The sequence below is a fragment of the Streptomyces sp. NRRL WC-3626 genome (assembly GCF_000718785.1).
In the GTDB taxonomy this organism is placed as follows: domain Bacteria; phylum Actinomycetota; class Actinomycetes; order Streptomycetales; family Streptomycetaceae; genus Streptomyces; species Streptomyces edwardsiae.
In genome coordinates, this window is record NZ_JOCA01000016.1 from 1 (window position 1) to 115,005 (window position 115,005).

102 protein-coding genes, 1 tRNA gene and 2 pseudogenes (1 of these 105 only partly in view) are annotated in these 115,005 nt (G+C 69.7%); 61 read left to right on the plus strand and 44 right to left on the minus strand.

Going from position 1 to position 115,005, the window contains the following annotated elements; all coding sequences use genetic code 11:
• Positions 1-273 precede the first annotated feature (273 nt).
• From IF28_RS0123125 to IF28_RS0123145, 5 genes are all read right to left on the minus strand, one after another.
• Positions 274-453: a DUF6104 family protein gene (locus tag IF28_RS0123125; protein ID WP_030223668.1), complete on the minus strand. Its 180-nt coding sequence runs from the start codon at positions 451-453 to the stop codon at positions 274-276.
• A gap of 81 nt (positions 454-534) precedes the next feature.
• Positions 535-4,359 (minus strand): multifunctional oxoglutarate decarboxylase/oxoglutarate dehydrogenase thiamine pyrophosphate-binding subunit/dihydrolipoyllysine-residue succinyltransferase subunit, encoded by a 3,825-nt coding sequence (locus IF28_RS0123130; RefSeq protein WP_030223670.1) that lies wholly within the window; start codon positions 4,357-4,359, stop codon positions 535-537.
• A 291-nt stretch (positions 4,360-4,650) separates the two neighbouring features.
• A complete protein-coding gene (locus IF28_RS0123135; RefSeq protein WP_030223671.1) occupies positions 4,651-5,763 on the minus strand; it encodes a HAMP domain-containing sensor histidine kinase in 1,113 nt (370 codons plus the stop codon).
• Positions 5,760-6,500 carry a response regulator transcription factor gene (locus tag IF28_RS0123140; protein ID WP_030223674.1) on the minus strand — a complete coding sequence of 247 codons (741 nt, stop codon included), beginning with the start codon at positions 6,498-6,500 and terminating at the stop codon, positions 5,760-5,762. The genes IF28_RS0123135 and IF28_RS0123140 overlap by 4 nt, the downstream gene beginning before the upstream one ends.
• Before the next feature lie 125 nt (positions 6,501-6,625).
• Entirely contained in the window at positions 6,626-7,315 is a 690-nt protein-coding gene (locus IF28_RS0123145; RefSeq protein WP_030223677.1) for a spermidine synthase, read from the minus strand.
• Between the two features lie 152 nt (positions 7,316-7,467).
• Between IF28_RS0123145 and lon the strand changes: the two genes are divergently transcribed.
• The gene (gene lon, locus IF28_RS0123150; RefSeq protein WP_030223679.1) at positions 7,468-9,882 is read left to right on the plus strand and encodes an endopeptidase La; all 2,415 of its coding nucleotides are present in this window, start codon (positions 7,468-7,470) and stop codon (positions 9,880-9,882) included.
• Between the two features lie 67 nt (positions 9,883-9,949).
• Here the strand turns inward: lon and IF28_RS0123155 are convergent, their stop codons facing one another.
• Positions 9,950-10,765 (minus strand): lysozyme, encoded by an 816-nt coding sequence (locus tag IF28_RS0123155; RefSeq protein WP_030223680.1) that lies wholly within the window; start codon positions 10,763-10,765, stop codon positions 9,950-9,952.
• Positions 10,766-10,994: 229 nt separating this feature from the next.
• Between IF28_RS0123155 and IF28_RS0123160 the strand changes: the two genes are divergently transcribed.
• The gene (locus IF28_RS0123160) at positions 10,995-11,489 is read left to right on the plus strand and encodes a MarR family winged helix-turn-helix transcriptional regulator (RefSeq protein ID WP_030223681.1); all 495 of its coding nucleotides are present in this window, start codon (positions 10,995-10,997) and stop codon (positions 11,487-11,489) included.
• Positions 11,490-11,678: 189 nt separating this feature from the next.
• On the opposite strand, the gene IF28_RS0123165 is transcribed toward IF28_RS0123160, so the two are convergent.
• Positions 11,679-12,458 (minus strand): protein phosphatase 2C domain-containing protein, encoded by a 780-nt coding sequence (locus tag IF28_RS0123165; protein ID WP_030223683.1) that lies wholly within the window; start codon positions 12,456-12,458, stop codon positions 11,679-11,681.
• A 395-nt stretch (positions 12,459-12,853) separates the two neighbouring features.
• Here IF28_RS0123165 and IF28_RS0123170 point away from each other — a divergent pair, with 395 nt between their 5' ends.
• Genes IF28_RS0123170 through IF28_RS0123190 form a run of 5 tightly spaced genes read left to right on the plus strand, consistent with a single transcriptional unit; the run spans position 12,854 to position 18,858 of the window.
• Complete coding sequence (locus IF28_RS0123170; protein WP_078621365.1) at positions 12,854-16,048, plus strand: nitrate- and nitrite sensing domain-containing protein; 3,195 nt, start codon at positions 12,854-12,856, stop codon at positions 16,046-16,048.
• Entirely contained in the window at positions 16,045-16,548 is a 504-nt protein-coding gene (locus tag IF28_RS0123175) for a roadblock/LC7 domain-containing protein (protein ID WP_030223687.1), read from the plus strand. Before IF28_RS0123170 ends, IF28_RS0123175 begins: the two co-directional genes overlap by 4 nt.
• Entirely contained in the window at positions 16,545-16,964 is a 420-nt protein-coding gene (locus IF28_RS0123180; RefSeq protein ID WP_030223689.1) for a DUF742 domain-containing protein, read from the plus strand. The genes IF28_RS0123175 and IF28_RS0123180 overlap by 4 nt, the downstream gene beginning before the upstream one ends.
• Entirely contained in the window at positions 16,945-17,583 is a 639-nt protein-coding gene (locus IF28_RS0123185) for a GTP-binding protein (RefSeq protein ID WP_030223691.1), read from the plus strand. The genes IF28_RS0123180 and IF28_RS0123185 overlap by 20 nt, the downstream gene beginning before the upstream one ends.
• 21 nt (positions 17,584-17,604) lie before the next feature.
• The gene (locus IF28_RS0123190; RefSeq protein WP_030223692.1) at positions 17,605-18,858 is read left to right on the plus strand and encodes a styrene monooxygenase/indole monooxygenase family protein; all 1,254 of its coding nucleotides are present in this window, start codon (positions 17,605-17,607) and stop codon (positions 18,856-18,858) included.
• Here the strand turns inward: IF28_RS0123190 and IF28_RS0123195 are convergent.
• From IF28_RS0123195 to IF28_RS0123235, 9 genes are all read right to left on the minus strand, one after another.
• Positions 18,831-19,952, minus strand: a complete 1,122-nt coding sequence (locus IF28_RS0123195; RefSeq protein WP_030223694.1) for a C40 family peptidase — start codon at positions 19,950-19,952, stop codon at positions 18,831-18,833. The genes IF28_RS0123190 and IF28_RS0123195 overlap by 28 nt on opposite strands.
• A gap of 103 nt (positions 19,953-20,055) precedes the next feature.
• Positions 20,056-20,370 (minus strand): hypothetical protein, encoded by a 315-nt coding sequence (locus tag IF28_RS0123200; RefSeq protein ID WP_030223697.1) that lies wholly within the window; start codon positions 20,368-20,370, stop codon positions 20,056-20,058.
• A gap of 28 nt (positions 20,371-20,398) precedes the next feature.
• The gene (locus IF28_RS0123205; RefSeq protein WP_030223699.1) at positions 20,399-21,052 is read right to left on the minus strand and encodes a TetR/AcrR family transcriptional regulator; all 654 of its coding nucleotides are present in this window, start codon (positions 21,050-21,052) and stop codon (positions 20,399-20,401) included.
• 22 nt (positions 21,053-21,074) lie between these two features.
• Positions 21,075-22,013: an AurF N-oxygenase family protein gene (locus IF28_RS0123210; protein WP_030223702.1), complete on the minus strand. Its 939-nt coding sequence runs from the start codon at positions 22,011-22,013 to the stop codon at positions 21,075-21,077.
• Between the two features lie 75 nt (positions 22,014-22,088).
• A complete protein-coding gene (locus IF28_RS0123215) occupies positions 22,089-22,634 on the minus strand; it encodes a DUF3291 domain-containing protein (RefSeq protein WP_106982123.1) in 546 nt (181 codons plus the stop codon).
• 46 nt (positions 22,635-22,680) lie between these two features.
• Positions 22,681-24,159 carry a penicillin-binding transpeptidase domain-containing protein gene (locus tag IF28_RS0123220; RefSeq protein ID WP_030223704.1) on the minus strand — a complete coding sequence of 493 codons (1,479 nt, stop codon included), beginning with the start codon at positions 24,157-24,159 and terminating at the stop codon, positions 22,681-22,683.
• Entirely contained in the window at positions 24,156-25,517 is a 1,362-nt protein-coding gene (locus IF28_RS0123225; RefSeq protein WP_030223706.1) for an FtsW/RodA/SpoVE family cell cycle protein, read from the minus strand. The genes IF28_RS0123220 and IF28_RS0123225 overlap by 4 nt, the downstream gene beginning before the upstream one ends.
• Positions 25,518-25,560: 43 nt before the next feature.
• On the minus strand, positions 25,561-26,211 hold the full coding sequence (locus IF28_RS0123230) for an SH3 domain-containing protein (RefSeq protein WP_030223708.1): 651 nt from the start codon (positions 26,209-26,211) through the stop codon (positions 25,561-25,563).
• A gap of 116 nt (positions 26,212-26,327) precedes the next feature.
• Positions 26,328-26,834, minus strand: a complete 507-nt coding sequence (locus tag IF28_RS0123235; protein ID WP_030223711.1) for a protein-tyrosine phosphatase family protein — start codon at positions 26,832-26,834, stop codon at positions 26,328-26,330.
• A gap of 99 nt (positions 26,835-26,933) precedes the next feature.
• Between IF28_RS0123235 and IF28_RS0123240 the strand changes: the two genes are divergently transcribed.
• The gene (locus IF28_RS0123240) at positions 26,934-27,737 is read left to right on the plus strand and encodes a nuclease-related domain-containing protein (protein WP_030223712.1); all 804 of its coding nucleotides are present in this window, start codon (positions 26,934-26,936) and stop codon (positions 27,735-27,737) included.
• Between the two features lie 4 nt (positions 27,738-27,741).
• Here the strand turns inward: IF28_RS0123240 and ligD are convergent, their stop codons facing one another.
• Complete coding sequence (ligD, locus tag IF28_RS0123245) at positions 27,742-28,623, minus strand: non-homologous end-joining DNA ligase (RefSeq protein WP_030223713.1); 882 nt, start codon at positions 28,621-28,623, stop codon at positions 27,742-27,744.
• 65 nt (positions 28,624-28,688) lie between these two features.
• Here ligD and IF28_RS0123250 point away from each other — a divergent pair, with 65 nt between their 5' ends.
• Positions 28,689-29,699, plus strand: a complete 1,011-nt coding sequence (locus IF28_RS0123250) for a Ku protein (RefSeq protein WP_030223714.1) — start codon at positions 28,689-28,691, stop codon at positions 29,697-29,699.
• 40 nt (positions 29,700-29,739) lie between these two features.
• Here the strand turns inward: IF28_RS0123250 and IF28_RS0123255 are convergent, their stop codons facing one another.
• The gene (locus tag IF28_RS0123255) at positions 29,740-31,509 is read right to left on the minus strand and encodes a beta-ketoacyl-[acyl-carrier-protein] synthase family protein (protein ID WP_030223715.1); all 1,770 of its coding nucleotides are present in this window, start codon (positions 31,507-31,509) and stop codon (positions 29,740-29,742) included.
• Between the two features lie 361 nt (positions 31,510-31,870).
• On the opposite strand from IF28_RS0123255, the gene IF28_RS0123260 reads away from it, so the two are divergent.
• Together IF28_RS0123260 and IF28_RS0123265 are read left to right on the plus strand one after the other, a co-directional pair.
• Positions 31,871-32,386 (plus strand): SigE family RNA polymerase sigma factor, encoded by a 516-nt coding sequence (locus tag IF28_RS0123260; RefSeq protein WP_030223716.1) that lies wholly within the window; start codon positions 31,871-31,873, stop codon positions 32,384-32,386.
• Positions 32,376-33,080: a hypothetical protein gene (locus IF28_RS0123265; RefSeq protein ID WP_063829350.1), complete on the plus strand. Its 705-nt coding sequence runs from the start codon at positions 32,376-32,378 to the stop codon at positions 33,078-33,080. The genes IF28_RS0123260 and IF28_RS0123265 overlap by 11 nt, the downstream gene beginning before the upstream one ends.
• 15 nt (positions 33,081-33,095) lie before the next feature.
• On the opposite strand, the gene IF28_RS0123270 is transcribed toward IF28_RS0123265, so the two are convergent.
• The 5 genes from IF28_RS0123270 to IF28_RS0123290 form a co-directional block, all read right to left on the minus strand.
• A complete protein-coding gene (locus IF28_RS0123270; RefSeq protein WP_030223718.1) occupies positions 33,096-33,923 on the minus strand; it encodes a hypothetical protein in 828 nt (275 codons plus the stop codon).
• A gap of 75 nt (positions 33,924-33,998) precedes the next feature.
• Positions 33,999-34,859, minus strand: a complete 861-nt coding sequence (locus IF28_RS0123275; RefSeq protein ID WP_030223720.1) for a carbohydrate ABC transporter permease — start codon at positions 34,857-34,859, stop codon at positions 33,999-34,001.
• The gene (locus IF28_RS0123280) at positions 34,856-35,794 is read right to left on the minus strand and encodes a carbohydrate ABC transporter permease (protein ID WP_030223722.1); all 939 of its coding nucleotides are present in this window, start codon (positions 35,792-35,794) and stop codon (positions 34,856-34,858) included. The genes IF28_RS0123275 and IF28_RS0123280 overlap by 4 nt, the downstream gene beginning before the upstream one ends.
• Positions 35,794-37,146, minus strand: a complete 1,353-nt coding sequence (locus IF28_RS0123285; protein WP_234325329.1) for a sugar ABC transporter substrate-binding protein — start codon at positions 37,144-37,146, stop codon at positions 35,794-35,796. The genes IF28_RS0123280 and IF28_RS0123285 overlap by 1 nt, the downstream gene beginning before the upstream one ends.
• A gap of 214 nt (positions 37,147-37,360) precedes the next feature.
• A complete protein-coding gene (locus IF28_RS0123290; RefSeq protein WP_030223726.1) occupies positions 37,361-37,798 on the minus strand; it encodes a DUF5980 family protein in 438 nt (145 codons plus the stop codon).
• Positions 37,799-38,060: 262 nt separating this feature from the next.
• Between IF28_RS0123290 and IF28_RS0123295 the strand changes: the two genes are divergently transcribed.
• Both IF28_RS0123295 and IF28_RS0123300 read left to right on the plus strand, forming a co-directional pair.
• On the plus strand, positions 38,061-38,765 hold the full coding sequence (locus IF28_RS0123295) for a hypothetical protein (RefSeq protein WP_030223728.1): 705 nt from the start codon (positions 38,061-38,063) through the stop codon (positions 38,763-38,765).
• Positions 38,765-39,043: a hypothetical protein gene (locus IF28_RS0123300; protein WP_030223730.1), complete on the plus strand. Its 279-nt coding sequence runs from the start codon at positions 38,765-38,767 to the stop codon at positions 39,041-39,043. The genes IF28_RS0123295 and IF28_RS0123300 overlap by 1 nt, the downstream gene beginning before the upstream one ends.
• A 23-nt stretch (positions 39,044-39,066) precedes the next feature.
• Here the strand turns inward: IF28_RS0123300 and IF28_RS0123305 are convergent, their stop codons facing one another.
• The 3 genes from IF28_RS0123305 to IF28_RS0123315 all read right to left on the minus strand — a co-directional run bounded on the left by IF28_RS0123305 (position 39,067) and on the right by IF28_RS0123315 (position 41,098).
• Positions 39,067-39,288, minus strand: coding sequence for a hypothetical protein (locus IF28_RS0123305; RefSeq protein ID WP_030223733.1), 222 nt, complete (start codon positions 39,286-39,288; stop codon positions 39,067-39,069).
• Positions 39,289-40,043: 755 nt separating this feature from the next.
• Positions 40,044-40,235, minus strand: coding sequence for a hypothetical protein (locus IF28_RS0123310; RefSeq protein WP_030223736.1), 192 nt, complete (start codon positions 40,233-40,235; stop codon positions 40,044-40,046).
• A gap of 11 nt (positions 40,236-40,246) precedes the next feature.
• Positions 40,247-41,098 carry a helix-turn-helix domain-containing protein gene (locus IF28_RS0123315; RefSeq protein WP_030223738.1) on the minus strand — a complete coding sequence of 284 codons (852 nt, stop codon included), beginning with the start codon at positions 41,096-41,098 and terminating at the stop codon, positions 40,247-40,249.
• Between the two features lie 253 nt (positions 41,099-41,351).
• Here IF28_RS0123315 and IF28_RS0123320 point away from each other — a divergent pair, with 253 nt between their 5' ends.
• Entirely contained in the window at positions 41,352-41,765 is a 414-nt protein-coding gene (locus IF28_RS0123320) for an ATP-binding protein (protein ID WP_030223740.1), read from the plus strand.
• A 240-nt stretch (positions 41,766-42,005) separates the two neighbouring features.
• Positions 42,006-42,605 (plus strand): DUF6058 family natural product biosynthesis protein, encoded by a 600-nt coding sequence (locus IF28_RS0123325; RefSeq protein WP_030223742.1) that lies wholly within the window; start codon positions 42,006-42,008, stop codon positions 42,603-42,605.
• Positions 42,606-42,673: 68 nt separating this feature from the next.
• Here IF28_RS0123325 and IF28_RS38000 read toward each other — a convergent pair.
• From IF28_RS38000 to queC, 6 genes and pseudogenes are all read right to left on the minus strand, one after another.
• Positions 42,674-42,815 (minus strand): annotated as a pseudogene (locus IF28_RS38000) (IS256 family transposase); the annotation flags it as partial.
• A gap of 119 nt (positions 42,816-42,934) precedes the next feature.
• Positions 42,935-43,450: a VUT family protein gene (locus IF28_RS0123335; RefSeq protein WP_030223744.1), complete on the minus strand. Its 516-nt coding sequence runs from the start codon at positions 43,448-43,450 to the stop codon at positions 42,935-42,937.
• Between the two features lie 397 nt (positions 43,451-43,847).
• Positions 43,848-44,621: a GTP cyclohydrolase I FolE2 gene (locus IF28_RS0123340; RefSeq protein ID WP_030223746.1), complete on the minus strand. Its 774-nt coding sequence runs from the start codon at positions 44,619-44,621 to the stop codon at positions 43,848-43,850.
• A gap of 4 nt (positions 44,622-44,625) precedes the next feature.
• Complete coding sequence (gene queD / locus IF28_RS0123345) at positions 44,626-44,982, minus strand: 6-carboxytetrahydropterin synthase QueD (protein ID WP_030223748.1); 357 nt, start codon at positions 44,980-44,982, stop codon at positions 44,626-44,628.
• Positions 44,982-45,617, minus strand: coding sequence for a 7-carboxy-7-deazaguanine synthase (queE, locus tag IF28_RS0123350; RefSeq protein WP_030223750.1), 636 nt, complete (start codon positions 45,615-45,617; stop codon positions 44,982-44,984). Before queE ends, queD begins: the two co-directional genes overlap by 1 nt.
• A 2-nt stretch (positions 45,618-45,619) precedes the next feature.
• Positions 45,620-46,315 (minus strand): 7-cyano-7-deazaguanine synthase QueC, encoded by a 696-nt coding sequence (gene queC, locus IF28_RS0123355; RefSeq protein ID WP_030223753.1) that lies wholly within the window; start codon positions 46,313-46,315, stop codon positions 45,620-45,622.
• Between the two features lie 124 nt (positions 46,316-46,439).
• On the opposite strand from queC, the gene IF28_RS0123360 reads away from it, so the two are divergent.
• From IF28_RS0123360 to IF28_RS39495, 15 genes and pseudogenes are all read left to right on the plus strand, one after another.
• Complete coding sequence (locus IF28_RS0123360) at positions 46,440-47,333, plus strand: hypothetical protein (protein WP_030223755.1); 894 nt, start codon at positions 46,440-46,442, stop codon at positions 47,331-47,333.
• On the plus strand, positions 47,333-48,466 hold the full coding sequence (gene dbpB / locus IF28_RS0123365; RefSeq protein ID WP_030223757.1) for a DGQHR domain-containing protein DpdB: 1,134 nt from the start codon (positions 47,333-47,335) through the stop codon (positions 48,464-48,466). The genes IF28_RS0123360 and dbpB (IF28_RS0123365) overlap by 1 nt, the downstream gene beginning before the upstream one ends.
• Complete coding sequence (gene dpdA / locus IF28_RS0123370) at positions 48,463-49,683, plus strand: tRNA-guanine transglycosylase DpdA (RefSeq protein WP_030223759.1); 1,221 nt, start codon at positions 48,463-48,465, stop codon at positions 49,681-49,683. Before dbpB (IF28_RS0123365) ends, dpdA begins: the two co-directional genes overlap by 4 nt.
• A 38-nt stretch (positions 49,684-49,721) precedes the next feature.
• Positions 49,722-50,825 (plus strand): DGQHR domain-containing protein DpdB, encoded by a 1,104-nt coding sequence (gene dbpB / locus IF28_RS0123375; protein WP_030223761.1) that lies wholly within the window; start codon positions 49,722-49,724, stop codon positions 50,823-50,825.
• Positions 50,826-51,589: 764 nt separating this feature from the next.
• Entirely contained in the window at positions 51,590-54,901 is a 3,312-nt protein-coding gene (dpdE, locus tag IF28_RS0123385; RefSeq protein ID WP_030223765.1) for a protein DpdE, read from the plus strand.
• Positions 54,894-57,488, plus strand: a complete 2,595-nt coding sequence (dpdF, locus tag IF28_RS0123390) for a protein DpdF (RefSeq protein ID WP_030223767.1) — start codon at positions 54,894-54,896, stop codon at positions 57,486-57,488. Before dpdE ends, dpdF begins: the two co-directional genes overlap by 8 nt.
• Positions 57,488-58,378, plus strand: coding sequence for a protein DpdG (gene dpdG / locus IF28_RS0123395; protein ID WP_030223769.1), 891 nt, complete (start codon positions 57,488-57,490; stop codon positions 58,376-58,378). Before dpdF ends, dpdG begins: the two co-directional genes overlap by 1 nt.
• The gene (gene dpdH, locus IF28_RS0123400; protein WP_030223771.1) at positions 58,371-61,400 is read left to right on the plus strand and encodes a protein DpdH; all 3,030 of its coding nucleotides are present in this window, start codon (positions 58,371-58,373) and stop codon (positions 61,398-61,400) included. The genes dpdG and dpdH overlap by 8 nt, the downstream gene beginning before the upstream one ends.
• A complete protein-coding gene (locus IF28_RS0123405) occupies positions 61,397-62,083 on the plus strand; it encodes a hypothetical protein (RefSeq protein WP_030223773.1) in 687 nt (228 codons plus the stop codon). The genes dpdH and IF28_RS0123405 overlap by 4 nt, the downstream gene beginning before the upstream one ends.
• On the plus strand, positions 62,080-66,603 hold the full coding sequence (gene dpdJ, locus IF28_RS0123410) for a protein DpdJ (RefSeq protein ID WP_051713842.1): 4,524 nt from the start codon (positions 62,080-62,082) through the stop codon (positions 66,601-66,603). The genes IF28_RS0123405 and dpdJ overlap by 4 nt, the downstream gene beginning before the upstream one ends.
• The gene (dpdK, locus tag IF28_RS0123415; protein ID WP_030223776.1) at positions 66,600-67,121 is read left to right on the plus strand and encodes a phospholipase D-like domain-containing protein DpdK; all 522 of its coding nucleotides are present in this window, start codon (positions 66,600-66,602) and stop codon (positions 67,119-67,121) included. The genes dpdJ and dpdK overlap by 4 nt, the downstream gene beginning before the upstream one ends.
• A complete protein-coding gene (gene dpdD, locus IF28_RS0123420; protein WP_030223777.1) occupies positions 67,118-69,202 on the plus strand; it encodes a protein DpdD in 2,085 nt (694 codons plus the stop codon). The genes dpdK and dpdD overlap by 4 nt, the downstream gene beginning before the upstream one ends.
• 261 nt (positions 69,203-69,463) lie before the next feature.
• A protein-coding gene (locus IF28_RS38005; protein ID WP_234325331.1) for an IS5 family transposase occupies positions 69,464-70,262 on the plus strand; the annotation gives its coding sequence in 2 pieces (ribosomal slippage) (positions 69,464-69,807 and positions 69,806-70,262; 801 coding nt in all).
• 275 nt (positions 70,263-70,537) lie between these two features.
• On the plus strand, positions 70,538-70,843 hold the full coding sequence (locus IF28_RS0123430) for a hypothetical protein (protein ID WP_030223778.1): 306 nt from the start codon (positions 70,538-70,540) through the stop codon (positions 70,841-70,843).
• Positions 70,810-71,933, plus strand: a pseudogene (locus IF28_RS39495) (tyrosine-type recombinase/integrase); the annotation flags it as partial. The gene IF28_RS0123430 and the pseudogene IF28_RS39495, both read left to right, overlap by 34 nt.
• A gap of 601 nt (positions 71,934-72,534) precedes the next feature.
• Here IF28_RS39495 and IF28_RS0123440 read toward each other — a convergent pair.
• Positions 72,535-72,606, minus strand: a tRNA-Arg gene (locus IF28_RS0123440).
• A gap of 118 nt (positions 72,607-72,724) precedes the next feature.
• Between IF28_RS0123440 and IF28_RS0123445 the strand changes: the two genes are divergently transcribed.
• The 24 genes from IF28_RS0123445 (at position 72,725) to IF28_RS0123560 (ending at position 97,486) form a co-directional block, all read left to right on the plus strand.
• Positions 72,725-73,195: a response regulator gene (locus tag IF28_RS0123445; protein ID WP_078621367.1), complete on the plus strand. Its 471-nt coding sequence runs from the start codon at positions 72,725-72,727 to the stop codon at positions 73,193-73,195.
• 77 nt (positions 73,196-73,272) lie between these two features.
• Complete coding sequence (gene nrtL / locus IF28_RS0123450) at positions 73,273-74,247, plus strand: ArgS-related anticodon-binding protein NrtL (protein ID WP_030223782.1); 975 nt, start codon at positions 73,273-73,275, stop codon at positions 74,245-74,247.
• A gap of 22 nt (positions 74,248-74,269) precedes the next feature.
• Entirely contained in the window at positions 74,270-75,661 is a 1,392-nt protein-coding gene (gene lysA, locus IF28_RS0123455; protein WP_030223784.1) for a diaminopimelate decarboxylase, read from the plus strand.
• 241 nt (positions 75,662-75,902) lie between these two features.
• Positions 75,903-77,195 (plus strand): homoserine dehydrogenase, encoded by a 1,293-nt coding sequence (locus IF28_RS0123460; protein WP_030223791.1) that lies wholly within the window; start codon positions 75,903-75,905, stop codon positions 77,193-77,195.
• 6 nt (positions 77,196-77,201) lie between these two features.
• Complete coding sequence (gene thrC, locus IF28_RS0123465; protein ID WP_030223793.1) at positions 77,202-78,260, plus strand: threonine synthase; 1,059 nt, start codon at positions 77,202-77,204, stop codon at positions 78,258-78,260.
• A gap of 436 nt (positions 78,261-78,696) precedes the next feature.
• Positions 78,697-79,614: a homoserine kinase gene (thrB, locus tag IF28_RS0123470; protein ID WP_030223795.1), complete on the plus strand. Its 918-nt coding sequence runs from the start codon at positions 78,697-78,699 to the stop codon at positions 79,612-79,614.
• A 420-nt stretch (positions 79,615-80,034) separates the two neighbouring features.
• Positions 80,035-82,098: a transcription termination factor Rho gene (gene rho, locus IF28_RS0123475; RefSeq protein WP_030223797.1), complete on the plus strand. Its 2,064-nt coding sequence runs from the start codon at positions 80,035-80,037 to the stop codon at positions 82,096-82,098.
• Positions 82,099-82,259: 161 nt separating this feature from the next.
• Complete coding sequence (locus tag IF28_RS0123480; protein WP_030223799.1) at positions 82,260-83,339, plus strand: LCP family protein; 1,080 nt, start codon at positions 82,260-82,262, stop codon at positions 83,337-83,339.
• A gap of 193 nt (positions 83,340-83,532) precedes the next feature.
• Positions 83,533-83,754 carry a 50S ribosomal protein L31 gene (gene rpmE, locus IF28_RS0123485; protein ID WP_030223801.1) on the plus strand — a complete coding sequence of 74 codons (222 nt, stop codon included), beginning with the start codon at positions 83,533-83,535 and terminating at the stop codon, positions 83,752-83,754.
• Between the two features lie 106 nt (positions 83,755-83,860).
• Positions 83,861-84,937, plus strand: a complete 1,077-nt coding sequence (gene prfA / locus IF28_RS0123490) for a peptide chain release factor 1 (protein ID WP_030223803.1) — start codon at positions 83,861-83,863, stop codon at positions 84,935-84,937.
• Positions 84,938-84,967: 30 nt separating this feature from the next.
• On the plus strand, positions 84,968-85,813 hold the full coding sequence (gene prmC, locus IF28_RS0123495; protein WP_030223804.1) for a peptide chain release factor N(5)-glutamine methyltransferase: 846 nt from the start codon (positions 84,968-84,970) through the stop codon (positions 85,811-85,813).
• 53 nt (positions 85,814-85,866) lie between these two features.
• A complete protein-coding gene (locus IF28_RS0123500) occupies positions 85,867-86,514 on the plus strand; it encodes an L-threonylcarbamoyladenylate synthase (RefSeq protein ID WP_030223805.1) in 648 nt (215 codons plus the stop codon).
• On the plus strand, positions 86,511-87,188 hold the full coding sequence (locus IF28_RS0123505) for a low molecular weight phosphatase family protein (protein ID WP_030223807.1): 678 nt from the start codon (positions 86,511-86,513) through the stop codon (positions 87,186-87,188). The genes IF28_RS0123500 and IF28_RS0123505 overlap by 4 nt, the downstream gene beginning before the upstream one ends.
• A gap of 266 nt (positions 87,189-87,454) precedes the next feature.
• A complete protein-coding gene (locus IF28_RS0123510; RefSeq protein ID WP_030223809.1) occupies positions 87,455-88,798 on the plus strand; it encodes an MraY family glycosyltransferase in 1,344 nt (447 codons plus the stop codon).
• Between the two features lie 313 nt (positions 88,799-89,111).
• Positions 89,112-89,549: a hypothetical protein gene (locus tag IF28_RS0123515; protein ID WP_030223811.1), complete on the plus strand. Its 438-nt coding sequence runs from the start codon at positions 89,112-89,114 to the stop codon at positions 89,547-89,549.
• Positions 89,550-89,759: 210 nt separating this feature from the next.
• Entirely contained in the window at positions 89,760-90,599 is an 840-nt protein-coding gene (gene atpB / locus IF28_RS0123520; protein WP_037893858.1) for a F0F1 ATP synthase subunit A, read from the plus strand.
• 75 nt (positions 90,600-90,674) lie between these two features.
• The gene (atpE, locus tag IF28_RS0123525) at positions 90,675-90,896 is read left to right on the plus strand and encodes an ATP synthase F0 subunit C (protein WP_004925497.1); all 222 of its coding nucleotides are present in this window, start codon (positions 90,675-90,677) and stop codon (positions 90,894-90,896) included.
• A gap of 42 nt (positions 90,897-90,938) precedes the next feature.
• Entirely contained in the window at positions 90,939-91,490 is a 552-nt protein-coding gene (locus IF28_RS0123530; RefSeq protein WP_030223820.1) for a F0F1 ATP synthase subunit B, read from the plus strand.
• Positions 91,487-92,302, plus strand: a complete 816-nt coding sequence (locus tag IF28_RS0123535; protein WP_030223822.1) for a F0F1 ATP synthase subunit delta — start codon at positions 91,487-91,489, stop codon at positions 92,300-92,302. The genes IF28_RS0123530 and IF28_RS0123535 overlap by 4 nt, the downstream gene beginning before the upstream one ends.
• Before the next feature lie 135 nt (positions 92,303-92,437).
• Positions 92,438-94,027 carry a F0F1 ATP synthase subunit alpha gene (gene atpA / locus IF28_RS0123540; protein ID WP_030223824.1) on the plus strand — a complete coding sequence of 530 codons (1,590 nt, stop codon included), beginning with the start codon at positions 92,438-92,440 and terminating at the stop codon, positions 94,025-94,027.
• Between the two features lie 21 nt (positions 94,028-94,048).
• Positions 94,049-94,966: a F0F1 ATP synthase subunit gamma gene (locus IF28_RS0123545; protein ID WP_030223826.1), complete on the plus strand. Its 918-nt coding sequence runs from the start codon at positions 94,049-94,051 to the stop codon at positions 94,964-94,966.
• Positions 94,966-96,402, plus strand: coding sequence for a F0F1 ATP synthase subunit beta (gene atpD, locus IF28_RS0123550; RefSeq protein WP_030223827.1), 1,437 nt, complete (start codon positions 94,966-94,968; stop codon positions 96,400-96,402). Before IF28_RS0123545 ends, atpD begins: the two co-directional genes overlap by 1 nt.
• Before the next feature lie 131 nt (positions 96,403-96,533).
• Positions 96,534-96,911 carry a F0F1 ATP synthase subunit epsilon gene (locus IF28_RS0123555; protein ID WP_030223830.1) on the plus strand — a complete coding sequence of 126 codons (378 nt, stop codon included), beginning with the start codon at positions 96,534-96,536 and terminating at the stop codon, positions 96,909-96,911.
• 128 nt (positions 96,912-97,039) lie between these two features.
• A complete protein-coding gene (locus IF28_RS0123560) occupies positions 97,040-97,486 on the plus strand; it encodes a DUF2550 domain-containing protein (protein ID WP_030223832.1) in 447 nt (148 codons plus the stop codon).
• 62 nt (positions 97,487-97,548) lie between these two features.
• Here IF28_RS0123560 and IF28_RS0123565 read toward each other — a convergent pair whose 3' ends face one another.
• The 3 genes from IF28_RS0123565 to IF28_RS0123575 all read right to left on the minus strand — a co-directional run bounded on the left by IF28_RS0123565 (position 97,549) and on the right by IF28_RS0123575 (position 101,330).
• Positions 97,549-99,372, minus strand: a complete 1,824-nt coding sequence (locus tag IF28_RS0123565; RefSeq protein WP_030223833.1) for a glycoside hydrolase family 18 chitinase — start codon at positions 99,370-99,372, stop codon at positions 97,549-97,551.
• A gap of 126 nt (positions 99,373-99,498) precedes the next feature.
• Positions 99,499-100,140: a response regulator gene (locus tag IF28_RS0123570; protein ID WP_030223836.1), complete on the minus strand. Its 642-nt coding sequence runs from the start codon at positions 100,138-100,140 to the stop codon at positions 99,499-99,501.
• Positions 100,137-101,330, minus strand: a complete 1,194-nt coding sequence (locus IF28_RS0123575) for a sensor histidine kinase (RefSeq protein WP_030223837.1) — start codon at positions 101,328-101,330, stop codon at positions 100,137-100,139. The genes IF28_RS0123570 and IF28_RS0123575 overlap by 4 nt, the downstream gene beginning before the upstream one ends.
• Before the next feature lie 152 nt (positions 101,331-101,482).
• Between IF28_RS0123575 and IF28_RS0123580 the strand changes: the two genes are divergently transcribed.
• Positions 101,483-102,058, plus strand: coding sequence for a hypothetical protein (locus IF28_RS0123580; protein ID WP_030223839.1), 576 nt, complete (start codon positions 101,483-101,485; stop codon positions 102,056-102,058).
• Positions 102,059-102,114: 56 nt separating this feature from the next.
• On the opposite strand, the gene IF28_RS0123585 is transcribed toward IF28_RS0123580, so the two are convergent.
• From IF28_RS0123585 to IF28_RS0123595, 3 genes are read right to left on the minus strand one after another with little or no spacing between them, the layout of a single operon-like run.
• Positions 102,115-102,687, minus strand: coding sequence for a cob(I)yrinic acid a,c-diamide adenosyltransferase (locus IF28_RS0123585; protein WP_030223841.1), 573 nt, complete (start codon positions 102,685-102,687; stop codon positions 102,115-102,117).
• Between the two features lie 13 nt (positions 102,688-102,700).
• Positions 102,701-103,450, minus strand: coding sequence for an ABC transporter permease (locus IF28_RS0123590; protein ID WP_030223843.1), 750 nt, complete (start codon positions 103,448-103,450; stop codon positions 102,701-102,703).
• A gap of 10 nt (positions 103,451-103,460) precedes the next feature.
• Positions 103,461-104,243 (minus strand): ATP-binding cassette domain-containing protein, encoded by a 783-nt coding sequence (locus IF28_RS0123595; RefSeq protein ID WP_030223845.1) that lies wholly within the window; start codon positions 104,241-104,243, stop codon positions 103,461-103,463.
• 91 nt (positions 104,244-104,334) lie between these two features.
• Here IF28_RS0123595 and IF28_RS0123600 point away from each other — a divergent pair, with 91 nt between their 5' ends.
• Positions 104,335-104,970: a TetR/AcrR family transcriptional regulator gene (locus IF28_RS0123600; protein ID WP_030223847.1), complete on the plus strand. Its 636-nt coding sequence runs from the start codon at positions 104,335-104,337 to the stop codon at positions 104,968-104,970.
• 182 nt (positions 104,971-105,152) lie between these two features.
• Here IF28_RS0123600 and IF28_RS0123605 read toward each other — a convergent pair whose 3' ends face one another.
• Positions 105,153-105,812: a maltokinase N-terminal cap-like domain-containing protein gene (locus tag IF28_RS0123605; RefSeq protein WP_030223849.1), complete on the minus strand. Its 660-nt coding sequence runs from the start codon at positions 105,810-105,812 to the stop codon at positions 105,153-105,155.
• Positions 105,813-106,061: 249 nt separating this feature from the next.
• On the opposite strand from IF28_RS0123605, the gene IF28_RS0123610 reads away from it, so the two are divergent.
• The 3 genes from IF28_RS0123610 to IF28_RS0123620 all read left to right on the plus strand — a co-directional run bounded on the left by IF28_RS0123610 (position 106,062) and on the right by IF28_RS0123620 (position 110,226).
• Complete coding sequence (locus tag IF28_RS0123610; RefSeq protein WP_030223851.1) at positions 106,062-106,910, plus strand: 3-hydroxyacyl-CoA dehydrogenase family protein; 849 nt, start codon at positions 106,062-106,064, stop codon at positions 106,908-106,910.
• Between the two features lie 158 nt (positions 106,911-107,068).
• Positions 107,069-107,392: an STAS domain-containing protein gene (locus IF28_RS0123615; RefSeq protein WP_030223853.1), complete on the plus strand. Its 324-nt coding sequence runs from the start codon at positions 107,069-107,071 to the stop codon at positions 107,390-107,392.
• 263 nt (positions 107,393-107,655) lie between these two features.
• A complete protein-coding gene (locus tag IF28_RS0123620; protein ID WP_030223855.1) occupies positions 107,656-110,226 on the plus strand; it encodes an ATP-binding protein in 2,571 nt (856 codons plus the stop codon).
• Between the two features lie 66 nt (positions 110,227-110,292).
• Here IF28_RS0123620 and nucS read toward each other — a convergent pair whose 3' ends face one another.
• Positions 110,293-110,964: an endonuclease NucS gene (nucS, locus tag IF28_RS0123625; RefSeq protein ID WP_030223856.1), complete on the minus strand. Its 672-nt coding sequence runs from the start codon at positions 110,962-110,964 to the stop codon at positions 110,293-110,295.
• 300 nt (positions 110,965-111,264) lie between these two features.
• Here nucS and IF28_RS0123630 point away from each other — a divergent pair, with 300 nt between their 5' ends.
• Complete coding sequence (locus IF28_RS0123630) at positions 111,265-111,657, plus strand: SCO5389 family protein (RefSeq protein WP_030223857.1); 393 nt, start codon at positions 111,265-111,267, stop codon at positions 111,655-111,657.
• 88 nt (positions 111,658-111,745) lie between these two features.
• Here the strand turns inward: IF28_RS0123630 and IF28_RS0123635 are convergent, their stop codons facing one another.
• Positions 111,746-112,774, minus strand: coding sequence for an LLM class flavin-dependent oxidoreductase (locus tag IF28_RS0123635; RefSeq protein WP_030223859.1), 1,029 nt, complete (start codon positions 112,772-112,774; stop codon positions 111,746-111,748).
• Positions 112,775-113,019: 245 nt separating this feature from the next.
• Here IF28_RS0123635 and IF28_RS0123640 point away from each other — a divergent pair, with 245 nt between their 5' ends.
• Positions 113,020-113,352: a hypothetical protein gene (locus IF28_RS0123640; RefSeq protein ID WP_030223860.1), complete on the plus strand. Its 333-nt coding sequence runs from the start codon at positions 113,020-113,022 to the stop codon at positions 113,350-113,352.
• Positions 113,353-113,357: 5 nt separating this feature from the next.
• Here IF28_RS0123640 and IF28_RS0123645 read toward each other — a convergent pair whose 3' ends face one another.
• Together IF28_RS0123645 and IF28_RS0123650 are read right to left on the minus strand one after the other, a co-directional pair.
• Positions 113,358-114,230, minus strand: a complete 873-nt coding sequence (locus IF28_RS0123645; RefSeq protein WP_030223861.1) for an ABC transporter permease subunit — start codon at positions 114,228-114,230, stop codon at positions 113,358-113,360.
• Positions 114,227-115,005: the 3' portion of an ABC transporter ATP-binding protein gene (locus IF28_RS0123650; RefSeq protein ID WP_030223862.1), read on the minus strand. The gene runs 466 nt beyond the window's last position; 779 of the gene's 1,245 nt are visible here — the last part of the coding sequence; its start codon lies off the right edge, out of view — the gene reads right to left on this strand; the stop codon is at positions 114,227-114,229. Before IF28_RS0123650 ends, IF28_RS0123645 begins: the two co-directional genes overlap by 4 nt.

The following is a 115,005-nucleotide window of genomic DNA, read 5'->3' on the forward strand; positions in this document are numbered from 1 at the left end:
GGAGGGCGGAGGGCGGAGGGCGGAGGGCGGAGGGCGGAGGGCGGAGGGCGGAGGGGTGCGGTATGACTGCCCGCGGAGGGCAGCGGGAGCGTGCGGTGCTACTGCCCGTGGCGGGCGTCGGGGCGGGTGGTGGCCGCTGCCGCGCGGCGGGGTGTGGCTGTGGGCGGGCGTGTGGGTGCGGATGGCCGTCATTCGGCCGGCGCCGGTCTGCTCGTCCCGGCGAGGTGTGGGCGCGGGGGTGCAGGGTGGGGCCGTGGGTGTCCGGGGAGGGGGTTAGTCCTCGTCCTCGTCGTCCAGGCGGGCGAGCCAGGTGGCCAGGCGTTCCACCGGGACCTCGAAGTCGGGGTTGAGGTCGACGAAGGTGCGGAGCTGTTCGGCCAGCCACTCGAAGGAGACCTCCTCCTCCCCGCGCCGCTTCTCCAGTTCCTCGATGCCACGGTCCGTGAAGTACATGAGGACAAGGATAGGTGCGGGAAAACGGGCGGGCCGCACCCCCCGTGAGAGGGGTGCGGCCCGTACGGACGGCCGGAGAGGCTACGCCTCGAAGACCTCGCGCACCAGCTGCTCCTGCTCGGCCTGGTGGCGCTTCGCGGAGCCGACCGCCGGGGACGAGCCGTGCGGCCGCGAGATGCGGCGCAGACGCTCGTCGTGCGGCAGGTCGGCGCCGACCGACAGGTCGAGGTGGTCGATCAGGTTGAGCGCGATGAACGGCCAGGCACCCTGGTTCGCCGGCTCCTCCTGGGCCCACAGGTACTTCTCGGCGTTCGGGTACTTCTTGATCTCCGCCTGGAGCTCGGCACCCGGCAGCGGGTACAGGCGCTCGATGCGGATGATCGCCGTATCCGTCGTGCCGCGCTTCTTCCGCTCGGCGTCGAGGTCGTAGTAGACCTTGCCGGCCGTGAAGACGACCTTCTTCACCGCGGCCGGGTCGACCGTGTCGTCGCCGATGACCGGGCGGAACTGGCCCGAGGTGAACTCCTCCGCCTTCGCCGCCGCGGCCTTCAGGCGCAGCATCGACTTCGGGGTGAAGACGACCAGCGGCTTGTGGTGCGGGTTGTGCGCCTGCCACCGCAGGAGGTGGAAGTAGCTCGACGGCGAGGTCGGCATCGCGACCGTCATGTTGTTCTGGGCGCAGAGCTGCAGGAACCGCTCCGGACGAGCCGAGGAGTGGTCCGGGCCCTGGCCCTCGTAGCCGTGCGGGAGGAGCAGGACCACACCGGAGGTCTGGGCCCACTTCTGCTCCGCCGAGGAGATGAACTCGTCCACGACCGTCTGCGCGCCGTTGACGAAGTCACCGAACTGCGCCTCCCACAGCACGAGCGCGTCGGGGCGGGCCAGCGAGTAGCCGTACTCGAAGCCCATCGCCGCGTACTCGGACAGCAGGGAGTTGTAGACGTTCAGCCGCGACTGGTCCTCGGAGAGGTACTGCAGCGGCGTGTACTCCTCGCCCGTGCTGCGGTCGATGATGACCGCGTGGCGCTGGCCGAAGGTACCGCGCTGGGAGTCCTGGCCCGCGAGGCGCACCGGGACGCCCTCCAGGAGCAGCGAGCCGAGGGCGAGGGTCTCGCCCATGCCCCAGTCGATGGTGCCGTCCTCGACCATCGTCGCCCGGCGCTGCAGCTGCGGCAGCAGCCGCGGGTGGACGGTGATGTGGTCGGGGATGTTGACCTGGGACTCGGCGATCCGCTTGACGGTCTCCGTGGTCACCGCGGTGTTCACGGCGACCGGGAACTCGGCCTGCGGGTCCGAGGTCTCGACCGTGGCCGGCTGCGAGGTGGCCTCACGGACCTCCGTGAAGACCTTCTCCAGCTGGCCCTGGTAGTCCTGCAGCGCCTGCTCGGCCTCTTCCAGGGTGATGTCGCCGCGACCGATGAGGGACTCGGTGTACAGCTTGCGCACCGAGCGCTTCTTGTCGATGAGGTCGTACATCAGCGGCTGGGTGAAGGCGGGGTTGTCGGTCTCGTTGTGACCGCGGCGGCGGTAGCAGATGAGGTCGATCACCACGTCCTTGTTGAACGCCTGACGGAACTCGAAGGCGAGCCGCGCCACGCGGACGCAGGCCTCCGGGTCGTCGCCGTTCACATGGAAGATCGGGGCCTCGATCATCCGGGCCACGTCCGTCGCGTACATCGACGAGCGGGACGACTCCGGGGCGGCGGTGAAGCCGACCTGGTTGTTGATGACGACGTGGACCGTGCCGCCGGTGCGGTAGCCGCGCAGCTGCGACATGTTCAGGGTCTCGGCCACCACGCCCTGGCCCGCGAAGGCCGCGTCGCCGTGGATCGCCACCGGCAGGACGGTGAAGTCCGTGCCGCCCTTGCCGATGATGTCCTGCTTGGCGCGGGCGACGCCCTCCAGGACCGGGTCGACCGCCTCCAGGTGAGAGGGGTTGGCGACCAGGGAGACCTTGATCTGCTCGCCGTCCAGCCCGGTGAAGGTGCCCTCGGCGCCCAGGTGGTACTTCACGTCGCCGGAGCCGTGCATCGACTTCGGGTCGAGGTTGCCCTCGAACTCGCGGAAGATCTGCGCGTACGACTTGCCGACCACGTTCGCCAGCACGTTCAGCCGGCCGCGGTGGGCCATGCCGATGACGACCTCGTCGAGGCGGGACTCGGCGGCCGAGTCCAGCACCGCGTCGAGCAGCGGGATGACGGACTCGCCGCCCTCCAGGGAGAAGCGCTTCTGGCCGACGTACTTCGTCTGCAGGAAGGTCTCGAAGGCCTCCGCCGCGTTCAGCCGGCGCAGGATGCGCAGCTGCTCCTCGCGCTCGGGCTTGGTGTGCGAGCGCTCGATGCGGTCCTGGATCCACTTGCGCTGCTTCGGGTCCTGGATGTGCATGAACTCGACACCGGTGGTGCGGCAGTACGAGTCGCGCAGCACGCCGAGGATGTCGCGCAGCTTCATCAGGGTCTTGCCGGCGAAGCCGCCGACCGCGAACTCGCGCTCCAGGTCCCACAGGGTGAGCCCGTGCTCGGTGATGTCCAGGTCGGGGTGCTTGCGCTGCTGGTACTCCAGCGGGTCGGTGTCGGCCATGACGTGGCCGCGGACCCGGTAGGAGTGGATCAGCTCGAAGACACGGGCGGCCTTGGTGACGTCGTCGTCGTGGGACGCGTCGATGTCCTTGAGCCAGCGGACCGGCTCGTAGGGGATGCGCAGCGCCTCGAAGATCTCGTCGTAGAAGTTCTTCTCGCCGAGCAGCAGGTTGGCGACCGCGCGCAGGAACTCGCCGGAGGCGGCGCCCTGGATCACCCGGTGGTCGTAGGTCGACGTGAGCGTCATGACCTTGGAGATGCCGAGCTTGTTCAGGGTGTCCTGGGAGGTGCCCTGGAACTCCGCCGGGTAGTCCATGGCGCCGACGCCCATGATCACCGACTGGCCGGGCATCAGCCGCGGCACGGAGTGGACGGTGCCGAGTCCGCCGGGGTTGGTCAGGGAGACCGTGACACCGGTGAAGTCGTCCATCGTCAGCTTGTTGTCGCGGGCGCGGCGGACGATGTCCTCGTAGGCCTGCCAGAACTCGAAGAAGTTCAGCGTCTCGGCCTTCTTGATGGCCGCGACGACCAGCTGGCGGTCGCCGTTGGGCTTCACCAGGTCGATGGCCAGACCGAGGTTGACGTGCTCCGGCTTCACCAGGGTCGGCTTGCCGTCCACGCGCGCGAACGAGTGGTTCATCGTCGGCATGGCCTTGATGGCCTGCACCATCGCGTAGCCGATGAGGTGCGTGAAGGAGATCTTCCCGCCCCGGGCCCGCTTGAGGTGGTTGTTGATGACGATGCGGTTGTCGAACAGCAGCTTCACCGGGACCGCGCGCACGGACGTGGCCGTGGGCAGCTCCAGGGAGGCGTCCATGTTCTTCACCACGGCGGCGGACGGGCCGCGCAGGGTGACCTGCTCGGGGCCGGTCTTCGCCGCGCCGGCGGCCTCGGGCTTCGCGGCGGCCGGCTTGGCGGCGGGCGCGGCAGGCGCGGCCGTCTTCGCCGGGGCCGGAGCCGCGGCAGGTGCCGGGGCCGGTGCGGCGGGAGCCTTGGCGGCCGGCTGAGCGGCGGCAGCGGGCTGCGCGGCCGCCGGCTGCGCCGGGGTGGCCGGCCGGGCCGGGGTGACCGGCTGGGCCGTGGGGGTGGAGGTTCCCGCGGCCCCCGCGGCCGCGGTACCCGCCGGAGCCGACGCGGCAGGCGCGCCCGGCTTGTAGTCGGCGAAGAAGTCCCACCAGGCTCGGTCGACCGAGTTCGGGTCCTGGAGGTACTGCTGGTAGATCTCGTCGACGAGCCATTCGTTGGCACCGAAGGCCGCTGCGGGGTTCTTGCCCGCTTGGTCGGTGTCGGTCGAGATGCTCGAGTTACTGGGGGACTGTGGCGACACGGCGTCAACCGCCCTCTTCCGCTTCGCAAGATGATGGACAGCGGAAATAAAGGCTACGCCCCCGAGAGCGAGAAGGTCAGGCCGGGCCCGTTCATCGTCGCGTAAGTCACATTGCGGCAAGCGTTTCGGGGCATGAAATGGCGGGAAACAACCCTGGTTTCGATTCTTCCGGCCGCGTCAGGCATCACTGCGCCGGGCCTCGGCGCTCAGCTCGCGCGGGCCTCTGCCTGATCACACGTGTCCGTCAGCGTGGACACGCATGGATCGTGCGGCTCCGCTTCGAACTTTACGTCAACTTGGTACGGAAGAGGCTTCCGGAAGAGTGATGAGGATCCGGCAGCCCCGCTCGGATTCGGCCACGCCGATCCGGCCGCCGTGCAGATCGACGGCCCAGCGGGCGATCGCCAGGCCCAGTCCGGTGCCGCCGTCGCTGCCCGGCCCGTGCGGCCGGTTGACGTTGCCCCGGTTGAAGCGCTCGAAGACCCGGTGCCACTCGGTCCGCGGAATGCCGGGCCCCTCGTCCAGCACCTCCAGCTCCAGCGACCCCTGCTGCGCCCCGACCCGCGCCCTGACCGTCACCCGGCCGTGCGGCGGGCTGTGCTTGACCGCGTTGTCGATCAGGTTCGCGACGACCTGGTGGATGCGCTCGGGGTCGGCGTGCGCGACCAGCTCGGGCGGCGACACGTCGAGGTGCAGATGGACGTCCGTACGCGTGTGGCTGCCCGAGCCGGAGGCCATGCCCGCGCGGGCGGTGGAGACCATGTTGGCCTCCTTGAGCACCCCGGACAGATACGGCCACACCTCGAACCGCCGCTTCTTCAGCGGCACCACGCCGTTGTCCAGGCGGGACAGGTCCAGGAGGGTCTCCACGAGGCGGCCCAGCCGCTCGGTCTGCTTGAGGGCCGTACGCATGGTCTCGGGGTCGGCCTCGGTGACGCCGTCGACGATGTTCTCCAGCACCGCGCGCAGACCCGCGATGGGGGTGCGCAGCTCGTGCGAGACGTTGGCGACCAGCTCCTTGCGCTGGCGGTCCTGGGCCTCCAGCTCGTCCGCCATGACGTTGATCGTCTGGGCCAGGTCGCCGAGCTCGTCCCAGCGGTTCTCGCGGACCCGGCGGGTGTAGTCGCCGTGCGAGATGGAACGGGCCACGGCGTTCATGTCGTCCAGCGGCGCGGTGAGCGAGTGCGCCACGAACTGGGTGATCAGCAGTGTGGCGATCATCGAGAACACCGTGATGAAGCGCAGCTCCGTCTTGGTGTGCACGGCGATCACCGACAGGCCGGTGGTGATCAGGACCGACACGACGACGAGTGCGCCGAGCTTGGTCTTGATCGAGAACGGGCGTACACCGCCCCAGGGCGGCTGTGCCCCGGGGCCTCCGCGTCCGGCCGGCCCGTCGCTCATGGCGTCGGCGTCTCCAGGGCGTAGCCCACGCCGTGCACGGTGCGGATGCGCTCGGCGCCGATCTTCCGGCGCAGCGCCTTGATGTGGCTGTCGACCGTGCGGGTGCCGGAGGCGTCCGCCCAGTCCCAGACCTCGGCCAGCAGCTGCTCCCGGGAGAGCACCGCGCGCGGGGTGTTCGCCAGGCACACCAGGAGGTCGAACTCGGTGGGCGTCAGATGGACGTCCTCGCTGCGCACCCGCACCCTGCGCTGCGCGTGGTCGATCTCCAGTTCGCCCAGGCGCAGGATGCCGCTGCGCGGGGTCGTCGCCGCGAGGGCCGCCCGCTCCATGCGGCGCAGCAGTACGTGCACGCGTGCCGCCAGTTCCCGCATGGAGAAGGGCTTCGTCATGTAGTCGTCGGCGCCGACGCCCAGCCCGACCAGCATGTCGGTCTCGTCGTCGCGCGCGGTGAGCATCATCACCGGCACCGGCCGCTGGGCCTGCACGCGGCGGCAGACCTCCAGGCCGTCGAAGCCAGGCAGCATGATGTCGAGGATCAGCAGGTCGGGCTGCCAGGCCTCCGCCGTGTCCACCGCGGACGGGCCGTCGCCCGCCGTTTGCACCAGGAATCCCTCGGCGCGGAGGCGAGTCGCGATGGCGTCCACGATCGTCGCGTCGTCCTCGACCACCAGGACCCGGCGCTGAGCGCCGGGGGTGGTCGTGGCCGTGCCGTTGTGGGAGGTGTGTGTCTGCTCCATCGCCCGCCCCTGAGGTGTGCTTTTTCCGGAATCCGTGGGGTGATCCGTCGTCTGCGCATCACTGCTATTGACGCTTGAATGATCCGCGTCAGGGCAGCAGCGTACGGGGAGTCACCACGGCTTTGCTATCCAGGGCGGACGCCGATGTGCACGACGTCCGGAACGCCCCGGGCAACGGGGACCTCATCGGTACGCACCCCCTGGAACCCGGCATTCCGCAAGGTTTCTTCGAAATCCGGGGAGGGCTTGGCCGACCATACGGCGAGTACCCCGCCCGGTCTCAACACCCGCGCGCAGGCCGCGAGTCCGGACGGCTCGTACAGGCCCTCGTTGTCCTCGGTGACGGTCCAGTCGGGCCCGTTGTCGATGTCGAGGCAGAGCGCGTCGAACGTGTCCGACGTCTCATCGAGGTACCCGACCAGGTCCGCCTCGACGATCTCCGTACGCGGATCGGCCAGCGCCTTCGCCGAGACCGCGGCGAGCGGTCCCGCGCGGTGCCATCCGATGACGGCCGGTTCGCGTTCCACCACCGCGATCCGTCCCCAGCGGGACTGCCCGGCCGCGTGTGCGAGCGAGAAGCCCACCCCGAGGCCGCCGATCAGCACGTGCGGGGCGGCCGCGCGCGGGCCGAGGGCGGCCAGCGCGACATCGACGAGCCGGCGCTCCGAGCGGCCGTCGGAGGTGTCCATCAGGAAGCAGCCGTTGGCGATGATCTGCAGCAGACCGCCGTGCCTGCGCAGCACGACCTCGCCGTACGGACCCTCGCGACGGTCCAGGACTTCGGGGGGTTCGGGAATGCCGTACGGGGTGGACATGCGTTCATCCTGGCAGCTCCCCTTCCACGGCGGGCCGGGGCCTCATGTACCCCCCGGGGGTGATCGCTCAGAGCGAACGCGGCCTCGGGAACATTCGGCGCCTCCCCTGCATTGAGTCGGCATAGCTCAACTTGACTGCCGAAGGGGAGATCATGGCTGCTGAGTCCACACCGCTCGCCCTGCCCGTGCTGCCGCTCGACGACGAGGTCGTGCTGCCCGGGATGGTGGTTCCGCTGGACCTGAGCGATTCCGAGGTGCGCGCCGCGGTGGAGGCCGCTCAGGCCGCCGCACGCACCGCGCCCGGGAAGCCGAAGGTGCTGCTGGTGCCACGCGTCGACGGGACCTACGCCGCAACCGGCGTACTGGGCACGGTCGAGCAGGTCGGCAGACTGGCCGACGGCGACCCGGGCGCCCTGATCCGCGGCCGGGGCCGCGTCCGCATCGGCGCCGGGACCACCGGGCCGGGCGCCGCGCTGTGGGTGGAGGGCGTCCGGATCGACGAGACCGTGCCCGAGCCGCTGCCCGGACACGTGACCGAACTGATCAAGGAGTACAAGGCGCTCGCCACCGCGTGGCTGCGCAAGCGCGGTGCCTGGCAGGTCGTCGACCGGGTCCAGGCCATCGAGGACGTCTCCGCGCTCGCCGACAACTCCGGCTACTCGCCGTTCCTGACCACCGAGCAGAAGACCGCCCTGCTGGAGACCGCCGACCCGGTGGCCCGCCTCAAGCTCGCCACCCAGCAGCTGCGCGACCACCTCGCCGAGCAGGACGTCGCCGAGACCATCGCCAAGGACGTCCAGGAGGGCGTCGACAAGCAGCAGCGCGAGTTCCTGCTGCGCCGCCAGCTCGAAGCCGTGCGCAAGGAGCTGCGTGAGCTGGGCGGTGAGCAGGAGGGCGAGGAGTCCGACGACTACCGGGCCCGCGTGGAGGCGGCCGACCTGCCGGAGAAGGTCCGCGAGGCCGCGCTCAAGGAGGTCGACAAGCTGGAGCGCTCCTCCGACCAGTCGCCCGAGGGCTCCTGGATCCGCACCTGGCTCGACACGGTCCTGGAGCTGCCGTGGAACGAGCGCACCGAGGACGCCTACGACATCCAGGGCGCCCAGTCCGTCCTGGACGCCGAGCACGCGGGCCTGCAGGACGTGAAGGAGCGGATCACCGAGTACCTGGCGGTGCGCAAGCGGCGCGGTGACCGGGGGCTCGGCGTGGTCGGCGGCCGGCGCGGCGGTGCCGTACTGGCCCTGGTGGGCCCGCCCGGCGTGGGCAAGACCTCGCTCGGCGAGTCCGTCGCCCACGCGATGGGCCGCAAATTCGTGCGCGTCGCCCTCGGCGGCGTCCGCGACGAGGCCGAGATCCGCGGCCACCGCCGTACGTACGTCGGCGCCCTGCCCGGCCGGATCGTCCGGGCGATCAAGGAGGCCGGTTCGATGAACCCGGTCGTCCTGCTCGACGAGATCGACAAGGTGGGCTCCGACTTCCGTGGCGACCCGGCCGCCGCCCTGCTCGAAGTCCTCGACCCGGCGCAGAACCACACCTTCCGGGACCACTACCTGGAGGTCGAGCTCGACCTGTCCGACGTCGTCTTCCTCGCGACGGCCAACGTGCTGGAGGCCATCCCGGAGGCCCTGCTCGACCGCATGGAGCTGGTCCGCCTGGACGGCTACACCGAGGACGAGAAGGTCGTCATCGCCCGTGACCACCTGCTCCCGCGCCAGCTGGAGCGGGCCGGCCTGGACAAGGACGAGGTGACGATCGACGAGGGCGCGCTGCGCAAGCTGGCCGGCGAGTACACGCGCGAGGCGGGCGTGCGCACCCTGGAGCGGTCCATCGCGCGGCTGCTGCGCAAGGTCGCGGCCCAGCACGAACTGGGGGAGCGGAAGCTGCCCTTCACGGTGACGGACGGCGAGCTGCGGGGCCTGATCGGACGGCCGCACCATGTGCCCGAGTCCGCCCAGGACCCGGCCGAACGCCGTACCGCCGTCCCCGGTGTCGCCACCGGGCTCGCCGTGACCGGCGCCGGCGGTGACGTCCTCTATGTGGAGGCGTCGCTGGCCGACCCGGAGACGGGCGCGGCGGGGCTGACCCTGACCGGCCAGCTGGGTGACGTGATGAAGGAGTCGGCGCAGATCGCGCTGAGCTTCCTGCGCAGTCACGGCGCCGAGCTGGAGCTGCCGGTGGGCGACCTGAAGGACCGGGGAGCGCACATCCACTTCCCGGCGGGCGCGGTCCCCAAGGACGGCCCGAGCGCGGGCGTCACCATGACCACCGCCCTGGCCTCGCTGCTCTCCGGCCGGCTGGTCCGCACCGATGTGGCGATGACCGGCGAGGTCTCGCTCACCGGGCGGGTGCTGCCGATCGGCGGCGTGAAGCAGAAGCTGCTCGCCGCACACCGCGCGGGGATCACCACGGTGATCATCCCCAAGCGCAACGAGCCCGACCTGGACGACGTCCCGGCGGAGGTGCTGGACAAGCTCGACGTCCACGCCGTCACCGATGTCCGCCAGGTCCTGGAACTGGCGCTGTCGCCTGCCACCAACGGCGCGGCGCCGGAGGTTCCGGTCGCGGCGTGACGGACGCGATCGGACGGGTGAGGCCCGGGTCCCGTGAGGGAGGCCCGGGCCTTCACCCGTCTCCGGATCAGCCGGTCGCGAGGGCCCGTACGCGGTCCACGGTGCCGTTGAAGCGGTCGTGGTCGCCGACGGTCGGGCCGGTCGAGGTGTACTGCCACATCGTGTACGTGCTCCAGCCGGCCGGCAGTTCGCCCGCGGTGGAGGCGTACCGGGCGATCCACAGCGGGGTGGTGGAGGCGAAGCCGGCATAGTCACCGGTGCACTGCTTCCACCAGCTGGTCGCCGTGTAGATGACGGCGCTGCGGCCGGTGCGCTCGCGGTACCGGTCCAGGAAGTCGCGGATCCAGCTCACCATCGCGCTCTGCGACTTGCCGTAGCAGGCGTCGCCGTACGGGTTCCACTCGATGTCGAGCACGCCCGGCAGGGTGCGGCCGTCGGCGGACCAGGCGCCGCCGCGGGCGACGAAGTAGTCGGCCTGGGCGGAGCCGCTCGCGGTGTCGGGCGTGCCGAAGTGGTAGGCGCCGCGGATCATGCCGACGTCGTAGGAGCCGCCGTACTGCTGCGAGTGGTACGGGTTGGTGTAGTACGTGCCCTCCGTGGCCTTGGCGTAGGCCCAGCGGACGCCGCTGTTCCACAGGGTCGTCCAGGCGACGTTGCCCTGGTGGCTGGAGACGTCCACGCCCTCCGTCTGGGTGGAGCGGGCGGTGGGCAGGCCGTCCTGCCCGTCGTGGTCGAGCACGCCCATACCCATGTGGGCGGAGCCGCGCGGAGGGGCGGTGGGGGAGGTTCCGGCCGCGCCGGCCGGGTGGGGGAGGGAGAGCAGCGCGAGCAGGACCGCGCCGGCGGTCGCGAGCGCGCGTATGCGGGATCTGTGCACAGGCATGACGCATCTCCGAAAGGTCGGTGGGGCGAACCCGGAATGTGAGCCACATTGCTTGCGTGTTGTGGGCATGCCACTTAATCGCCTGGTGGGGAAAGTGCGTACGTGGACCACGACGGGACGGGGTGGCCGCTCCGCCGATGGTCTACGCCTGCGAAATACTGGTGGAGCTGGGGCGACGTCGCCACTTGGCGGGAAACTTTCAGAACCGGAAACCTGAGCAGGGGCGAACGTGCACGAAGACGGGAACGGCGGCGAGGAGCGGGGCGCGTCCGCGTCAGCCGCGCGGGGTGTGGATCAGCCCGGATTCCTCGCGCTGGAGCGTGAGTTGACGGTGCTGCTGCGGCGGGCGCGGGCCAGTCAGGGGGAGATGTCCCGGGCCGTGCATCCGGAGCTGGAGCCGTCCGCGTACGGGCTGCTGGTCCGTCTGGATGAGTGCGGGCGGCAGCGGGCGACCGAGCTGGCCGGCTACATCGGGGTCGGCAAGGCGACGATGTCGCGGCAGCTGCGGGCGCTGGAGGAGCTGGGGCTGGTGGTCCGGGAGCCGGATCCGGCGGACGGGCGGGCGTGGTTGATCGCGCTGACGGGGGAGGGGCAGGAGCGGGTGCGGCGGGTCCGGGAGGCCCGGCGGGCGCGGTATGCGGGGCGGTTGGCGGACTGGGACCCGGCGGAGGTCTCGGAGCTCGCCCGGTTGCTCGGGCAGTTGAACCGGGGGATGGAGCGGTAACGCGGGCGGTGGGCCGCTTCTGTGTTTGCGGGGGCCGCTGCTTGTAGGTGCGGGGTGCGGGGTGCGGGTGCTGGCGGGAGCGGGGTGTGCGCCGGCCCCGCTGGAGGGGGTGCCGCTGCGCCCACCCGTGCCGCCCCAGCGGCACGACTGCCCGCAGCTGGGGCGCTGGGGCGGCGCGGTTGCCCGTGGCTACGGCGTCAGCTCCGTGTAGATCACCGTCGCGTCGTCGTGGGTTTTGCCTCGGCGGGGTGGGCCCGTGCGTTCCAGGGTTCGTACGTGCTGGACCAGGGCGCGGGCGCCTTCCTTGCGGATCAGGGTGAGGCAGTCGGGCCAGGTGCCCTGGTGGAAGCGGTCGACCCAGCGGGTCGCGCCGTCCGTCAGGGCGGCCAGGGCACGTACCCCGGTGCGGGGCAGGGAGCCGGTGACCGCGCGGGACGCCACCGACGGGTCCGCCGCCGCGGTGAAGAAGCCGCCCTCCTTGTTGCGCAGCGTGCTGTCGACCAGGGCGTCGGTGGCCAGGGCCGAACGGGGGATGCGGTCCAGCCGGTCGTCCAGCAGCGCGGTGACCGTGCCGTCCGGGGACTCCACGAGCAGCGCCGAGTCGGACAGCACCAGGTACTCCACCGAGGCCGGTGACCAGCGGGCCAGCGCCACCGTTGCCTGAGGTGTACGGGGGTGAGAAAGGTCACAGGTTGACGCATGGCTCCCCGCGGTACGCGCGATGGCGAGGGAAAGCAGCTCGGCCAGTGGAACATCCGGGCGGGAAACGGTCAGTTCGGTCAGCGCCCCGCCCAGCCGGGCGGTGAACCAGGGCACGGAATGCAGACATCCGCCGCCGTCCCGGGGCGGCGTGACCCCGTCCAGCACCACGAGCGAACCGCCCTGCCCGGACGCCGGAAGCCCGACGCTCGCGAAGTCCTCGTTGGGGCGGCCGGGGTCACCGGGCTCCGAAACAAGCTCAGTACGCATCCAGCCAGTCTGCACGAGCCCTCCACACGGGCCGCGAAAACCCCTGGCTCGTCGCCCGTTCCGCCCGGCCGTGCAGGTCAGGCGCCTGTTTTGGGGGCAAATGCAGCGCTCCGGGAAGACGTGGCGGCGAATATTGCCACCGCCCGCCGCAGACGTCCAACCGGCGTACCGCGCACGGCCGCTGCGACGGGCAACGGAACTTGCCCCTCAACTCACCTCCGGGGTTCACTCCTTCGAGTGGCGGGTCCGGTGATGCGCATCCACTGCCCGCGGTCGCTGGGAGGGTCGGGGAGCGATGGGGGCGCCTCGCTGTCCGAGCACGGTCAGGAGCTCGGGGTGAACGCCCGCAGCCGTTGACGGAGCGTCACCCGGACCCACGGGTACACGAGTCAGGAATGCGAGCACCGGTGCAGAAGTCGCGGCCTCGTCGCACAGGCAAGCAGACGGCCCCCACGGGGGACGCGGAGCAGGCGCCCCGCGTAGGCAGGGGCAGGCCCACCCATGTACGCAACCGGCTCATCGTCGCCGTGGCCGTGGTGGCCGCCGCGATCGCCGCGGCCGGGGCACCCTCCGTACTCGCGTCCTCCGGGGAGCTCGCGGACTCGCAGGAGCTGGTGACGCTCGCCGAGCAGACCCAGGACTCCCTCGCGCTGGCCCACTCCCTCGCCGACGAGCGCGACGAGGCGGTCCCCTACATCGCGGCGGGGCGGCCCAAGGACAAGGCGCCCTCCGAGGAGCACAGCGCCCGCGTCGACCGGCAGGTCGAGGAGCTGCGCGCCGACACCGACATCCCGGGGGAGCTGCGCGAAGGGCTGGACGCCGTCGCGGCCGTACGCAGAGCGGCGCTCACGGGCAAGAGCAGTGCTCTCGAAGCGCATCAGGCGTACTCCACCGCCATCACCCAGCTGCACCGGCTCGCCGAACAGCTGGCGGAGCGGACCCCGCCGCGCGCCGGCTCCGGCGCCCACGCGCTCGCCGAGCTGGACTCCGCCGTCCAGCAGGCCGCCGCCACCCGCGGACTGCTGCTGGCCGCGCTGAACGTGCCGACCACCACCCAGACCGTGATCGACCCGATCACCGGCCTGCCCTCCACCGTCACCGGTTCCACGGACGCCGACACCAAGCGCCGCGACGCCCTGACCTCCGCCGCCCTCCAGGCCCGGCTGCGCTCCGACGCGGCCCTCGCCGACTTCCGCGAGACCGCGCCGGAGACCGCGCGCGGCTCCTACGACTCCACGGTCACCGGCCCCGAGGTCGAGACCGCCGAGAAGTACCTGGCGAGCCTCACCGACGAGCCGACACTCTCCGACGACGACCTCGGCACCAGCACCAAGAAGCTCACGGCGGCGCTGACCGCGCGGATCGAGACGATGCGCGGGGTGGAGTCCTCCCTCTTCGACCAGCGCACCAAGGACCTCGCCCAGCTCCGCGACGACGACGTCACCGCGCTGGAGATCAGGGTCGCCGTCCTCGGCGCCCTGATGCTGCTCACCATCGGCGTCGCCACCGCGATGGCCCGCACGCTCACGCGCCCGCTGTCGGTGCTGCGCCGGGGCTCCGCCCGCCTCGCCGAGGCGGAGGACCCCGCCGCTCAGGAACCGGTCGCCTTCACCGGTCGCAACGACGAGTTCGCGCAGGTCGTCCGCTCCGTCAACGCCCTCCGCGCGCACGCCGCCGCGCTCGCCGAGCGGATCGCCACCCTGGAGGCCGACCGCAAGCATCTCGTCGGCCAGCGGCAGAAGATGGCCGACGCCCGCGAGGAACTCCGTACCGAACTCGCCGAGTCCGCCGCCCATCTGGAGCGGATGCGGGCCGGGATCGGAGGCACGTTCGTCAACCTCGCCCTGCGCACCCTCGGACTGGTCGAGCGGCAACTCGGCGTCATCGAGGGGCTGGAGGAGCGTGAGGACGACCCGGACCGGCTGGCCACCCTCTTCAAGCTCGACCACTTCGCCACGGTGATGCGCCGGCACAGCGAGAACCTTCTCGTCCTCGCCGGCACCGAGCACATCCAGCACGCGGCGGGCCCGGTCCCGCTGGTGGACGTCGTACGGGCCGCGGTCAGCGAGATCGAGCGGTACGAGCGGGTGCGGATCGCGGCGCTGCCGCCGCACGCGCACATCGCCGGGTTCGCCGCGGACGACCTGTCGCATCTGCTCGCCGAACTCATGGAGAACGCCACCTCGTTCTCGCCGCCCGACCTGCCCGTGGAGATCTCCGGCTGGCTGCTGGAGAACGGCGAGGTGATGCTCTCCGTCCAGGACGAGGGCATCGGCATGACCGGGGAGCGGCTGGAGCGGCTCAACGCCCGGCTGGCCGACTTCGACCCGGAGGTCAGCTACGACGCGGAGGCCGAGGACGGTCTCGGCCTCGGGCTGTACGTCGTGGCCCGGCTCGCCCACCGGCACGGGGTGCGGGTCAAGCTGCGCGAGCAGAAGCAGGGCGGCATCGCCGCGGTCGTGGTCCTCCCCGACGCCCTGCTGGCGCCCGCCACCCCCGACGCGGTCCCCGCGTCCGTCGCCGCGACCGGGTACGCCCTGCCGGGCGCCGACGCCGAGGCCAACTCCAACGTCCTGCACGGCCGCACCGAGTCGGACGACCCGCTGGTCGCCCTCGCGGAGAAGACGCTGCGTCAGGACGCGGCCGGCGAGGAGACGCCCGGCGAGCCGACGGGGACGGACGCCGCGGAGAAGCCCTCGCGAACCCCCGCGGCGGCTGCCACAGGAGATGCCGGCGAGCCGGCGCCGAACGAGGCCGGTCGAGCGGACACTCCTGCCGAAGACGCGGATGAGGCCGCGCAGACCGGCGCGGGCGACACTGCACCGGCCCGTGCGGACGAGACCGCACCGGCCCGTGCGGACGAGACCCCGTCGGCCCGTGCGGGACATGAGGACGCGGAAGGCGCGGCCGACGCCGACGTACCGGCCGAGCGGCCCGCCGAAGTCACGATGGAACTGCTGATCCCGGCACAGCCGAAGGGCGAGAGCGTCCGCCCGGGGCCGGGTCACACCGGCGGCGGGGACGACGCCGCGGACGCGGCTCCGCCGCCGTTCGGCGCGGGCACCGACGACGCGGTCCGCCCGGGCGCCGGTCACGCGACCGCGGACGAGGAGCCCCCTTCCGCCGCCGCGGGCGAGCCCGCCGTCGAGGACACCGGGGGTGCCGCCGATCCGGCTCCGGCCGCCAAGGACGTACCCGCGGCGGAGGCGGCCCCCGAGGACGCGCCCGCCGCCCCGGCAGGCCTCCCGCGCCGACCGGCCGCCGCGGCCGCCCCCACGGCGGACGCGCACGCCGACGCCGAGCACACCCGCGCCCCCGACGGAGACGCCGAGGACGACGACCCCGTCACCGCCAAGGGCCTGCCCAAACGCACACCCAGAATCACCGCGCCCACCGCCGTCCCGCGCCCGCGTACCGGGGCCGTGGACGCCGAGGCGCTGCGCCGCCGGCTCGGCGGCTTCCGCCGGGGGGCGGACGCCGGGCGCCGGGACGTCGAGGCGGAACTCGCCGAGCCGACCGGTGACCACGAGGCGCCGGCCGCGGCATCCGAAGAGACCACGGGGGGAACCGTCGAGGAGGCAAGCAGTTGACCGCGCCCGGTACTGTCGGACTGAGCAGTGAGGCCCGTAACCTGCACTGGCTGCTGAGCAACCTCGTCGAGGAGGTGCCCGGCATCCTCTCCGTCGCGGTCGTCTCCTCCGACGGCCTGCTCCTGCTCTCCTCCGACGACAGCCGCAACGACCAGGCCCGCGAGGCGAGAACCGGCAGACGCGCCGGCCCCCGCGGCTCCGCCGCCGACCTCGCCACCGTCGTCTCCGGCATCGGCAGCCTCACCGTCGGCGCCTCGAAGCTGATGGACTACGGACCGGTCAAGCACACGATGGTGGCGATGGACGAGGGCAGCCTGTTCGTGATGTCCATCAGCGACGGCTCCCTGCTCGGTGTGCACGGCTCCGCGGACTGCGACATGAGCGTGGTGGCTTACCACATGGCCCTGTTCGTCGGCCGGGCCGGCCACGTCCTCACCCCGGAACTCCGCAGCGAGTTGCGCCAGTCCCTGGAGAACGAGTCCACCGGGAGCGCCCGTTGAGCACATCCAGGAAACACCTCCCCGTGCGCGGCGGTGACCGCAAACCCGCCCGGGTGCGCCCCTATTCGCTCACCGGCGGCCGCACCCGCTTCGGCCATGTCCTCCTCGTCGAGACGTTCGTCGGCGCCACGGCCGCGCTCGAGGCCGCCGACGAGCGCAAGGAGTTGACGAACGGTCCGCTGGGCGTCCGGGTGATGCCGGAGATGCGGGCCATCGTCGAACTGTGCCGCCGTATGCGTACGGTGGCCGAGATCGCCGCGTTGCTGAGGATGCCCCTCGGTGTGGTCCGGGTCCTGTTGAGCGACCTCGCGGACCAGGGAAAGATCCGTGTCTACGGAACGGGAACCGGCCACGGCACGGGCCGCCCGGACCGCGCGCTGCTGGAAAGGGTGCTGAGTGGACTCCGTCGTCTCTGACGCCGCTCGTGGTGTCTCCCCGCTCGTCGACGACGACGAGCCCCTGCGCCCCTGGCAGATGGACCGCACCCGTGCGCCCGTCGCCACGAAGATAGTCGTGGCGGGCGGCTTCGGCGTCGGCAAGACCACGCTCGTCACCACCGTCTCGGAGATCACGCCCCTGGAGACCGAGGCGCTGATGACCGAGGCGAGCGCCGGGCTCGACGACCTCACCGCCACGCCGGACAAGCTGACCACCACCGTGGCCATGGACTTCGGCCGCATCACGCTCGACGACGACCTGGTGCTCTACGTCTTCGGCACGCCCGGCCAGCAGCGCTTCTGGTTCATGTGGGACGACCTGGTGCGCGGCGCGATCGGCGCCGTCGTCCTCGCCGACACCCGCCGCCTCAAGGACTCCTGGCCCGCCCTGGACTACTTCGAGAGCTGCGGACTGCCGTACATCGTCGCGGTCAACCACTTCGACGGCAGTGAGCGGTTCGACGCCGACGACGTGCGGGAGGCGTTGACGATCCCCGCGCACATACCTGTCATGATCATGGATGCGCGCCAGCGGATCTCGGTCATCGAGACCCTCCTGTCCCTCGTGGGCCACGCGCTGGACGAAACCCCCGAGTAATCCCCTAGGAGCGTCCCCCGAATGCGGAAGATACTCGTCGTCGGAGCCGGCCAGTCCGGTCTCCAGCTCGCCCTCGGCCTCCAGTCGCACGGGTACGAGGTCACCCTCATGTCCAACCGGACCGCGGACGAGATCCGTACCGGACGGGTGATGTCGACGCAGTGCATGTTCCACACCGCTCTCCAGCACGAACGCGATCTCCAGCTGAACTTCTGGGAGTCCCAGGCCCCCAGGATCCAGGGGATCGGCGTCTCGGTCGCGGCCCCCGGCTCCTTCGACCCGGGGCCGTCGCAGCGCGCCATCGACTGGCTGGGCCGGCTCGACGGCTTCGCGCAGTCGGTGGACCAGCGGGTGAAGATGGCGGGCTGGATGGAGACCTTCGCCCAGCGCGGCGGCCAGCTCGTCATCCACGGCGCGGCGGTCGGCGACCTCGACTACTTCTCCCGCGCGTACGACCTGGTGCTCGTCGCCGCCGGCAAGGGCGAGCTCGTGCAGATGTTCGGCCGGGACGCCTCGCGCTCCCCGTACGGCGAGCCGCAGCGCGCCCTCGCCGTCGCCTACGTCCACGGCCTCGGCCCGCGTCCCGAACACCCGGACACGGAGGCGGTCCGCTGCAACCTGGTCCCCGGCGTCGGCGAGATGTTCATCATGCCGACGGTCACCATGTCGGGCCGCGCCGACATCCTGTTCTGGGAGGGCATACCCGGCGGCCCGCTCGACGCCTTCAAGGACGTCAAGGACCCGGCGGAGCACCTCTCCCTGACCCTGGAACTCATGGAGACGTTCCTCCCCTGGGAGTACGCGCGGGCCACCAAGGTCGAACTGACCGACGCCGGCGGCACCTTGGCCGGCCGCTACGCCCCCACGGTCCGCAACCCCGTCGGCCGGCTGCCCGGCGGCGGACTCGTCCTCGGCGTCGCCGACGTGGTCGTGGCCAACGACCCGATCACCGGACAGGGCTCCAACTCGGCCTCCAAGTGCGCCGCTTCCTATCTCGCCTCGATCGTCGAGCACGGCGAGAAGGAGTTCGACGAGACCTGGATGCGGGCCACGTTCGACCGCTACTGGGAGACGGCGCGGCACGTCACCAAGTGGACGAACACCATGCTCGCCCCGCCGCCGGAGCATGTCCTGAACCTCCTCGGCGCCGCCGGACAGCTCCAGCCGGTCGCCGACCGCTTCGCCAACGGCTTCAACGACCCGTCCGACTTCGAGAACTTCTTCTACGACCCTGAGAAGACGGGGAGTTACCTGGCGGAGGTCTCCGGCGCGTAACCGGTGCCGGAGGCCGCCCCGGCCGGGAGCTCCGGTGGTTCGTACCGCCGTACGGACTCCCCGGCCGGGTCGGGACGTACGGCGCCCAGCACCGGGGCGGCCGCGACCGGGGACACCTTGATCCGCGCTCCGGGGCGGGGTGCCTGCACCACCATGCCGTCGCCGAGGTAGAGGGCGACATGCGTGGCCTCCGGGAAGTACACGACGAGGTCGCCCGGCCGCAGCTCGTCCAGCGGAACCCGCTCCAGCCGGGCCCACTGCTCCTGGCTGGTCCGGGGGATCGGTGTCCCGGCGGCGCCCCACGCCTTCGAGGTCAGCCCCGAGCAGTCGAACGCGGCCGGTCCCTCCGCCCCCCACTCGTACGGCTTGCCGAGCTGCTCCACGGCGTACCGTACGGCCCGTTCACCGGCCGGGGTGGGGGCGTGGGTGCTGCTCAGCGCGCCGGAGGCGACGAGTTCCCGCTGGGCCTCGGCGGTGTTGGCCTGCTCCAGGTCGGCGAGCGCGGTGAGCTGCCCGGGGGTGAGCGAGGCGAGGAGCGCCTCGACCGCGTGGAGCCGGGTGCGGACGTGGTCCCGCTCCTTCTCCCGCCGCTCGGCGAGGGCGGTGCGGGCGTCGAGGGCCTTGCGGGCCCGGCGGGCCAGCTCGACGGCCTTCTTCGTGTCACCGGTCAGCCGGCCCACCGTCGCCGCCCGCTCCCGCGCCAGCTGCCCGATCACATGCCCCTGGTCGAGCGCCCGCTGCGGATCGTGCGCGAGCAGCAGCCGTACGTAGGGGGAGAGGCCGGTGACGCTCTGGTACTGCTGCCGGGCCAGCCGTCCGGCCGCACCCCTGCTGTCGTGCAGGGAGTCCCGGGTACGGGCGAGCGCGCGGTCCAGCCGCTCGGTCTCGGCGCGCTGCCTCTTCAGCCGCTCCTCGGTGGCGTTGTAGCTCTCGGTGGCCTTCTCCGCCTCCCGGTACAGGGTCTGAAGCTCCGTCAGCAGCCCGGCGACGGAACGCGCGCCGGGCTCCGGGACGGCCGCGGCGGAGCCGGGCACGAGCACCGCCCCGGCCGCCAGTGCCGCCGTACACACCAGACGCAGTAGCCTTCCTGACACCTCATCACCTCCGACCCGGGGCGGCAGGTCCGCTCCGCATCGCGAGCATCAGGCGGGTGCGCGCGGTCCGCGCGCCGAGTGTGCGCGGTTCGGCGCAACCCGGTCACCCGTTCGCGTCGTCCGGCTTGCCCTGCGGCGTGGCGTCTGGATCGGGCGCCGGCTTCGACCACGGCCATCTGCGGCCGTCGCCGGCCCGGCCCGTGGGGTCGTACAGATACTTCCACCCCCGCGTCAGCCCGGTTCGGCTGCCGCGACCCCGGGGCACCCGCCGGTAGACCAGCACGGTGGGCGCGCCGCCGTCCGGGGCGGGGACGGGGATGCGGTAGGTCTTCGGCGGGTGCCCGGTGATGCCCAGCAGCACGGGCAGGACGCGCCCGTCCATGGGCCCGCCCTCGAACGGGGTGTCTTCGCTCTTCACGCCACCAGTGTCGGTGATGCGCCGCCCGTCAGAGGTCCATGGCCAGCGCCTGGACCAGGGCGTCGGTCTGCGCGTCGCGCCGCGCGGTCACCGCGAGGACCGCCGCGAACTGCTCCACGAGCCAGTCCCGCAGCTCGTCCGGCGGGGGCTGCTTCTCCTCGTCGAGCCAGATCAGGGAGGCCGCCTCCACGGCGGTGATCCACATCCGGATGGTCATCCGCAGCCGGGGCCCGGGCTCGGCGACGCCGAGATGGCTGAGGATGTGCTCGGCGGCGGCCCGCCGTACCCCGTCGACGATCGCGGTCGTACGGGAGGTCTCCACCACGCTGCCGCCCTGGAGCAGCGCGCTGAACCCGGTGTCGTGCTCGTCGACGAAGCCGAGGTAGCGGTCGAGGGCGCGGGAGAGGCGGGGCAGCAGCGGGCCCTCGTGCGGCTCGTCGAAGCAGGTGCGCAGCTCGTCGGCGGCGGAGTGCAGGGCCGCCTCGTACAACTGCTGCTTGCCGCCCGGGAAGTACCGGTACACCAGGGGGCGGGACACGCCGGCCGCCTCCGCCACGTCGTCCAGGGAGACGTCCTCGGGGGCGCGGTGGGCGAAGAGGGACAGCGCGGCCTCCAGCAACTGGCTGCGACGCTCCTCGACGCTGAGCCGCCGGTAGGCGGGGGTGGAGGCCTGCGGGGTCATGCCCGCAGGGTATCCGCCCGGCCTAGGCGAGCAGCCCCGACGACCGCCACAGCTTCCGTCCGACCCCGCGCAGTACGCCGATGTCGTCCAGGAAGTCGGTCAGCTTGCGCGCACCCTGCTGCATCACGTCGCGCCGGTGTCCGCTCGCCCTGACCTGGGCGACGGCCGCGCGCCGGTCCAGGCCCACGTTCGTGTACACCTCGGGGTTGATGAAGGCCACGGAGAACACCCGGGCGAACTCCCCGGAGGTGACCCGGGTGAACTCCTGCGACCACTTCGGCGCGGTCACCATCTGGCGCCGCAGCTCCTCACGGGCGTACCGCACATGCCGCGCCTCCTCGATCACGTGGATGCGCGTGACGCCCCGGATCAGCGGCTGGACCCGCTCGTCCGGGAAGGTCAGCCGCTGCATCCAGTCCAGGACCTCCTCGCCGAGCAAGGTGGCGGTGAAGGAGCCGGGGGTGGTGGAGACCGTCTTGAAGAGCCGGCCGAGGTTCTGGTGCACCCGGCCCACCGGATACCAGGGCGTACCGCCGCGCGCGATCACCCGGGCGAACATCTTGGAGTGCCGGCACTCGTCCTCGATCTCGGTGAGGGCGTACCGCACATGCGCGCTGGTCGCGGACTTGTCGTAGATGTGCCGGACCAGCAGCTGCATCAGGATCAGCTCGAACCAGATACCGAGCGAGGCCAGCGCCGCCGCCTCGTGCCGCGACAGCAGGACGCGCTGCTCCTCGCTCATCCGCCGCCACATCGGGGTGTCGTACAGCGACACCAGCTCCGGCGGCCAGAACCACTTCCCCTCCTCGAAGGGCGCCTCCCAGTCCAGTTCCCTGTCCGGGTCGAAGGAGTGCTTGGCGGAGGACTCGAGCAGCCGCCGGGCCACCTGCTCCCGGTCCTTGAGCATCCCGAGCGCGTCCCGCAGCTCATCGAGCGCCTCGGCTTCGGACAGGGTCGTCATGACGGGTTCCACCTCGAAGACGTCTCGGGTCACCGACGGTTCACCCACTTATAAGACTGCCTGTCAGCAAGCCCGTCAATCCCTTGGGCGGGACTTGTCGACGACCGCCGTCCGCTGCGCCGGGCGGCCCGGCCTCTCCGGTACCTCGCCCGGTACCAGGGCCGGCGAGCCCGGCGGGAACGAGGTCCGCAGGGTGAAGGCGTGGGGGGTGGGGCCGTGGGTGCGCAGGTGGAGGAGGCGCGACTCCGCCTCCGCGACCGTGGGGCGGTGGCCCTTCGGGATCCACCACAGGGTGGTCATCGCCTCCTCGACCCGCTCGAACCACTCCCGGCGGCGTGCCAGCAACTCCCGGTGGCGGCCCTGGTACATGAACGCCGTCAGGGCATCGGTGTCCCGCCACACCGACATGTTGATGATCAGCCAGGAGTCGCCGAAGACGGCGATGTCCGTCGCGTCGCCCTCCTCGCCCTGCAGCCGCCAGACGAATCCGTCGGCGGTGTCGGCGTCCGCGTTCACCGGGTCGAGACCGTCGACGAAGTCCTTCAACGGCGGGGAGTCCAGCGGGGCCTTGAGGCGGGCGATGTTCACCTGGGCGAGTTCGTGCACGGTCGTCTCGGTCATGTACCGAACGTTAGGTCGGGGATACGGTGCCGCGGCAACCCCCGTCTCAGTAAGTGGGCGGCCTGGGCCCCGAGTTGAGCACCGCCTCCATCACCGCCCGCGCGATCGGCGCCGCCGTGCCGCCCCCGCTGATCTCCCGCCGGTTCGCCGCCGCGTCCTCGACCACCACCGCCACCGCCACCTTGGCCTCCAGATCCTCCCCGCCCTGCGCCCAGGAGATGAACCAGGCGTACGGCGTACCGGAGTTGCCGAGGCCGTGCTGGGCGGTGCCGGTCTTGCCGCCGACGATCGCGCCGGGGATCGCCGCCTTCTTGCCGGTGCCGTCCTCCACCACGCCCCGCATCAGCTCCCGCAGCCGCGACGCCGTCGCCGGATACATGGCCCGCCGTACCGAACGGGAGCCCGCCGTCGACACCGTGCCCCCGCCCGCCCGGGTGGTCCGCTCCACCAGGTACGGCGCCCGCACCTGACCGCCGCTCGCCACGGCCGCCGCCACCATCGCCATCTGCAGCGGGGTCGCCCGGGTGTTGTACTGCCCGATCGACGACAGCGCGAGCTGCGCCCGGTCCACCGAGGTGTCGAAGGTGCTGGGCGCCACCCGGAACGGAATCCGTACATCGGCGTCGTTGAAGCCGAAGCTCTCGGCCGTCGCCCGCATCCCCGCCACGCCCGTCGTCACGCCCAGCTTGGCGAACACCGTGTTGCAGGACCAGACGAACGCCTCCCGCACCGAGGCGTCCGCGCAGCCCTCGGAACCGTTGGTCAGCCGGGTCCTGGTCCCCGGCAGGGTGTAGGGGTCGGGGGAGTCGGTCGCCCTGTCCAGGTTCCGCACCACACCGGCGTCCAGCGCCGCCGCCGCCGTGACCACCTTGAACGTCGAACCCGGCGGATACGTCCGCTGCACCGCACGGTTCAGCATCGGCCGGTCCGGATCGGCGTTCAGCCGCGCCCAGGCGTCCCGCGCCGTCGCCCCGTTCCCCGACAGCAGCGCGGGATCGTACGACGGCACCGACACCAGCGCCAGGATCCGCCCGGTCGACGGCTCCACCGCCGCCACCGCCCCCTTCCGTGAGCGCAGTCCCTCGTACGCCGCCCGCTGCGCCGCCGGATCGATCGTCGTCACCACATGGCCGCCCGCGTTGTGGCCGCGCGTGAACTCGTTCCACAGCGGCAGCGGAGCGAGCCCCGGGGCGGCCCCGGACAGCAGCCCGTCCTCCGTGTGCTCCAGCAGCGTCGTGCCGTACTCCTGCGAGGCGAACCCGGTCACCGGCGCGTACAACGGTCCCTCCCGGTACGTCCGTTCGTAGCGCAGATGCTCCCCGGTGTCCCGCGACCCGGTGACCGGCCGGCCGTCCACCAGGATGTCCCCGCGCGGCTGCTGATAACGGGCGATGGCGTCCCGGCGGTTGGCCGGATTGCTGTCGTAGGCGTCGGCCCGCAGCACCTGCACCCGGGCGGCGTTCACCAGCAGCGCCACCAGCAGCAGCGCGCAGAACAGCGCCGCGTGCCGGATGTTGCGGCTCACCGGGCGGCACCCCCGCCGCCCTGCCGCCGGGCCGAGTCGCTCAGCCGGACCAGCAGTGCCACGATCGCCCAGTTGGTCACCACCGACGAGCCGCCCTGCGCCAGGAACGGCATCGCCATCCCGGTCAGCGGGATCAGCCCGGTCACCCCGCCCGCGATCACGAACACCTGGAGCGCCACGAGCGAGGCGAGCCCCACGGCGAGCAGCCGCCCGAACGGGTCCCGCAGGGCGAGCCCCGCCCGGTAGCCGCGCTCCACCAGCAGCCCGTACAGCAGGAAGATCGCGGACAGCCCGGCAAGACCCAGCTCCTCACCGGCCGTGGCCAGGATGAAGTCGGACTTGACCGCGAACCCGATCAGCACCGAATGCCCGAGCCCGAGCCCGGTGCCGAGCGTCCCGCCCTCCGCGAACGCGAACAGGGACTGGGCGATCTGGTTCGGGCCCTCGCCCGCCTCGATGGACGCGAACGGGTGCAGCCACGTCTCGATCCTGTGGTGCACATGCGGCTCCAGCCGGCCCACCGCCACCGCCCCCAGCGAGGCCAGCAGCACACCGATGGCGATCCACCCGGTGCGGCCGGTGGCGACGTACAGCAGCACCACGAACAGGCCGAAGAACAGCAGCGAGGTGCCGAGGTCCCGCTCCAGCACCAGCACACCCACACTGACCAGCCACACGGCGACGATCGGGCCGAGCACCCGCCCGGTGGGCAGTCGCAGCCGCCACACGCGACGGCTCGCGTAGGTGAGGGCGCCCCGGTTCGCGGCCAGGTACGCGGCGAAGAAGACCGCCAGCAGCACCTTCGCGAACTCCCCCGGCTGGATGGAGAACCCGGCGACCCGGATCCAGATCCGCGCGCCGTTCACCGCCGGGAAGAGGATCGGGACCGTCAGCAGCACCAGCGCGACGGTGACACAGACGTACGCGTAGTTCTGGAGCACCCGGTGGTCGCGCAGCACGAGCACGACGCCGATGAACAGCGCCACACCCAGCGTCGACCAGATCAGCTGCGCCGGGGCCGCCGGATCGCCCGGTGTCTCCAGGTCGAGCCGGTAGATCAGCACCAGACCGAGCCCGTTGAGCAGCACCCCGATGGGCAGCAGCACCGGATCGGCGGCCGGGGCACGCCAGCGCACCGCCAGATGGGCGACCAGCGCGAGCACGCCGAGCCCGGCGCCGTAACCGGCGGCGCCGGGCGGGACGGTGCCGTTCCTGGCGAGGCCGACGGCGCAGTAGCCGTACACCGACAGCAGAACGGCCAGGACGATCAGGGCGAGTTCGACGCCGCGGCGTCCGGTGAGACGGACCGCGGGCGCGGGCGGATCGGCCGTCGGCAGGGTGATACCGGCCTTGCTCATGTCCGGAACTTACCCACATGGGATGGCTTGCGTGCCGGACTCATCAGCACCAGCGTGGCGCGGGACCGATGTTGTCGATGTGGGCGGCGGGACCCCAGGCCCAGGTGCCGTCCGTGAGCAGGTACCAGAGGGGATTGCCGTTCACCTTGTCGCCCGGGACCTTGCAGAAGATCGAGACGACATCCCCCTTGTGGACGTACCGGATGACCTGCGAACCACGGTTCGGGGCAGTGCGCAGGGCGAGCGACTTCACGGTGACGCGGCCCTTGTACTGGCCCTGGTCGCCGTGGTGGCCGCCGGCCTGGCCGGTGCCGCTCTCGTGACTGCCGTTGCCGCCCTGGTTGGAGCCGGTGCCGCTCTCGTGGTTGCCGTTGCCGCCTTGGTTGGAGCCGGAGCCGGAGCCGGTGTCGTGACCGCTGTCGCCGTTGCCGCCGCCGCTCTGCTGGCCGGTGTCGCCCTGCTGGTGGCCGCTGCCGGACTGCTGGTCTCCGTTGCCGCTCTGCTGACCGGAGTCACCGTGGTCGCCGCCGCTCTGCTGGCTCCAGTCGCCCTGTCCGCTGCCCTGTCCGCCTCCCTGGGCGGGGTCGTCGGCGGCGACGGCGGGAGTGACGGCGGCCGTGACCGCGAGAGCCCCGGCGGCCAGCGCTATGGGCAGACGGCGGGTGAGCGGCGGGCGCGGGGGACGCAGGGACATGGCGGTACCTCCACATGCGGGAAAACGGGCTGAAGCTGACTTATCGCCACACTAGGAGCGGCCCTCCGCGCCCGCCCGCCCTGCTGCGCCATCGGGGACGGCACCACCCGCCCCGCCTATTCCGTCAGCTCCTCCAGCAGCCGCGCCGTCGGCAGCCCCGCCCGGAGGTAGTCCACGAACAGATCGTTGTGCAGCGCCCAGGGCGAGCGGCGGGAACGGATCAGCCGGATCGCGGCCTCGGCGGTCCTGCCCTGCCGGATCAGCGCGTGCGCGACCACCAGACCCGAACGGTTGTACCCGTGGTAACAGCGCACGAGGACCGTACGGCCGCCGTCCAGCGCCTCGCACGCCGCCTCCGCCAGCCGGATCACCCCCGCGAGCTGCGTCCCGTCCAGCGGCCCGTCCGGGACCGGCCACACATGGTGCTCGACCCCGGCGTCCGGCCCGTGCCCGGGCAGCCGCAGCAGCGTCTGTACGAGATCGAACTGCCGGTGCACCACGGCGAACTCCAGCTGCCCGGAACGGCCCCGGAACTCGTGCCCGCCCATCCACAGGCCCGGCACGATCTCGTTCCACGGAGTGTCCGGAGCCGGTACGTCGGGTTGCTTCCCGCGGGTACGCAACGGCGCCTCCCCACCATGACCGCCCAACTCCTCCCAAAGGTATCCGGCTTCTTGCCCCCGGAGCACCCGCCTGTTCCCATGGACATGGGGTGATGGTGCATGAACGGACTGCGCGTCATACCGACCTACCGCCACGGCCGCGAACGGCTGTACGTCTGCCTCCCGGACGGCAGGAACCTCGCCTGGTACGACCGTGAGAGCGCCAGGGTGAACCTGCTCGGGGACGACCACGAGGAGGACGTCCTCACCGCCCTGGGCCCCTTCCTCACCGGCCCGGTCCAGGTCGGCCCGCCCCCGGTCCCCACCCCCGCCGACCTGGCACGTCTCGCCCTGCACCCCGACGACGACCTCGCGCCGAACCGCCCCGGCGAGGCGCTCCTGGTCGCCCTCGACCGCGACCCCGCCCCGGCCCGCCGCCTGCGCCCCGACCCGCGCCGCCGGGCACTCACCGCGGAGCGGACGGTCGGCGCCGCCCTGGACCGCATGGACGGCGCCGGCTGGCACACCCTGCACTCGATCCCGCTGCCCGGCGGCGACCGCGTCCACCATCTGCTGATCGGCCCCGGCGGTCTGTACGCCGTACACGCCGTGTACGCCCACAAGCGGCGCGTCACGGTCACCGACCCCCGGGTCGCCCTGGGCCGCCACGCCCCTCGGCCGCTGCTGCGCCGCGTACGGTCCGACGCCGGCCGCGCCTCGTACGCCCTGACGGCCGAGGTCCGTCCCGTGCTCGTGCTGGTCGGCGCGGCCCGGGTGAGCTGCCCCGTCCCGCCGCGCGAGGTGCGCGTCCTCACCGACGCCGGCCTGGACGGCCTGACCGGCAGGGGCGGGGTCCTGAAACCCGCCGACGTGGAGGCCCTGCACGCCATGGCCCGGGACCGGAACACCTGGGCGCGGCTGTGAGGGCTCACGGCAGAGCGGCGGCGTGCCCGTGGTCCAGGAGCGGGGCCAGCAGATCGCCGTAGTCCCGCACCCGCGGCCCGATGTCCGGCGCCCCGAACGCCATCCGCTCCGGCACCCGGCACGCCTCGACCTCCTCCCAGGTCACCGGCGCCGACACCAGCGGCTCGGCCCGCGCCCGCAGCGTGTACGGGGTGGCCGTGGTCTTCCGGGCCGCGTTCTGGCTCCAGTCGACGAACACCTTCCCCGGCCGCAGGCTCCGGGTCATCCGGTGCAGCGCCAGTCCCGGCAGGGCCTTCTCCGCCTCCACGGCCAGCTCCTTGGCGTACTCCGACACCCGATCGGAGGAAGCGCCCCGCACCGCCGCCAGCAGATGCAGCCCCTTCGACCCGGACGTCTTCGCGTACGCCCCGATCCCGTCCGCCGCCAGCCGCTCCCGCAGCCACAGCGCGACCTCGCAGCACTGCACGACCGTCGCGGGCGCGCCCGGGTCGAGGTCGAACACGATCCGGTCGGCCTGCCCGGGGTCGCCGATCAGCCACTGGTGGGTGTGGAACTCGGCGACCAGGTTCGCCGCCCACATCAGGCTCGGCAGATCCTGCACCAGCACCATCCGGGCCGGCCCCTCGCTCCTCGGCACCTCGGCGGTGGTGACCCAGTCGGGGGTGCCCGGCGGCACGTTCTTGGTGAAGAACACCTGGCCGTCGGGCCCGTCCGGATACCGCAGGAAGGACACCGGGCGGTCCCGCAGATGCGGCAGCAGTACGTCGGCGACGGTCGCGTAGTAGTGCAGTACCTCCGCCTTGGTGAACCCGGTGGCGGGGTACAGCACCTTCTCCAGATTGCTGAGCGCGAGCCGTCGCCCCTCCACCTCGGTGATAGGCGCCATACGATGAGAATCGCACGCGAACCGTGACAAAAGCCTCCGACGGTGATCGGCGGACGACCGGAAAGGTGCTGCACGTGAGATCCATCTGGAACGGCGCGATCTCCTTCGGCCTGGTCAGCATTCCGATCAAGCTCGTGAACGCCACCGAGAACCACTCGATCTCCTTCCGCCAGATCCACACCGAGGACGGCGGGCGGATCCGGTACCGCAAGTTCTGCGAGCTGGAGGACCGGGAGGTCACCGGGCAGGAGATCGGCAAGGGGTACGAGGACGCGGACGGCACGATCATCCCGATCACCGACGACGATCTGTCGAGCCTGCCGATCCCGACCGCCCGGACGATCGAGATCGTCGCCTTCGTCCCCGAGGACCGGATCGACCCGCTCCAGATGGACGCGGCGTACTACCTCGCGGCGGGCGGGGCGCCGGCGGCCAAGCCGTACACGCTGCTGCGGGAGGCACTGAAGCGGAGCAACAAGGTGGCCATCGCCAAGTTCGCGCTGCGGGGCAAGGAGCGGCTGGGCATGCTCCGGGTGGTCGGTGACGCGATCGCCATGCACGGGCTGCTGTGGCCGGACGAGGTCCGCGCGCCGGAGGGGGTGGCGCCCGACACCGACGTCACCGTGCGGGACCAGGAGCTGGACCTCGCGGACGCGCTGATGGACACGCTGGGCGAGGTCGACCTGGAGGACCTGCACGACGAGTACCGGGAGGCGGTGGAGGAGGTCATCGCCGCGAAGGCCTCCGGCGAGGCGCCACCGGAGTCCGCGCCCCCGGAGCGGGAGGGCAAGGTCCTGGACCTGATGGCGGCGCTGGAGAACAGCGTCCGCGCGGCCCGCGAATCCCGTGGCGAGGAGGCCGAGGTCAAGCCTCTGCCCCAGCGCAAGACGTCCCGCTCGTCCCCGAAGGCGACGGGCGGCAAGAAGTCGACGTCGACGGCCAAGAAGAAGACGGCCGCGCCGGCCCGCAAGTCGACGTCGAAGACGCCCCAGCAGGAGAAGAAGCCGACGGCGAAGAAGTCGCCCGCGAAGAAGGGCGCGGCAAAGAAGGCCACCCCCCGCAAACGCTCGGCCTGACCCCCGGCCGCGGGGGCGGTCGCCGCGCCCCGCCCGCCCCCTACGCCACCCGTCGAAGCGCCAGTACCGCGTTGTGGCCCCCGAATCCGAACGAGTTGCTCAGGACCAGATCGCCGTCCGACGGCAACGCCCGGGGCTCACCCCGGACCACGTCCAGATCCACCGCCGCGTCGACCTCCCCGCACCCCACCGTGGGAGGCACCACCCCGTGGTGGAGGGTGAGCACCGCGGCCACCGCCTCCACGCCGCCCGCAGCGCCCTGCAGATGCCCCAGATGCCCCTTCAGCGCCGTCACCGGTACGTTCCGCCGCCCCAGCACCCCCCGCACCGCCCGAGCCTCCGCGAGATCCCCGTCCACCGTCGCCGTCGCATGCGCGTTGACATGAACGACATCGGCGACCCGGCCCCCCGCGTCCCGCACCGCCCGCCGCAACGCCAGCGCGATCCCGTCCCCCGACGGATCCGGCGCGGCCACATGGTGGGCGTCGGCCGACAGCCCCCATCCCGCCGCCTCGCAGTAGATCCGCGCCCCACGGGCGAGCGCGTGCTCCTCGGACTCCAGCACCAGCACCCCCGCCCCCTCTCCGTTCACGAACCCGTCCCGGTCCTTCGCGAACGGGTGCGACGGCGACCCCGCGGCGGGATCCCCCGCCGCCAGCGCCCGCATCGCGGCGAACGACGCCATGATCGCCGGCGTGACGACGGCCTCCGCCCCGCCCGCGAGGGCGACGTCGACCCGGCCGTACCGGATCCGGTCCACGGCCTGCCCGATCGCCTCGGTCCCGGACGCGCACGCGCTGGTCACGGTGCGCGCCTCACCGGTGATGTGCAGGTCCAGCGAGACCTGCGAGGCCGCCTGCGAGGGCACGGTCATCGGCGTGGTGAGCGGTGACACACCGCGCGGTCCCCGGTCCCGCAGCTTCCGGTCCCCGCCGACCAGCACCGACGCGTCCCCGAGGATGGCGCCGAGACTGACCCCGACCCGTTCCGGATCGAGCCCGCTCTCGCGCGTACCGCCGTCCGCGTACCCCGCGTCCGCCCACGCCTCCCGCGCCGCCAGCACGGCGAACTGCGCGGCCCGGTTCATCCGCCGCGCCGCCTGCCGGGGCAGCAGCCCGGCCGGGTCCACCGGCACGGTCCCGGCGATCCGCACCGGCAGCCCGTCGAACTCCTCGTCCGCCAACTCCCGTATGCCGTGCCGCCCTTCGAGCAGCCCCTGCCACAACTCGCCCGTACCGACCCCCAGCGGCGTGACCGCACCGAGCCCGGTGACCACCACCCGCCGCGCCCCGGCGGCCTCGGCCGCCCGCACGGGCCGAGGCTCATGCCGTACGAGCACGCCGTCCCGGTCCGCTTCCGCGGCCCACCGCCGTACACCGGCGTCGTCGACCGACCCGGCCGAGGACGGCCCCTCGGCCGCCCAGGCGCCCCACCGGCGCACATACGTCACCTCGTCCGCCTCCGGGTCCACGGCCCGCAGTGTGTGCACCCGGTCCCCGTCGCGGAACTCCACGTCGTCCAGGGCCGGCGAGCTCACGCACGGAACCGCGTCCACGTCCATCCGCCGCCCGGCGACGGTCACCCGCCGCTCGCGCCGCAGCGTCTCCTCACGGTCCACCCCGCCCAGTGGCGGACGCAGCGTGACCTGGATCACCTCCGGACCCACGGGCAGGGTGTGCGTCACGACATGCCACCGGCGCCCCGCCACGTCCTCCCGGGTCAGGGCGAGCAGATCACCGGGAACGACCTCGGCGGCGCCGACCGCGTACGGACGTATGGGTACTTCAGGCGTTTCGGGGGAGTGGGTCATGGCCGCACATGCTCTCTTTGATACGAACTGTCGTACTGGGAACGGATACGAGTGTTCTGTACGCATTGCGAACGGGCCATTGTTGAATCCCGCCCATGTCCGTTTTGCCACGTTCTACCAGGCGGGTGACGCGAGACACACCGCACAACTCCCGCGTGCCCCCGGTGGGTTGCCTCGACGCGACCGGCATGTGGGAAGCGTCACGCCGCAAACCACCGCCACACCCCCGCCCGACGGATCCCGGCACCCGCGTTCGGCGTCTTCTCACAGGGGTGTGCTTCGATGAGCCCGACCTGAGAAACCTGAACACGCGGCGGGGACGGCCGGGTTGCACGGGAAATCCGAGACACCGGTGGAGGGCATGACCGAGGAAGAGTTCGACGCTTTCTACGCGGCCGCGTTCCCCCGTCTGACCGGGCAGTTGTACACCTTCACCGGGGACCTCGGCGAAGCGCAGGACGTCGTCCAGGAGGCGTTCGTACGGGCCTGGGACCGCCGCCAGAAGCTGCTCGCCGACGAGGCGCCCGAGGCGTGGATACGCACCGTCGCCATGCGGCTCGCCGTGAGCCGCTGGCGGCGCGCGAAGCGCTGGCTGGAACTGGTGCGGCACACCCCGCCCCCGGAGAACACGCCCGGCCCGGACCCCGACCGCACCGCCCTCGTCGCCGCGCTGCGCCAACTCCCGGAGCATCAGCGCATGGCCGTGGTCCTTCACCATCTGTGCGACCTCAGTGTCGAACAGGTAGCCTCCGAGACCGGCGCACCCGTGGGTACGGTCAAGGCCAGGCTGTCCCGCGGACGGGCGGCACTGGCCAGACAGCTGGCGGTGGACGAGGCCGAGGAGCCGGCCTGGAGGGAGGGCGGCCGTGTCGGATGAACTCGCCGGAGCCTTGCGCGAGTTGGCCGCACAGCACGAGACCCCGCCGCGCGTCGGCGGCGCGGAGGTCCGCGACCGGGCCAGGCGCCGCTCCCGCCGCCGCAGGGCGACCGCCGCGCTGGCGTCGACGGCCACGGCGGCGAGCGTGTTCGCGGCCGTCGCGTTCACCCTGGACACCGAGCCACCCGCACGGAAACACCGCACCCCCGCCACGGCGTCGACCCTCCCCGCCCCGGCACCGGACACGGCGACCCCCGAGCCCGCCCCCACCACCGGCGTACTGGACCTGAACCGGCGCACCCTCACCGTCGACAGACGCGTCATCCGGATCGACTCGCACACCTTCCCCCGCTTCCGGCCCGGCAGCCGGATGACGGTGGTCACCAAGGCCGACCTCAAGCTGCTGCCCCTGGACGGCGGCGCCGGGTACGGCGGCGAGGTCAAGGTCCCGTACCTGGTGGAGCTGCGCACCCCCGACCGGGAACCGGTCTACGCGGGCGCCCTCGCCTTCGACACCAAGAAGCTCTCCGCGCTCAACGCCGAATCCTGCTGGCTGGACATGAGCACCAAGGACGCCCAGTGGTTCTACGCCCGGGCACGGGTGGGCGACGGCATCGAGATCACGTCGACCGTCCCCGCGACGCCCCCGGGAACGGCGGCCACCGCCCCGACGCGGGCGGGGACGGCCCCCTGACCCCGTGGACACCGGTCAGGCCGGCTGATCCTTCGCCCACCACAGGAACGCGGCCGCGTGCTGCTGACTGGCGAACCCCTCGCCGGCCAGCGAACGCAGCAGGTCGTTGCTCCACAGGACGAGCCGGCCCAGCGTCCAGTCGACCGACTCCGGCGCCGGGAGCTCGAGGCCGTACACCTGCCGCGCGATCTCGCGCTTGCCGCCCGCCTCCGTCGTGTACTTGAGGATCGTCAGGAACCGTTCGGGCCGCACCACGCACAACACCCGCGTGAGCAGCGCCTCTTTGAACCCGGTCATGGCGAACGGCACGGTCCCGGACAGCAGTTGCTGCAGCCGGTCCCCGAGCGGAATGTCCTCGGGCCCGTACAGGAGGTACGCGATCGTCTCCCGGGTCGCCTCCCCGGCCGCCGCGTCCCCCATGGCGTTCCAGGCGGAGTTGAAGGTGGCCTGGTTGCCGGGGCGGGCGCCGATCTCGGAGTTGGCGAAATCCTTCAGCCGCCGAGGATCGCAGGTCCGCAACCCGTCCGGGGAGAAGATCTCCTGGTACTCCGCCCAGTACGCCGCGACCCGGGGATCGACGTCCGGCCGTACGGCGAGGTAGCGCTCCTTGAGCCGGTCCAGACGGCGCAGCCGCTCCGGTTCGACCTCCTCGGCCTTCGGGAAGCGCGCGGCGAGCTCGTCGAACGAGCGCGGCACCCGCTCCCCCCGCGGAGCGGCGGCGGGCGCCGCGTCCTCCCACTCGTAACCGCACCGGTGCCGTACGACCCGCCCACCGCCCTCCAGGCTCCGGACCACCTCGATGTCCTCGTCGTCACTGCACAGCGGACACATGACCAGTGCCATGCCACCCCCCAACCCCTGTGGCGAAGCCCGAGCCCCCGCCGTGAACCGATGCGGACACCCTAGAACCCGCACCCCCTACCCCTTCACCGCCCCCGAGGTCAGCCCCCGGATGAACGACCGCTGCAGCGCGAGGAAGGCGAGCACCGACGGCAGCATCGCCAGGAAGGCGCCCACCAGCAGCACCCCGATGCCCACCTGGTCGTCGGAGCGCAGCGAGCGCAGGGCCAGCGGCAGGGTGTACTGCGCCGGGTCGGTGGCGACCAGCAGCGGCAGCATGTACTGGTCCCAGATCATCGTGAACCCGAAGATGCCGATCACCCCCAGCGCCGGCCGGCACAGCGGCAACACCACCTGCCAGAAGACACGGAACTCGCCCGCGCCGTCCAGCCGCGCCGACTCCTCCAGCTCCGTCGGGATCTCCTTCATGAACTCGGTCATCACCAGGATGGAGAAGCCCCACGCCGCCACCGGCACGATCATGCCGACCAGCGAGCCGACCAGGCTGATGTGCAGCACCGGCAGATCCGCCAGCAGCACCGACAGCGGTACGGCCAGCACCTCCTCCGGCAGCATCATGGTGGCCAGGATGAGCACCAGCACCACCGCCGACCCGCGGAACCGCTTGCGGGCCAGCGCGTATCCGGCGAAGACGCTGACCAGCACCTGCAGCGCCAGCCCGCCGCCCACCACGAGGAAGGAGTTGAGCAGATAGTCCAGCACGTTCCGGTCGATCGCCCGTTCCAGGTTGTCCAGGGACAGCCGGTCCGGGAACAGGGTGAACTGCGTCGGGTCCACGGTCGGTGTGAAGGCGCCGATCATCAGCGCCAGCAGCGGCCCCGCGAACACCGCGAACAGGACGGTGTACAGCACGAACCGCAGCACCCGGGCCCACGGCCCGCGCGCCTCCTGCAGTCCGAGCGCGGTGTCGTTCCTCATCGGACCCCCCTACGGCGTACGCGCGAGGCGACGGTCAGCACCAGCAGAATCGCGAACAGCAGCACCGTCCCGGCCGCCGCGACCCCCAGCTCATTGCGTTCCAGACCGAGCTTGTACGTCAGCGTCAGCAGCACCTCGGTCGAGCCGTCGGGCCCGCCGTTGGTCAGCAGGAACACCTCGGTGAAGATCCGCAGTCCCCGGATCGCGGCCAGCGTCAGCAGGATCGCGAACACGGGCCGCAGTCCGGGCAGGGTGACGTGCCAGATCCGGCGGAAGCGCGAGGCACCGTCGACCGCGGACGCCTCGTAGAGCACCCGGTCCACCCCGGCCAGCCCCGCCAGGAAGATCATCATGTCGTACGGGGCGCCCCGCCAGACGCCGACGAAGGCGATGGACGCCAGTGAACTGTCGGGCGAGTTGAGGAACTCGCTGGGCCCCAGCCCGATGACGGACAGCACGGAGTTCAGCGCACCCCCCTCGGCCGGGTAGTACATGACCCGCCACACCTCGGCCACCACCGCCATCGCCGTCACCACCGGCAGGAAGATCGCCGACCGGATGAACCACAGCGACCGGGTCTGCCCCTCCAGCAGCAGCGCCAGCACCATCCCGAGCACGATCGAACCGGCGGTCGTGGCCACGGCCAGCACCACCGTGTGCCACACCGCCGCGCCGAAGTCGGATTTGCCCGCGATCTCCGAGTAGTTCGCGCCGCCGACATAGGTGTTGCCGAGGAACGGCCGTACCTCCTGGAAGCTCATCCGCACGGCCTCGGCCATGGGGATGAACTTGAAGTACAGGAACAGCAGCAGGGCCGGCGCGAGGAAGAGCCAGGGCGTCGCGGCCCGGCGCAGCCGGGTCCTCACCGGAGGGGCCGTACGCGGGGCCCCCTTGGTGGCCGGCCCGCGCGACGTCCGCGCCTCGGTCACCGTCATCAGCCCTTGGCCCCCTGCTTCTCGAGCTCGGCGTCGATCTCGCCCGCCAGTTCGTCCATCGCCCGGCCGACGTCGCGCGAGCAGTCGGAGACGACGCCGTTGAGGCCCTCGGAGGAGATCTGCCGGACGTTGGACCAGTTGGGCAGAGCGGGGGCGTTGCGGCCGGCCGTGTCGTACACCTTCTGGAAGACGTCCCAGCGCGGGTCCTCGCGCTCGGCGGCCCCGTCCACCTTCGTGTTGACCGGCAGCCGCACGATGATGCCGCCGTTGTCGACCCCGAGGCCGATCTTCTGCCCGGCGGGGGAGGCGGCGAACTCCGCGAACCGCTGCTGGCCCTGCTCGTTGGCCGATCCGGCCATCATGTAGACGTTCTCGCCCTCCGCCAGGGCGGCCTCCCCGCCGGCGCCCGGCGGGGCCGCGACGACCTCGTACTTGTCCTTGCCGAGCGATCCGTCGAAGCGCGGCAGCATGTACGGCCCGGTCAGATAGATGCCGCCCTTGCCGCTCTCGAACACGGTGTGCGTGGTGGAGGAGTCGGCGGTCGTGGCCCCCGGCTGGACGACCTTGGAGTCGCAGAACATCGCCTGCAGCTTCTCGACCGCCTTGACGGACGCGTCGTCGCTGATCGCGGGCGCGTAGCCGGCACCCGTCTTCTTGACGAACCCGCCGCCCTCCGACCACAGCATGGTGGAGAACCACCAGGTCAGATAGCCGCGCGTGGTGGTCCCCGGCACCACCATGCCGGCGGTGTCGTCCTTGCCGTTGCCGTCGGGGTCGTCGTCGGTGAACTTGACGGCCAGCTCGGTCAGTTCGTCCCAGCTCGTGGGAACGTCCGCCCCCACCTCGTCCCGCCAGTCCTTGCGTATCAGCAGCGCGAAGGCCTGCGAGTTGAAGGGCACCCCGTAGTACTTGCCGTCGTACCCCTGCGCCGCCTCCCAGGCCCGGTCGGCGAGGTCCCCGCTTCCGGCGACACCCTCCCGGTCGACCTCGCGGACCAGGCCCTGGGTCACCAGGTTGCCCAGCTGGCCGGTGTCGTTGATGACGATGTCCGGCAGATCCTTCTGCGCGGTGCGCTGCTGCAGCTTGGTCTCGAAGTCCGTCACGCCGACGGCGACCAGCTTCGCCTCGATACCGCTCTCCTCGGAGAACGCCTTGGTGAGAGCCTCCGCGGACTCGGCGGCGGGACTGCCGGCGTCCTGCCGGATCCACACCTCCAACGGGGCGGAGTCGTCCTGCTGCTGACCGGATCCGCCCGAGGAGCACCCCGTGACGGTGGCGGCGGCGACGGCGAGAACGGCGGCGATCGCGCCGAACCGCCGCCCTCCTTCTGGTTTACGGAGTTGCTTCGACACGAGGGTCTCCGTTTGGTCCGTACGGGCGAGGTGACCGGACTCTACGCACAGACCGCAGCACACATCTAGACTGTGAGATGGAATTTATATACATGAACCGCATGGAGGTGAAGCCGTGCCGAGAGCCACGCCCGAGGCCTTCGGGGAGACGGAAGCCGGCCTCACCCGCTCCGGGGTGAGGCCGGCCACGACGCGATGCGGCGCCGTCCGCCGTCTAGTAGCACCCGTCCTTGAAGACGATCAGCAGCGCATCGGTCTGCGTCTCCGTGCCGTCGGTCGCCCAGATCTCGGCCGTGTACTCACCGACCGGCGCGGCCGCGATCGACAACTGCAGCCAGCCGTTGACGACCAGGCCGTGGTCGACGGGGTCCCGCTCGTTCGTACCCGGCGCGATGGTGCTGCCGCCCTGACTCGTCGAACCGGGCGGCAGGTGACGCACCCCGGTCCGGACCGGCGCCGACCAGGTCCCGGAGACCGGGGCGAAGGCGTAGGTGTTGGGCCACCCGTACCCCGCCTCGACGCAGATCCGCTGCCCCTCGGCCTCCAGTGTCCAGGTCGCCGAAGCCGAGGCCGGGGACGCGCCTACCAGCGCCAGTGCGAGCGTCGAGGACAGGCCGAGGGTCAACCCGGCCGCGCGTTGACGTGCTTTCATCGATACCTCCTGGTGGGGGAGCATGAGGCCGTACGAAAGGGTCTCCCGGCCGTTCCCGCCGACCGGCAGCCGTCAACGAGTGTCACTCGCTCAACAACCGTGGAACAAGGCGTAGTTGTACTTTCAATGACTGTGTCCGGATACCGCCGTAGCGACGGATTGTCAGTCCCCTCTGCCGGCATCCCGTCATGCCGTACGACATCGCCCCCACCGCCTGCCGGACCTGACGCGGGTCTCCGACGAGGACCTTGGAGGCCTGCTGGTGGCGTCCGATGAGGCGGACAGGTGTTCCGCGGGATCTGCGGGCTGGAAGAGCGGCCTGCTCGGCCCCCGGGACGACGGGGACGGCGCCGAGGCCGAGAAGACGCCAGCCGCGGGGGAGCGGCGCGTCCGCTTCCACCACACGTGGTCCGACTGGTCGGGCGGCGACGAACTGGCCTCGACCGGCAGAGTCGGCTTCGACCGCCGAACGGACGGCATAGGGCACGAGGCGCCACTCGCCGACGTACCCCCGCTGGTGTTCAGCGAGGCGATGCGCGACGTGGACCTCTTCGTAGGCGTCACATCGATCGCCGCGGACCCCGACTTGCGGGAGGGCGGCCCGGAACGCGCCTACTGGGAGCGGACGGCCTTCGGAGAGCTCGACGCAACCGCCGCGACCCGCCGCGACGCACTGGAACGGCTCCTGCCCCGCCTGAAGATCGCGGACCGCTGCACACTGGACGGCCGCTTGCTGGTGGTCCGGGGTGACCGGGGCACGTACAAGATCCACCTGCTCTCGGCGAACATCCTGATGGAGCCGGACGACGCCCACCTCTGCATAGTCCCGACCCCCGCCAGGGGTGAGCGGTACCTGCCCTTCGAGGACGACCGCCTGTCCCTGATCCTCAGCAAGGCGTTCCTGCCGGCCGCGGACGCGGACATCACGGACGAGTCCATCCTCACACAGCTCGGGCGAGGCGCCTGATGGCCACCGTGACCTTCCGCGACGAGGCCGCCACGGGCAGGCCCCTCGGGGAGTGGCAGTCGACCGGCCTCCCCGACCGCATGACGGTACGCGCCCTGATCCGTCGCCGGGCAAGCGAGCAGGCGGCCCACCCCATCGACTGGGAAAGGGCCTTCCTGACCAACGGCTTCTTCCTCCTCGTCGGCGACCACCAGGCGGACGGCCTCGACGAGGAAGTGGACCTCACGACCACCCCCACCCTGATCTTCATCAAGCTGGTAGCCCTGGCCGGCGGCTGAACACGCACCGCGTTCGGGGCGACCTACAACTTGGTCATCTTCGAGTACGGACTCGGAATCCGTCGCTCCGCCGACCCGAAATCCACAACGGCGGCGATCCCCTCCTCGATACCGACGACCCGACCGAGGCCGTACATGTCATGCGTGACCTGATCCCCCACGGCGAAGTGCTTCGGAGGCGGAGCGACCGGAGCCTTGAAGGGACTGGTGGGCAAATGGCGCTTGGCTGCTGCTGGCTTTGTCATCGTCCCCAGTATGCGCCTGTCGCCGCTCGCCACCAGCCCTTCATACTCCGGGGATGGACTTGTCCGACGAAGGTGACCCACTTGATCCCGGATTGACCGATATGTCCAACAATGTGTACGGCCTCCTTCCCGGCCACCGAGACGCCTCACCCTTCGCGGAACGCGTCGTCCGAGCCGGCTGGAGATCGGCCTCCTCCTCCTGGCACGGCTACGAGGTGACAACGAGCTGGTGCGAGGTGGAGCTGACCCCGCTCGACGACGGGACCGTCCTGCTGAACGGAGTGATAGCCCCCACCGCCTCGACGACCTGGCCACCGTCCTCGGCGTGCCGTGCACCTTGGAGCTCTGTGCCGAGGACGGCACCGTGCTCCGCGAACTCCGCACATGACCGCCGCCGGCCTCACCCGGGAACCCCCGTTCTGCGGCGAGGGCAACTCCTGCTTCCGCCTCGGCACGGATACACAGCTGTCGCCGCCCAGGCGGACCATCTGCTGTAGAGCAGGCAGCTCGGCGGCGGCCTGACCTTCCCTCTGCGGTAGCAATCCCCCGGGGCTCCGCCGCCTGGGTCGGGACGACCTCCCCACCACGGCCCCGACGAACTCCAGAACCTCCCTCCCGTGCCTGAGGGGCAGCACGGGAACCCACCTGCTCCGCCGCGCCCCCGGGCATCCTCTCAACGAGGCACACATCGGCTATCACCGCGACCTGTGCCGTATCAACGCCCGCAAGCCCACCACGGGCTGAGCCCGCACGCTCTACAGCAGGTGATCCGCCTTACCGGCCTTGATGTCGTTGATGAGCGTGCGCAGAGCTTCGAGGGAGTCGGTGAGAGGGTTCTCCTCCTGACCGGCCACGGCTATGTATCCGTTGCCGTCGGCATCGGTGCCGAGGCGGAAGCAGGAGCTGCCCTCGCCACAGAACGGGTCTTCCCAGGTGATGTCGGTCATGTGGTCACTCCTCACAGTTGGTGAGCGATCTCGCGGATGACGTCGCGGGACCTCTCCGGGGACAGTGCCAGACCTTCCAACAAGTCGAGTTGGGCACGGTATTTCGCGAGTTGGCCGTCACTGTGGAGGAAGTCCGGGCCGTGCGAGTTGTCGATCTGCACGGTGTCGAGCTGCGGCACGGGCCCCTCGGCGTAGACGACCGTCTGTCCTGCACCGGGGAAGGCACCCTGGTCGAAGGGAAGCACGAGCACGGTGACGTTGTCCCGCTCGGAGACTTCCAGAAGGTGCTTCAGCTGCCCCCGGGAAACGTCCCGTCCCCCGAACTGCATGCGAAGCGCCGCTTCATGGATCACGGCCACGTACGGCACCGGGTTGTCCCGGGTGATCACACTCTGGCGCTCTGAGCGGTGGGCCAGACGGAGAGCGACCTCATGTTCGGGAAGCTGCGGGATGACGGCGCGGAAGATGGCCATTGCGTGCTCCGACGTCTGGAGCAGCCCCGGTACGTGCACGGTGTTCGCGCCCCGCAGGCGTACGGCGTAGGCCTCGGTTTCGGAGATGTCCAGAAAACCCTGAGGCAAGCTACCTCGGTAGCGTTCCCACCATCCTGGCCGGCTTGGCTCCGCCATTTCGGCGAGGGCGTTGATGTACGTCTCGTTGGTGCACTCACAGTTGCAGGCCAACGTACGCAGCCGTTCGGCGTTGATGCCGCGCAGCCCGGACTCCATGTTGGAAATCCGGCTTCGGTCGACGCCGAGAAGTCCGGCGGCGTACTCCGCGGACACGCCGGCTGTGGTGCGCATCCTGCGCAATTCACTGCCCAGTCGCTTCTGGCGTTGAGTGAGGATCGTCCTCGGGGGCATGACGTTCCTTCCATACGCTGCGGTGCCCGGATTAGTCCTATGAGTACAAGTTCACCGCATCGGTGCCATTATTTCAGACCGCATGGCAAATGTGACCCCTGCTGCTCTACTGTCAGTATCGCGCAAGTTACACAACGCGATGCCGGAAGTGCACCGCGCGAGCATGCCCGCCTGCCCTGGGCCGGGTGTGCCCGCGCCCTGGGCGGCAGGCCACCGGCAACCCAAAAACCTCCACACAGCACTGGAGTTCGCCATGCCCGAGATCCCCCTCGTACCCGCCCACTGGCACTTCCCCGCCCACCCCGCCTCCGTACGACGAGCCCGCCACGCCGTCACGGAATCGCTGCCGCACGTCCTCCGCCCCCACCTCGGCGACGACCTCGGCCTTCTGACCTCCGAACTGGTCACCAACGCCATTCGTCACGGAACCCGCCGAGAGGACGAAGACCTCATCGAACTGGTCCTGTGGCCGGCCGACGGCCACTACTGGCTCGCCGTCTCCGACCCCGGCACAGGCAGGCCCGTACTGACCCACCCGGACGCGAACGCCGAGAACGGCCGGGGCCTGCTGCTGGTCGACAGCCTCGCCACGACGTGGACCGTCCGCGCCCGTCCCACACACGGAACATCGGTGATCGCGGGCCTTTCGCTCCGCCAGGACACCTGACCCCTGCACGGTGTGGCCACGACACCGTCCGCCAAGGGCGTCCAGGCGAGCATCGCCCTCAGTGAGCTCGCCTGCCGGACAGACCCGAACTCGCACAACTCCCAGGCGGAACGAGGGCGAGGCGCGCTCGTGCCGCCGTGCCTTCATCGACGGTTCGGTGAGTACCGAACCGTCCGGCCGGTAGCGTGCCGAGCCCTGTGCGGGAGATGCCCGCGCTGGTAAACGCCGGAGGCTACCCAAATGCCGGAGACAGACCTCAAGCACCAGCTCGCCGAACGATTCCGCGAGATCAACGGCGACCATCCGATGACCGATGCCGATGACGTATACGTCAGCACGCAGTTCGTCGCCCTGGAGGAACTGTGCGCAGTCCATGGCCGCGTTGCCGACGCGGTCCGCCATCTGATGCTGGGGCAGCATCTGCCGCTTCCGGGATATCTGCGCTCCGACGGCGCTGAGATGGTGCCGGCCGACCTGTTCGCTCTCGCCGACGAAGCCGGCGGCGTAGAGCAGCTCGAAACGTGGTTCACCGCACACTGGGCCGACCCGGCCACCGGGAAGGCGGAGTGGAATGCGTATCTCAGCGGACAGTATGTGTGCCTGCACTCGGTGACCCCGGCCACCATTCAGCGCAAGGAATACCTGACGGCCACGATCAGCGCCGCAGCGAACGAGCCGGATGCCGGTTCAGCACAGTGGTCTGAGCAGCTGCACGCCGTGGTCGACGAACTCGACACACTGGAACCGGCGTTCACGGCCTATGACCGTCTTCGGTTCGGCGGGCCCACGTCCCGGGACACCTGCATCGACGCCATGCGCGCCCGCTTCCCGCGCCCGTGATCCGGATCACGGGTGGTGTACTGCGGATCGGTTGCGATCGCCCATGCCACGCGGGTTTTGGGACGTTCGACGAGGTGGGGCGCGTTCATGGTCCCGCCACCGGGCCCGGGCGGACTCGACGAGCTTGAGGACCATCGTCAGGGCTGCGGTGCGGGAGCCGGCGCCGCGGGTGACCTTGGTCCGCAGCCGGACGGTGGCGAACGTGGACCCGCCGTCGATGATCTTTTTGACGGCCTTGGGGGAGCTCGCGCCATAGAGCTTCCCGCAGGGCCTGAGGGAAGGCGATTGCGGTGAGGTTTCCCATCATGCGTGGATGACGGGTTGGGACGTCAGGCGATAACGCGGTAACGGCGGCGCAGTAGCGCCAGGACTGCGACGGCTGCGAAGGTCATCCACGTTTTGCCGAGGATTTGTCCAGGCAGGTAACTGAAGGAGCCGAAGGCAAGGTGGAGGAACAAGAGGCTGTCGGCGAGAAGTCCGACGGCATTCGAGGCCAGTATCGCGACCAGCAGTCCTCGCTTGCGCAGGGGTTCGTAGACGACGAAGTCCATGGTCTCAGCAACGGCGAAGGCGACCGCTGACGCAGTGGCGAGGCTGGGGTCAGCGAGAAGGTAGGACAGGACGGTGCCGACGGCTATGGCGGCGAGAATGGCGCCTCGGCCGATTGCCTCGCGTGCAAGGTCGCGTAGGACAAGCGCCAGGCCGACGAGGTAGACGCCAGCAGGCGCGACGTAACCGAGGCCGACGGGTACCGCGCCGAAATGGGTGACGGCCAAGTTGGCGGCCGGGATAGTGGCGATGTAGGCGATGAGCGTGGCGATACCAGCAGGAACGGGGGCCTTCACGATCTGCTTTCTCTCTCAGTGGTGGGGTGTTGCGCTCGGCTCCCGCGGGGAACGGGCGGTGGGGCGAACGTGCAGACAGTGCAGCGCACGGCACTGACATTCTTAAGGCGTCGGTCCGTGCTGCGGTGCTGGGGCAACTGCCTGGTTCCGGAGGTGTGCAAGGTCCGCATGGGGCAGGCGGCGGTGCCGCGCTGAGGAGTTCGAGCGGAACTCGCGATGGCGGGCGCGCCAGGCAGCGTGGCGGGTGCCAGCCCGCTGCACGGGTTGCGGGGCGCGTGCATAGCCGCCAGCGGATGCGTCCTGCGGGCTCGGCGGAACCATGTGCCTTGCCGCCGCAGGCGCCGCGTAGGAAAGGGGGATGGCATCCCCCTTCCCGCTCTGTGGCGCGTGCGTGGGTTCAGTCGGTGTAGGTCAGGCTGGCGATGGCGTCGTGGCTGTGAATACTTTCCAGATTCTTCGCCCGGATCGCATGGTTCAGACCCTTTTCGCGACATGTAAGGCTTACATCACGGATGATGTCTTCGACGAAAACGGGATGTTCGTAAGCCTGCATGGTGACGACGCGTTCGTCGGGCCGCTTGATGAGGGGTAGGACGGGGGCAGAACCGGCGCTGCGCAGCAAATCGACGATTTCGTGGATCGCCAGGGGGTAGGGCGCGTCGGCTGTGCCGGTGACCGTGAGGGTGATTTCGCTGCGTTGGTTGTGGGCCCCGTAGTCGGAGATGGCCTTGGAACACGGGCACAGACTGGTGACGTCGGTCGTCACTGTGGTTGCGACGGTGCAGGTGTCGGGGGTGATGCGGCCGGTGATGGTGACGTCGTGGGTTTGCCATGACTGCTGCTGACTTGCGGGTGCGGTCACGGTCGTGGCGATGGGCAGGGACAGCGCCATGGCCAGGGTGGGGGCTTCGAGCAGGGTGAGCCCTCGTTTGAGGGCGATGGGCAACTCCTGCGGGGCGAGGGTGGCCACTTCCTCGTGCACCAGGGCGATCATGCGGCTCATGTGGGTGCCGCGCCGGTCGGCTTGCAGGCCGACGGTGACGCTGATGTCGGCGATGCCGTGCTGGTGCGTGTGGCCGTCATCGAACGTGACGGGGTAGCGCAGGCCGCTGATTCCCACTTCGTCGATGGCGATGCCGCGGTGGTCGGCCTCGTTTTGGATGTCGTGCATGCTGCTACTCGCCTCGGTAGGTGCAGCCGGAGGTGCAGGTCTCGCGCACGGTGATCGCGGACAGTTGGGGGAGTTCGGTGATCATCCGGTCCCAGATCCAGCGGGCCAGGTTCTCGCTAGTGGGGTTGTCCAGGCCGTCGATGTCGTTGAGGTAATAGTGGTCGAGTTGTGCATCGATAGGCTTGAAGGCCTGCTTGATATCCCCGAAGTCCATCACCCAGCCCAGTTCCTCGTCTACCGGTGCTTCGACGTGCACGGTGACCTTGTAGGAGTGGCCGTGCAGTCGGGCGCATTTGTGGCCTTCGGGTACACGGGGCAGGCGGTGGGCCGCTTCGAAGGTGAACTCGCGGAAGATTTCCATTACTGAATTCCCAGATACTTGTGCGTCTGGAGAGAGAGTGTCCAGCGCGGGTTCTTCATGCAGTACTCGACAGCGGCGCGGGTGTGGTCCTCACGGTGGGCGTCATCCAGCGGCTGCAGTCGGAAGTGCTGGAAGTCGAGCCCCTCGAATTGAGCCGGGTCGCCGCCGGCCTGGGGGTAGACCAGTTTCAGTTCATCGCCGCTGGTCAGGACCAGGTCGGAGCCGATCTTGGGGCTGACGCACAGCCAGTCGATGCCGCGGGGAGCCGGCCGGGTGCCGTTGGTTTCCACCGCTACCTCGAAGCCGCGGCCGTGCAGGGCGGCGATGGCGTCCTCGTCCAACTGCAGCAAGGGCTCGCCGCCGGTGCACACCACGAACCGGTGGGCACGGTCGGTGCTGGGCCAGGCGGCCTCGACGGCGTCGGCGAGATCATCCGCAGTGCCGAACCGGCCGCCTCCTTCGCCGTCGGTGCCGACGAAGTCGGTGTCGCAGAACTGGCAGATGGCGCGGGAGCGGTCTGCTTCCCGGCCGGTCCACAGGTTGCAGCGGGAAAAGCGGCAGAAGACCGCCGGGCGCCCGGCGTGGCTGCCCTCTCCCTGCAGGGTGTAGAAGATCTCTTTGATCAGATAGGTCATGTTCAGGCGCTCTGGTACCGGACAGGGTCGGTGACGCCGGCTTCAGCGAAGCCCTTCAGGCGCAGCAGGCACGTGTCGCACTTGCCGCAGGCCTGGCCCTGGTCATCGGGGTCGTAGCAGGAGGACGTGAGGGAGTAGTCCACGCCCAGGCGCAGGCCTTCGCGCACGATGTCGGCCTTTGACATGGCGATCAGGGGGGAGTGCAGCGTCATCCGGGAGGTGCCCTCCACGCCTGCCCGGGTCGCCAGGTTCGCCATGGTGGCAAAAGCGTCCATGTACTCGGGGCGGCAGTCGGGGTAGCCGCTGTAGTCCACGGCGGTGACTCCGGTGAAGATGTCGCTGGCACCTACGGTCTCGGCGAAAGCCAGTGCGAACGACAGGAAGATCGTGTTGCGGGCCGGCACGTAGGTGATCGGCACCCCGCCGTCCTCGACGTCATCCAGCGACTCGTGCTTGGGAACCTCGATGTCGGCGGTCAGGGCAGAGCCACCGAAGACCCGCAGATCGATGTCGGCGATGACGTGCCGGGCCACCCCCTGGACCTTGGCAACGCGCTTGGCGGCCTCCAGTTCGATGCTGTGCCGCTGGCCATAGCGGAAGCTGAGTGCATAGGGAGTGAACCCCTGGTCCTTGGCGATGGCCAGCACCGTGGTCGAGTCCAGGCCGCCGCTCAGCAACACGATCGCGGGACGGTCCATGCTGTCACTCCCCTATCCGAAGTCCAGTTGCCTCAGTCGAGGCAGAGGCAGCCTACCCTTCTAACTAGCGGCTACAGTAACCACAACAACAAACGAGTTACCGAAACCCAGGGGTCGAGCCGCAGTGAACGAGTTGCCCATCGTGGTCACGTGCACGGACCGGAAAGCGTCCCCTCCCACAGCAGACCTGCAGGCCCGCACCCTGACGGCTGTCGACCTGCTCCAGCGGGCGGAGGAGTGGGCGCACCGGCTGCGCACCACACCGAGCAGGCATATGGCGCTGGAGGACCTGTACCGGGGAGACCAGTGGAAACGCGCCCTCGCGCTCACCCACGCTGCATCCCGGGCAGGCTTCACCCCCCGCCTGTATGCAGCCTCGGCCGGCCTGGGCCTGCGTCCAGTCTCCAGCCTCGCCCCCTCCTACGCCGCGACTTTCCTGCCCCGGCACGCAGATTCCGTGGCTTCCTCCAGCGCCCAGACCTCCCAGTGGTGGGATCATCTGCAACGCTTGGACGGCACCCGCGACCTGCCCCAGATCGTCGGCGCCGCCGGACGCGCCCTCGTTGTGCTGTCCGCGCCCTATGCCCAGGCCATGCACCACGACCTGCTCGCCCTCGCTGATACCGCCACCGACGTCGTCCTGATCGGTGGCGCCACCGACATTGAGGGCATACAGCGCGTGCCCGCCAACGCCGGCCTGCGCCACGCCCTGGGCGGCACCCTGACCAGCCTCAACGTGCGCATGGCCGCCTCCTGGCTCGAGCACTGCACACCCGGACGCCTCACCGACCCCCCTGCCCAGCTGCGCTGGGACGACTGGGCCTCCCAGACCGCCCGGCCCGAGCGCTACGACCGCACACCGGTTACGGACAAGACCGTCATCGCCTTCATCAAAGAGATGAAGAGCACCTACCCCGACGCCTCCCGCACCCGCCTGCTGCGCCTCTTTCGAGACAAGGGGATGGCCTGCGAACAAAAACGCTTCGCAGACCTGTACAAATCAACGATTGGCCGCTGATGACTTCCACCGTGCTGAAACGCCGAGCCCTGCGGATCGAGCAGCACCCCACGATCCCGCTGTACGTGTTCACGCTGGCGGCAGAAGAGGTCCACCAGGTCGCCGATGTCGCCCGGATCTCCCGCGACGAGGCCGGCAAACTCATCGGCTACCAGCGCCCCGAGAAGAAGCAGCACGTACGGCAGATCTTGGAATACCTCGACAGCGACGAGGTCCTCTTCCCCAACGGCCTGATCATGGCCCTGCCTGCCAGTGTGCGCTTCAAATCCAGCCCCGGCCCCAGCAGCAGCGACGGCCTGTGCACCTCCGGCACGCTGGAGATCACGCTGCCCGATTCCCCCGACGCCCCCCGGCCCGCCTGGATCGTCGACGGCCAGCAGCGCAGCCTCGCCCTGGCCCGCACCCGCAACACCCGCCTGGCCGTCACCATCGCCGGCTTCGTTGCCGAGGACCTCGAAACCCAGCGGGACCAGTTCCTGCGGGTGAACACGGTCTCCCCCCTGCCGACCAACCTGGTCACCGAACTCCTCCCCGAGGTCGGCACCGCTCTGCCCACCAAGCTCTCCGCCCGTAAACTCCCCGCCGTCCTGGTCGAAGCCCTTAACCACGACAAGGACTCACCGTTTTGCGGACTGGTGCGCCGCCCCTCCACCACCGCCGAGCAAAAAGCCGACGCTGTCGTCACCGACAACAGTCTGACCACGGCTATCCAGGAGGCCCTCAACTCCCCGTCGGGAGCCTTCTTCCCCTACAAAAACCTCTCCAACAACACCGTGGACACCGCTACCATCCGCCAGATCCTCATCACCTACTGGACTGCGGTACGCGACACATTCCCTGACGCCTGGGGCCTGCCGCCGACCCGAAGCCGCCTCATGCACGGCGTCGGCATCCGCTCCATGGGACGCCTGATGGACCGCGTGATGATGGCCATAGACCCCGCCTCCCCCCACGCACTGCAGCAGGCACGCGACGAACTCGCCCTGATCGCCCCGCACTGCTACTGGACCAAGGGGCGCTGGCCCGACCTGAACATCCCCTGGAACGAACTCCAGAACAACCCGCGTCACATCAGTACCCTGTCGAACTACCTCCTCCGTATCTATGTGCAGGAAAAGGCAAAAGCCGCGTGAAATTCTATTTCCCTGACAGCCAGGACCTGGTGAGCCCCACCTATGACTTCGTCAACGACGAGTACTCGCCTTACCGAGTCCGTCAGCGCGACGACGTCTACGCCCACCAGGCCGTGACGCCGATCCCGTATGACGGGATTCTTGTCAGCAAGGCTGTTGTCGACGGATCCATGAAGGGTGCAGGGAAATACTCCACTCCGCAGCGCGAGCGGCTTTACCGCCTGGGTGTGAGGAACTTCTTCCGCCTTCCCGAAAGGTGCTCCACCATCGGTGACTGTGGCGCCTTCAACTATATTGACGAAGAGCGCCCTCCGTACGAGGTCGACGAAGTCATCGATTTCTATGGTCGTTGCGGATTCGATGCTGGCATCAGCATCGACCACATCATCTTCGGCTACATCCCTCAAGAATCCGATACGGAACCAGAAGCGGCGTGGGTGGAACGCCAGCAGATCTCCCTGGAACTCGCCGAGAACTTTCTCGCCACGGTAAAAAAGCGCGGCGTCCGCTTCGAACCCGTTGGCGCCGCCCAGGGATGGGGACCCGACAGTTACGCCCACTCCGTCGCGCAACTGCAGAAAATGGGATACCGGCGTATCGCCCTCGGCGGCATGGTCCCCCTCAAGTCCCACGAGATCCTGGCCTGCCTGCGAGCCATCGACGAAGTACGCAACCACGACACCGAACTACACCTGCTCGGCATCAACCGCGTCGACAGCATGGAGCAGTTCGCCCGCCACGGCGTGACCAGCTTTGACAGCACCTCCGCCTTCCGCCAGGCCTTCATGGACGACCGCAACAACTACCACACCGCCACCGGCGCCTATACCGCCATCAGAGTCCCCCAAGTCGACGGCAACCCCGCACTCAAACGCCTCATCCTGTCCGGAAACGTCTCCCAGGCCCAGGCCATCACCGCAGAACGGGCCTGCCTGCGTGCACTGCGGGAATTCGATCGTGAAGAAGACTCGCTCGAAGAAGTGCTGGACGCCCTCGCTGCCTACGAGTCGCTCGTCCTCGGTCCGAAGAAGAAGAGCTATCTCGCATACTACGAGCGCACCCTCAGCGACATGCCCTGGCGCATCTGCCCCTGCGCTCTGTGTAAGAAACATGGCATCGAGATCGCAATATTCCGGGGAGCCGAGCGGAACAAGCGTCGAGGATTCCACAATCTGACCGTGCTCGAGGCCAAAATGCGCTCCCTCACCTTCGGGTGAACCCCCACTTTTCTTCTTTTGACATGTCTGGAGATGCAATGGCCGACCGATACGAACTCAGGCTCCCGGCGCTCGAGATCCGCCAGGGCGACAAAAAGATCTACTGCTTCGCCGTCGACGGCAAGAAACTTCACAGCTTCGCCGCGGTCTCCCGCGTGCGCCGCGACGGCGACAGCAACCTCCAGGGCTACCAGCGCCCCGAGGTCCTTAGTCACATCCGCGGCATCCGCCGCTACCTCGAGTCCGACAACGCCATGCTCCCCAACGCCCTGGTCCTGGCCTTCGACGAAAGCGTCAGGTTCGAGAGCGGGGCGCGGCGGGCCGCCGGCGTCGACTACTCCGTCCCCGGCGAGTTGGTGATCCCTGTCGACGAGTCCCTTGCCGATGAGGACAAGCCCGCCCTGATCGTCGACGGCCAGCAGCGCAGCGCCGCTATCCGCGACGCCGACCTGGCCGAATTCCCCGTCGCCGTTGTCGGGTTCATCGCCGACAACCACGACGATCAGCGCTCCCAGTTCATCCTGGTCAACTCCACCAAGCCGCTACCCAAGGGCCTCATCCACGAGCTCCTGCCCGAGACCAGCGGCCACCTCCCGCCCACCTACGCCCGCAAGCGCCTGCCCGCCCAGTTGATGACCCGCCTCAACACCGACGGTCAGGGTCCCTTCTACGGCCGCATCGCCAGCCCGACCTCACCCGACGGCAACATCAAAGACACTGCCATTCTCCGCATGCTGGAGCACAGCCTCTTCGAGGGTGCTCTCTACCAGTACCGCAACCCCGAAGACGGCTCCGGCGACGTCGACCGCATGCTGCTGCACCTGCGTTCCTTCTGGGCCATCGTTAAGGACACCTTCAGCGATGCCTGGAAACTCCCGCCCCGCCAGTCTCGCCTCACTCACGGCGCCGGCATCCAGGCCATGGGCTTCGTTATGGACAGCCTTACCGATGGCATGCCTGCCGAAGACGTCGACTGCGACGCAGTACGCAACGCTGTCCTGGGCCTGATGCCGATCACCGCCTGGACCTCCGGCATGTGGCGTTTCGCCGACGGCGAGCAGCGCCGCTGGAACGGCCTGCAGAACACCCCCAACGACGTCCGCCTCCTGACCGACCTGCTGGTCCGCGCCGTACACAGCTGACCTGACCCTTCGCGGTGCTCCGACTATGGGGCACAGCAAATGACGGCAATTCGCCCGCCACCGGCATCCGGTGGCGGGTGAATCCGTTTTCAGGGCCGTAGCAGCTGGCTGCTCGTACGGTGCTGCCGCCGGCGCTCCACCGCCGTGCACCAGCCCATGAGGATGCCGACCGACCCCGGTGAGTGTCGGCCCGGGTCGTCGGCGGGACCGAAGCCCTGGTTGCCGGTGCTGATGAACCTGCGGCAGTACCCGGTAACGGTTGTCAACCCGACGGCGGGCAGCGGGATCACTCGAACGTAGCCGTCGACCGGTTGACGCCTCGTCCCGCCACGCTTGCATCTACCGGTGCGGCAGGTCCTGCGCCGCTCCTTCTCCTTCCAAGTTCCGTCAGGCGGGGCAGGTTAGGTCTCCTCTCGGCTCGCAGCGCCTGCAGCGTCCGACATCGCGGGCCCCGGGGTGTTCCCGCAGCGTCAAATATTGATTGTTTGCGCTCGGTATTGACCAGATTGACTGTGTGAGTTATGAAGCTAAATGATCATCTTTATTGTGATCTCACTCCCGGCAGGGTGGCGTGGAAGGGTGGTGGGGTGGCAGAGGGGGCGCCGGATGGGGTGGTGACGGGCGGCACGGGTTGCGGCTTCGGTGCGGTGGCCTAGCGTCGACGAATCGCGATCGCCCAAGATGGTCCACCCGGCGGGGGCGTTGTCGGTGGTGCGGTCTACGCTTCAGCCGGCTGGATGTGAGCATCTTGTGAAGGAAGTGCGATGTCGGGGCTGAGGGTGGGGGATTTCGTCCGGTTCGCCGGTTCGCCGGGGGTTGGGCGTGTGGGTGCGCTTGAAGGGGACAGTGTCCAGGTCGACTTTTTCGAGTCGATAGCGGAACCTGTTGCACTGCAGCAGCGGATCGCTGCACGGTCGTGCATATCGGTGGCCCTGCCGGAGGAGACCCGGGTCTACCGGCGCGATCCCAGTACGGGCGTGTGGATCGTGGGACGGGTGCGGGGCAGCGACCCGGGCGTGTACTACGTGCAGTTCCCCAATCATCCGGACGTGCACCTGCCCGTCAAGGCGGCTGAGTTGCACGTGCGCTGGGACGAACCGGTACGCAATCCGGTGGCCACCCTCGGGGCCGGTGGAAACGAGTCCGGTTACTTCCACGACGCCCGCCTGCCGATGCTGCACAGCCTCATCGCCCAGCGCAGTGCCAGCGGCAGCATTCCTGCGCTGCTCTCCGCCGCCGTGGAGATCTACCCCCACCAAGTGCAGGCCGCCTTGACGGTCCTCTCCGATCCGGTGCAGCGCTACTTGCTGGCTGATGAGGTGGGACTCGGAAAGACCGTCCAGGCTGGCTACGTCATGCGGCAGACCCTCATCGACAACCCCCGCGCCAGGATTGTCGTCGTTGCGCCCCAACCTCTGGTGAGGCAGTGGCGCAGCGAGATGTTGGAGAAGTTCTTCATCGACGACTTCCCCAATGCACACATCACCTTCACCGCCCACGAGACCCCCCGCAAGTGGGAGACCTACCAAGGTGCCGACCTGCTCATCGTGGACGAGGCGCATCTCCTCGTCCACGGCATCACCGAGCCGGCGCAATCGCCGTACCGGGAACTGTGCGGCATCGCCCACTCGGCCGCCCGACTGTTGCTACTGTCGGCCACTCCGGTGACCTCTCACTACGTCACCCACCTCGGCCTGCTGCATCTGCTGGACAAGGACCTGTACCGGTGGGACGACCGTGCCGCGTTCGAGGAGCGCTACCGGCGGCGCAAGGACCTGGCCGACGGCGTGTTCCAACTGGACGCCTACTTCCCCGCACTGCTGCCGATGACTATCGAAAGCCTGCGAGACCTCCTGCCGCCCGATGCACACTTCGAAAACCTGGCCGCCGGAGTACTGGCCCTGCTCACCGAGGACGCTGATCTGGCGGACGAGGATCAGGCCCCCGAACTGGGCCTGCGCGTGGAGAGCCTGAGAGCTCATCTCAGCGAGACCTACCGTCTGCACCGCAGGGTCATCCGCCACCGTCGTGCCTCCGTGCTCCAAGAGGACGAGGAGACGGACCTGGTGCCCTACGAGGTCAGGGGCCGCACCCGCCCGCGCCTGCTTGCGTTGGACCGGGACGAACACCACCTGGGCCAGGAGTTGTTGCTCGAGTGGCGCATGCTTGCTGCCGACCACCTGATGGACACTGAAGCAGACGACCACCAGTACACGGCGTTCGCCATGGCACTGGCGGTGCTGGCCTCCCGGGCCGGGGGCCCGGCTCAGGACCTGCTGTGCGCACTGCGCTGGCGCACTCACCTCGACGAGCACGCCGCTGACCGCGCCGGACTCACCGAACAAGAACGGCACCTGCTCACGGCGCCAAGCGCCCTACCGGGCGAAGGTAGCCTGCTGGAGATCTACAGCAACCAGTGTGCCGATTCCTTTGATGCCTCCGCTTGCACCTCCCTTGCTCAGGTGCTGGCACCGGTGCTGCGTCCCGGGACGAAGGTAGTGATCTTCTGCGGTCCGGGCTCCCTGGCCGCACAGTTGGCGGCCGCCCTCACTGCCGCCCACGCGGCAACTGCATCGGTGGGCCTGCACACGACGAAAGCTGGCGCGGACGCCTGCGAACGTGCGGTGCAGGCATGGCGTGCCCCGCAGGACGCGGGACTGTGCCAGGTCCTCGTTGCCGATACCTCGGCCGAGGACGGGCTGAACCTGCAGGTTGCCGACACGCTGGTGCACATGCGGCTGCCGTGGTCTCCCAATCGCCTCGAGCAGCGGATCGGACGGGCGGACCGCTACCGGGGAGTGGAATCGCTGCGGCAGAATCGGCCGGCGCAGCAGTTCCGCATCGGTGACCGCGAAGGCAACGAGATGTTCTGCGGCGCCTGGGCTGGCCTCCTCCACGAGGGGTATGACCTGTTCACCGCATCGGTTTCGACTCTGCAGGACATCATCGCCGAAGGACTGGCTCGAGTGTGGCGGCAGGCGCTGACCGACGGCCCCGCAGGATTCACAGCCCTGGCACCTGGCCTGCGTGAAGACCTCCGCCAGGCCAAACGGGACATCGACACCATGGACATGCTGGAGTCCATCCACGAGACGTCGGAACAGGCCCGTCAGACCACGGGCGCACTCGACCGCCTGGAACAGGACTGGCGCACGCTGCGCACGAACCTGGTGCACTACGCCGACGACAGCAGCGGTGGCCTGCGCTTTCGGCATGACGTACGCACCGTCGCCGGTCACCAGCGCGACCTTTTCGATGTCGCCTCCTCGCGTCCCCTGCTCGACCCCCGGCGCCACAAGGCGGTTACGGAAAGTATCCACCCCCATATGTCTCAGGGCGTGTTCAACCGCTCCACCGCCCTGCGAGCACCAGGGACTCGGCTCTTTCGCTCAGGCAACCCCTTCGTCGACATGCTCGCGGGCATCGTCTTTACCGACGAACGCGGACAGGCCACGGCTTTCCGGCGCTTTGACCCGGCCTGCCGGGGCGCGGACGAGGCGTACTTCGGCTTCGAGTACCTCGTCGAGGCCGACATAGGCTCCGCCCTCCAGCACCTCGCGGACGTACGGGAAGCGAGGCGGGCACTGCGTCGCCAGGCCGACCGCCTGCTCGCACCATTCACCCGCAAGGTCTGGGTGCCAGCCGGACACCGAACAGCTCTCACCAATCCCAAGGCGTGCGCTTGGCTGGACGCCCCCTACGGTCAGCAGGGCGACCAGAACTACAACTTCACCAACCATCAGCAGCTGATCGCCGTGTTCGGAGGCGGGCAGGACTACCGGCGGACGGCCGAAGCAGCTGAGGAGGTGGCTCGCGCCCACCTCGTCCGGGCAACCGATCTGGTCAACAAGTGCGTTACGGCCCAGGACCAGGCACGACAGCAACTTGCCGTGGCCAGTGCGCAGGCGCAGGCGCGACGTGCGGCCGGGCATCTGCTGGGCGACACCGAGAGCTACCTGCTGGACGTGGCCGTGGCGCGGGATCTGACGGAAGGCCTGAGCCGTCCCTCGGTGCGCGTGGTGGCCGCCACCTGCATCGTGCGCGGTGGATACCGGACGGTGAACCACCATGGGTGATCTGTGGTCGCACGCCCAGGAGTTGTTCTCGGCATGGCCCGAGGTGCCCGCGACGACCGCGACGGGGACGGTGCGGCGGCTGAAGGACGCTTTGGCCGACCGGGCGGCCAAGCGCACCGACGCGGTCGACTGGCGCGACATCGCGGCCCTGACCCGCCAAGTCCTGCTGGAGGCCGCGGTCAGGGGCAACCATGCCGGCCTAGAGGTGCCGTTGGATGCGGCCCTGCCCAGCCGCGAGCAGTGGGAGCAGATGGCGTGCAGGACGCTGCCCACCGGACGTGGACTGCGTGTTTTTGCCCTGGAGTGGCATCCGCGTGCCCTGACACCCCACGCACAACAGAGCGCACAGGAGGACCTGCAGCAGATCTATCTGGGAGAAGACTCACTGCACCGGCGCCACCTCCAATCCCAGCTGGCCGATCCCTATTGGACCGAGGCCCTCGGCTATCCGGAGTACGTCTCCGTCGGACAGCAGCAGGCCGCACGGGCCGTCGCGCTGGCTCCCGCGGGCAGCACCACGATCGTGTGCCTGCCCACCGGCCACGGCAAGACCGCCGTGGCCCAGGCCGCCGCGCTGCTGGCAGGCGCCCGCGGGGGAGTGTCCGTCGTGGTCGTCCCCACCGTCGTTCTCGCCCTGGACATGGAGGCCAGGACGCAAGCTGCCCTTGCTCGGCAGGGTAGGCAGAGCCCGACCAGTCGCTACGCCTACACCGGTGGCATGCCGCAGGAAGTCAAGCGACAGATCTGCGAGGACGTGCGGACTGGTCGCCAGCGCGTGCTATTCACATCTCCCGAAGCGGTGGTGACGGCGCTGAAGAAGCCTCTGGAGGACGCCGCCGAAGCCGGGCTGCTGCAGTACTTCGTCATCGACGAGGCGCACCTGGTCGAGCAGTGGGGCACCGGCTTCCGGCCCGAGTTCCAGACCATGGCCAGCCACCGGCGTACCTGGCTGCGCAAGGCCCCACCAAAGCAGGCCCCGGTGACGGTGGCGATGAGTGCCACCCTCACCCACCAGCAGGTCAGCCTGCTGGAGCAACTGTTTGCCGAGGAAGGCCAGGCCGAGGTGATATGGGCTTCCCAACTGCGCCACGAGCCCAGCTATTACGTCGACACATGCCCCGACGACCAGAGCCGTAACCAAGCCGTCATCGACGCGGTCGCCATGCTGCCTCGGCCGCTGGCGCTCTACACCACCCGGGTCAAAGACGCCGTCGACTGGGCCGAACGGCTGCGCCAGGCCGGTTTTCGCCGCGCCACCCAGGTCACCGGAAAATCTACCGACGAACAGCGGCGGCAGGCTCTTGAAGGCTGGGCGGGATCGACCGCGGCCGGGCCTGCAACCACGCGCTTCGACGTGGTCGTGGGCACCTCGGCCTTCGGCCTGGGAGTCGACCTCGCCGACGTGCGTACCGTGGTTCACGCCTGCCTTCCGGAGACCACGGACCGCTACTACCAGGAGGTCGGCCGCGCCGGACGTGACGGCAACCCCTGCATCGCCTACATGGCCACCGCCCCCGGGGACGAGGAATTGGCCGAAAGTATCAATCGCAGCCCGCAATTGACCGCCGAGCGTGCCTGGTCTCGGTGGCGGGCCATGTGGGTGGGGCGCACCTCCACCGGCAACGGTGCCCACCGGCTCAGCCTCGAAGCCCTGCCGGCCGACATGCCCGAAGGGTTCGGCCGCCACCGCAGTTGGAACGAACGCATCCTCAACTTCATGGTCAGAGCAGGGCTCATCAAGGTGAGTATCCCCGAACCCCCGCAGCGCGCCGCGCAGGAGGCCGACACGGCTTGGCAAGAACGCCTCGATGAATTTTATGCGTCGCTGGGCAAAGAGTTCGACGTCTTCCTCGTGGACGGCCAGACCAACGACCGCGTCTACTTCTTCCAGCGCTTCAACGACGTCCGCCGGCTGATCATCAACGACCAGCGTGACGCCGCCGGCCGGCTACGAAAGATCCTTCGCGGCGACCGCTGCTGGGGCGAAGCTCTGGCCGACCACTACCGCGTGCCCTACCGCCAAGGCGTCCTGACCACGGCCGTCACCTGCCGCGGATGCCCACCCTGCCGAAAGCAGGGCCCGCCGCGGACCGCACCGGAGGGCTACTACCGACTCGCGGTCGAGCCCTGGCCAGCCGTGCCATCGTGGCCGAACCGGCACGAGGACCCTCTGAAGCGGTTCCGCGTAGACCTGCCGTGCCTGTCCCTGTACTGGGAAACCGAGCAGGAGTTCACCGACCTGGTGCCCGAACTGCTCGAGCGCCTAGCCGTGCGGGGGATGTCGGTCCTCGGCGGTCCGGGACTCGCCCGCCTTGCCACCCGGCGGCTGCAGCGCGACGTGCGGCCTCGCCCTCTGGTCGTCGACAGGGACGAGGACCTCCTGGGCCGCTACACCAACCCGATGGTCTGGCTGCTGGACCCTTCCGCCTCCCACATGGGAGAGGAACTGACGATGCGATTCGATTCTCAGGATGTAACGTACCTGCTGCATCCACGGTCTTTGGCGCACCCGGATCGCCCCGACACCCCACTTGTTGCAATCCACCGCGCCCACTTGTGGGTACGTACTGCCTTGGAGTCGTTCTAGTGGCCCTGCTGCTCGCGGAATCTTCAATACCACCCTTTATGTGGGCCGTCGTTCGTCTTCTTGCCGCAGAAAAAAGGCCGGTTCCGGTCGATCGCGCACGGGCTCTTCTGGCTCCCCCGTCCCTGACCGAGGGCAAGGAGAGCAAGACCTTCGACCAAGCCGTGCGCAGCCTGCGCGAGGTGCAGATGGTCGTCGTCGACGAAGGCCGCCTCTCGCTGACTGGATATGCCAGCGACCTCGACGGCACGGACTTTTCGTCCTTCAGTAGCGCCCTGCGCCAGGCCGTGTTGGCCGGTGAACTCAATGTCGGTCTGGCCGACGACGCCGGACAGACCGGTTCGCGCGACCTCACCCGCATCCTCGTGTGGTTCCTCTCCTGCGACCCTCTCGACGGACCGGCCACCTGGGACATCGTCCAACGCGAGCAGTCCATCGACCTCAATCCGGATGCGGGTACGGCGTCGCGAAACGACACGCGCTGGAACCGCTTCGTGCACTGGGCGCCCGCTCTGGGCCTGGCCGCGGCGCCCTTGCTGCCCACCAGCGGAGGGGGACCCCTGCTGCCGGATTGCACCGAGGCCGTCAAGCAGACGGTGCACAGGCTGTGGGCGGTCGGGGAACGCGTCAATGCCGTCGACGCCGCCCGAACCCTGCGCACTGCCCTGCCGGTCCTGCCGGGTGGGGACTACGCCAATGCCATGGGCATCCCCGTCCCAGGCGGACAGTCAGCCGGGCCGGCCCTGTCCTACGCCTTGCTGCGCGGCGAAGACGAGGGCTGGCTCATGCTGCAGCAGGACGCCGACGCCCAGCGCGTCTTGACCCTTCATGATCCCGACCGTCCGTCGCACTACGTGTCCGACATCGTCATCTCGGAGGACCAGCATGGCTGACTTCCGTGGCTTCCTGTGCTGGACGCCCGAAACCGCCGCCGCGACGATCAACACCGAGGCAGTCAGCCCCTCTCGCGCGGTCTTCCTGGCCACGCATGCGCCGCTGCGCATCCGCAGGGCCGGCCTGGACGGACGTGCCATCGTCTCCGACGGTCCCCTCATCGACGAGAACACCGTCCTCAAAGACTTCCTGTCGTTGCAGTCCGACACCGGCGCGCTCCTATTGCCGATCGTCGGCGACTCCGGAACGGGAAAGTCGCACCTGGTGCGCTGGGTGCGCGAAAACCTTCCCCCCTCGGACAGGTACAAGATCATCTATCTGGAGAAGGCCAAGACCAGCCTGCGCGCTGTGATCGACGCCCTGCTTGCCGACGCGGACAGCGGCGCGCTGGCTCAGTTGCGCTCCGACATCCACCGATTCACTGACGGCGTGGACGCGGCCACGCTGAGCAGGCGTCTGGTGAACGCCCTAAGTGAGTCGCTGGCCGCCACGACGGCCCGGGACGTACCTCAGCACGCCCGTCCGCTGGCCGGTCCCCGCGGCCTGACGGTCGTCCTGCAAGACCCTCACGTGAGCGCTTTCATGCTCGGACAGGGCAAGTTCATCACCCGACTCGCGGAACAACTGCTGCAGGACCGCGCAGATGGTGAGCCGGACCGCCCGATGGCGTTCACCATGCAGGATCTCCCCACCGACCTGCTGGATCTCCACCGCGCCGCCCAGATTACGATCAAGCTGATCAACGTGATCTCGGGCAACACACAACTGCAGCAGGCCGCCGTCGACCTGCTGAACCAGCATCTAGAAGCGGCCGTCAAGCGGGTGGCGAGCCTGGGAGCGGGCCGCTTGCAGGATGCCATGCTCCAAGTACGGCGGGAGTATGCCCGCAAGGGCAAAGAGATCATCCTGCTCATCGAGGACTTCGCGCTGATCCAAGGTGTGCAGAAAGATCTTCTCGATGCGGTCATCGAGGCCGCCAACCGCTACGGCAGCACCACCTTGGCCCCGATCCGCACCCTCATGGCGGTCACCACGGGCTATTTCAGCGACCTCCCGGAGACCGCACTCACCCGTGTGCGGGCCACCGCCGGCTATGTCTACAACCTCAACGTCCCCTTCACCAATGACGACCAGGGCGAAGCCGAGATCACCTCGTTCGTCGGACGGTATCTCAACGCCGCCCGGGTCGGGCGAGACGCCCTGGAAAACGAGCGGCAGGTGCGCAATCCCTGCGAGACCTGCGACATGGTCTCCCGATGCCATGAGCAGTTCGGGGCCACCACCGAGGGCTTCGGCCTGTATCCGTTCAACCCCTCCGCCCTGGTCCGCGCCATCCACGCGACAGCTCCGCGCAGCGACCCTTACGCATTTGTCCCGCGTACCGTGCTGGGCAGCGTGATCCGTCCCGTCCTGGTCGAGCACGCCGGCGCACTCAAGGAAGGCACCTTTCCCGACGCCCGTTTCCGCACGCAGTTCCCCACCGCGGACATCGACGAGCCGCTGTCCACCGACGTGCAGGAAGTGGTAGAGGCAGAGGACCATCTGGATGCAGACCGTCGAAAGATCGTCCTGGAGTTTTGGGGCGGGGCCCCCGACCAGGCCAGCGCGCTGCCGTCCGCGGTCACAGAAGCCTTCGCCCTGGAAGCCCGTACCTTCTCCGGGGCCAGCGCTGCTCCCAAGCAGCCGATCAAAGCCCAGCCGGCGAAGCGGGAAAAGAAGCAGACCGAGACGGAATCCACCACCGCAAAGCTCCCTCCTTCTCTCCAGGCCAAGCTCCACGCCGTGGAGGACTGGCTTACCCGCGAACAAGTACTGCCGCAGGCCGTGGCCGGCGACCTGCGCACGATCATCGCCACGGCCGTCGCCCAGCGCTATCGCTGGGTTAATCCGCTAATGCGGGAACAGAACCAGACGACGATCCGCGCAGCATGGCCGTCCAATGCTCGTGTGGTCTCCCTCGAAGGCGCAACGGAAAACATTCAAGGCGCGGACACGGCGCCGATCCGGTTCAAGCGGACGGCACGCAACAGCCGTTATTTGCGCAGCGTGCTGCTGCTGAAGAACGGCCAGCCCGCCCAGCGGGCCGAACACGTGAGACGACTGAGCACCGAATCCGACCGCTACACGGCGTCGCTGACCACCGCTTTGCAAAAAAGTCTGCAGATCACCGATGGTGACCTGGTTCTCGGGCTGCGGGCAGCCCTGATCGGCGCCGCTTTGGCCGGGCAGGCGTGGCCCGGCATGGACGAGGCCGAACTGCTGGCAGTCGCCTTCGCCGACGGCCGCTCCTGGGCGCGCGAGGACACGGCATCGCGCGACGATGGGTGGGACCGGGCACTGGAGGGTCACCTTCAGCACAGGACACCCCTCGTCGAACGGTTGCGGGACGCCCTGGGTGTGGCGCAGGGCGAGGGCAAGCCCCGACTGATCGACGCAGCGCGGGCGCTACCGCTGCTGCGTCAAGCGACAGCGCAGTGGGACTGGCAGGTGACGGGATCGGACATACCGGAGTGGGTGAAGAAGGCTGTTAAGAACTTCGCCAATTGGACCGACATCGTGAAGGCGCAGAATGCTTCGCTGCGCCACCAACTGGACGGCATACGCCGCCACCATCCACGGGGCACGACCGGCGCGCAGGTCCTGGCCGCCGTGCGCGACGCGCTTTTTGCGGCCGAGAACGCCAGCATCCCGATTTCGCTGGCCACACGGACAGGTATCACCAGCCTTCTGGCGCAGGCGCAGGACATCGACTGGAAAATAGTGAACCAACTCGAGAACGATCTCCTACGCGCGGAGGACGCCGAGGCCTCCGACGCGGCCCGCATCACGGCGGCCGTGCGGGACCGAGGGGTGACCCCCCAGGTGGTCGGAGCCTTGCTGCAGGCCAGTGACGCATGGCTGACCACCGCTTTGGAACACGCTGCGTCCCGCACCAACTCCCATGGCGATGAGGCAGCCAGGGGTGTTCAGGAACTTTTGATCGAATGGCAGTCGCTGAGTGCACCGGAGGAGGATCAATGAGCGCGCCCCTGTCCGTGCTGCAAAAGGCCGAGCGTTTGCAGGCGGAGGCACGCCGACTTAACGAGGGAGAGAAGGGGGAGGAGGAGGCGAGGCGCATCAGCCAACGCATCGGTGGCCTGCACAACGAGTTGATGGCCCTGCAGCGAAGCCTGCGCATCGCCCGTGCCCTGATGGCTCAGCCGGCGGCCGGCGACATCGACTTCTCCGGGCTCGACACAGGCTTGGCAGCCTTCACCCGCCAGTGCGAGGGCGGACTGCCTCCCAACCCCGCCTTCACCAGGGCTTCGACAGCGGTGCACAAGGTCGCCGACCGCATCGCCCAGGACAGTCAGGAGGCGTGGCGGCAGTGGACACAAGCCCAACTGGTGGCCTTGCAGATGGCGCGGCAGGCCATGCTCTCCCTGCGTGATCAGGCGCGGGCCAAAACCCTTCACCAAGAACTCACCAAGACGGCTCGCGCCGACGTCGACGTAGCCGTGATCACACTGTTCGCCCATGCCCATGCCGAACTGGTTGAACTCCTCGAGACTGCGCCAGCGCCGCCAGAAGGACTGCAGACGCTCCTGGACCGTCTTGCCTCCGGCACCGCCCTGCTCCTCAGCGACATCACGGACGAGGAGATCGCACTGCTGCGTCGTGTCGATCTCGACGCCGACCTGGAAGTCCGCAGGAGGCGCACGTGATCACACCGTCCCTTGCACGTTTTTACAACCACGTCCTCAACACGCTCGAGAACCGAGAGTTGCCCCTGGTGTCCTGGGGCATCACCGACGGCGCCCTGACCGAGAGCGAAGTCGTCGAGGCCATCGAACTCTGCCTGCCCGACGCTCCGCAGGAGGCGGCAGGCATCTCGAGCGAAGGCCTGCTGTATGAATTCCGCGACCGTGCCTGGCTGTTCAAGGTGCCCGACACCTCGCCCCCGCAATATCGCACACGACTGGCCGAAACCGTCCGTCTGGCGGCACAGTTGCGGCAACTCTTCCCTTGGCAGGTCCGCGACGAGGCCATGCCGTGGTGGCAGAGCAGCAAGCGACTAGTCGCCGACTACCGCCTGCACACCGCGCCCCGCCGCTACCCCCAGCGCAACATCCCCGCGGCCACCGCGCTGAAAGAACTCGCCGACCTGCCAGGGTGGGGCCGCCTCCAGCACCTCGTGGCACAGGCGCAGATCGGCTCCCGTGACCTTGCCCGCTTCCAGATCGATGCCGCTGCCGCGGTGACTCAGGCCCTGAAGCGCCCACACTCCAGCGGTGTCATCGTGGGCGCCGGCACCGGCAGTGGCAAGACGCTCTCCTTCTACCTGCCGGCGTTCGCCGCCATGGCCGAACGCGCCCGCCCGAACAGCTTCCGACTACACACCCTGGCGCTGTATCCGCGTAAGGAACTGCTGCGCGACCAACTACGGGAGGCGCTGAGCACCGCCCGCGCCCTGGAGTCCACCCTGCACAGCGGCGATCGCCGGCCGCTTCGCCTGGGAGCCCTCTACGGAGACACGCCCTACCACTCCCAGGACACACGCCTCGAGCCCGGCGCCAACGGCCGCACCACCTGGAAGCGAACCCAGCAAGGCGCCATCTGCCCCTACCTGACGTGCCCGCAATGCGAACGCGGTGAACTCCTGTGGCACGACACCGACCGCCGCCGCAACATAGAACGGCTGACCTGCCTCAACCCCACCTGCCAGAGCATCATTCAAGAGGGCTGCTTGGCCCTCACCCGCCAATCCCAGCGCGAGCAGCCACCAGACCTGCTGTTCACGACGACAGAGATGCTCAACCTCTACAGCGCCGCAGGCGGCATCGGTCGACTGCTGGGCTGGCAGGCAGGCGCGGTGCCCTCGCTGGTTCTGCTCGACGAGGTGCACACCTACGCTGGGCTGCACGGAGCGCAGACGGCCCTGCTGCTGCGCCGATGGCAGCAGGCCGTTGGTAAACCGGTCGCCTTCGTCGGACTGAGCGCCACCCTGCGCGACGCCAGCACGTTCTTCGCCCGCCTGGTGGGTCTGCGTGACAACAACGTCGAGTACATCCAGCCCGCCGACGACAGCATGGATGAGGAGGGCCGCGAATATGCCCTCGCACTGCGCGGCGATCCCATCGCCGGCAGCAGCCTGCTGGCCACCTCCATTCAAACGGCCATGCTCTTCGGGCGCATGCTCGACCCTGAGGAAGACGCCGCCCTGTACGGGTCCACCGGATTCCTCTTCACCGACGACCTGGACGTCACCAACCGCTTCTACGACGACCTGCGCGATGCCGAGGGAAAGCAAGACCGCTACGGCAGGCCAAATGGCCGCCAACCCGCCCTCGCCGCCCTCCGCGCTCCGGCCAGCCCCCAGCACCGCGCCCGCTACCGCGACGGCCAGTCATGGGACCTCATGGAGAAGATCGGCCATGTGCTCACCCCCGGTACGGGCAGTCACGCCCTGCGCGTGGCACGCACGTCGTCGCAGGACGTCGGAGTCGATCTGCACGCGGACCTGACGGTGGCGACCGCTTCCCTCGAAGTCGGCTTCAACGACCCGCGTGTCGGACTAGTGCTCCAGCACAAGGCACCCCACGACGCAGCGGCCTTCATCCAGCGACGTGGCCGCGCTGGCCGTCAGCGCGCCATGCGCCCGATCACGGTCATCACTCTCTCCGACTACGGCCGCGACCGGCTCGCCTACCAGGCGTACGAGACACTGTTCCAGCCGGAAGTGGCCGCACGCCATCTTCCGGTCAACAACCGCTTTGTGATCAAAATTCAGGGGGCGCAGTCACTCCTCGACTGGGCCGGGCGGAAACTACGCTCCCGCCAAATCTGGAACGATCCCAGGCAACTACTGACCGCACCACGAAACGGCGGTGGCAAAAGTCAGGACGACGACGCCCGCGAGAAGTTGGTGCTCCTGCTGGAGAGTCTGCTGATCAATACCACCCTTCAGGACGATCTGGCACGTCACCTCAAAGCGGCCCTGCAGTTGAGCGCCGATGAGGTACAGGCCCTGCTGTGGGAGGAGCCGCGGTCGCTGCTGCTCAGCGTCGTACCCACCGCCACTCGCCGTCTGAAGAGCAACTGGCAGACCCTGCAGCACAAAGATCCCGGCGCCGAACCCGGGACCATGCTGCCGGAGTTCGTGACCCGCGCACTGTTCGACCCACTCAACGTGCCCGAGGTCGCACTGACCCTGCCCTTCGCCGCGCGCCAGGCCGCCGGAGGCGCAGAGCAGGAGAGCACCGACGAACTCCTGCCGATCGCCAGAGCCCTTAGAGAAGCCGTACCTGGCCGGGTCAGTCGCCGTTACGGCTACCAGCGGGACGACCACCGAACGTGGCTGCCTATCCCCCCGCTCGGCCAGGACACCCTGGAACTCGACGAAACCCTCGTCCCGGACCCGACGCCCGAAGGACGATGGTTCCCCCCGGGATACGACCAGGTGGGGCTGGTCGTACTGCGCCCGCATCGCCTGCACCTCAGTCAGCCGCCCCGACCGGTCGCCGACCGCTCACAAGGCTTTCCGCTGTGGGGCTCACAGATCGTTGTCGACACCAACACCTCGCCCCTTGCCGGGGACGTTCCCCGTCCTTCGTCGTGGCAGGACCGCATCACTGCCGTCGGCTTCTCCCTGCACGCGGCAGGCAACCCCGTCGAAGTACGCCGGATGACCTCCGGAGCACGCTTCGAGGTGAGCTACGACTCGGGCACCACAGATGCCCGAACCGTGCACTACACCTGCAACGGAGAACCCGCCGCCCTCGGATTCCGGCTCAGCGTGGATGCCGCTTCCTTCACTCTTGCCCCGCTGGACACCACCCGCCCCGAGATCGCCCATTACCTTGCCTCACCCTCATGGCGGACCCTGGCCTTCTTCCAGGCCGTGAGTGACGATCTTGCACTGGCAGAGGTGACCAACCAGTTCCAGCGCGGGTGGCTTGCCCTGGTCTACCTGACGTCGTTCTCCCTGCGAGGCATAAGCAACGACGCCCCCGATCCGTCATCGATCCGCGCCGCACTAGCAGACGGCAGCTGGCGCCAGGACCTTGCGGAAATCCTCAGCGTGCTCTACCGCGATGAGTCCACCGGCCAGCCCGCCCACACCAACGAACGACTCATCGCCACCCTCACCGAACTGAGCGACCTGCCCACCGTCGTGGACGCCCTGGACCGGGCTGGACACCTCCTGGTGGCATCGGACGTCGCCGCCCGCACCACCGACCTGGCACGCCGCGCCTACACCGACACGGTGGCCGCCGCCGTCCTCGCTGCAGCACTGCGGGCCTGCCCAGACGCACAGGACGGCGATCTGATCGTCGACGTCGTTGCTGCGTCTGAGCACGGCCATCCGGCCACCGTGTGGCTGAGCGAGACCTCCATCGGCGGCCTGGGCGTGATCGAACAACTCTCCCGCTACTACGCCGAAGACCCGCGCCGCTTCTGGCGCCTGGCCGAGACAGCCCTGACCCCCAACGACTACGAATACGTCGACACCACCCTCACCCGACTCCTGCGCCACGTGGCCACAGCACCCACCGGCACAGCAGCACAGGCGATGGCAGGTCTACGGGCCCGCACCTCTGCAGCCGATTCCCGCCAAGCACTCACCGACCTTCGCGCAGCATGGAGCACCCTCGACGGACCGCCACGCCACAGCGCTGTGGCAGCCTTGTCCACCCGACTGCTTCGTCCGGGCAGCAGCCCCGCCACCGATGCCAGCGCACTGGCCCTGATCGACGCCTGGCAGGCCCTCGAACACCGCCTTGGCGTAGAAGTCGACGCCCGCGTCATCGCCTACGCCGTCGGCTCCGGGCGTCTGCCCACCGGCCCCGGCCCGCGCCTGTCAGCCGACCAGGCATTCAGCCTGCTCTGGCCGCGGGGCCGGGACGCCCGGATTCACCACCTTCAGCACTACCAGCCCTACCTCGACCGCCCACCCGTCCTGGACCGTCTTCTGGCTGCCGCAGCACACGACGAGCAACTGCCGCGCATCGACGTCACCGAAGAAGGCTGGGAAGAGCGCTACAGAGCCGCCATAACCCGGCACGCCGCCGTGGAGTTGACCGCCGACACGAACGCTGCGACGGCCCTGTCCGACGCCATCGTCCGCGTGCCCGTACTGACCGTGGACTGGGACGTGCTACGCCTGTACGGAGAGATGCAAGGAATGCGACGGTACGGCCAGCACTGGCGTGTTCGAGTGGACATTAGGGAGGCCACTCAGTGAGCGGCCTCGAGCGCCCCGTTCGCACCGGCGAGCATGCCGGCGTGTACGCCGATGCCATCTTGGCCATGGCCCTCGTCGGAGAACTCACCTCCCCTGGACCGGTGATGTGGTTGGTTTCACCTTGGATCAGCGATGTGAAGATCCTCGACAACAGCCAGGGAGCATACGACGACCTGTTCGACGACAATCCCCCCAGCAGTTGCTCGTTGGCTGACTTGCTGGCCCGGATCACGGCGGCCGGCACCTCCCTGACCGTGGTCACCCGCCCCGACACGCACAACGCTCAATTCCTCGGACGACTGCGGCGCCTGACATCCGGCCACGCCGTGCGCATCGTCCAGAGCCCGGCAGTGCACGAAAAGACCATCTGCGGTCGAGACTGGATGCTCACCGGGTCTATGAACTTCACAGTGCGCGGCCTGCTGGAGAACGACGAGGTGGTGAGCTACAAGGTGGGCGGAAGCGACGCGGCCCAGGCACGCCTGGAACTCGCCCACCGATGGAAGGAACACCAGTGATCGCTCAGCGCCCGGCCGCCGCCCCAAGCGCCCGCGACTTGGAAGCCTTCCTTCAGCGTTTCTTTGACCAGGGAAACGACGCCTGGCCGGACATGGATCCCGACCCAAGCAAAGGCGGACGAGCCCGGCCCTTCGTCGATCTGCTGCGCAGCGGCAGCGACCTCCCGATCGTGCTGCCGCGCTACCAGCAGGCCCAGGACCGCTACGCGATCTATGTCATCGCCCGCGACGAGGCGCACGCGACTCTCGTCGGCAACATCATCACAGCCTTCGCCGGCGCCACCTACCTCAGCGGTGCCGGCGTCCACCCCTGCACGCTGGACCCTCATGATCCGGTCGAAGCAGCGGTGCAGGAGTTCGCGGCAATGGCGACGACCACCTTCAGACTCGAGACGCACCCCAATCGCCGCTTCCGCCAGCGACTGACCGACGTGGCGCTGCTCATGCAGCGCACGTTGGCTCACCGTCCCCCGCGACTGTGGCGGGCAGTGAAGCCGACAGGACGGCTGCTGGCCGAATTCGACGCAGCCCTGGCGGCCGGCGGTCAAGCCGCCTCCCAAGCGGTGCTCGAGCAACTGGCGGGCCAAGGAGGCATGACCGCCGCCAACTTTGCCCACTTGCACATCAAGCGCCTCAGCCGGCTCGGCCTGGATCGGGAACTACTCAACTACCCAAACCTCGGCGACGTGCTGCGGCAAGACCCGCCCGCCCCGGTGAAAGCAGCGGTGCTCGACGCGGTCTTCTCCTGCGACGTACAAGAGCCCCTGAGCCGCGCCGATCTGCCTGCCGCGCAACAAGCTCTCCACGATCGGGGCTTTCTTGCGCTGGCCCCCTTCGAAGACGACGTGGAGTCCTACTCTGCCGACGCACTGATCGTTTTGCTTCTGGCCGCAGTGACGCGTGGCGCCCCATCCAGCAGTCAACACATCCTCACTACCGTCGAGCGCACAGCGTCCCTCGACGTAGTTCCCACCGTCCTCCAAGAAGCCGCATCGGCTCTCCTCAACCAGCACAGCACCCCCCAGACCCAGTCCGTCCAAGATGGTGCGGACACCCCGGCCGATCCACCGACGCCGGCACCCGCCCCGTCTGCAGCACAGGACACCGAGCCGGACACGATCGAACCGGCACCGGCCTCCTGGACGGAGTTGGTCAATGCGATCGCTGGCGGATTCACTGGGCTGAACGCCGTCTTGGAGCAGGAAGCCTTCACTGCGTGGCCTTCACCAGCTGTGGATGACCGCAGCATCGCTGCGCTGCTGGAAAACCTGCACGACGAGGGCCAGGCGAAGGTCTGGCGGTGTGTGGGGGCGTTCATCGAAAGCGTGGGATACGACCAGCCTGCACCGCTCAGCGCCCACGCCCTGATCACCTGTGCGCTGGCCTACGACTGGCTGGGCCCCGGTGACCTGCTGGCGGTGCAGGCACTGACCGAGATCGTGCTGCGATCGAGCCCCTCTGCCGGCATGTACCGGCAACTGCTGGGGGAACTCGCCGACACCTGCGAGCGCTGGGTCGCTCCCGAGCGAGCTGCTATCGCACTTGATTTTGCCGATCGCCTGGTCATGGAGGCCTCTCCTGATCCCGACGCCCGTGAATCCTTGGCGCTTGCACTGCTCCTGCCGCTCAGCGTGCACCAGGGACGCTTGGACCCCGCAGACATTGCCATGGCCCGGCGCTTGTCCTTGGAACTTGGCATCGAACTTGAGTGGTCTGAGCAACTCGACGAAGACCTGGCGCAGGACACGAACGCCAGCCTGCGCAAGGCAGCCGGCCGCGCCGTGTTGCTCTACTCCCTCGACCAGCGGGTCTTGGACCGTGTCAGCGAAGCCCTTCAACAGCTCGCTCCCGGGGTTAAAGTCACCTGTGCGCACGACAGCGTCGGCAGTCCGTCACTGCGGCAAAAGGCCCGCCAGGCCGATGTGGTCGTGTTGGCCACCCAGTGCGCCAAGCATGCCGCAACGGGCTTTATTACCCAGCACGCGAAAGCAGCCGTCATTGACTACGCGGATGGGAGCGGCTCAGCTTCTCTTATGCGCGCTGCGGTACATGGTCTGCTGCGCACTGTGCACGGAGACTGACAGCTGCCCAGTCGAAGCCGACTATCATGCCGTTCACGAATCGGCCGCACACCAGAAATAGGCTCGGATGCCCGGGAGGCCCAGTGTGGATAATTTGTGTTGTTTTTGGCGTACGGCCTCGGGATCAGTCGCATAGGCGGCCTGGATGGGAAAGCAACTCGATAAACAAGCTGTAATAGCGGCTAACACAATGAGGTGGATCGTTCCTGGTTGCCGTGTCCAGGGCGAGAGTTGAGCGTTCGGTCCTCTGTGGGGACGTCATTGTGGATCGTGTCGGATGAGCTGTGGGATCACCTGGAACCGCTGTTTCCGCAGCGCGAGCGCAGGTTTCGGTATCCGGGCCGCAAGGCGCTACCGGACAGGGATGTGCTGTGCGGAATCTTGTACGTGCTGCACACCGGGATCCAGTGGGAGTACCTGCCTCAGGACCTCGGCTTCGGCTCGGGCATGACATGCTGGCGCCGCCTGCGGGACTGGAACGAGGCCGGAGTGTGGCAGCGGCTGCACGAGGTACTGCTGGCCGAACTGAACGCGGCCTCCCGGCTGGACTGGTCCCGCTGCGTGGTCGACTCCTCCCACATCAGAGCGCTAAAGGGGGGTCCACACGGGCCCCTCGCCGGTCGACCGAGGCCGGGTCGGCTCGAAGCACCACCTGATCACCGACGGACACGGCACCCCGCTCGCCATCCTGCTGACCAGTGGCAACCGCAACGACGTCGCCCAACTCCTGCCCCTGCTCGACGCGATCCCGCCGGTCCGCGGCCGGGTCGGCCGGCCCCGCCGCAAGCCCGACTCGCTGTTCGCCGACCGCGGCTACGACCACGACATCTACCGCGACCAGGTCCGCGCCCGCGGCATCGTGCCCGCGATCGCCCGCCGCGGCACCCTGCACGGAACTGGACTGGGGGCCTACCGCTGGGTGGTCGAGCGAAGGTTTGCCTGGCTGCACGGTTTCCGACGATTGCGCATCCGATGGGAACGGCGAGCCGACATCCACGAAGCGTTCCTCAAACTCGCCTGCTGCCTCATCACCCACCGACAACTCGGATCACTGTGTTAGCCGTTGTAAGACCGTGTCCTATGTGGTGAGGCGGACGAGTCGTTCGTAGCAGCAGAGGGCGGCGGCGAGGCTGAGGAATGCAGGTAGTTGCGGGGGTTGCGCGGTGGGCAGCGCGCCACGCGAGGGCGTGCAGCCTCTCCAGGAGCGCATCATCATTCTGCGGGAGTCCACTCCTGACCAAGTCGAGGAAGTAGCCGCGCAGATCACCTGCTTGCACTCCGACCGAGGCGCAGAAGAAACAGCGCTAAGGGACGGACTCGGGACACTCTACTGGAATGACCGCACTCCAGGAAGTGGATGACCACGGTGAGCCCAGGAGGCGCGTCAACATTATGGCAACCAACATGGTGGCGGGCGTAGTTCAGAGTGACATTGTCGCCCGTTGGCAGTTTGCGGATGCCAGGGCGCAAGTGTTTCTCGATAGCGCGAGGAAGCAGCTCCCGACGGATGTGCCGGGGCTCGTCATGGTCGACGTTTCAGGCGCGCTCGGCGCGATGAAGACCTGGCGCGCTGTGATCGAGCGTCGGTTCCAACCGTCCATGTACCACGGGGCGGCAGCAACGAAGCCCTTACCAGCGTGACGCTGGAACTCCTCGACGAGCGTGCCGGACGGCCGTCCGACGAGGTGATCCGCAGAGATCTGCGCAACTGGGCTCGTGCTGTCGGGGCCCGTTGACCGGGAAGTCCGGAATGACGTGCGGAACGTTCTCCACTGGGTGTCCAAGGCGTCCCGGCCGCTCGCCGATTTTGGTGAACCGGACACGGCTCGCGCGGTTCTCGACTCGCTGAAGCTCAAGCTCGACGGCTCGACGGCTCGACGGCTCGACGGCTCGACGGCTCGACGGCTCGACGGCACGGCGGCAGCGGCGGAGACGGTGCGGCGCAAGCGTCGGACGCTCGTCAACGCCGCGAATTGCGCCGTCGACCTGGGGAGCTGCGGGAGAACCCGATCACGGCTGTCCGCTGGCAGAAGCCGAAGGTGTCCAACCAGGTCGATCCGTGGGTCGTCGCCAACCCGGAGCAAGCACGGAACCTGCTGGCGGCGGTTTCCTACGTGGGCGGGTACCGGCGTGCCCGTGGTCGTCGCCTCGTGGGTCTGCTCGCCGCTATGTACTTCGGAGGTCTCCGGCCGGCGGAAGCGGTCGGCCTCGTCGAGACGGACCTGAACGTTCCCGGGCAGGGCTGGGGCTCGGCGCTGCTCCACCGGACTCGTCCGTCCGTCGGCAAGCAGTGGACCGACTCGGGGGAGACCCATGACGACCGCGGGCTGAAGAACCGGCTGACCGAGGACGTCAGGAGGGTGCCCATCCCGCCGCACCTCGTCGCCGTACTCCGCGAGCACCTGGCCACCTTCGGCACGGCGGACGACGGGCGGCTGTTCTTCAGCGAGAATGGCTCGGTCGTCCCGTCCTCGACCTACTACCGCGTGTGGCAGGAGGCCCGGCTCCTCGCGCTTCCGCCGGCCGTCGCGGCCTCGCCGCTCGCAAGTAGGCCGTACGACCTCCGGTACTCGGCGCTGTCGACGTGGCTCAACGCCGGGGCCGACTCGACCGAGGTGGCCGAGCGCGCGGGCAACAGCGTCGAGGTCCTGCTGACCCGCCACGCGAAGTGCCTCGACGGCAGGGCGTCGCCAACCGTCGAATCGAGGACCTATTGCGCGAGTACGAATGAGGCGTCCTGCCCTAACACTGAGGCCCCAGAGTAATCGTCTGGGGCCTTGTTCGCTCCCCGCCCTACCTGTGCTGCTGCTTCCTCACTTGTTCGGGCAGTTGCGCTTGTCGTGCCCGTGGTAGTTGCACACGCTGCACTTCCCAGCGTTGTGAGAGACATCGCACGTCCTCTTGTCGTGCCCTGCCTCGCCGCACCAAGAACAAGTGCGGGTCCCGCTCGCGCTCATTTCCCCTCCGCATGGTCCGTGGCTCGTCGCCAACGCACGGAGTGTAACGCCGCAAACCAGCTAGATCGGCGTTTTGTCAGACTGCTGGTGCTCTCGGCCTTGTCCCTTGAGTTGGTTGCTGCGGGTGCACTCATCCGTCATTCTCCATCGACGGCATGCGGCCCCGTTGGCGCCCGCCGGGCAGAGGGCCGCATTCGCCGGCGAGTGCTCGCAGTCTCCAGGGCTCACCTGCGGCGATGCTCCAAAGTCCCGTCCACGCCTCGTCCGCAGCGCCTGACATACAGCCGCTCCGGGCGGCGCATGTCTGCACATACGCGAAGACCCCGCTCACAGCGTTTCCGCTGGTGACGGGGTCTTTGGGCACCTCATACAAGGTGCCCCCGGCAGGATTCGAACCTGCGCACACGGCTCCGGAGGCCGTTGCTCTATCCCCTGAGCTACGGGGGCGTGTCGGTCGCGGTGATCGCGGCGACGGGTAGAACAGTACCAGTTCTCGGGGGGTGGTCCGGAACCCGTTTTTGCTGGAGGCGGGGGCGGTCCGGAGGCGGGGCGTCGCCCGTGCGGGGTGGAATGGGGGAAACGCCGGACGCGGTGGCCGGGTCCGACCTACTCTCGAGTTGTGCCAGGCGCGTCGGGCCGGGTTCTTGTTGTGGACGACAACAAGGTCATCCGGCAGTTGATCAGGGTCAACCTCGAGCTTGAGGGCATCGAGGTCGTGACCGCGGCCGATGGTGCCGAGTGTCTGGAAGTCGTTCAACAGGTGCGGCCCGACCTCGTCACCCTCGATGTCGTCATGCCGCGGCTCGACGGCCTTCGGACCGCGGCCAGGTTGCGTACGGATCCTCGGACCAGTCACCTTCCGCTCGTCATCGTCAGCGCGTGCAGTCAGTACGAGATCGAGAGCGGGCTGGAGGTCGGGGTGGACGCCTTTCTGGCCAAGCCCTTCGATCCCGCCGAGCTGGTGCGGCTCGTTCAGCGGCTGATTCCCAGTCCCCTCGGGGACGCCGAGCCGGCCGCCGGGCACGCGGGCGGGTGAGCGGGAGCCGTCCACATCTCGGGATCACGGCCAAACCCATTCGTCTACCCACCCCCCTCCTCCCATACGCTTGTCCCGTGACCCCCGCCGAGCTCTCCCGCACCGTGCTGCACGCGGTGCGCCGTGCCGTCGACGACGGGGAGCTGAGGGTGGCTGAGCTGCCCGAACGGGTGCTCGTCGCACCTCCGGGGCCCGGCGGATGCGGGGACTACGCGACCAACGTGGCCCTGAAGCTCGCCCGGTCGGCCGGGCAGCCGGCGGCGCGGGTCGCCGAGATTCTGCGGCCCTATCTGCTGCGTTCCCACAGCATCGGTGACGTCGTCGTCACCGGGCCCGGGTTCATCAACATCGGCCTCGCCGGCACCGGGACCGACGCGCTCGTCCGCGAGATTCTGCGGTGCGGGTCCCGGTACGGGCACAGTGACGCGCTGAGCGGGCAGACCGTTCGGCTGCGGCCGGTGCGTGAGGTGCGGGCCGTTGTCCATGCCGAGGCGCTCAGGCGGATCCTGGAGTCGCAGGGCGCCGTCGTACACCTCGACGAGGACGGTCCCGGGACCGTTGTACGGCCCGTTCCCGCTCCCTCCGATCCCTTCCGGCTCGGTCCCGACGCCGGGCGCTGGGCCCTGCTGTACCCCGCCTCCCACGACCGGCCCCGGATCGACGACGAGCATCTGGCGCAGCGGGAGAGCAACCCGCTGTTCCGCGTGCGGTACGCCCATGCCCGCAGCCGTGCGCTGCTGTGTAACGCCGCCGATCTCCACCAGGAACCCGAGCCCGGGCCCGTCGACGACGCGCAGGCGCTCGGACAGGTCCTCGCCGACCACCCCCGTGTTCTCGCGGCCGCCGCCGCCCACCACGCGCCCGACCGGCTCGCCCGGCAACTCGTCGCCGTCGCCGATGCCGTACTGCCCCTGTATCCGGCCGTGCTGCCGCTCGGCGAGGAGAAACCCTCGGCCGCCCACCGTGCCCGGCTCGCGCTCGCCGACGCCGCCGGGGCGGTGCTGGCCGGCGGCCTGTCCCTGCTCGGCATCGACGCACCCGACCACCTCTGAGAGAACCCAGAGAGACACTGACATGAGCCGTTCCGCACACCCCGCCGGGCCCCGTCACGCCGACGTCCTCCCCGAGGGGCACTACTCCGCCCCGCCCACCGACCTCAACGCCCTCGACGCCAAGGTGTGGGCCGAGACCGTCACGCGTGACGAGGACGGTGTGGTCACCGTCGGCGGGATCGACGTCAAGCGGCTCGCCGAGGAGTACGGCACCCCCGCCTACTTCCTCGACGAGCAGGACTTCCGGGCCCGGGCGCGGGACTGGCGTACCGCCTTCGGCAGTGAAGCCGACGTGTTCTACGCCGGCAAGGCGTTCCTCTCCCGGGCCGTCGTGCGGTGGCTGGACGAGGAGGGGCTCAATCTCGACGTGTGCTCCGGTGGGGAGCTCGCCACCGCCCTGTCCGCCGGGATGCCCGCCGAGCGGATCGCGTTCCACGGCAACAACAAGTCGACCGGCGAGATCCGGCGGGCCGTCGAAGCCGGGGTCGGGCGGATCGTGCTCGACTCGTTCCAGGAGATCGTCCGCGTCGCGCACATCGCGCGGGAGCTCGGCACGCGGCAGCGGGTGCAGATCCGTATCACCGTGGGCGTCGAGGCGCACACGCACGAGTTCATCGCCACCGCCCACGAGGACCAGAAGTTCGGCATCCCGCTGGCCGGCGGGCAGGCCGCGGAGGCCGTGCGGCGGGCGCTGCAGCTCGACGGGCTGGAACTCATCGGGATCCACTCGCACATCGGGTCGCAGATCTTCGACATGTCCGGGTTCGAGGTCGCCGCGCACCGCGTGGTCGGTCTGCTCAAGGACATCCGCGACGAGCACGGCGTCGAACTGCCCGAGATCGACCTCGGCGGCGGGCTCGGCATCGCGTACACGAGCGACGACGACCCGCGCGAGCCGTACGAGATCGCCAAGACGCTCACCGAGATCGTCACCCGTGAGTGCGACGCCGCGCGGCTGACCACCCCCCGTATCTCCGTGGAGCCGGGCCGCGCCATCGTCGGGCCGACCGCCTTCACGCTCTACGAGGTCGGCACCGTCAAGCCGCTCGACGGGCTGCGGACGTACGTCTCCGTCGACGGCGGCATGTCGGACAACATCCGGACCGCGCTGTACGACGCCGAATACAGCGTCGCTCTCGCCTCCCGGGTCTCCGACGCCGAGCCGATGCTGTGCCGCGTCGTCGGCAAGCACTGCGAGAGTGGTGACATCGTGGTGAAGGACGCCTTCCTGCCGGGGGACCTGGCACCCGGTGACCTCATCGCCGTACCGGCGACCGGGGCGTACTGCCGGTCGATGGCCAGCAACTACAACCACGCCCTGCGCCCGCCCGTCGTCGCCGTCCGGGACGGCGAGGCGCGCGTGATCGTACGGCGGGAGACGGAAGAGGATCTTCTCCGGCTCGATGTCGGATGAGTGGCCGCAGAACGTAAGGAACAGCGGCGGCAGAACGCAGGAACAGCCGCGGCAGAACGTAGGAACAGTGGCCGCGAAAACAGTGGGTGTCCACTAAGACCTTGATCGGTCGACGGAAGATCTTCTGTCCGATCGGTCATGAAAATGAAATAGATGTCTCACGATCCGGACCAGGGAAAGAAAGTCCCGTCCGGTGAGTGAGACTGGTGCAACCGAGACGGTAATCAGGAATCGAGGTCGGATGATGCGTACGCGTCCGCTGAAGGTGGCGCTGCTGGGCTGTGGAGTGGTCGGCTCAGAGGTGGCGCGCATCATGACGACGCACGCCGACGACCTCGCCGCCCGGATCGGGGCCCCGGTGGAGCTCGCGGGCGTGGCGGTACGGCGGCCCGACAAGGTGCGCGAGGGCATCGACCCCGCCCTGGTCACCACCGACGCCACCGCGCTCGTCAAGCGCGGGGACCTCGACATCGTCGTGGAGGTCATCGGCGGTATCGAGCCCGCCCGTACGCTCATCGGCACCGCCTTCGAACACGGCGCGTCCGTCGTCTCCGCGAACAAGGCGCTGCTCGCCCAGGACGGCGCCGCGCTGCACGCCGCCGCCGAGGAGCACGGCAAGGACCTCTACTACGAGGCCGCCGTCGCCGGCGCCATCCCGCTGATCCGCCCGCTGCGCGAGTCCCTCGCCGGTGACAAGGTCAACCGGGTCCTCGGCATCGTCAACGGCACCACCAACTTCATCCTCGACAAGATGGACAGCACGGGCGCCGGCTACCAGGAGGCGCTCGACGAGGCCACCGCGCTGGGGTACGCCGAGGCCGACCCGACCGCCGACGTCGAGGGCTTCGACGCCGCCGCCAAGGCCGCCATCCTCGCCGGGATCGCCTTCCACACGCGCGTGCGGCTCGACGACGTCTACCGCGAGGGCATGACCGAGGTCACCGCCGCCGACTTCGCCTCCGCGAAGGAGATGGGCTGCACCATCAAGCTGCTCGCCATCTGCGAGCGGGCCGGTGACGGCGCCTCCGTCACCGCGCGCGTGCATCCGGCGATGATCCCGCTCAGCCACCCGCTGGCCTCCGTACGCGGCGCCTACAACGCGGTGTTCGTCGAGTCGGACGCCTCCGGGCAGCTGATGTTCTACGGCCCCGGCGCGGGCGGTGCGCCGACCGCGTCCGCCGTGCTCGGGGACCTCGTCGCCGTGGGGCGCAACCGGATCAACGGGACCACCGGGCCCGGTGCGTCCGCGTACGCCGCGCTGCCGGTGTCGCCGATGGGCGAGGTCGTCACGCGCTACCACATCAGCCTCGACGTGGCCGACAAACCGGGTGTCCTCGCCCAGGTCGCCACCGTGTTCGCCGAGCACGGTGTCTCGATCGACACCGTGCGGCAGCAGGGCAAGGACGGTGAGGCCTCCCTCGTCGTCGTCACCCACCGTGCGTCCGACGCGGCCCTCGGCGGCACCGTCGACGCGTTGCGCAAGCTCGACACCGTGCGTGGTGTCGCCAGCATCATGCGGGTTGAAGGAGAGTAACCAGCAATGACCCACCAGTGGCGCGGAATCATCGAGGAGTACCGGGACCGGCTGCCGGTATCCGACACCACGCCGGTCGTGACGCTCCGCGAGGGCGGCACGCCGCTCGTGCCCGCGCAGGTGCTCTCCGAGCGCACGGGCTGCGAGGTGCACCTCAAGGTCGAGGGCGCGAACCCGACCGGGTCCTTCAAGGACCGCGGGATGACCATGGCCATCAGCAAGGCCAAGGAGGAGGGCGCGCAGGCCGTCATCTGCGCCTCCACCGGCAACACGTCCGCGAGCGCCGCCGCGTACGGGGTGCGCGCGGGCATGGTCTCCGCCGTGCTCGTACCGCAGGGGAAGATCGCGCTCGGCAAGATGGGCCAGGCGCTGGTGCACGGCGCGAAGATCCTCCAGGTCGACGGCAACTTCGACGACTGCCTCACGCTCGCCCGCGCGCTGAGCGACAACTACCCGGTGGCGCTGGTCAATTCGGTCAACCCGGTACGGATAGAAGGCCAGAAGACCGCCGCCTTCGAGATCGTGGACATGCTGGGCGACGCCCCCGACATCCACGTCCTGCCGGTGGGCAACGCGGGCAACATCACCGCGTACTGGAAGGGGTACAAGGAGTACGCCGCCGACAAGGTCAGCACGCGGACACCGCGTATGTGGGGGTTCCAGGCCTCCGGCAGCGCACCGATCGTGCGCGGCGAGGTCGTCAAGGACCCGTCGACCATCGCCACCGCCATCCGCATCGGCAACCCGGCGTCGTGGGACTTCGCGCTCGCCGCGCGGGACGAGTCCGGCGGCGCCATCGACGAGGTGACGGACCGTGAGATCCTGCGCGCCTACCGGCTGTTGGCCTCCCAGGAGGGCGTCTTCGTCGAGCCCGCGTCCGCCGCGTCGGTCGCCGGTCTGCTGAAGGCCGCCGAGCAGGGCAGGGTCGACCCGGGGCAGCGGATCGTGTGCACCGTCACCGGCAACGGTCTCAAGGACCCTGACTGGGCCGTCGCCGGCGCCCCGCAGCCGGTCACCGTCCCCGTCGACGCCGCGACCGCCGCCCAGCGGCTCGGCCTGGTCTAGCCCGGCGGCGTCGCGATGCCGCAGTGGATCCCCTACGGCGGCATCGCGACACCGCGGCAGGGGAAGGCCGCGACACCGCGACAGGATCCGCGACTTCGTCCGCAAAACGGGCGTAAGGGTGCGCTCACCTGGGGAAGTTCCCTACAGGGGGTGCACAGGGGGCTTGCGACACGCATCGTGCGCCTCCTGTGCGCCCTATGTCGCCACTGAACCTTCCTTCGATAGGCTGTACTCAACCCGCCCGCCGCATATGCCGCGGTATCGCGGCGTCCCCGTGGTCCGGACAGCGGCCCGGAGACGCCCGGAGAGCGGCCGGCCACCCCGGTCGGCGGCGATCCCAGGGCTTTCGTACGCCCTCGAATGTCCATCGAGTGCCACTGGACCGCCCGTCGGGTGCCATTCGACAGTCACGCAGCTCAAGGAGAGTCTTCGAGCGATGGCCGGTCCCGCCTTCCGCGCCGCCGCCGTCCGGGTGCGCGTCCCCGCCACCAGCGCCAACCTCGGCCCGGGCTTCGACGCCCTCGGCCTCGCGCTGGGTCTCTACGACGACGTCGTCGTCCGGGTGGCCGATTCCGGACTGCACATCGACATCGCCGGTGAGGGCGGCGAGACCCTCCCGCGCGACGAGAACCATCTGCTCGTACGTTCCCTGCGCACCGCCTTCGACCTGCTCGGCGGACAGCCGCGGGGCCTGGAGATCGTCTGCGCCAACCGCATTCCGCACGGCCGCGGTCTGGGCTCCTCCTCCGCCGCCATCTGCGCCGGCATCGTCGCCGCCCGCGCCGTGACGATAGGCGCCGAGTCGCGGCTCGACGACACCGCGCTGCTCGAACTCGCCACCGAGATCGAGGGTCACCCCGACAACGTCGCGGCCTGCCTGCTCGGCGGGTTCACCCTGTCCTGGATGGAGGCCGGCGCGGCCCGCGCGATCAGGATGGACCCCGCCGATTCCATCGTTCCGGTGGTTTTCGTGCCCGGTAAGCCGGTTCTCACCGAGACCGCGCGCGGCCTGCTGCCGCGCACCGTGCCGCACGTCGACGCCGCCGCCAACGCGGGCCGTGCGGCCCTGCTCGTCGAGGCCCTGACCAGGCGCCCCGAGCTGCTGCTGCCCGCCACCGAGGACCGACTGCACCAGGAGTACCGCGCCCCGGCCATGCCCGAGAGCGCCGCACTGGTGGAGCGGCTGCGGGGGGACGGGATCCCCGCGGTGATCTCCGGCGCCGGACCCACGGTCATGGCGCTGGCCGACGCGGAAAGCGCCGACAAGGTCGAAGCACTGGCCGGCACCGACTGGGCCGCCAATCGGCTCGGTCTCGATGTGCGGGGCGCGAGCGTACTGCCGCTCGCCACCTGACACACGGTTGCCGGATTTCGAGAGGGGGAATGTTTGTTGGATCCGGTAGTGTTAACCTCAAGTCTGCACCCGACCCCACCATGGCGAGGTGCCTCGTGTCCCCGTCCGGGACAGACATTCTTCCGGGAGCCCCCCAAGCCGCACTCTGTTCTCTGCTACGTACGCGGGCAGTACGTCGCACGCGGACACTGAACGGCTCGACGGTGGGGGCACCCCCTCTGGGGGCGTTTCGGAGCCGGTGCGACCACGCCACGTGACACTGGATGCCACGGTTCGGGGAAGCGCCATCACCAGAAATCTCTTCCGCCGCTCAGGCGGACAACCGCCCCGGCACGGTTCGCACAGCAAGGACCGATGCCGGACAGCACAACCGGTCGCCGAGCCAGACAGGCCGACGTCCGCTCCAGGGAAGGACCCTTCGTGAGCGACACCACCGATCTGATGGGCGCACGTGTCGAGGAGACCGCTGCCGCGCCCGCCACGGACGCTTCCGCGCCTGCCACCGGTGCCGGCTCCCGGCGGCGCCGCGGTACCGGCCTCGAGGGCATGGTGCTGGCCGAGCTGCAGCAGGTCGCATCCGGCCTCGGCATCAGGGGCACGGCGCGTATGCGCAAGAGCCAGCTGATCGAGGTCATCAAGGAGGCGCAGGCCGCCGGGGGAAGCGCCCCGGCCAAGGCCGAGTCCGCCACCGAGACCAAGCCCAAGCGCCGCGCCACCTCCCGCACCCGTACGGACGAGGCGGCCGAGAAGAAGGCCCCCGCCAAGGGCGAGCAGGCCCCCGCCGAGAAGGCCGCGGCCCAGCAGCAGATCGAGATCCCGGGCCAGCCCTCCCCGAAGGCCTCGGGCCAGGGCGAGGAGGCCGAGGAGGCCGCGCCCGCCGAGCGCCGTCGCCGTCGCGCCACCGCCGAGGCCGGCGCCCCGTCCGCCACCGCGATCGAGACGGTCACCGCCGAGGCGAAGACCGAGCCCAAGGCCGAGACCCCGGCCCAGCAGCAGTCGCAGCAGCAGGGCGACCACGACGGCGGCGAGGGCCGCCGCCGCGACCGCCGTGAGCGCGGCCGCGACCGTGACCGCGGTGAGCGTGGCGACCGCGGCGACCGTGGCGGTGACCGCGGTGACCGCGGTGACCGCCGTGGCAAGGGCGACGACCAGCAGCAGAGCCAGGGCGGCGGCCAGGGCCGCCAGCAGAACCAGCAGGGCGGCGGCGGCCGTCAGCAGGACCGGCCGCAGCACGACGACGACGACTTCGAGGGCGGCCGGCGTGGCCGTCGCGGGCGCTACCGCGACCGCCGGGGCCGTCGTGGCCGCGACGAGATGACGTCCGAGCCGCAGATCAACGAGGACGACGTCCTGATCCCCGTCGCGGGCATCCTCGACATCCTCGACAACTACGCGTTCATCCGCACCTCCGGCTACCTGCCCGGTCCGAACGACGTGTACGTCTCCCTCGCCCAGGTCCGCAAGAACGGCCTGCGCAAGGGCGACCACCTCACCGGTGCCGTGCGCCAGCCCAAGGAGGGCGAGCGCCGCGAGAAGTTCAACGCGCTGGTGCGCCTGGACTCCCAGAACGGCATGGCGCCCGAATCCGGCCGTGGACGGCCGGAGTTCAACAAGCTGACGCCCCTGTACCCGCAGGACCGCCTCCGCCTGGAGACGGACCCCGGCGTTCTGACGACGCGCATCATCGACCTGGTCGCCCCCATCGGCAAGGGCCAGCGCGGTCTGATCGTGGCCCCGCCGAAGACCGGCAAGACCATGATCATGCAGGCGATCGCCAACGCGATCACGCACAACAACCCCGAGTGCCACCTGATGGTCGTCCTGGTCGACGAGCGTCCGGAAGAGGTCACCGACATGCAGCGGTCGGTCAAGGGCGAGGTCATCTCCTCGACCTTCGACCGCCCGGCCGAGGACCACACCACGGTCGCCGAGCTCGCCATCGAGCGCGCCAAGCGCCTGGTGGAGCTGGGCCACGACGTCGTCGTCCTGCTCGACTCGATCACGCGTCTGGGCCGTGCGTACAACCTCGCCGCCCCGGCGTCCGGCCGCATCCTGTCCGGTGGTGTCGACTCGACCGCCCTGTACCCGCCGAAGCGCTTTTTCGGTGCGGCCCGCAACATCGAGGACGGCGGTTCGCTGACCATCCTCGCCACCGCCCTGGTGGACACCGGGTCCCGCATGGACGAGGTCATCTTCGAGGAGTTCAAGGGCACCGGCAACGCCGAGCTCAAGCTCGACCGGAAGCTCGCCGACAAGCGCATCTTCCCGGCGGTGGACGTCGACGCGTCCGGTACCCGCAAGGAAGAGATCCTGCTCGCCCCCGACGAGCTCGCCATCGTCTGGAAGCTGCGCCGGGTGCTGCACGCGCTCGACCAGCAGCAGGCGGTCGAACTGCTTCTCGACAAGATGAAGCAGACGAAGTCGAACGCCGAGTTCCTGATGCAGATCCAGAAGACGACGCCGACGCCGGGCAACGGCGACTGACGTCGAAAGTCCACGCGAAAGGGCCGCTTCCCCGGGAAGCGGCCCTTTCGCGTGTGGCGGGACCCTCGCACAGGCCGCCGTGCGACCCTGGCCGACGATTCCCCGCCATGTCTGGCACCGAGTGCAAGGGGGTATCCGGACATAGATGAGCTGAGGAGCGCATGTCTGCCGAGAGCACACCGGGCAACCGGGACAAAGGACGCCGGCGCAAGGGCCTGAGGGTCGCGGCCTGGGCCGCCGCCGGCATCGTGGTTCTGGGCGGCACCGGCGCCGGATATCTGTACTTCAAACTCAACGGCAACATCGCGAGCATCGACATCGACCAGTTCCTCGGCACCGACCGCCCCGAGAAGGCGGACAACGGCTCCGAGAACATCCTCGTCCTCGGCTCGGACACCCGCGCCGGCGACAACGGGAAACTCGGCGGCGGCGCCGACGAGGGAAGCGCCCGCTCCGACACCGCGATGATCGTGCACGTGTACGAGGGCCACAAGAAGGCGAGCGTGGTCTCCCTGCCGCGCGACACCGTCATCGACCGCCCCGCGTGCACCGACACCGACGGCGGCAGCCACCCCGCGGCGAACGGCGTGATGTTCAACTCCGCCTACGCCACGGGCGGGGCGCCCTGTGCGGTGAAGACCGTCGAGTCGATCACCGACCTGCGCATGGACCACTATCTGGAGGTCGACTTCACCGGCTTCCAGAAGCTGATCGACGAACTCGGCGGTGTCGAGGTCACCACCGGCGAGGACATAGACGACCCCGACAGCCATCTGCGCCTGGAGGCCGGCACCCACCGGCTCGACGGCGAACAGGCCCTCGGCCTGGTCCGCACCCGGCACGGCGTCGGTGACGGCTCCGACCTGGGCCGCATCCAGCTCCAGCAGGCCTTCGTCAAGGCCCTGCTACGGCAGGTCGAGGACCTCGGCGTCCTCACCAGCCCGAAGAAGCTCTACGACCTCGCCGACACCGCCACGAAGGCCGTGACCACCGATTCCGGCCTGGGCTCGGTGAACTCCCTGATGTCCTTCGCGACAGGCCTGAAGAACATCACCCCCGCCCACCTGACCATGATCACGATGCCGGTCCGGTACGACCCGGCCGACCCCAACAGGGTCCTGATGGAACGAACGAAGGCCCATCAGGTGTGGGACGCGCTGAAGAACGACCGGCCGATCCCCGCCGGCGCCACGGAGAACACGGCCGCGGGCGAGGCAAGGGGCGTGGTGAGCGCCCCTTAGGGGCGCGGGGCCGTACCGGTGTGAGGCTCCGCCACGCGGGCGGGACAAACCCCACCGACCTGCGGGGAACAAAGAACGGCAGCCCCCGGTTTTGGGAGAGGACCCCAGTCCTGGCAGACTGGTGAGTCGGCCCCGGTTCACGCCCCCGCACCCGCGGCAGCGACCCGGTGCCCTCCCGAACCTAGGAGACACCTTGAAGCGCGACATCCACCCCGAGTACGTCGAGACGCAGGTCAGCTGCACCTGTGGCGCGTCGTTCACCACTCGCAGCACCATCGACAGCGGCACCATCCGTGCCGAGGTCTGCTCCGAGTGCCACCCGTTCTACACGGGCAAGCAGAAGATCCTCGACACCGGTGGCCGTGTGGCCCGCTTCGAGGCCCGCTTCGGCAAGGCCGCCAGCTCCAAGAAGTAGCGAGCCTCCAATCGCCGGTCCACGGCCGTGCCCCCGACCCGGGGCAGGCCGGGACCGGCGTTTTTGGTCGCCCGCCCCTTCACCCACGTCATCGCAGGAGCCCAAGATGTTCGAGGCCGTCGAGGAACTCGTCGCCGAGCACGCCGACCTGGAGAAGAAGCTCGCCGACCCGTCGGTCCACGCAGACCAGGCCAACGCGCGCAAGCTGAACAAGCGCTACGCCGAGCTCACCCCGATCGTCGCCACGTACCGCTCCTGGAAGCAGACGGGCGACGACATCGAGACCGCGCGCGAACTGGCCGCCGAGGATCCAGACTTCGGCGCCGAGGTCAAGGAGCTGGAGCAGCGGCGTGAGGAGCTCACCGAGAAGCTTCGGCTGCTCCTCGTCCCGCGCGACCCCAGCGACGACAAGGACGTCATCCTCGAGATCAAGGCCGGCGCGGGCGGCGACGAGTCCGCCCTGTTCGCCGGCGACCTGCTGCGCATGTATCTGCGGTACGCGGAGCGTGTCGGCTGGAAGACCGAGATCATCGACGCCACCGAGTCCGAGCTGGGCGGCTACAAGGACGTCCAGGTCGCGGTGAAGACCAAGGGCGGCCAGGGTGCCACCGAGCCCGGCCAGGGCGTGTGGGCGCGGCTGAAGTACGAGGGCGGCGTGCACCGCGTGCAGCGCGTGCCGGCCACCGAGTCGCAGGGCCGTATCCACACCTCCGCCGCCGGTGTCCTGGTGACGCCCGAGGCGGAGGAGGTCGACGTGGAGATCAACCCGAACGACCTGCGCATCGACGTCTACCGGTCCTCCGGGCCCGGCGGACAGTCCGTGAACACCACCGACTCCGCCGTGCGCATCACGCACCTGCCGACCGGAGTCGTCGCCTCCTGCCAGAACGAGAAGAGCCAGCTGCAGAACAAGGAGCAGGCCCTGCGTATCCTGCGCTCCAGGCTGCTCGCGGCGGCGCAGGAGGAGGCGGAGCGGGAGGCCGCCGACGCCCGGCGCAGCCAGGTCCGTACGGTCGACCGCTCCGAGAAGATCCGCACGTACAACTTCCCGGAGAACCGCATCTCGGACCACCGCGTCGGCTTCAAGGCGTACAACCTCGACCAGGTCCTGGACGGCGACCTCGTCGCGGTGATCCAGGCCTGTGTCGACGCGGACTCGGCCGCCAAGCTCGCCGCCGCGTAACCCCCCGCCGACAGACAGCACGGAGGACCAGTGAACCTGCTGCTCGCCGAGGTGGCCCAGGCCACCCAGCGGCTCGCCGACGCCGGCGTGCCCTCGCCGCGCACCGACGCGGAGGAGCTCGCCGCGTTCGTGCACGGCGTCAAGCGCGGCGAGCTGCACACCGTGAAGGACTCCGACTTCGACGCCCGGTACTGGGAGGTCATCGCCCGCCGTGAGGCCCGCGAGCCGCTCCAGCACATCACCGGGCGGGCGTACTTCCGCTACCTGGAGCTCCAGGTCGGGCCCGGGGTGTTCGTGCCGCGGCCCGAGACGGAGTCCGTGGTCGGCTGGGCGATAGACGCCGTCCGCGCGATGGACGTCGTCGAGCCCTGCATCGTCGACCTGTGCACCGGCTCCGGCGCCATCGCGCTCGCCCTCGCACAGGAGGTCCCCCGTTCCCGCGTGTACGCCGTGGAGCTGTCCGAGGACGCCCTGCGGTGGACGCGCAAGAACATGGAGGGGTCGAGGGTCGAACTGCGCCAGGGAGACGCCCTCGCGGCCTTCCCCGACCTCGACGGACAGGTCGACCTGGTCGTCTCCAACCCGCCGTACATCCCGCTCACCGAGTGGGAGTACGTGGCGCCGGAGGCCCGCGACTACGACCCCGACCTCGCCCTGTTCTCCGGTGAGGACGGCCTGGACCTGATCCGCGGCCTGGAGCGCACCGCGCACCGGCTGCTGCGGCCCGGCGGGGTGGTCGTGGTCGAGCACGCGGACACCCAGGGCGGCCAGGTGCCGTGGATCTTCGCCGAGGAGCGGGGCTGGGCCGACGCGGCCGACCACCCCGACCTCAACAACCGCCCCCGGTTCGCCACCGCCCGCAAGGCGCTGCCGTGAGCGTCCCGCATACTTCTTCCCCCCGGCAGCACCCGTACGAGGAGGCCCGCTAGATGGCTCGCCGTTACGACACCAACGACGCGACCGACCGCACGACCGGTCTGCGTGAAGCCGCGTCCGCCGTCCGCCGGGGCGAACTCGTGGTGCTGCCGACGGACACGGTGTACGGCATCGGCGCCGACGCGTTCACCTCGGAGGCCGTCGCCGATCTGCTGGACGCCAAGGGGCGGGGCCGCAACATGCCCACTCCCGTCCTGATCGGCTCCCCGAACACCCTGCACGGCCTGGTCACCGACTTCTCCGAGCAGGCCTGGGAACTCGTCGACGCGTTCTGGCCGGGCGCGCTGACGCTGGTCGCCAAGCACCAGCCGTCGCTGCAGTGGGACCTCGGGGACACCCGGGGCACGGTGGCCGTACGGATGCCGCTGCACCCCGTCGCCATCGAACTGCTCACCGAGGTCGGGCCGATGGCCGTGTCGTCGGCGAACCTGACCGGTCACCCGGCGCCCGAGGACTGCGACGCCGCTCAGGGGATGCTCGGGGACTCCGTCTCCGTGTACCTGGACGGCGGGCCCACTCCGGGCAACGTGCCCTCCTCCATCGTCGACGTCACGCGGCCCGTGCCGGTGCTGCTGCGCGAGGGCGCGATCTCGCCCGAGGAGCTGCGCAAGGTGGTACCCGACCTCGAGGTGGCGAATTGACGGCCCCTGAGTCGGGGCGTGGCATAGGCAACCGGGAATCCAGTGCGGAGATCACGACGACCTTCGGTTTTCCGCGCGACACCTTCCGCATCCTCCACGTCAGCACCGGAAACGTGTGCCGCTCGCCGATCACCGAGCGGCTGACCCGGCATTTCGTGAGCCAGCGGCTGGGGATCCTGGGTGGCGGGCTGATCGTGGAGAGCGCGGGGACGTGGGGGCACGAGGGTGCGGCCATGGAGGCGCACGCGGAGACCGTGCTGGGGGAGTTCGGGGCGGACGCGTCCGGGTTCGTGGGGCGGGAGCTGCTGGACGAGCATGTGATCCGGGCGGATCTCGTGCTGACCGCTACGCGGGATCACCGGGCGCAGGTGATTTCGATGGGGCATTCCGCGGGGTTGCGGACGTTTACGTTGAAAGAGTTCACGCGGCTGGTGAACGCGATCGATCCGGCTACCCTGCCGCCGCTGGACGAGGGGCTGGTGATGCGGGCCCGGGCGTTGGTGCGGGCGGCTGCGGCTCTGCGGGGGTGGTTGTTGGCGCCGACGCTCGAGGCGGACGAGGTGTATGACCCGTACGGGGCGCCGCTGACGTTTTTCCGGTCCATCGGGGACGAGATATTCGAGGCGCTGGATCCCGTGGTGACCGCGCTGACCGGGGTGCCGGCTCGGGCGTAGGTCTGCGGCTGCCGGGGCGGGCTTACAGGGCCTCCGGCGTTGTTCCGCTGTGCCCACCCGTTCCGCCCTGCGGAACGATTGCCCACAGCGAGGCGGGCGGGGCGGGCGGGGCGCCCGCAGCGGGGCGGGCGCGCGTGCACACAGCTACGCGGGCGAGGTCCACGGGTGGGCGTGCAACCATCGGTGGTACCCGGATGTCCTCACTCTTATGCGTGCCTCGCTAGGGTGTGGGGCTGTGATGGCCAGCGAGATCTGTGGGGAAGCCCGTGCGTGAATACCTGCTGACGCTCTGCATCACGGCCGCGGTGACGTACCTGCTGACAGGGCCGGTACGGAAGTTCGCGATCGTGGCCGGGGCGATGCCGGAGATCCGGGCACGTGACGTGCACCGGGAACCCACTCCGCGGCTCGGCGGGATCGCGATGTTCTTCGGACTGTGCGCGGGGCTGCTGGTCGCCGACCACCTCACCAACCTCACCCAGCTCTTCGAGAACTCCAACGAGCCGCGTGCGCTGCTCTCCGGGGCCGCGCTGATCTGGCTGATCGGTGTGCTGGACGACAAGTTCGAGATCGACGCGCTCATCAAACTGGGCGGCCAGATGATCGCCGCCGGTGTGATGGTCATGCAGGGTCTGACGATCCTGTGGCTGCCCATCCCGGGCGTCGGCTCGGTCGCGCTCACCCAGTGGCAGGGCACCCTGCTCACGGTCGCGCTGGTCGTGATCACCATCAACGCGGTCAACTTCGTGGACGGCCTGGACGGGCTCGCCGCCGGCATGGTGTGCATCGCGGCGGCGGCGTTCTTCCTGTACGCCTACCGCATCTGGTACTCGTACGGCATCGAGGCGGCCGCCCCGGCGACCCTGTTCTCGGTGATCCTCATGGGCATGTGCCTCGGCTTCCTGCCGCACAACATGCACCCCGCGCGGATCTTCATGGGCGACTCCGGCTCGATGCTCATCGGGCTGGTGCTCGCCGCCGGCGCGATCTCGGTGACCGGGCAGGTCGACCCGGACGCGCTGAAGCTGTTCGCCGGTTCGGAGAAGGAGGCCGTGCACCAGACGGTGCCGGTGTACATCCCGCTGCTGCTGCCGCTGACCATCATCGCGGTGCCGGCCGCCGACCTGATCCTGGCGATCGTCCGGCGCACCTGGCGCGGCCAGTCGCCGTTCGCGGCGGACCGCGGCCATCTGCACCACCGGCTGCTGGAGATCGGCCACTCGCACAGCCGGGCCGTGCTGATCATGTACTTCTGGTCGGCGCTGATCGCCTTCGGGGCGCTGACGTACTCCGTGAACTCGGCGTCGATGTGGATCGTGCTGAGCGTCGTGATCCTGTCCACGCTCGGGCTCATCCTGCTTCTGCTGCCCCGCTTCACGCCCCGCGCCCCGCGCTGGGCGGAAGCGGTCGTACCGCCGCGCTACCGGCGCCGCAGGGCGGCCCTGGCGGGGGTGTCGGACGCACCGGAGGGATCGGAGGCATCGGCGGCGGAGGAGCCCGAGAGCGCCGACGAGAACCGCACCCCGGTCGCCGCGGGCGTCTCCGGCGTCAATGGCGCGACCGCGGTGGGCCCCCGCGCACGGCTGGGCGACCGGTCACGGTCAAGGTAAGAATCCGGCTAGAGCATTGCCAAGTCGTTGGGTTCTGATGGGTCTCCGTTGGGTGTATGAACCGGCCCAATATCAGACATAAAGGCCGAGTTCTCGCTCAGACGCGCAGATTCACTCTCATGTGTGACGCCGAGCACACCAGGCAGGTAAAGACTGCATCAAATAGTTTGTGATAGCGTTCACGAGAACCCCGAACAGACCAGCCGAACCGCATTGCGCCGGTTCGCAGGTGCGAGGAAATCTCTCTCCGCTCAGGGGTTTACGCTCGTCCATGACGACACACTGCCCCCCTGTGATTTGCGGAGTTGCCGCCATGCCGTCCAATGACGTCCGGATCCTGGCCCAGGCCGCCGTGCCCACGGCTGCCGCCGGCGCTGTCGCCGCCGTCGTCAGCGCGGTGGTCGCCGGTGGCAAGGGTGCGATCGGGGCGCTCGTCGCGACCGCGGTGGTCATCCTCTTCATGGGGATCGGGCTCTACGTACTTCAGCGCACCGCCAAAACGCTGCCCCACCTGTTCCAGGCCATGGGGCTGATGCTCTACGCGGCGCAGATCCTGCTGCTGTTCGTCTTCGTCGCCCTGTTCCGGGACACCACCCTGTTCCACCCCAAGGCTTTCGCTCTCACGCTGGTCGGCACCACCCTCGTGTGGATCGCCGCACAGACGCGCGCGCACATGAAGTCGAAGATCCTCTATGTCGAACCCGAGTCGACGACGGCCTCGAAGCCGGGAAACTCGGGGCACTCGTCGTGAGGGGTAGGCCCGGGATAAAGAGGCCTCGGAACTCCTGCTATCGTCCGGTGCCAACTGCGGCATCGCGGGCGCGGGCATCCGAGCCGGCGCCTGGCCGATCGCGAGGCGTAACGCCCCCCGGCCGCCCCCACATCCGTAACACCAGTCCCGTGCCGAACTGCGGCTCCGCGCCGCGCCGACACAACGAGGTTGCCGTACCTATGCGCCACGATGAAGGAGCCCGCGGTGAGTGCTGACCCGACGCAGGTGCTCGCCTTCGAGACCGACTGCCACCTGTTCGACGGTTGTGGCTTTCCGGCTCCGGGCCTGCACTCGTTCCTCTTCGAACCGCTCTGGGGCAACGCAGACGGCAACGGCCTGTACTTCAACAAGCCGATGCTGCTCGCGCTGCTCGGCTCCATCATCGTCGTGGGCTTCTTCTGGGCCGCTTTCGCCAAGCCCAAGCTGGTCCCCGGCAAGCTCCAGATGGTCGCCGAGGCCGGCTACGACTTCGTACGCACCGGCATCGTGTACCAGACGCTCGGCAAGCGCGAGGGCGAGAAGTACGTTCCGCTCGCCGTCTCCCTTTTCTTCTTCGTCTGGATGATGAACCTCTGGTCGATCATCCCCGTCGCCGCCTTCCCGGTGACGTCGATCATCGCCTACCCGCTGGTCCTGGCCCTGATCGTCTACATCACCTGGGTCTCGCTCACCTTCAAGCGGCACGGCTTCGTCGGCTTCTTCAAGAACGTCACCGGCTACGACAAGACCCTCGGCGCGGTCCTCCCGCTGTCGATGACCATCGAGTTCTTCTCGAACCTGCTGGTCCGCCCGTTCACCCACGCCGTGCGACTCTTCGCGAACATGTTCGCGGGCCACACCCTGCTGCTGCTCTTCACGATCGCCAGCTGGTACATGCTCAACGGAATCGGCATCGCCTACTCCGCCGTCTCGTTCGGCATGGTCCTCGTCATGACGCTCTTCGAGCTCTTCATCCAGGCCGTGCAGGCGTACGTCTTCGTCCTGCTGACCTGCACGTACATCCAGGGCGCGCTCGCCGAGCACCACTGAGCGCCCCCGGTTTCCACCCCCATAGTCGTCCGGTGGCCAACCCCCACCGGTCCGTAAAGAGAAGGAAGAACTGGCATGTCCAACCTTGCTGCTGTCACGGGTGACCTCGGTTCCGTCGGTTACGGTCTCGCGGCCATCGGTCCGGGCGTCGGCGTTGGCATCATCTTCGGTAACGGCACCCAGGCTCTCGCCCGCCAGCCCGAGGCCGCCGGCCTGATCCGCGCCAACCAGATCCTGGGCTTCGCCTTCTGTGAGGCGCTCGCCCTGATCGGTCTCGTCATGCCGTTCGTCTACTAAGACGAGCACTGACGACCGACCCTTTCGACGAAAGGCACTGATGTGAACTCCGCCCTGGTTTTCCTGGCGGCTGAGGGTGAGAAGGAGAATCCCCTCATCCCGCCGTGGCCGGAAGTTGTCATCGGCCTCATCGCTTTCGTCATCGTCTTCGGTTTCCTCGCGAAGAAGCTCCTCCCGACCATCAACAAGGTTCTGGAAGAGCGTCGCGAGGCCATCGAGGGCGGTATCGAGAAGGCCGAGGCCGCTCAGACCGAGGCCCAGAGCGTCCTTGAGCAGTACAAGGCTCAGCTCGCCGAAGCCCGGCACGAGGCCGCGCGTCTGCGCCAGGAGGCGCAGGAGCAGGGTGCGACGCTCATCGCCGAGATGCGGGCCGAGGGCCAGCGTCAGCGCGAGGAGATCATCGCCGCCGGGCACGCGCAGATCGAGGCCGACCGCAAGGCCGCCGCGTCCGCGCTGCGTCAGGACGTCGGCACGCTGGCCACCACCCTGGCCGGCAAGCTCGTCGGCGAGTCCCTCGAGGACCACGCCCGGCAGAGCCGTGTGATCGACCGCTTCCTCGACGAGCTCGACCAGAAGGCCGAGGCCGCGCGATGAACGGAGCGAGCCGCGAGGCCCTGGCAGCAGCACGCGAGCGTCTCGACGCGCTGACGGACTCCACGTCCGTGGACGCCGGCTCGCTCGCCGACGAGCTGGCCGCCGTCACCGCGCTGCTCCACCGCGAGGTGTCGCTGCGTCGGGTCCTCACCGACCCGGCGCAGGCCGGTGAGGCCAAGGCCGACCTGGCACGGCGCCTGCTCGGCTCGCAGGTCGGCGGCCCGACCGCCGACCTCGTGTCCGGCATGGTGCGCTCCCGCTGGTCGCAGTCGCGCGACCTGGTGGACGCGCTCGAGGAACTGGCCGCCGTGGCCGACCTCACCGCCGCCCAGCGGGCCGGCACGCTCGACGACGTCGAGGACGAGCTGTTCCGGTTCGGCCGGATCGTCTCCTCCAACACCGAGCTGCGGGCCGCGCTGACCAACCGGAGGGCCACCGCCTCCGCCAAGAGCGAGCTGCTGGCCGGCCTGCTCGGCGGCAGGGCGGCCGCCGCCACCGAGCGTCTGGTCACGCGTCTTGTGACCGCGCCCCGGGGACGTAGCCTGGAGTCGGGACTCGAGTCCCTGTCCAAGCTCGCCGCCGAGCGCCGGGACCGCACGGTGGCCGTGGTCACCTCCGCGGTGCCGCTGAGCGACCGGCAGAAGCAGCGCCTGGGCGACGCCCTCGCGAAGCTCTACGGCCGCCGTATGCACCTCAACCTCGACGTCGACCCCGCGGTCGTCGGCGGGATCCGGGTGCAGGTCGGCGACGAGGTCATCAACGGGTCCCTCGCGGACCGGCTCGAGGACGCGAGCCGCCGGCTGGCCGGCTGAGCAACACAATTCTTCATAGGCAGTAAGCAGTTACGGCCCTGGTTGGGCCGTGCAGAGGATTCACCTCATATCGGGGGGAGTCCCCATACCCCCCAAGTGAAACTTCGGGCCCAACAAGGAGAGCAGGGAACTCAGATGGCGGAGCTCACGATCCGGCCGGAGGAGATCCGGGACGCGCTGGAGAACTTCGTCCAGTCGTACAAGCCGGACGCGGCCTCGCGCGAGGAGGTCGGCACGGTCACCGTCGCCGGCGACGGCATCGCCAAGATCGAGGGCCTCCCCTCGGCCATGGCCAACGAGCTGCTGAAGTTCGAGGACGGCACCCTCGGCCTCGCCCTCAACCTCGAGGAGCGCGAGATCGGTGCCGTCGTCCTCGGTGAGTTCAGCGGTATCGAAGAGGGCCAGCCGGTCACCCGTACCGGCGAGGTCCTGTCCGTCGCCGTGGGCGAGGGCTACCTCGGCCGCGTGGTCGACCCGCTCGGCAACCCGATCGACGGCCTCGGCGAGATCGAGACGGAGGGCCGCCGCGCCCTCGAACTGCAGGCCCCCACGGTCATGCAGCGCAAGTCGGTGCACGAGCCGATGGAGACGGGCTACAAGGCCGTCGACGCCATGACCCCGATCGGCCGTGGTCAGCGCCAGCTGATCATCGGCGACCGCCAGACCGGCAAGACCGCCCTGGCCGTCGACACGATCATCAACCAGCGTGACAACTGGCGCACCGGCGACCCGAAGAAGCAGGTCCGCTGCATCTACGTCGCCATCGGCCAGAAGGGCTCCACCATCGCGTCGGTCCGCCGCGCGCTGGAGGAGAACGGCGCGCTGGAGTACACGACCATCGTCGCCGCCCCGGCGTCCGACCCGGCCGGCTTCAAGTACCTGGCGCCGTACACCGGTTCCGCCATCGGTCAGCAGTGGATGTACGACGGCAAGCACGTCCTGATCATCTTCGACGACCTGTCGAAGCAGGCCGACGCCTACCGCGCCGTCTCCCTGCTGCTGCGCCGCCCGCCGGGCCGTGAGGCCTACCCGGGTGACGTCTTCTACCTGCACTCCCGTCTGCTGGAGCGCTGTGCCAAGCTCTCCGACGAGATGGGGGCCGGCTCGATGACCGGTCTGCCGATCGTCGAGACCAAGGCCAACGACGTGTCGGCGTTCATCCCGACCAACGTCATCTCCATCACCGACGGCCAGTGCTTCCTGGAGTCGGACCTGTTCAACGCCGGTCAGCGCCCCGCGCTGAACGTCGGTATCTCCGTCTCCCGAGTCGGCGGTTCCGCGCAGCACAAGGCGATGAAGCAGGTCTCCGGCCGACTGCGCGTGGACCTCGCCCAGTTCCGTGAGCTGGAGGCGTTCGCCGCCTTCGGTTCCGACCTGGACGCCGCGTCGAAGGCGCAGCTGGAGCGCGGTCAGCGCATGGTCGAGCTGCTGAAGCAGGACCAGTACGAGCCGATGTCGACCGAGGACCAGGTCGTCTCCGTCTGGGCCGGCACCACCGGCAAGATGGACGACGTGCCGGTCGTCGACATCCGCCGCTTCGAGAAGGAGCTCCTGGAGCACCTGCACCGCAAGGAGCAGGGCCTCATGACCTCCATCCGTGAGGGCGGCAAGATGTCCGACGACACCCTGCAGGCCACGGCCGAGGCGATCGCGGACTTCAAGAAGCAGTTCGAGACCAGCGACGGCAAGCTGCTCGGCGAGGACGCCCCGTCCGCCGCCAAGTGACGTAAGGAAGGGACCTGACTCATGGGAGCCCAGCTCCGGGTCTACAAGCGTCGCATCCGATCCGTCACCGCGACCAAGAAGATCACCAAGGCGATGGAGATGATCGCCGCCTCGCGCGTCGTCAAGGCGCAGCGCAAGGTGGCGGCCTCCACGCCGTACGCGCGGGAGCTCACCCGCGCGGTCACGGCGGTCGGAACCGGGTCGAACACCAGGCACCCGCTGACCACGGAGGCGGACAACCCGACCCGTGCCGCGGTCCTGCTCCTCACGAGCGACCGCGGTCTGGCCGGCGCCTTCAACTCCAACGCCATCAAGGCGGCGGAGCGGCTGACCGAGCGCCTGGAGCGCGAGGGCAGGCAGGTCGACACGTACATCGTCGGCCGGCGCGGTGTCGCCCACTACAACTTCCGTGAGCGCGAGATCGCGGAGACGTTCACGGGCTTCACCGACGAGCCCTCGTACGCGGACGCCAAGAAGGTCGCGGCCCCGCTGATCGAGGCCATCGAGAAGGACACGGCTGACGGCGGCGTGGACGAACTCCACATCGTCTACACCGAGTTCGTCTCGATGATGACGCAGACGGCGGTCGACCCCCGGTTGCTTCCGCTGCGCCTCGAAGAGGTCGCGGAGGAGACTGCCAGCAAGGGCGAGATCCTGCCGCTGTACGACTTCGAGCCCTCGGCGGAGGACGTCCTCGACGCCCTGCTGCCGCGCTACGTGGAGAGCCGTATCTACAACGCGCTGCTCCAGTCGGCCGCTTCGAAGCACGCCGCCACGCGGCGCGCGATGAAGTCGGCGACCGACAACGCGGGCGAGCTGATCAACACGCTCTCCCGTCTTGCCAACGCGGCCCGCCAGGCCGAAATCACCCAGGAAATCAGCGAGATCGTCGGTGGCGCCAGTGCCCTGGCCGACGCGAACGCGGGGAGTGACAACTAATGACCACCGCTGTTGAGACCGCGACGGCCACGGGCCGCGTCGCCCGGGTCATCGGCCCGGTCGTCGACGTGGAGTTCCCCGTCGACGCGATGCCGGAGATCTACAACGCGCTGCACGTCCAGGTCGCCGACCCGGCCAACGAGGGCGAGCTCAAGACGCTCACCCTCGAGGTCGCCCAGCACCTGGGTGACGGCCTGGTCCGCACCATCTCCATGCAGCCCACCGACGGTCTGGTCCGCCAGGCCCCGGTGACCGACACGGGTTCCTCCATCTCCGTGCCGGTCGGCGACTTCACCACCGGCAAGGTGTTCAACACCCTCGGTGAGGTGCTGAACGTCGACGAGCAGTACACCGGTGAGCGCTGGCCGATCCACCGCAAGGCGCCGAACTTCGACGAGCTCGAGTCGAAGACCGAGATGTTCGAGACCGGCGTCAAGGTCATCGACCTGCTGACCCCGTACGTCAAGGGCGGCAAGATCGGCCTGTTCGGCGGTGCCGGCGTCGGCAAGACGGTGCTCATCCAGGAGATGATCTACCGCGTCGCCAACAACCACGACGGTGTGTCGGTGTTCGCCGGTGTCGGTGAGCGCACCCGTGAGGGCAACGACCTCATCGACGAGATGAGCGAGTCGGGCGTCATCGACAAGACCGCGCTGGTCTTCGGCCAGATGGACGAGCCCCCGGGCACCCGTCTGCGCGTGGCCCTGGCCGGTCTGACCATGGCGGAGTACTTCCGCGATGTGCAGAAGCAGGACGTGCTGTTCTTCATCGACAACATCTTCCGCTTCACCCAGGCCGGTTCCGAGGTGTCGACCCTGCTCGGCCGTATGCCCTCCGCGGTGGGCTACCAGCCGAACCTGGCCGACGAGATGGGTCTCCTCCAGGAGCGCATCACCTCGACCCGTGGTCACTCGATCACCTCGATGCAGGCGATCTACGTCCCCGCGGACGACCTGACCGACCCGGCGCCCGCCACCACCTTCGCCCACCTCGACGCGACGACGGTGCTCTCCCGTCCGATCTCGGAGAAGGGCATCTACCCGGCCGTGGACCCGCTGGACTCGACGTCCCGCATCCTCGACCCGCGGTACATCGCGGCGGACCACTACAACGCCGCGATGCGCGTGAAGAACATCCTGCAGAAGTACAAGGACCTGCAGGACATCATCGCGATCCTCGGTATCGACGAGCTCGGCGAAGAGGACAAGCTCGTCGTCCAGCGTGCCCGTCGCGTGGAGCGCTTCCTGTCCCAGAACACCCACGTCGCCAAGCAGTTCACCGGCGTCGACGGGTCGGACGTCCCGCTGGACGAGTCGATCGCGGCCTTCAACGCGATCTGCGACGGCGAGTACGACCACTTCCCGGAGCAGGCGTTCTTCATGTGCGGTGGCATCGAGGACCTGAAGAAGAACGCCAAGGAGCTGGGCGTCTTCTGAGCATCAGGCTCACCGTGAACCCCTGAGGTTCACACCTGAGGGGGCGGGCGCGTCCCGCCCCCTCATCCACGCCCCTTAGACTTGTAACCAACACCCGGCCAAACCGCCGGGTGGTGACCCGAGGAGCCACCTTGGCTGCTGAGCTGCACGTCGCGCTGGTCGCGGCCGACCGAGAGGTCTGGTCCGGCGAGGCCACCCTGGTCGTCGCGCGCACCACGTCCGGCGACATCGGCGTCATGCCCGGTCACCAGCCGCTGCTCGGTGTGCTGGAGTCGGGCCCGGTGACCATCCGTACGAGCGAGGGCGGCACGGTCGTCGCCGCGGTGCACGGCGGTTTCGTCTCGTTCGCGGACAACAAGCTGTCGCTGCTGGCGGAGGTCGCCGAGCTGTCGGACGAGATCGACGTCCAGAGCGCGGAGCAGGAACTCGCCCGCGCGAAGGCGGAGGACGACGCGGAGGCCCAGCGCCGCGCGGACGTCCGTCTGCGGGCGGCGTCGGCAGGGCGCTGATACCGGCGCGGTGGGATGACGTCACTCAGCCGCGGCCGGCACCGGAGCGATCCGGAGCCGGTCGCGGCTGAGGCAGATCTGGATGATTTTTCCGTTCCGTTACCTAGGAGACGAGGAGGTCGGTGCCGATGGTCCTCGCTCTGACTGTGTGCGGAATCGTGGTGGCCCTCGTGGTGGTGGGACTCTTCGTCTTCGGCCTGCGCCGCCGCCTCATCCAGCGGTCCGGCGGTACGTTCGACTGCAGCCTGCGCTGGGCGGTCCCCGAGTCGGGTGACGCCGGCGGCAAGGGCTGGGCGTACGGGGTGGCGCGGTACAACGGTGACCGGGTCGAGTGGTTCCGGGTGTTCTCGTACGCTCCCCGCCCGCGCCGCGTGCTGGAGCGTTCCGCGATCGAGGTGGCCGGCCGTCGTCTCCCCGAGGGCGAGGAGGAGCTGGCGCTGCTGTCGGACTCGGTGATCCTCGTCTGTCTGCACCGGGGCACGCGACTCGAGCTGGCGATGAGCGAGGACGCGCTGACCGGTTTCCTCGCGTGGCTCGAGGCGGCCCCGCCCGGCCAGAGGGTGAACGTCGCGTAGAGCGCGTACACCCTCCCCCGGACGAGGTCCGGAGGAGGGTGGGGTCGCGTACCGGGTGAGGGTTACTTCAGGCCGTTGTTGATGGCCGTCACCAGTTCACCGTTCGTGGTGTCGCCGCTGAACTCCCAGAAGAAGGCGCCGCCGAGGCCCTGGTTCTTGGCCCAGGACATCTTGCCGGCGATCGTCGACGGGGTGTCGTAGGACCACCAGTTGTTGCCGCAGTGCGCGTACGCCGTGCCCGCGATGGTGCCGTTGGCCGGGCAGGTGTTCTTCAGGACCTTGTAGTCCTCGATACCGGCCTCGTAGGTGCCCGGGGCCGCTCCGGTCGCCGTGCCGCCGGGGGCGGACTGGGTGACTCCGGTCCAGCCGCGGCCGTAGAAGCCGATGCCGAGCAGCAGCTTGGCGGACGGGACGCCCTTCGACTTCAGCTTGGCGATGGCGTCGGCCGAGTTGAAGCCGGCCTGCGGGATGCCGCTGTACGAGGTGAGCGGCGAGTGCGGGGCCGTCGGACCCTGCGCGTTGAAGGCGCCGAAGTAGTCGTACGTCATCACGTTGTACCAGTCGAGGTACTGCGAGGCGCCGCCGTAGTCGGTCGCGTCGATCTTGCCGCCGTTGGAGCCGTCCGCCGTGATGGCGGCGGTGACCAGGTAGTTCTGGCCGAACTCGGAGCGCAGGGCCTGCGTGAGGTTCTTCAGGGCCGCCGGGCCGCTGCTGTCACAGGTGAGACCGCAGGCGTTCGGGTACTCCCAGTCGATGTCGATGCCGTCGAAGACGTCGGCCCAGCGCGGGTCCTCCACGACCTGCTTGCAGGACTTGGCGAACGCGGCCGGGTTCTGTGCCGCCTGGCCGAAGCCGCCGGAGTAGGTCCAGCCGCCGAAGGAGTACAGCACCTTGATGTGCGGGTACTTGGCCTTCAGCTGACGCAGCTGGTTGAAGTTGCCGCGCAGCGGCTGGTCCCAGGTGTCCGCGGTGCCGCTGACGGACTGGTCGGCGGTGTAGGCCTTGTCGTAGGCGGCGTAGGTGTCGTCGACGACGCACTGGCCGTTCTTGACGTTGCCGAACGCGTAGTTGATGTGCGTGATCTTGGCGGCGGAGCCGGACGTCACCAGGTTCTTGACGTGGTAGTTGCGGCCGTAGACGCCCCACTCGGTGAAGTAGCCGAGCTTGACCTTGTCGCCGGTGGGCGGCGGCTCCTCGGTGTTGCCGGTGGTGCGGACCTTCACCGCGCCGCTGGCCGGGCCGGTCTGGTCGCCGGTGTCACGGGCCCGCACGGTGTACGAGTAGTCGGTGCCCTTGCTGAGGCCGGTGTCCGTGTACGAGGTGCCGGTCACGGTGGCGACCGTGGCGCCGTCGCGCAGGACGTCGTAGTTCTTGATGCCCTTGTCGTCGGTCGCCGCCGACCAGGACAGCTTCACCGAGGTGTCGGTGACACCGGAGGCGCTGGGCGTGCCGGGCGCGGAGGGCGCGTTGTCGCCGGGGACGGAGGAGCCGTCGCAGCTGCCGCCGTTGAGCTTGCAGCCGGAGGGGGAGCCCGCACCGCTGCCGTTGAAGCCGAAGGAGATGGACGCGCCGGGGGCGAGGGTGCCGTTCCAGCCGAGGTTCTTGGCGGTCCAGTGGTCACCGGAGCTGGTGACGGTGGCGTCCCAGGCGGAGGTGACCTTGGTGCCGGAGGGGAAGTCCCATTCGACGGTCCAGGAGCTGAGGGCGGTGGTGCCGGTGTTCTTCACCGTCCACTTGCCCTCGAAGCCCGAGCCCCAGTCCTGGGTCTTGGCGTAGGTGGCGGTCGCCGAGGTCGCGGCCTCGGCCGGGCTCGCGAGGCCGACGAGGCCGGCGAAGGGAAGCAGCAGGGTCGCGAACCCTGCGGCGGCTCTGTGTCTGAAGCGCATGCTGCGCCTCCTTATGGGGGAGAAGCCGTCGTGGGTGTGACTGAGCCATCACACCCGCAGTGCCGTGAGAATAGAAAGGTCTGGACCACCGGTCAATAGGTCTGGACCACCACTCCGCTACGGGGTTCAGATCCCCAATTCCTGCGCCAGTACCGCCGCTTGCACCCGGCTGCGCAGCTCCAGCTTGGCCAGCAGTCGGCTGACGTGCGTCTTCACCGTGGCCTCGGCCATCTGGAGGCGTTCCGCGACGTCGGCGTTGGACAGCCCCTCGCCGAGACAGGACAGCACCTCGCGCTCGCGCCGGGTGAGGGCGTCGAGCACCGCCGGATCGGCCGCCCCCCGGCGGGCCGGCTTGGCCGCGAACTCGGCGATCAGCCGCCGTGTGACGGCCGGGGCGACCACGCCCTCCCCGCGCGCCACGGTGCGTACCGCCTCGATGAGGTCCCTGGCGTCGGTGTTCTTCAGCAGGAATCCGGCCGCTCCGGCCCGCAGCGCCCCGAACACGTACTCGTCGAGGTCGAAGGTGGTCAGCACCAGCACATCGGCGAGCCCTTCCCCGACCACCTGCCGGGTCGCCGACACCCCGTCCAGACGTGGCATCTGCACGTCCATCAGCACCAGGTCGGGGCGCATTTCACGGGCCAGCGCCACCGCCTGCTCACCGTCGCCCGCCTCGCCGACCACCTCGATGTCGGGGGCACTGCGCAGGATCAGGACCAGACCGGCGCGGACGGCGGACTGGTCCTCGGCGACCAGGACGCGGATCATTCCATCTCTCCTTGGGCGATGTCGGTGACGGGGAGCAGCGCGCGTACGACCCACATCCTGCCGTCCGCACCGCTCTCCGGCCCCGCCTCGAACGTGCCGTCCAGCAGGGCCGCCCGCTCCCGCATGCCGACGAGTCCGGCACCGGACCCCGGGGCGCGCGGGGTGTCCCGGCCGCCGTACGCACTGGTCACCCGGATGCCGAGGCCGTCGTCGTGCCGCCGCAGCCACACCGTGACCGGTCCCGGGGCGGCGTGCTTGAGCGCGTTGGTCAGCGACTCCTGCACGATCCTGTACGCGGCGAGTTCGACCGGTGCGGGGACCGAGTCGTAGGCGGCGTCCAGGCAGGCGTCGAGGCCGTTGGCGCGGGCGCCCTCGACCAGGGCGCCGAGGCCGTCGAGGGTGGGGGTCGCGGCCGGTTCGCGGTCGTCGGCGCCGTCGCGCAGGATGCCGATGAGCCGTCGCATCTCGGACAGTCCCTGGACGCTGTTCTCCCGGATCACGGCGAGGGCGTCGAGGGAGGTCCTCTCGTCCTTGAGGGAGAGCGCGGCCGTGGAGTGGATGGCGATCGCGGAGAGGTGGTTGGCGACCATGTCGTGCAACTCGCGGGCCATCCGGGCGCGTTCCGCCGTCACCGCCTGGACGCGGTCCATCTCCGCCAGCAGCGCGGTCTGTTCGGCGCGCAGCCGGGCCGACTCGGCCGCGTCACGGTGGTTGCGCACGATGAGGCCCGTCGACGCGGGCGTGAACGTCACGGCGCCCATGACGACACCGATCAGCAGCGCCTCGGGCTCCCGCAGCACGGCGAACGGCACCAGCGTCGCGGCGATCGACAGCATCCCGGTGATCCAGGGCAGCCGGCGGGCCGTGGCGGGGGTGCCGTACAGGACGGCGGCGTACATCAGGTCGGTGTACATCACGATCGTGGCGATGCTGCCCTGGGTCATCAGATCCGCGGCCAGCGCGAGCGTGCCGAGGGCGAGTCCGGTGCGCGGCGCGGTGCGGCGCAGCAGTTCGCAGCCGGCCATCACGGCGAGCGGCACGAGGAGCGGCCAGCGGCCGTCGAAGAGGACCTGTGCGCTGCCCGCCGGCCGCAGGCCAAGACCGAACGCCCACAGCACCAGCCCGCCGGCGAGTCCGGCGAGCGCGACCCCCACGTCGAAGCGGGGCGGGCGGGGTGGTCGTACGGCCATGGCACCATCCAACACGCTGCGCGCACCCGCCGCCTGATCCCCGCGGACGGTCCCGGACTGCATCTTTCGATGTACCGGGGGTTCATCGGCGGCGACGACGAAACGGGGTGCTCCGCACGGGAGCCTGAAAGGGTGACCGAAGGGAGCGAACCGTGATCGTCGCCTTGATCGCCGCCTGTGAGATCGGCTTCTGGGTGCTGCTGGCCGCCGGACTGGCCTGCCGCTATCTGCTGAGGATGCCGCGCACCGGGCTCGCGCTGCTGCTGTGCGAGCCGCTGCTGGAGGTCGTCCTGCTGGTCGCCACCGCGCTGGACCTGAAGAACGGCGCCGAACCCGACTGGACCCATGGCCTCGCCGCGCTCTACATCGGCTACACGGTGGGCCACGGCCACCGCACCGTGAAGTGGCTCGACGGCCACGCCGCCCACCGGCTGGCCGGCGCGCCCAGGCCGCAGGGCCCGCCGCGTTACGGCATGCCCCGCGCCCGGCACGAGACCAGGGTGTGGCTGGGCACGCTCATCGGCGCCGCCGTGGCGACCGCGCTGCTCCAGCTCGCCATCTGGTACGTCGGTGACCCGGACCGCGTCACCTCCCTGGAAGCCTGGCGCTACACCGCCTGGCGCGCGGCCGGCATCCACGGCCTGGTGGCCCTGGCCTACTGGATCTGGCCGAAGAAGGCCCCGGCGGGTGCCCCGGCCACCGAGGGCAAGGAGCGCGTCGGCCGATAGGGCCTGTCCGGCGGATCACGCCGCGTCTGAGGCCTGATCCGCCGGACCCCTGTGCCTCAGCGCTCCCCGCCCGGTACCCACAGCACGTCTCCGGTCTCCTTGTTCGCGATGCGGGCCAGGATGAACAGGAGGTCGGAGAGGCGGTTGAGATAGGTGGCGGTGAGGGGGTTCATCGAGTCGCCGTGGGCCTCCAGCGCCGCCCAGGTGGAGCGCTCGGCCCGGCGGACCACCGTGCACGCCTGGTGCAGCAGGGCCGCGCCGGGTGTGCCGCCGGGGAGGATGAAGGAGCGGAGCTTCTCCAGCCGCTCGTTGAAGGTGTCGCAGTCCGCCTCCAGCCGGTCGACGTAGAACTGCTCCACCCGCAGCGGCGGGTACTCGGGGTTCTCCACCACCGGCGTCGACAGATCGGCGCCCACGTCGAACAGGTCGTTCTGCACCCGGGTGAGGACCTGGACGACCTCGTCCTCCAGCCCGCCCAGCGCGATCGCGGTACCGATCACCGCGTTCGCCTCGTTGGCGTCGGCGTAGGCGGAGATCCGCAGATCGGTCTTGGCGACCCGGGACATGTCACCGAGGTTCGTGGTGCCCTTGTCGCCGGTCCGGGTGTAGATACGCGTCAGGTTGACCATGGGGCCAGCCTAGTTACGCTCCGGCGGTCCGGAAGACCCGTGTGCCCACTGTCACGGCGAGGATCGTGAGGGCGACGGCGACGATCGAGCCGTACAGCATGTGGGCCGTCGCGTAGGAGCCGACGTAAGCGTCCCGCACCGCGTCGACCAGGTAGCGGAACGGCATCAGGTGGGAGAGGACGTCCAGCCACGCCGGACCGAGTGTCATCGGGAGCATGAGGCCCGACAGCAGCATCGACGGCATGGTCAGCGCGTTGATCGTCGGCCCGAAACCCTGCGGGGTCTCGACCCGCATGGCGAGCGCGTACGACAGTGCGGCCAGGGACGCGGTCAGCAGGGCGACGAAGACGAAGCCGATCAGCACACCGGCCAGTGGTGCCCGCAGCCCCATCACCACCGCCGCCAGCACCAGCAGCACCGCCTGGAAGACGAACACGGTGGCGTCCCGCAGGACCCGGCCGAGCAGCAGGGCGAGCCGGCTCACCGGCGTGACCCGCATCCGCTCGACCACCCCCTGCCCCTTCTCGATGATGATGGTGAATCCGGCGAACGAGGCCCCGAACAGGCCGAGTTGCAGCAGCAGTCCGGGCACGAGGAGCTGCCAGGAACTGCCCTTCCCGCCGAGCGGCAGATCGGTCAGCAGGGGGCCGAAGAACAGCAGGTACAGCAGCGGCATCAGCACGCCGAAGAGCAGTGCGAAACGGGAGCGCAGGGACTGGCGCAGATAGCGCCCGTAGATGAGCGCGGTGTCGTGGAACAGCATCGTGGGAGTCCTATACGGCTACGGGGGCGGTGTCGGCCGGTGTCGCACCGCGGCCGGTGATGGCGAGGAAGGTGTCCTGGAGCGAGGCGTCGGCCGAGCCGCCGTACTCCAGCTTCAGGGCGGCCGGGGTGCCCTCGGCCACGACCACGCCCCGGTCGACGACGACCAGCCGGTCCGCGAGCGCGTCCGCCTCGTCGAGGTAGTGGGTGGTCAGGAACACGGTGGTGCCGTGCTCGTCGCGCAGCCGGCGCACCAGGTCCCACAGGCCGGCGCGGCTGCGGGGGTCGAGACCGGTCGTCGGCTCGTCCAGGAAGAGCACCTTGGGGCGGTGGGTGAGCGCCATCGCGATGTCCAGCCGGCGCCGCTGGCCGCCGGAGAGCGCGGCGCACTTGCGGTCGAGCAGCTCGGTCAGGTCCAGGTCGCGGGCCAGCTCCTCGGCGCGCTCGGCGGCCCGTGCCCGGTCGAGCCGGTACAGCCGGCCCTGGGTGACCAGCTCCTCCCGCACCGTGATCTGTGTGTCGACCCCGCCGGACTGCGCCACATAGCCGCAGGCCCGCCGTACCCCGCCCGGATCGGTCGCGAGGTCGTGACCGGCGACGGTGGCCGCGCCGCCGGAGGGGGCGAGCAGGGTGGTGAGCATCCGCAGGGTGGTGGTCTTCCCGGCGCCGTTGGGCCCGAGGAAGCCCAGGATCTCCCCCTCGTGGACGGCGAGATCGATCCCGCTCACGGCCTCCACCGGGCCGCGCTTGGTCTGGAAGGTACGGGCCAGTCCGGCCGTACTGATGATTGCCATGACCCCAGAAAAACAGAGTCACTGAAATTTTGCAACGACTCCAAAATTTCAGTGAGCCCAGCGATCACCGGTCCGACCTACGATGAGAGGCATGACAGAGGGCCTCAGGGAGCGGAAGAAGCGCGAGACCAGGCAGCGGATCTCGGACATCGCCACCGGACTGTTCCTGGAGCACGGCTTCGTGACCGTGACGATGGCGGAGGTGGCGGAGGCCGCCGACGTGTCCGTGAACACGGTCTACAACTACTTCCCCGCCAAGGAGGACCTCTTCTTCGACCGCTCCAGCGGCGTCGTCGACCTGCTCGCCCGCTGGGTCCGGGGGAGGGACACGGGAGAGTCGGCCGCCCGCGCCGTACTGCGCGAACTGCGCGCCGACGTCGAGGCGGTGTCACCCCGGGTCGGCCTGATGGAGGGCTACGACCGCTTCATGCGGGTCATCCACGACTCACCGCAGCTGCGGTCCCGGCTGTGGAGTGTGCAGCAGGAGGTCCAGGACAACCTGGAGGCGGTGCTCCGGGAGGAGACGGGCGCCGCCCCCGAGGATCCCCTGCCGGGGCTGGTGGCGGGTCAGATCTGCTGGATCCACGGCACCGTGTTCGCCGCGATCGGCCGGGAGATGCTCAAGGGCCGCGCACCGGCCGATGTCTCGCGCGAGATGCTCGTCCTGGTCGACGACATCGAGGAACTGCTCAGCGACCGGGTGCTCGGGTACGCGGTACGCGGCTGAACCGGCCTACGGCACCGGCGGCCGGGGCGCCGCCCACGCTGCGCGGGCGCGGGAGCAGGCGGCACCGCCCAGGCCGTGCGGGCTACGAGGCCCCGGTACCGCCCACGCCGTGCGGGTGCGGGCCCGCCGTGGTTCGCGTGCCGCCCACGCCGTGCGGGCCGGCCGCGATCCGCCGAACGCCCCTACACCGGCGGAGTGGTGTGCAGCACGCACAACAGCCCCCGCGCGCGGGTGCCGTCGGGCAGCTCCCACACCCCGGCCACATGCCCCGCCGCCCCCGGCTCCGGCAGCGGCACGCCCTCCGGGGCCGGACGCAGCGTGCGCAGGACCCGCAGCGCCGTGCCGTCCGGCGCCGACAGCTCGGTGTGCTCCGGGGTGTCCACGGCGGTGAGGTCCGCCGGGACCGTGAGCTCACCGGCGCAGGCCCGTGTGACCTCCTCGTCGGGCGTGTCGCTGACGCTCTGCGCCTGGGCCTCGGCCCGGCCCTCGACCAGCGCCGCCAACTCGGCGACGGCCACCGGGTCGTGACAGCCGTCGTAGACCCAGCGCCGGCCCAGCACCCCGTGCTCCGAGGTGCCGATGAGGGCGTGCTCCGCCCCGTCGAGCGGAGCGCCCCGGTAGGTGACCGGCACCAGATAGGCCTCCGGCCGCGCGCCGGACTCATCGGTGACGATCATGAACTCGATGCCGACCTCGCCCTTCGGGTCGTCGAGGCGGAAACCGCCGGCCCTGGACAGCCGCGGCCCCCGCGCGTCCCCGTGGTACCAGGGCCGCGACGGAAGCCAAGGGGCCAGCAGCTCCAGCTTGGTGGGTTCCATGGTGGTGCGGTGGATCACGGCCATCGGTCGGCTCTCCTCTGATCGGGCGGTCACCGGCCCTCCTACCCTGGCATTCGCGGGGGCCCGCAACCCTCCGCTTCCGCAAGGCGGGTGGGCGCGGCGCACCCGACCGGCGCCGCAGGATGCGGGACGTGACGGGAGTCTCACTCCGTGAGACGTGAAACGCGTTACTAAGTCAGTCACAGAAACCCTGACGCCCGCTAATGTCCGCCCGTAGAGAACAACGACAGCGCGTATCAGGGGAGTCGCACAGTGGCACGCAAGCTCGCCGTCATCGGAGCCGGTCTCATGGGGTCCGGCATCGCCCAGGTCTCCGCTCAGGCGGGCTGGGACGTCGTCCTGCGGGACGTCACCGACGAGGCGCTCACGCGCGGCACCGACGGCATCAAGGCGTCGTACGACAAGTTCGTGAGCAAGGGCAGGCTGGAGGCGCACGACGCCGACGCCGCCCTCGCCCGGATCACCCCGACCACCGACCTGGACGCCTGCGCCGACGCGGACGTCGTGGTCGAGGCCGTGTTCGAGAAGCTCGAGGTCAAGCACGACATCTTCCGCGCCCTCGACAAGATCGTGCGGGACGACGCCGTACTCGCCTCCAACACCTCCGCCATCCCGATCACCAAGATCGCGGCCGTGACGGAGCGCCCGGAGCGGGTCGTCGGCGCGCACTTCTTCTCGCCGGTCCCGATGATGCAGCTGTGCGAACTGGTCCGCGGCTACAAGACCAGCGACGAAACCCTCGCCAGGGCGCGGGAGTTCGCCGAGTCCGTCGGCAAGACCTGCATCGTCGTCAACCGCGATGTCGCCGGCTTCGTCACCACCCGCCTGATCAGCGCCCTCGTCGTCGAGGCCGCCAAGCTGTACGAGTCGGGTGTGGCGAGCGCCGAGGACATCGACCTCGCCTGCAAGCTGGGCTTCGGCCACGCGATGGGACCGCTGGCCACCGCCGACCTGACGGGCGTGGACATCCTGCTGCACGCCACGTCCAACATCTACACCGAGTCCCAGGACGAGAAGTTCGCCGCTCCCGAGCTGATGCGCCGGATGGTTGACGCCGGTGACATCGGCCGCAAGAGCGGGCAGGGCTTCTACAAGCACTGACACCGCACCCCCACCCCGGCACGCATCACACGCCGGGGTGAATTCGGTATCGGTTCGCTTACAGGCAGCAACCTCTGCCGTCACCACGCCGTCAGAGGTTGCACCACCGGCCATGAGAAGACACCGCGGAGCACGACACGCATATCGGGGAGACGCATATGTACATCAGGGGCGACCACGCCGAGCTGGTCGTCGGGGGCCGCCTCGACGTCCGCAGCGCGGCGGACGCCCGTACGGTCCTGCACTCGGCCGTCGACGACGGAGCCGGCGACCTGGTGCTGGACCTGTCCGATCTGGACTCCTGGGACGCCACCGGACTGGGCGTGATCATGGGAGCCCACCGACGGGCCGGCCGCTGCGGCCGGCGCCTGGTACTGCGGGACGTACCGCCGCAGATGCAGCGCCTGTTGGTGGCCACCCGGCTGCACCGGATCCTGGCGATCGAGGGGGGCATCGGGGTGGACACACTGCCCCGCGTATGAGCCCGTACGGGATACGCCGGACCGCCGGCGAAAACCCGGGCCGACCTCGGCGAACCGTGCGACGCGCGCACAATCCTCACGAGAACGTGACCTCTCGGGCCGCCCGGTACCCCGGACTGTCGTAGATACTGACCGAAGGTTTAGGGTTCGGCTGCCTGCTGCCCTGCAAACCCTGAGCGGGCCCGGACCGGATGCGACAGCGCGGTGTGCGACGAGGCCGGGAGGGGCTTCCACCACACGACGCTTTTGGGGGGCTAGGACCTATGGACCCGAACAGCACGGGACCCGGGGAGTACGGCCACGAAGGTGATGGCGCCGCACCGCGCCAGCGTCCGCCCCGGGAATCCCTCACGTCCGACTTCGGACAGCACGCGCCCGCGCTCGTCCGCACGGTGCGGATCGTCTCCGGCGACTTCCTGCTGACCGTCAACCCCGTCGACGGCAGCGAGATCGAACCCTGCCCGCCCGCCGAACGGCCGGCCCGCCCCGAGAAGCGGACCGAGACCGAGCGCGCCGAGGTGGAACAGGCCGCCAGGCCGCCCGTCCCGCCGGGCCCCGCCCCGGCCACGCTGCCGCTGCTGGCCCGCCAGGACGAGCGCGAGAAGCTGGTCCGGCTGCTCGCCCGCGGCCGCTCCGTACGCCTCACCGGCCCCGCGGGCTCCGGACGCACCCGGCTCCTCGACATCGTCGCCGAGGACTGCGCGGACCTCGCCCCCGACGGCGTCGTCCGCCTCGACGGCCTGCGCCGCACCGCCGACGACCTGCTCCACGACCTCTTCTACGCGGTCTACGACGCCCCCCGGCACCGCCCCGAACGGGACGAACTCGTCGCCCTCGTCGGTGCGATCGGCGCCGTCGTCGTCCTCGACGACCTGGAGTTCGGCGGCACCGCCCTCGACGAGCTGCTCGACGCCACCCCCGAGTGCGCGTTCCTGCTCGCCGCCACCCCGGACGTGCCCGAGCCGACCGCCGACGCCGGCATCGAGGAGGTCGCCCTCCCCGGCCTCGACCGCGCCGACAGCCTCGACCTGCTCGAGCACGCCGTCGGCCGGAGCCTCACCGAGGACGAGTCCAACTGGGCCGGCGACCTCTGGTTCGAGTCCGAGGGCCTGCCGCTGCGCTTCGTCCAGGCCGGCGCCCTGCTGCGGCAGCGCGACCGGCTGCGGGCCGGCACCGGAGCCGTCGACGAACTCGGCGTCTTCGAGGACGTACGGCCCGACGAGTCGGCCTACGACCCCGAGGACGGCGAGGAGGTGCCGCTGCCCTCGCTCGGCGAGGCGGCCGCACCCGCCCCGCTGCTCGCCGCCAGGCTCAGCGCCTCCGCCCGCGCCACCCTGCGGTTCGCCGTCGCCCTCGGCGGCGAGGTGCCCCACCAGGCGCATCTGCCCGCCCTGGTGGGCGACACCCACGCCGACGCCGCACTCGGCGAACTGGCCGCCTGCGGACTGGTCTCCGCCGTCGGCACCCGCTACCGGCTGGCCGCCGGGGTGCCGGCCCAGCTGGAGGCCGCCGGGTACGCCGACGACGCCGACGAGCAGGCCCGCGCTGCCGCCCAGCACTACGCCTGGTGGACCGGGCACCCCTCGGTCACCCCGGAACGCGTCTGCGCCGAGGCCGACGCCGTACTCGCCGCGCTCACCCTGCTGTCACCGCTCACCACCGCCGGCGCCGAGGGCGAGGAGAGCACGGCCGTCAAGCTGGCCCGGTCCGCCGCGCCCGCGTTCGCCGCCGGTCTGCGCTGGAGCGCCTGGGAGCGGGTACTGCGGGCCGGTGCGGAGGCCGCACGGCTCGCCGGGGACGTGGGTGAACAGGCCTACTTCCACCACGAACTCGGCATCCACGCGCTGTGCTCCGGCCGGCTCGACCGGGCGCGCGCCGAACTGGAGGCGTCCATCGGGCTGCGCGGCGCCCTCGCCGACAAACGCGGCACCGTCGCCGGCCGCCGTGCGCTCGCCCTCGTCGCCGACCGCTCCGGCATGCCGCTCGCGCTGATGGCGACGGCCGCGGACGAGCTGCCCGAGGAGCGGTTCGAGGAGCCCGCCGCACCGCCGCGCGGGGTGCCGACGGCGTTCCCGGACCTGCAGCCGCCGGCCGACACCGGCATGCTCGTCAGCCACACGATGCCGGTCGCGTACACGCCGTCGTCGTCACCCTCGTCGTCCTCTGCCAAGGCGGGCGGCGGTCTCAAGGGGCTCGCCAAGCGCAATCTGGTCGCGGCCGGCGCGGGCGCGCTGCTCGTCGCCGTGCTGGGCACGGTGGTCACCCTGGGCGCCACGTCGGAGAACGACGCCGGCACCCCGTCCGAGAACGTGGGCGTCAACCCGTCCTCCAGCCAGGGCGTCGACGACGGCGGCCTCGACGCCGACCCGGCGGCCGGCGACGAGGGCGACACCGGTGAGGCAACCAGCCGGCCGACCGACCCGGGCCCGGACGGCACCGTGGGCACGTCCGACGACCCGACGCCGACGGCCGGTGAGTCGGGGGAGCCGTCGGACGGACCGAGCGGCACGAAGCAGCCGGACGATCCGACGAAGTCGCCGACGAAGAAGCCCACGAACACGGGTTCGCCCTCGTCCCCGGACCCGACCGACGACCCGACGGACGATCCGACGGACGACCCGACCGACGACCCGTCGACGCCGACCGGGGATCCCACGACGCCGACGGACGATCCCACCACCCCGGAGCAGCCGCCCACCAACTCCGCGAGCGACTCCGCCCCGGCCTCCCCCGTGGAGTCCGACGCGAGCGCCCCGGCGAGCGCCCCGGCGAGCGCCGGCACCGGCACCGGCACCGGCACCGGCACCCCCGACGACCCGGAGCAGATCATCTGACCCCCGCGCACGTCCGAGGGCCGGGTCCCGAAAGGAACCCGGCCCTCGTCGTCGTACCGGCGGAACTCAGAACAGCCGCAGCTTGTCGTCCTCGATGCCGCGCATCGCGTCGTAGTCGAGGACCTGGCAGCCGATGCCCCGGTCGGTCGCGAGGACCCGGGCCTGCGGCTTGATCTCCTGCGCGGCGAAGACGCCCCGCACGGGGGCGAGATGGGGATCGCGGTTCAGCAGTTCCAGGTAGCGCGTGAGCTGTTCCACGCCGTCGATCTCACCGCGCCGCTTGATCTCCACCGCGACGGTCCGCCCCTCGGCGTCCCGGCACAGGATGTCGACCGGACCGATCGCGGTCATGTACTCGCGGCGGATGAGGGTGTAGCCCTCGCCGAGGGTCTCGATGCGGTCGGCGAGCAGTTCCTGGAGGTGCGCTTCCACGCCGTCCTTGATCAGGCCCGGGTCGACGCCCAGTTCGTGCGAGGAGTCGTGGAGAACCTCCTCCATCGTGATGATGAGTTTCTCGCCCGCCTTGTTGACGACGGTCCAGACGCCTTCCTCGTCGCCCGAGCCCTCCTTCAGCGTGCAGGGCGGCGACATCCAGTTCAGGGGCTTGTAGGCCCGGTCGTCGGCATGGATCGAGACGCTGCCGTCCGCCTTGACCAGGATGAGACGGGGTGCCGACGGCAGGTGCGCGGTGAGCCGCCCGGCGTAGTCCACGGAGCAGCGGGCAATGACGAGACGCATGGTCGGCAACGCTACTCGACCGGCGGGGGTCGATGCGATCCGCCCTCCGACGGCCGTCGCACCCGCCCCGCGGGCCCCTCGGGACACGTCCTGAATCTCCTGGAAAACGCGTGTTCGGCGATGGCCGGATACCGGCCCACAGGAAGTCCCGCATCCGGGCATTCGCCTGGTGCCGTCACCGTCCGTTGCTTACGGTATTGAACGGGAGGTCGCGAACTGTGTACGCAGCGTGTCCAATATCGCGCACTCCCTATATCTGTCAGGCAACCCCTGATCGTTGGGGGTGCGAGAGGAGAACCCATGTCGCTCGACGTCTCACCGGCCCTACTCGAACAGGCCGAGCGAGGCGAGGTCGACGAAGCGGAATTCGTCGACTGCGTCCGGACCTCCCTGCCCTTCGCGTGGGAGATGATCAGCTCCCTGGTGGCCCAGCTGAAGGTGGACGGCGGAGACTTCGCCGACAACCAGACGCCCCCGCCGGACGAGCAGGCGCGCGGACAGCTGCTGCGTGCGCTCGCGAGTGACGCGATACGCGGCGCGCTGCAACGGCACTTCGGTGTGCGGCTGGCCTTCCAGAACTGCCACCGGGTGGCGGTGTTCCCGCTCGACTCCACGGTCGACGAGAGGCACGCCCGCTTCACCTCGGTGCGCGCTCAGATACTCAACCAGTCGCCCGAGCTGCGCGACTGCTGACGCGCTCCATCGTTCGCTTGCCGCTCCGCACGCGGGAGGTGCGTCGAAGTACCGGGGCGGCAAGCCTGTCGATCGGCCCCCGGCTCGCTCAGCCGAGTTGGGGGAGCACCTCGGTCCCGAGGCGCCGTACGTTCTCCTCCGTCGCCGCCAGATCGCCGGAACCCTCGACGAGCAGGGCGAAGCGGGAGATGCCGGTCCGCTCGCTGGTCGCGGCGAGCCGGTCGGCGCACAGCCGCGGCGGGCCCACCGGGTGCAGCCCGCAGAGGAGTTCGGTGTACGCCAGCGGGTCGCGCATCCGGCGCTGCCGCCCGTCCACCGTGACATGCGCCTCCAGGCCCTGCCGCAGCCAGCCGGGCATCGCCTTCGTCAGGATCTCCGCCGCGTCCGTGCGCCGGTCCGCGATCTGGCAGACACCGGCCGAGACATGGGCCGCACGGTGGATCTCCCGCGCCGGACGCCCGCACGCGCGCGCGTGCCGCTTCCACAGGGAGACCATCTCGGCCTTCTCCTCGTCCCCGATGTGCATGCCGAGGAGCATCGGCAGTCCGCGCTCGGCGGCCAGCCGTACGCTCGCCGGGGAGGTGCAGGCGAGCACGACCTCCGGGCCCTCGGCCTCGTCCAGGGCCTCCGAGGGGCGGGGGACGACGGGCACCTCGCGGAACCGGAACCGCTCGCCGGCGGCCCCGACGGACGGTTCCCGCAGCCAGCGCACCAGCAGATCGAGTGATTCCGGGAACCCCTTCTCGTACGCCTCCAGACCGGCCCCGAACACCTCCAGATCGACCCAGGGCCCGCCGCGGCCGAGGCCCAGCGTGAAACGGCCGCCGCTGGTGATGTGCAGCAGCGCGGCCTGCTCGCCGAGGGCGACGGGGTGGACGGTGGGCAGCACGCTCACCGCCGTACCGACGCGCAGCCGGCGGGTGCGGCCGAGCAGCAGGGCGGCCAGGGTGATGGCGGACGGGCAGGTGCCGTACGGCACGAAGTGGTGCTCGGCCAGCCAGACCGTGTCGAGCCCCGCCTCCTCGGCGACCTCGGCCGAGCGGACCGCGCGGTGCAGCGCCTCCCCCTCGCCCTGCCCGGGGAACCGGGCGGCCAACACGAAACTTCCAACGCGCATTGCTCTTTCCTGCTTCCTTGGCTCCGACGCGGAGCTCCCCCGCAGGGCATAACCGCCCGACACGTGCCGAGGACACGGCCGGGCGGGGGATTTTGCGGATTGTCTGCAGAATGTGCCGCTCGGGGGGTGCGGGCCGCGCCGCCACGGAGGGAACTTGTGTCGATTGGTTCCGTACGCGTACCCCCGCGCGCGCCGCGTAGGCTGGACGCGGCCCCAGCATCCTGTATAGCCCCGTGAGGTGTCCCGTGTCCCCGCGTCGCAACCGAGCCAAGGGATCCGGTTCGTCCGGCCGGAGCGCCGAGGACGACCGTTCCGGCCGTTACGGCGGCTGGCAGTCGACGGAGAGCTGGCAGGGTGACGAGTGGAGCGTGCGGCACGTGGCGGGGGCCAGCGCCCAGGGCAAGGCCTACCGCTGCCCCGGCTGCGACCAGTTGATCCCGGACGGGGTGCCGCATCTGGTGGCCTGGCCGGAGCACTCGGGCGTCGACGAGCGCCGGCACTGGCACAAGGCGTGCTGGAACGCGAAGGACCGCCGCACCACGCGGGTGCAGCGGTCCCGTAACGCGCCGAAGTTCTGAACCGGTTACACGTCCCGCCGCTCCTGGAGGACGAAGGCGCCGGCGAGCGCGGCCGCCGTGGCGACCAGCATGATCCACAGCGGGTCCCAGCCCGAAGGGCCGGACTCGGACAGCGAGTTGGCGTAGAAGATGCTCATCTGGTTCGGGATGGAGTACTCGAACAGCGCCTGCTGCACGTCCTGGAGCGAGGACGAGAACATGAACAGCGCGATGACCAGCGGGGCGAGCACGGCGCCGATCATGATGGTGATGGCACCGGCGGAGTGCCGGATGATCGAGCCGATCGCCAGCGACAGCGTGCCGAGCAGGGCCAGATAGAGCGAGACGCCGAGGGTGCCCTTCAGCCACTCCTCGCCGGAGGGGTCGCCCGCGTTGTTGCCCTCCAGCATCGCCACGTGCAGGAACCCGACCAGGGAGGCGCAGACCAGCGTCACCACGAAGGCCAGCACGAAGAACACCAGGGCCTTCGCCAGGAGCACCCGTCCGCGCGAGGGGCAGGCGACCATCGTGGTGCGGATCATGCCGGTGCCGTACTCGGAGGCCGTGGTCAGCACGCCCAGCGTGATGATGCACATGGTGCCCAGCAGCAGTCCGAAGAAGCCGAGCGCCAGCGGACTCTCGCCGCCCACGTCCGATTCGGAGCTGGACACGATCAGACCGGTCAGCGTGCCGATGCCGAGGACCAGCAGGGCGAACACACCCAGCGTCCACAGGGTGGAGCGCACCGACTTGATCTTCGTCCACTCGGAGGCGAGCGCGTGCCCCAGGTGCGTACGCACGACGGGGATCGGCGAGGTGTAGGTCGGGTACGGGGAGCCGGGCGCCGCCTGCCAGTCGGGTGCGGCGGTCTGCGGCATCGGGGGCGGGGGCGTGCTCATCGGGCGTCCTCGGGCTTGGTCAGGTCGGCGGCGGGAGCGGTCGGCGGCACGGGAGGGGCCGCCGGAGCCGGGGCGGGCGGCGCCTGGGGCGCCTGCGGGGCGGGCTGCGCGTACGGGTTCGGCGCCGGGGCACCGGGGGCCGGCACGGCGCCACCGTAGGGGCCCGCGGGGGCCTGGACGGGTACGGCCTGCGGCGCGGGGAAGGGCTGGCCGCCCTGCTGGGGCGGCGGCGGGGCGTACCAGCCGGGCTGGCCCTGGCCCGGAACGGGCATCGGCGGCTGCGCGCCGGGCGGCAGCGGCTGCTGGAGCCCCGCCTTCTGGTCGGTGGTCGACCGGTAGTCGACGGCGCCCTGCGTCATCCGCATGTACGCCTCCTCCAGCGACGCCTGGTGCGGCGACAGCTCCCACAGCCGTACGTCGGCGTCGTGGGCGATGTCGCTGATGCGCGGCAGCGGCAGTCCCGTCACCCGCAGCCCGCCGTCCTGCTCCGGCAGCACATGGCCGCCGGCCTCGGTGATCGCGGCGGACAGCTTCTCGCGCTGCTGCGGCTCGGTGTCGGGCGTGCGCACGCGCGCGAAGTCGGCGGAGTTGGCGGAGATGAAGTCCGTGACGCTCATGTCGGCGAGCAGCTGTCCGCGCCCGATGACGATGAGGTGGTCGGCGGTCAGCGCCATCTCGCTCATCAGATGGGAGGAGACGAAGACCGTACGGCCCTCGGCGGCCAGCGCCTTCATCAGGTTGCGCACCCAGAGGATGCCCTCGGGGTCGAGGCCGT

Bases quoted from the DNA above. Each gene is read 5' to 3' on its own strand.
- IF28_RS0123125 (WP_030223668.1), bottom strand. From the start codon at position 453: ATGTACTTCACGGACCGTGGCATCGAGGAACTGGAGAAGCGGCGCGGG.
- IF28_RS0123135 (WP_030223671.1), bottom strand. From the start codon at position 5,763: ATGAGCGACGGGCCGGCCGGACGCGGAGGCCCCGGGGCACAGCCGCCC.
- IF28_RS0123140 (WP_030223674.1), bottom strand. From the start codon at position 6,500: ATGGAGCAGACACACACCTCCCACAACGGCACGGCCACGACCACCCCC.
- IF28_RS0123145 (WP_030223677.1), bottom strand. From the start codon at position 7,315: ATGTCCACCCCGTACGGCATTCCCGAACCCCCCGAAGTCCTGGACCGT.
- lon (WP_030223679.1), top strand. From the start codon at position 7,468: ATGGCTGCTGAGTCCACACCGCTCGCCCTGCCCGTGCTGCCGCTCGAC.
- IF28_RS0123155 (WP_030223680.1), bottom strand. From the start codon at position 10,765: ATGCCTGTGCACAGATCCCGCATACGCGCGCTCGCGACCGCCGGCGCG.
- IF28_RS0123165 (WP_030223683.1), bottom strand. From the start codon at position 12,458: ATGCGTACTGAGCTTGTTTCGGAGCCCGGTGACCCCGGCCGCCCCAAC.
- IF28_RS0123170 (WP_078621365.1), top strand. From the start codon at position 12,854: ATGCGAGCACCGGTGCAGAAGTCGCGGCCTCGTCGCACAGGCAAGCAG.
- IF28_RS0123190 (WP_030223692.1), top strand. From the start codon at position 17,605: ATGCGGAAGATACTCGTCGTCGGAGCCGGCCAGTCCGGTCTCCAGCTC.
- IF28_RS0123205 (WP_030223699.1), bottom strand. From the start codon at position 21,052: ATGACCCCGCAGGCCTCCACCCCCGCCTACCGGCGGCTCAGCGTCGAG.
- IF28_RS0123210 (WP_030223702.1), bottom strand. From the start codon at position 22,013: ATGACGACCCTGTCCGAAGCCGAGGCGCTCGATGAGCTGCGGGACGCG.
- IF28_RS0123215 (WP_106982123.1), bottom strand. From the start codon at position 22,634: ATGACCGAGACGACCGTGCACGAACTCGCCCAGGTGAACATCGCCCGC.
- IF28_RS0123225 (WP_030223706.1), bottom strand. From the start codon at position 25,517: ATGAGCAAGGCCGGTATCACCCTGCCGACGGCCGATCCGCCCGCGCCC.
- IF28_RS0123230 (WP_030223708.1), bottom strand. From the start codon at position 26,211: ATGTCCCTGCGTCCCCCGCGCCCGCCGCTCACCCGCCGTCTGCCCATA.
- IF28_RS0123240 (WP_030223712.1), top strand. From the start codon at position 26,934: ATGAACGGACTGCGCGTCATACCGACCTACCGCCACGGCCGCGAACGG.
- ligD (WP_030223713.1), bottom strand. From the start codon at position 28,623: ATGGCGCCTATCACCGAGGTGGAGGGGCGACGGCTCGCGCTCAGCAAT.
- IF28_RS0123255 (WP_030223715.1), bottom strand. From the start codon at position 31,509: ATGACCCACTCCCCCGAAACGCCTGAAGTACCCATACGTCCGTACGCG.
- IF28_RS0123260 (WP_030223716.1), top strand. From the start codon at position 31,871: ATGACCGAGGAAGAGTTCGACGCTTTCTACGCGGCCGCGTTCCCCCGT.
- IF28_RS0123270 (WP_030223718.1), bottom strand. From the start codon at position 33,923: ATGGCACTGGTCATGTGTCCGCTGTGCAGTGACGACGAGGACATCGAG.
- IF28_RS0123275 (WP_030223720.1), bottom strand. From the start codon at position 34,859: ATGAGGAACGACACCGCGCTCGGACTGCAGGAGGCGCGCGGGCCGTGG.
- IF28_RS0123280 (WP_030223722.1), bottom strand. From the start codon at position 35,794: ATGACGGTGACCGAGGCGCGGACGTCGCGCGGGCCGGCCACCAAGGGG.
- IF28_RS0123290 (WP_030223726.1), bottom strand. From the start codon at position 37,798: ATGAAAGCACGTCAACGCGCGGCCGGGTTGACCCTCGGCCTGTCCTCG.
- IF28_RS0123300 (WP_030223730.1), top strand. From the start codon at position 38,765: ATGGCCACCGTGACCTTCCGCGACGAGGCCGCCACGGGCAGGCCCCTC.
- IF28_RS0123305 (WP_030223733.1), bottom strand. From the start codon at position 39,288: ATGACAAAGCCAGCAGCAGCCAAGCGCCATTTGCCCACCAGTCCCTTC.
- IF28_RS0123310 (WP_030223736.1), bottom strand. From the start codon at position 40,235: ATGACCGACATCACCTGGGAAGACCCGTTCTGTGGCGAGGGCAGCTCC.
- IF28_RS0123315 (WP_030223738.1), bottom strand. From the start codon at position 41,098: ATGCCCCCGAGGACGATCCTCACTCAACGCCAGAAGCGACTGGGCAGT.
- IF28_RS0123320 (WP_030223740.1), top strand. From the start codon at position 41,352: ATGCCCGAGATCCCCCTCGTACCCGCCCACTGGCACTTCCCCGCCCAC.
- IF28_RS0123325 (WP_030223742.1), top strand. From the start codon at position 42,006: ATGCCGGAGACAGACCTCAAGCACCAGCTCGCCGAACGATTCCGCGAG.
- IF28_RS0123340 (WP_030223746.1), bottom strand. From the start codon at position 44,621: ATGCACGACATCCAAAACGAGGCCGACCACCGCGGCATCGCCATCGAC.
- queD (WP_030223748.1), bottom strand. From the start codon at position 44,982: ATGGAAATCTTCCGCGAGTTCACCTTCGAAGCGGCCCACCGCCTGCCC.
- queE (WP_030223750.1), bottom strand. From the start codon at position 45,617: ATGACCTATCTGATCAAAGAGATCTTCTACACCCTGCAGGGAGAGGGC.
- queC (WP_030223753.1), bottom strand. From the start codon at position 46,315: ATGGACCGTCCCGCGATCGTGTTGCTGAGCGGCGGCCTGGACTCGACC.
- dbpB (WP_030223757.1), top strand. From the start codon at position 47,333: ATGACTTCCACCGTGCTGAAACGCCGAGCCCTGCGGATCGAGCAGCAC.
- dbpB (WP_030223761.1), top strand. From the start codon at position 49,722: ATGGCCGACCGATACGAACTCAGGCTCCCGGCGCTCGAGATCCGCCAG.
- dpdE (WP_030223765.1), top strand. From the start codon at position 51,590: ATGTCGGGGCTGAGGGTGGGGGATTTCGTCCGGTTCGCCGGTTCGCCG.
- dpdF (WP_030223767.1), top strand. From the start codon at position 54,894: ATGGGTGATCTGTGGTCGCACGCCCAGGAGTTGTTCTCGGCATGGCCC.
- dpdH (WP_030223771.1), top strand. From the start codon at position 58,371: ATGGCTGACTTCCGTGGCTTCCTGTGCTGGACGCCCGAAACCGCCGCC.
- IF28_RS0123405 (WP_030223773.1), top strand. From the start codon at position 61,397: ATGAGCGCGCCCCTGTCCGTGCTGCAAAAGGCCGAGCGTTTGCAGGCG.
- IF28_RS0123430 (WP_030223778.1), top strand. From the start codon at position 70,538: ATGACCGCACTCCAGGAAGTGGATGACCACGGTGAGCCCAGGAGGCGC.
- lysA (WP_030223784.1), top strand. From the start codon at position 74,270: ATGAGCCGTTCCGCACACCCCGCCGGGCCCCGTCACGCCGACGTCCTC.
- IF28_RS0123460 (WP_030223791.1), top strand. From the start codon at position 75,903: ATGATGCGTACGCGTCCGCTGAAGGTGGCGCTGCTGGGCTGTGGAGTG.
- thrC (WP_030223793.1), top strand. From the start codon at position 77,202: ATGACCCACCAGTGGCGCGGAATCATCGAGGAGTACCGGGACCGGCTG.
- thrB (WP_030223795.1), top strand. From the start codon at position 78,697: ATGGCCGGTCCCGCCTTCCGCGCCGCCGCCGTCCGGGTGCGCGTCCCC.
- IF28_RS0123480 (WP_030223799.1), top strand. From the start codon at position 82,260: ATGTCTGCCGAGAGCACACCGGGCAACCGGGACAAAGGACGCCGGCGC.
- prfA (WP_030223803.1), top strand. From the start codon at position 83,861: ATGTTCGAGGCCGTCGAGGAACTCGTCGCCGAGCACGCCGACCTGGAG.
- IF28_RS0123500 (WP_030223805.1), top strand. From the start codon at position 85,867: ATGGCTCGCCGTTACGACACCAACGACGCGACCGACCGCACGACCGGT.
- IF28_RS0123515 (WP_030223811.1), top strand. From the start codon at position 89,112: ATGCCGTCCAATGACGTCCGGATCCTGGCCCAGGCCGCCGTGCCCACG.
- atpB (WP_037893858.1), top strand. From the start codon at position 89,760: ATGAAGGAGCCCGCGGTGAGTGCTGACCCGACGCAGGTGCTCGCCTTC.
- atpE (WP_004925497.1), top strand. From the start codon at position 90,675: ATGTCCAACCTTGCTGCTGTCACGGGTGACCTCGGTTCCGTCGGTTAC.
- IF28_RS0123535 (WP_030223822.1), top strand. From the start codon at position 91,487: ATGAACGGAGCGAGCCGCGAGGCCCTGGCAGCAGCACGCGAGCGTCTC.
- atpA (WP_030223824.1), top strand. From the start codon at position 92,438: ATGGCGGAGCTCACGATCCGGCCGGAGGAGATCCGGGACGCGCTGGAG.
- IF28_RS0123545 (WP_030223826.1), top strand. From the start codon at position 94,049: ATGGGAGCCCAGCTCCGGGTCTACAAGCGTCGCATCCGATCCGTCACC.
- atpD (WP_030223827.1), top strand. From the start codon at position 94,966: ATGACCACCGCTGTTGAGACCGCGACGGCCACGGGCCGCGTCGCCCGG.
- IF28_RS0123560 (WP_030223832.1), top strand. From the start codon at position 97,040: ATGGTCCTCGCTCTGACTGTGTGCGGAATCGTGGTGGCCCTCGTGGTG.
- IF28_RS0123565 (WP_030223833.1), bottom strand. From the start codon at position 99,372: ATGCGCTTCAGACACAGAGCCGCCGCAGGGTTCGCGACCCTGCTGCTT.
- IF28_RS0123570 (WP_030223836.1), bottom strand. From the start codon at position 100,140: ATGATCCGCGTCCTGGTCGCCGAGGACCAGTCCGCCGTCCGCGCCGGT.
- IF28_RS0123575 (WP_030223837.1), bottom strand. From the start codon at position 101,330: ATGGCCGTACGACCACCCCGCCCGCCCCGCTTCGACGTGGGGGTCGCG.
- IF28_RS0123585 (WP_030223841.1), bottom strand. From the start codon at position 102,687: ATGGTCAACCTGACGCGTATCTACACCCGGACCGGCGACAAGGGCACC.
- IF28_RS0123590 (WP_030223843.1), bottom strand. From the start codon at position 103,450: ATGCTGTTCCACGACACCGCGCTCATCTACGGGCGCTATCTGCGCCAG.
- IF28_RS0123595 (WP_030223845.1), bottom strand. From the start codon at position 104,243: ATGGCAATCATCAGTACGGCCGGACTGGCCCGTACCTTCCAGACCAAG.
- IF28_RS0123600 (WP_030223847.1), top strand. From the start codon at position 104,335: ATGACAGAGGGCCTCAGGGAGCGGAAGAAGCGCGAGACCAGGCAGCGG.
- IF28_RS0123605 (WP_030223849.1), bottom strand. From the start codon at position 105,812: ATGGCCGTGATCCACCGCACCACCATGGAACCCACCAAGCTGGAGCTG.
- IF28_RS0123615 (WP_030223853.1), top strand. From the start codon at position 107,069: ATGTACATCAGGGGCGACCACGCCGAGCTGGTCGTCGGGGGCCGCCTC.
- IF28_RS0123620 (WP_030223855.1), top strand. From the start codon at position 107,656: ATGGACCCGAACAGCACGGGACCCGGGGAGTACGGCCACGAAGGTGAT.
- nucS (WP_030223856.1), bottom strand. From the start codon at position 110,964: ATGCGTCTCGTCATTGCCCGCTGCTCCGTGGACTACGCCGGGCGGCTC.
- IF28_RS0123630 (WP_030223857.1), top strand. From the start codon at position 111,265: ATGTCGCTCGACGTCTCACCGGCCCTACTCGAACAGGCCGAGCGAGGC.
- IF28_RS0123635 (WP_030223859.1), bottom strand. From the start codon at position 112,774: ATGCGCGTTGGAAGTTTCGTGTTGGCCGCCCGGTTCCCCGGGCAGGGC.
- IF28_RS0123645 (WP_030223861.1), bottom strand. From the start codon at position 114,230: ATGAGCACGCCCCCGCCCCCGATGCCGCAGACCGCCGCACCCGACTGG.